The organism is Sulfitobacter pontiacus, from assembly GCF_040790665.1.
Taxonomy (GTDB): Bacteria; Pseudomonadota; Alphaproteobacteria; order Rhodobacterales; family Rhodobacteraceae; genus Sulfitobacter; species Sulfitobacter pontiacus.
Genome location: NZ_CP160849.1, coordinates 287,626 through 399,149 on the forward strand (window position 1 = coordinate 287,626; position 111,524 = coordinate 399,149).

112 protein-coding genes and 5 tRNA genes (2 of these 117 only partly in view) are annotated in these 111,524 nt (G+C 59.7%); 51 read left to right on the forward strand and 66 right to left on the reverse strand.

Annotated elements, in window-relative coordinates:
* Positions 1-1,535: the 3' portion of a cytochrome c oxidase subunit I gene (ctaD, locus tag AB1495_RS01270; RefSeq protein WP_005854284.1), read on the forward strand. 139 nt of this gene lie to the left of the window's left edge; only the last 1,535 of its 1,674 coding nucleotides appear in the window; the start codon falls outside the window, past its left edge; it ends in the stop codon at positions 1,533-1,535.
* A gap of 237 nt (positions 1,536-1,772) precedes the next feature.
* Positions 1,773-1,847 (forward strand) — tRNA-Gly (locus tag AB1495_RS01275).
* A 671-nt stretch (positions 1,848-2,518) separates the two neighbouring features.
* Here AB1495_RS01275 and AB1495_RS01280 read toward each other — a convergent pair.
* On the reverse strand, positions 2,519-3,244 hold the full coding sequence (locus AB1495_RS01280; protein ID WP_074634545.1) for a hypothetical protein: 726 nt from the start codon (positions 3,242-3,244) through the stop codon (positions 2,519-2,521).
* Between the two features lie 252 nt (positions 3,245-3,496).
* Between AB1495_RS01280 and AB1495_RS01285 the strand changes: the two genes are divergently transcribed.
* On the forward strand, positions 3,497-4,441 hold the full coding sequence (locus AB1495_RS01285) for a PleD family two-component system response regulator (RefSeq protein ID WP_074634546.1): 945 nt from the start codon (positions 3,497-3,499) through the stop codon (positions 4,439-4,441).
* A gap of 2 nt (positions 4,442-4,443) precedes the next feature.
* Here the strand turns inward: AB1495_RS01285 and AB1495_RS01290 are convergent, their stop codons facing one another.
* The gene (locus AB1495_RS01290) at positions 4,444-4,779 is read right to left on the reverse strand and encodes a hypothetical protein (RefSeq protein ID WP_005854292.1); all 336 of its coding nucleotides are present in this window, start codon (positions 4,777-4,779) and stop codon (positions 4,444-4,446) included.
* Complete coding sequence (locus AB1495_RS01295) at positions 4,776-5,015, reverse strand: Lrp/AsnC ligand binding domain-containing protein (protein ID WP_005854294.1); 240 nt, start codon at positions 5,013-5,015, stop codon at positions 4,776-4,778. Before AB1495_RS01295 ends, AB1495_RS01290 begins: the two co-directional genes overlap by 4 nt.
* 150 nt (positions 5,016-5,165) lie before the next feature.
* Between AB1495_RS01295 and hisB the strand changes: the two genes are divergently transcribed.
* Entirely contained in the window at positions 5,166-5,753 is a 588-nt protein-coding gene (gene hisB / locus AB1495_RS01300) for an imidazoleglycerol-phosphate dehydratase HisB (RefSeq protein ID WP_074634547.1), read from the forward strand.
* A 2-nt stretch (positions 5,754-5,755) separates the two neighbouring features.
* On the forward strand, positions 5,756-6,394 hold the full coding sequence (gene hisH / locus AB1495_RS01305; protein ID WP_074634548.1) for an imidazole glycerol phosphate synthase subunit HisH: 639 nt from the start codon (positions 5,756-5,758) through the stop codon (positions 6,392-6,394).
* Positions 6,395-6,409: 15 nt separating this feature from the next.
* Here hisH and AB1495_RS01310 read toward each other — a convergent pair whose 3' ends face one another.
* Both AB1495_RS01310 and AB1495_RS01315 read right to left on the reverse strand, forming a co-directional pair.
* Positions 6,410-6,802 carry a DUF2147 domain-containing protein gene (locus tag AB1495_RS01310; RefSeq protein WP_074634549.1) on the reverse strand — a complete coding sequence of 131 codons (393 nt, stop codon included), beginning with the start codon at positions 6,800-6,802 and terminating at the stop codon, positions 6,410-6,412.
* Between the two features lie 130 nt (positions 6,803-6,932).
* A complete protein-coding gene (locus AB1495_RS01315; protein ID WP_074634550.1) occupies positions 6,933-7,322 on the reverse strand; it encodes a DUF2147 domain-containing protein in 390 nt (129 codons plus the stop codon).
* A 143-nt stretch (positions 7,323-7,465) separates the two neighbouring features.
* On the opposite strand from AB1495_RS01315, the gene hisA reads away from it, so the two are divergent.
* The 3 genes from hisA to AB1495_RS01330 all read left to right on the forward strand — a co-directional run bounded on the left by hisA (position 7,466) and on the right by AB1495_RS01330 (position 9,336).
* A complete protein-coding gene (gene hisA, locus AB1495_RS01320; RefSeq protein WP_037963903.1) occupies positions 7,466-8,182 on the forward strand; it encodes a 1-(5-phosphoribosyl)-5-[(5-phosphoribosylamino)methylideneamino]imidazole-4-carboxamide isomerase in 717 nt (238 codons plus the stop codon).
* A gap of 90 nt (positions 8,183-8,272) precedes the next feature.
* Positions 8,273-9,034 carry an imidazole glycerol phosphate synthase subunit HisF gene (gene hisF, locus AB1495_RS01325; RefSeq protein ID WP_074634551.1) on the forward strand — a complete coding sequence of 254 codons (762 nt, stop codon included), beginning with the start codon at positions 8,273-8,275 and terminating at the stop codon, positions 9,032-9,034.
* Entirely contained in the window at positions 9,031-9,336 is a 306-nt protein-coding gene (locus tag AB1495_RS01330) for a phosphoribosyl-ATP diphosphatase (RefSeq protein ID WP_074634552.1), read from the forward strand. Before hisF ends, AB1495_RS01330 begins: the two co-directional genes overlap by 4 nt.
* A gap of 50 nt (positions 9,337-9,386) precedes the next feature.
* Here the strand turns inward: AB1495_RS01330 and AB1495_RS01335 are convergent, their stop codons facing one another.
* The 3 genes from AB1495_RS01335 to rlmB form a co-directional block, all read right to left on the reverse strand.
* On the reverse strand, positions 9,387-9,854 hold the full coding sequence (locus AB1495_RS01335; RefSeq protein WP_074634553.1) for a CoA-binding protein: 468 nt from the start codon (positions 9,852-9,854) through the stop codon (positions 9,387-9,389).
* A gap of 231 nt (positions 9,855-10,085) precedes the next feature.
* Entirely contained in the window at positions 10,086-10,403 is a 318-nt protein-coding gene (locus tag AB1495_RS01340; protein WP_074634554.1) for a hypothetical protein, read from the reverse strand.
* Between the two features lie 10 nt (positions 10,404-10,413).
* Entirely contained in the window at positions 10,414-11,190 is a 777-nt protein-coding gene (gene rlmB, locus AB1495_RS01345; protein ID WP_074634555.1) for a 23S rRNA (guanosine(2251)-2'-O)-methyltransferase RlmB, read from the reverse strand.
* A gap of 127 nt (positions 11,191-11,317) precedes the next feature.
* Between rlmB and AB1495_RS01350 the strand changes: the two genes are divergently transcribed.
* The 3 genes from AB1495_RS01350 to AB1495_RS01360 all read left to right on the forward strand — a co-directional run bounded on the left by AB1495_RS01350 (position 11,318) and on the right by AB1495_RS01360 (position 13,942).
* Positions 11,318-11,401: transfer RNA gene (locus AB1495_RS01350), tRNA-Tyr, on the forward strand.
* 121 nt (positions 11,402-11,522) lie between these two features.
* Positions 11,523-12,527, forward strand: coding sequence for a hypothetical protein (locus tag AB1495_RS01355; RefSeq protein WP_074634556.1), 1,005 nt, complete (start codon positions 11,523-11,525; stop codon positions 12,525-12,527).
* 122 nt (positions 12,528-12,649) lie between these two features.
* Complete coding sequence (locus tag AB1495_RS01360; RefSeq protein WP_074634557.1) at positions 12,650-13,942, forward strand: O-acetylhomoserine aminocarboxypropyltransferase/cysteine synthase family protein; 1,293 nt, start codon at positions 12,650-12,652, stop codon at positions 13,940-13,942.
* A gap of 93 nt (positions 13,943-14,035) precedes the next feature.
* Here the strand turns inward: AB1495_RS01360 and AB1495_RS01365 are convergent, their stop codons facing one another.
* The gene (locus AB1495_RS01365) at positions 14,036-14,734 is read right to left on the reverse strand and encodes an SIMPL domain-containing protein (RefSeq protein ID WP_244268801.1); all 699 of its coding nucleotides are present in this window, start codon (positions 14,732-14,734) and stop codon (positions 14,036-14,038) included.
* 224 nt (positions 14,735-14,958) lie between these two features.
* On the opposite strand from AB1495_RS01365, the gene AB1495_RS01370 reads away from it, so the two are divergent.
* Positions 14,959-17,589, forward strand: coding sequence for a hypothetical protein (locus AB1495_RS01370; RefSeq protein WP_074634559.1), 2,631 nt, complete (start codon positions 14,959-14,961; stop codon positions 17,587-17,589).
* Between the two features lie 66 nt (positions 17,590-17,655).
* Here the strand turns inward: AB1495_RS01370 and hppD are convergent, their stop codons facing one another.
* Positions 17,656-18,750: a 4-hydroxyphenylpyruvate dioxygenase gene (gene hppD, locus AB1495_RS01375; protein ID WP_037944596.1), complete on the reverse strand. Its 1,095-nt coding sequence runs from the start codon at positions 18,748-18,750 to the stop codon at positions 17,656-17,658.
* Between the two features lie 133 nt (positions 18,751-18,883).
* Between hppD and AB1495_RS01380 the strand changes: the two genes are divergently transcribed.
* Together AB1495_RS01380 and AB1495_RS01385 are read left to right on the forward strand one after the other, a co-directional pair.
* Positions 18,884-19,342, forward strand: coding sequence for an Lrp/AsnC family transcriptional regulator (locus AB1495_RS01380; RefSeq protein ID WP_005854326.1), 459 nt, complete (start codon positions 18,884-18,886; stop codon positions 19,340-19,342).
* 45 nt (positions 19,343-19,387) lie between these two features.
* On the forward strand, positions 19,388-21,325 hold the full coding sequence (locus tag AB1495_RS01385) for a cation:proton antiporter (RefSeq protein WP_005854327.1): 1,938 nt from the start codon (positions 19,388-19,390) through the stop codon (positions 21,323-21,325).
* Between the two features lie 79 nt (positions 21,326-21,404).
* Here AB1495_RS01385 and AB1495_RS01390 read toward each other — a convergent pair whose 3' ends face one another.
* From AB1495_RS01390 to AB1495_RS01410, 5 genes are all read right to left on the reverse strand, one after another.
* Positions 21,405-21,920 (reverse strand): CarD family transcriptional regulator, encoded by a 516-nt coding sequence (locus AB1495_RS01390; RefSeq protein ID WP_009825020.1) that lies wholly within the window; start codon positions 21,918-21,920, stop codon positions 21,405-21,407.
* A gap of 306 nt (positions 21,921-22,226) precedes the next feature.
* Positions 22,227-22,565, reverse strand: coding sequence for a ferredoxin FdxA (gene fdxA / locus AB1495_RS01395; RefSeq protein ID WP_005849180.1), 339 nt, complete (start codon positions 22,563-22,565; stop codon positions 22,227-22,229).
* Between the two features lie 52 nt (positions 22,566-22,617).
* Entirely contained in the window at positions 22,618-23,004 is a 387-nt protein-coding gene (locus tag AB1495_RS01400) for an RNA-binding S4 domain-containing protein (RefSeq protein WP_005849182.1), read from the reverse strand.
* Complete coding sequence (locus AB1495_RS01405) at positions 23,005-25,932, reverse strand: helicase-related protein (RefSeq protein WP_074634560.1); 2,928 nt, start codon at positions 25,930-25,932, stop codon at positions 23,005-23,007.
* 18 nt (positions 25,933-25,950) lie between these two features.
* Positions 25,951-26,517, reverse strand: a complete 567-nt coding sequence (locus AB1495_RS01410; RefSeq protein WP_074634787.1) for a tetratricopeptide repeat protein — start codon at positions 26,515-26,517, stop codon at positions 25,951-25,953.
* 75 nt (positions 26,518-26,592) lie between these two features.
* Here AB1495_RS01410 and AB1495_RS01415 point away from each other — a divergent pair, with 75 nt between their 5' ends.
* The 5 genes from AB1495_RS01415 to AB1495_RS01435 all read left to right on the forward strand — a co-directional run bounded on the left by AB1495_RS01415 (position 26,593) and on the right by AB1495_RS01435 (position 32,451).
* Positions 26,593-26,883, forward strand: a complete 291-nt coding sequence (locus AB1495_RS01415) for an SCP2 sterol-binding domain-containing protein (protein ID WP_037944601.1) — start codon at positions 26,593-26,595, stop codon at positions 26,881-26,883.
* 1 nt (position 26,884) lies between these two features.
* On the forward strand, positions 26,885-27,829 hold the full coding sequence (locus tag AB1495_RS01420; protein ID WP_037944603.1) for an alpha/beta fold hydrolase: 945 nt from the start codon (positions 26,885-26,887) through the stop codon (positions 27,827-27,829).
* Between the two features lie 114 nt (positions 27,830-27,943).
* Positions 27,944-28,963, forward strand: coding sequence for a ligase-associated DNA damage response exonuclease (locus AB1495_RS01425; protein WP_074634561.1), 1,020 nt, complete (start codon positions 27,944-27,946; stop codon positions 28,961-28,963).
* Positions 28,960-30,558, forward strand: coding sequence for an ATP-dependent DNA ligase (locus AB1495_RS01430; protein WP_074634562.1), 1,599 nt, complete (start codon positions 28,960-28,962; stop codon positions 30,556-30,558). Before AB1495_RS01425 ends, AB1495_RS01430 begins: the two co-directional genes overlap by 4 nt.
* Before the next feature lie 72 nt (positions 30,559-30,630).
* Positions 30,631-32,451 (forward strand): M3 family oligoendopeptidase, encoded by a 1,821-nt coding sequence (locus tag AB1495_RS01435; RefSeq protein WP_005849193.1) that lies wholly within the window; start codon positions 30,631-30,633, stop codon positions 32,449-32,451.
* A gap of 102 nt (positions 32,452-32,553) precedes the next feature.
* Here the strand turns inward: AB1495_RS01435 and AB1495_RS01440 are convergent, their stop codons facing one another.
* The 4 genes from AB1495_RS01440 to AB1495_RS01455 form a co-directional block, all read right to left on the reverse strand.
* Positions 32,554-32,823 (reverse strand): DksA/TraR family C4-type zinc finger protein, encoded by a 270-nt coding sequence (locus AB1495_RS01440; RefSeq protein ID WP_005849195.1) that lies wholly within the window; start codon positions 32,821-32,823, stop codon positions 32,554-32,556.
* A 52-nt stretch (positions 32,824-32,875) separates the two neighbouring features.
* Positions 32,876-33,841 carry a Gfo/Idh/MocA family protein gene (locus AB1495_RS01445; protein ID WP_074634788.1) on the reverse strand — a complete coding sequence of 322 codons (966 nt, stop codon included), beginning with the start codon at positions 33,839-33,841 and terminating at the stop codon, positions 32,876-32,878.
* A 129-nt stretch (positions 33,842-33,970) separates the two neighbouring features.
* A complete protein-coding gene (rpoH, locus tag AB1495_RS01450; protein WP_005849199.1) occupies positions 33,971-34,867 on the reverse strand; it encodes an RNA polymerase sigma factor RpoH in 897 nt (298 codons plus the stop codon).
* Positions 34,868-35,033: 166 nt separating this feature from the next.
* Positions 35,034-36,068, reverse strand: a complete 1,035-nt coding sequence (locus AB1495_RS01455) for an RluA family pseudouridine synthase (RefSeq protein ID WP_074634563.1) — start codon at positions 36,066-36,068, stop codon at positions 35,034-35,036.
* Here AB1495_RS01455 and AB1495_RS01460 point away from each other — a divergent pair.
* Positions 36,067-36,351, forward strand: a complete 285-nt coding sequence (locus AB1495_RS01460; protein WP_074634564.1) for a DUF6476 family protein — start codon at positions 36,067-36,069, stop codon at positions 36,349-36,351. The genes AB1495_RS01455 and AB1495_RS01460 overlap by 2 nt on opposite strands.
* A gap of 92 nt (positions 36,352-36,443) precedes the next feature.
* Here the strand turns inward: AB1495_RS01460 and AB1495_RS01465 are convergent.
* Positions 36,444-36,520 (reverse strand) — tRNA-His (locus tag AB1495_RS01465).
* A gap of 148 nt (positions 36,521-36,668) precedes the next feature.
* Between AB1495_RS01465 and AB1495_RS01470 the strand changes: the two genes are divergently transcribed.
* Positions 36,669-36,869, forward strand: a complete 201-nt coding sequence (locus tag AB1495_RS01470; protein ID WP_005849205.1) for a DUF6324 family protein — start codon at positions 36,669-36,671, stop codon at positions 36,867-36,869.
* Between the two features lie 91 nt (positions 36,870-36,960).
* On the opposite strand, the gene AB1495_RS01475 is transcribed toward AB1495_RS01470, so the two are convergent.
* Positions 36,961-37,428, reverse strand: coding sequence for an MmcB family DNA repair protein (locus AB1495_RS01475; RefSeq protein ID WP_009825034.1), 468 nt, complete (start codon positions 37,426-37,428; stop codon positions 36,961-36,963).
* A 93-nt stretch (positions 37,429-37,521) separates the two neighbouring features.
* On the opposite strand from AB1495_RS01475, the gene AB1495_RS01480 reads away from it, so the two are divergent.
* Both AB1495_RS01480 and AB1495_RS01485 read left to right on the forward strand, forming a co-directional pair.
* Positions 37,522-38,850 carry a hypothetical protein gene (locus AB1495_RS01480; protein ID WP_074634565.1) on the forward strand — a complete coding sequence of 443 codons (1,329 nt, stop codon included), beginning with the start codon at positions 37,522-37,524 and terminating at the stop codon, positions 38,848-38,850.
* Positions 38,847-39,614, forward strand: a complete 768-nt coding sequence (locus AB1495_RS01485) for a hypothetical protein (RefSeq protein ID WP_074634566.1) — start codon at positions 38,847-38,849, stop codon at positions 39,612-39,614. Before AB1495_RS01480 ends, AB1495_RS01485 begins: the two co-directional genes overlap by 4 nt.
* A gap of 291 nt (positions 39,615-39,905) precedes the next feature.
* Here AB1495_RS01485 and nusB read toward each other — a convergent pair whose 3' ends face one another.
* The 5 genes from nusB to AB1495_RS01510 all read right to left on the reverse strand — a co-directional run bounded on the left by nusB (position 39,906) and on the right by AB1495_RS01510 (position 43,350).
* Positions 39,906-40,385 (reverse strand): transcription antitermination factor NusB, encoded by a 480-nt coding sequence (gene nusB / locus AB1495_RS01490; protein WP_009825037.1) that lies wholly within the window; start codon positions 40,383-40,385, stop codon positions 39,906-39,908.
* Entirely contained in the window at positions 40,382-40,930 is a 549-nt protein-coding gene (locus AB1495_RS01495; protein ID WP_005849215.1) for a 6,7-dimethyl-8-ribityllumazine synthase, read from the reverse strand. The genes nusB and AB1495_RS01495 overlap by 4 nt, the downstream gene beginning before the upstream one ends.
* A 5-nt stretch (positions 40,931-40,935) precedes the next feature.
* The gene (gene ribB, locus AB1495_RS01500; protein ID WP_074634567.1) at positions 40,936-42,060 is read right to left on the reverse strand and encodes a 3,4-dihydroxy-2-butanone-4-phosphate synthase; all 1,125 of its coding nucleotides are present in this window, start codon (positions 42,058-42,060) and stop codon (positions 40,936-40,938) included.
* Between the two features lie 136 nt (positions 42,061-42,196).
* Complete coding sequence (locus AB1495_RS01505; RefSeq protein WP_064216609.1) at positions 42,197-42,766, reverse strand: hypothetical protein; 570 nt, start codon at positions 42,764-42,766, stop codon at positions 42,197-42,199.
* Complete coding sequence (locus AB1495_RS01510) at positions 42,763-43,350, reverse strand: riboflavin synthase (protein ID WP_074634568.1); 588 nt, start codon at positions 43,348-43,350, stop codon at positions 42,763-42,765. Before AB1495_RS01510 ends, AB1495_RS01505 begins: the two co-directional genes overlap by 4 nt.
* A 135-nt stretch (positions 43,351-43,485) precedes the next feature.
* Between AB1495_RS01510 and AB1495_RS01515 the strand changes: the two genes are divergently transcribed.
* The 3 genes from AB1495_RS01515 (at position 43,486) to AB1495_RS01525 (ending at position 48,077) form a co-directional block, all read left to right on the forward strand.
* Complete coding sequence (locus AB1495_RS01515) at positions 43,486-44,778, forward strand: capsule biosynthesis protein (protein WP_074634569.1); 1,293 nt, start codon at positions 43,486-43,488, stop codon at positions 44,776-44,778.
* 167 nt (positions 44,779-44,945) lie between these two features.
* A complete protein-coding gene (locus tag AB1495_RS01520) occupies positions 44,946-46,031 on the forward strand; it encodes a polysaccharide biosynthesis/export family protein (RefSeq protein ID WP_005849224.1) in 1,086 nt (361 codons plus the stop codon).
* A gap of 9 nt (positions 46,032-46,040) precedes the next feature.
* Positions 46,041-48,077 carry a capsular polysaccharide biosynthesis protein gene (locus AB1495_RS01525; RefSeq protein WP_074634570.1) on the forward strand — a complete coding sequence of 679 codons (2,037 nt, stop codon included), beginning with the start codon at positions 46,041-46,043 and terminating at the stop codon, positions 48,075-48,077.
* A gap of 81 nt (positions 48,078-48,158) precedes the next feature.
* Here AB1495_RS01525 and ribD read toward each other — a convergent pair whose 3' ends face one another.
* Positions 48,159-49,262 (reverse strand): bifunctional diaminohydroxyphosphoribosylaminopyrimidine deaminase/5-amino-6-(5-phosphoribosylamino)uracil reductase RibD, encoded by a 1,104-nt coding sequence (ribD, locus tag AB1495_RS01530; RefSeq protein WP_074634571.1) that lies wholly within the window; start codon positions 49,260-49,262, stop codon positions 48,159-48,161.
* Positions 49,263-49,264: 2 nt separating this feature from the next.
* Positions 49,265-49,732 (reverse strand): transcriptional regulator NrdR, encoded by a 468-nt coding sequence (gene nrdR / locus AB1495_RS01535; protein ID WP_005849229.1) that lies wholly within the window; start codon positions 49,730-49,732, stop codon positions 49,265-49,267.
* A gap of 193 nt (positions 49,733-49,925) precedes the next feature.
* Here nrdR and AB1495_RS01540 point away from each other — a divergent pair, with 193 nt between their 5' ends.
* On the forward strand, positions 49,926-50,597 hold the full coding sequence (locus AB1495_RS01540) for an SDR family oxidoreductase (RefSeq protein ID WP_074634572.1): 672 nt from the start codon (positions 49,926-49,928) through the stop codon (positions 50,595-50,597).
* A 2-nt stretch (positions 50,598-50,599) separates the two neighbouring features.
* Here AB1495_RS01540 and AB1495_RS01545 read toward each other — a convergent pair whose 3' ends face one another.
* The 7 genes from AB1495_RS01545 to AB1495_RS01575 form a co-directional block, all read right to left on the reverse strand.
* Positions 50,600-51,013 (reverse strand): secondary thiamine-phosphate synthase enzyme YjbQ, encoded by a 414-nt coding sequence (locus tag AB1495_RS01545; RefSeq protein ID WP_074634573.1) that lies wholly within the window; start codon positions 51,011-51,013, stop codon positions 50,600-50,602.
* A gap of 34 nt (positions 51,014-51,047) precedes the next feature.
* Positions 51,048-51,446: a hypothetical protein gene (locus tag AB1495_RS01550; RefSeq protein ID WP_074634574.1), complete on the reverse strand. Its 399-nt coding sequence runs from the start codon at positions 51,444-51,446 to the stop codon at positions 51,048-51,050.
* A gap of 17 nt (positions 51,447-51,463) precedes the next feature.
* On the reverse strand, positions 51,464-51,874 hold the full coding sequence (locus tag AB1495_RS01555) for a hypothetical protein (RefSeq protein WP_074634575.1): 411 nt from the start codon (positions 51,872-51,874) through the stop codon (positions 51,464-51,466).
* 141 nt (positions 51,875-52,015) lie between these two features.
* Positions 52,016-53,998 carry an RNA polymerase sigma factor RpoD gene (gene rpoD / locus AB1495_RS01560; protein ID WP_005849238.1) on the reverse strand — a complete coding sequence of 661 codons (1,983 nt, stop codon included), beginning with the start codon at positions 53,996-53,998 and terminating at the stop codon, positions 52,016-52,018.
* Positions 53,999-54,132: 134 nt separating this feature from the next.
* Positions 54,133-56,106 carry a DNA primase gene (gene dnaG, locus AB1495_RS01565; protein WP_074634576.1) on the reverse strand — a complete coding sequence of 658 codons (1,974 nt, stop codon included), beginning with the start codon at positions 56,104-56,106 and terminating at the stop codon, positions 54,133-54,135.
* A gap of 171 nt (positions 56,107-56,277) precedes the next feature.
* Positions 56,278-56,586, reverse strand: coding sequence for a hypothetical protein (locus AB1495_RS01570; protein WP_005849241.1), 309 nt, complete (start codon positions 56,584-56,586; stop codon positions 56,278-56,280).
* Positions 56,587-56,841: 255 nt separating this feature from the next.
* Positions 56,842-58,272, reverse strand: coding sequence for a Glu/Leu/Phe/Val dehydrogenase (locus tag AB1495_RS01575; protein ID WP_074634577.1), 1,431 nt, complete (start codon positions 58,270-58,272; stop codon positions 56,842-56,844).
* Positions 58,273-58,616: 344 nt separating this feature from the next.
* Between AB1495_RS01575 and AB1495_RS01580 the strand changes: the two genes are divergently transcribed.
* From AB1495_RS01580 to AB1495_RS01590, 3 genes are read left to right on the forward strand one after another with little or no spacing between them, the layout of a single operon-like run.
* Entirely contained in the window at positions 58,617-60,059 is a 1,443-nt protein-coding gene (locus tag AB1495_RS01580; protein WP_074634578.1) for a TadE/TadG family type IV pilus assembly protein, read from the forward strand.
* Positions 60,056-60,595 carry a TadE/TadG family type IV pilus assembly protein gene (locus AB1495_RS01585; RefSeq protein ID WP_005849245.1) on the forward strand — a complete coding sequence of 180 codons (540 nt, stop codon included), beginning with the start codon at positions 60,056-60,058 and terminating at the stop codon, positions 60,593-60,595. Before AB1495_RS01580 ends, AB1495_RS01585 begins: the two co-directional genes overlap by 4 nt.
* A complete protein-coding gene (locus AB1495_RS01590) occupies positions 60,595-61,155 on the forward strand; it encodes a TadE/TadG family type IV pilus assembly protein (RefSeq protein WP_074634579.1) in 561 nt (186 codons plus the stop codon). The genes AB1495_RS01585 and AB1495_RS01590 overlap by 1 nt, the downstream gene beginning before the upstream one ends.
* A gap of 59 nt (positions 61,156-61,214) precedes the next feature.
* Here the strand turns inward: AB1495_RS01590 and AB1495_RS01595 are convergent, their stop codons facing one another.
* From AB1495_RS01595 to AB1495_RS01615, 5 genes are all read right to left on the reverse strand, one after another.
* Positions 61,215-61,709 carry a hypothetical protein gene (locus AB1495_RS01595; protein ID WP_005849249.1) on the reverse strand — a complete coding sequence of 165 codons (495 nt, stop codon included), beginning with the start codon at positions 61,707-61,709 and terminating at the stop codon, positions 61,215-61,217.
* Positions 61,710-61,822: 113 nt separating this feature from the next.
* Entirely contained in the window at positions 61,823-62,332 is a 510-nt protein-coding gene (locus AB1495_RS01600; protein ID WP_074634580.1) for a periplasmic heavy metal sensor, read from the reverse strand.
* A 3-nt stretch (positions 62,333-62,335) separates the two neighbouring features.
* Positions 62,336-62,698 carry a hypothetical protein gene (locus AB1495_RS01605; RefSeq protein ID WP_244268803.1) on the reverse strand — a complete coding sequence of 121 codons (363 nt, stop codon included), beginning with the start codon at positions 62,696-62,698 and terminating at the stop codon, positions 62,336-62,338.
* A complete protein-coding gene (locus AB1495_RS01610; RefSeq protein ID WP_074634582.1) occupies positions 62,685-63,371 on the reverse strand; it encodes an RNA polymerase sigma factor in 687 nt (228 codons plus the stop codon). Before AB1495_RS01610 ends, AB1495_RS01605 begins: the two co-directional genes overlap by 14 nt.
* On the reverse strand, positions 63,343-63,990 hold the full coding sequence (locus tag AB1495_RS01615; protein ID WP_074634583.1) for an EF-hand domain-containing protein: 648 nt from the start codon (positions 63,988-63,990) through the stop codon (positions 63,343-63,345). The genes AB1495_RS01610 and AB1495_RS01615 overlap by 29 nt, the downstream gene beginning before the upstream one ends.
* A gap of 213 nt (positions 63,991-64,203) precedes the next feature.
* Here AB1495_RS01615 and AB1495_RS01620 point away from each other — a divergent pair, with 213 nt between their 5' ends.
* Together AB1495_RS01620 and AB1495_RS01625 are read left to right on the forward strand one after the other, a co-directional pair.
* Positions 64,204-64,608, forward strand: a complete 405-nt coding sequence (locus tag AB1495_RS01620) for a DUF983 domain-containing protein (RefSeq protein ID WP_005849256.1) — start codon at positions 64,204-64,206, stop codon at positions 64,606-64,608.
* Between the two features lie 48 nt (positions 64,609-64,656).
* Positions 64,657-65,352: an NUDIX hydrolase gene (locus AB1495_RS01625; protein ID WP_009825059.1), complete on the forward strand. Its 696-nt coding sequence runs from the start codon at positions 64,657-64,659 to the stop codon at positions 65,350-65,352.
* Here AB1495_RS01625 and AB1495_RS01630 read toward each other — a convergent pair.
* The 5 genes from AB1495_RS01630 to AB1495_RS01650 are packed head-to-tail and all read right to left on the reverse strand — an operon-like array spanning position 65,349 to position 70,245.
* The gene (locus AB1495_RS01630; protein ID WP_074634584.1) at positions 65,349-66,266 is read right to left on the reverse strand and encodes a DMT family transporter; all 918 of its coding nucleotides are present in this window, start codon (positions 66,264-66,266) and stop codon (positions 65,349-65,351) included. The two genes, AB1495_RS01625 and AB1495_RS01630, sit on opposite strands and share 4 nt — an antisense overlap.
* 15 nt (positions 66,267-66,281) lie before the next feature.
* Entirely contained in the window at positions 66,282-67,757 is a 1,476-nt protein-coding gene (locus AB1495_RS01635; protein WP_074634585.1) for a carnitine 3-dehydrogenase, read from the reverse strand.
* A complete protein-coding gene (locus AB1495_RS01640) occupies positions 67,754-68,257 on the reverse strand; it encodes a lipocalin family protein (RefSeq protein ID WP_074634586.1) in 504 nt (167 codons plus the stop codon). Before AB1495_RS01640 ends, AB1495_RS01635 begins: the two co-directional genes overlap by 4 nt.
* Complete coding sequence (locus AB1495_RS01645; RefSeq protein ID WP_074634587.1) at positions 68,254-69,162, reverse strand: 3-keto-5-aminohexanoate cleavage protein; 909 nt, start codon at positions 69,160-69,162, stop codon at positions 68,254-68,256. Before AB1495_RS01645 ends, AB1495_RS01640 begins: the two co-directional genes overlap by 4 nt.
* A gap of 42 nt (positions 69,163-69,204) precedes the next feature.
* Positions 69,205-70,245 (reverse strand): aldo/keto reductase, encoded by a 1,041-nt coding sequence (locus tag AB1495_RS01650; RefSeq protein ID WP_074634588.1) that lies wholly within the window; start codon positions 70,243-70,245, stop codon positions 69,205-69,207.
* Between the two features lie 166 nt (positions 70,246-70,411).
* On the opposite strand from AB1495_RS01650, the gene AB1495_RS01655 reads away from it, so the two are divergent.
* Together AB1495_RS01655 and metG are read left to right on the forward strand one after the other, a co-directional pair.
* The gene (locus AB1495_RS01655; protein ID WP_005849273.1) at positions 70,412-71,641 is read left to right on the forward strand and encodes an MFS transporter; all 1,230 of its coding nucleotides are present in this window, start codon (positions 70,412-70,414) and stop codon (positions 71,639-71,641) included.
* A gap of 55 nt (positions 71,642-71,696) precedes the next feature.
* Complete coding sequence (gene metG / locus AB1495_RS01660; RefSeq protein WP_074634589.1) at positions 71,697-73,409, forward strand: methionine--tRNA ligase; 1,713 nt, start codon at positions 71,697-71,699, stop codon at positions 73,407-73,409.
* Between the two features lie 100 nt (positions 73,410-73,509).
* Here metG and AB1495_RS01665 read toward each other — a convergent pair whose 3' ends face one another.
* The 3 genes from AB1495_RS01665 to AB1495_RS01675 all read right to left on the reverse strand — a co-directional run bounded on the left by AB1495_RS01665 (position 73,510) and on the right by AB1495_RS01675 (position 75,502).
* The gene (locus AB1495_RS01665) at positions 73,510-74,745 is read right to left on the reverse strand and encodes a GAF domain-containing sensor histidine kinase (protein WP_074634590.1); all 1,236 of its coding nucleotides are present in this window, start codon (positions 74,743-74,745) and stop codon (positions 73,510-73,512) included.
* A 117-nt stretch (positions 74,746-74,862) separates the two neighbouring features.
* Positions 74,863-74,949 (reverse strand) — tRNA-Leu (locus AB1495_RS01670).
* Positions 74,950-75,046: 97 nt separating this feature from the next.
* Complete coding sequence (locus AB1495_RS01675; RefSeq protein WP_005849280.1) at positions 75,047-75,502, reverse strand: Lrp/AsnC family transcriptional regulator; 456 nt, start codon at positions 75,500-75,502, stop codon at positions 75,047-75,049.
* Between the two features lie 128 nt (positions 75,503-75,630).
* On the opposite strand from AB1495_RS01675, the gene putA reads away from it, so the two are divergent.
* From putA to AB1495_RS01690, 3 genes are all read left to right on the forward strand, one after another.
* Positions 75,631-79,050, forward strand: coding sequence for a bifunctional proline dehydrogenase/L-glutamate gamma-semialdehyde dehydrogenase PutA (gene putA, locus AB1495_RS01680; RefSeq protein ID WP_074634591.1), 3,420 nt, complete (start codon positions 75,631-75,633; stop codon positions 79,048-79,050).
* A gap of 69 nt (positions 79,051-79,119) precedes the next feature.
* A complete protein-coding gene (locus AB1495_RS01685; RefSeq protein WP_005849284.1) occupies positions 79,120-79,863 on the forward strand; it encodes a rhomboid family intramembrane serine protease in 744 nt (247 codons plus the stop codon).
* Positions 79,860-80,231 carry a GFA family protein gene (locus tag AB1495_RS01690; RefSeq protein ID WP_074634592.1) on the forward strand — a complete coding sequence of 124 codons (372 nt, stop codon included), beginning with the start codon at positions 79,860-79,862 and terminating at the stop codon, positions 80,229-80,231. Before AB1495_RS01685 ends, AB1495_RS01690 begins: the two co-directional genes overlap by 4 nt.
* Before the next feature lie 62 nt (positions 80,232-80,293).
* On the opposite strand, the gene AB1495_RS01695 is transcribed toward AB1495_RS01690, so the two are convergent.
* Positions 80,294-81,079, reverse strand: a complete 786-nt coding sequence (locus tag AB1495_RS01695) for an inositol monophosphatase family protein (RefSeq protein WP_005849287.1) — start codon at positions 81,077-81,079, stop codon at positions 80,294-80,296.
* Between the two features lie 160 nt (positions 81,080-81,239).
* On the opposite strand from AB1495_RS01695, the gene AB1495_RS01700 reads away from it, so the two are divergent.
* The 3 genes from AB1495_RS01700 (at position 81,240) to AB1495_RS01710 (ending at position 83,409) form a co-directional block, all read left to right on the forward strand.
* Positions 81,240-82,280: an NADP-dependent oxidoreductase gene (locus tag AB1495_RS01700; RefSeq protein WP_074634593.1), complete on the forward strand. Its 1,041-nt coding sequence runs from the start codon at positions 81,240-81,242 to the stop codon at positions 82,278-82,280.
* Positions 82,281-82,408: 128 nt separating this feature from the next.
* Positions 82,409-82,915 carry an antitoxin Xre/MbcA/ParS toxin-binding domain-containing protein gene (locus AB1495_RS01705; RefSeq protein ID WP_037963804.1) on the forward strand — a complete coding sequence of 169 codons (507 nt, stop codon included), beginning with the start codon at positions 82,409-82,411 and terminating at the stop codon, positions 82,913-82,915.
* The gene (locus AB1495_RS01710; RefSeq protein WP_005849296.1) at positions 82,912-83,409 is read left to right on the forward strand and encodes an RES family NAD+ phosphorylase; all 498 of its coding nucleotides are present in this window, start codon (positions 82,912-82,914) and stop codon (positions 83,407-83,409) included. Before AB1495_RS01705 ends, AB1495_RS01710 begins: the two co-directional genes overlap by 4 nt.
* 12 nt (positions 83,410-83,421) lie before the next feature.
* On the opposite strand, the gene AB1495_RS01715 is transcribed toward AB1495_RS01710, so the two are convergent.
* Positions 83,422-84,327 (reverse strand): LysR family transcriptional regulator, encoded by a 906-nt coding sequence (locus AB1495_RS01715; RefSeq protein WP_005849298.1) that lies wholly within the window; start codon positions 84,325-84,327, stop codon positions 83,422-83,424.
* A 96-nt stretch (positions 84,328-84,423) separates the two neighbouring features.
* Here AB1495_RS01715 and metF point away from each other — a divergent pair, with 96 nt between their 5' ends.
* Both metF and AB1495_RS01725 read left to right on the forward strand, forming a co-directional pair.
* On the forward strand, positions 84,424-85,290 hold the full coding sequence (gene metF / locus AB1495_RS01720; RefSeq protein WP_005849299.1) for a methylenetetrahydrofolate reductase [NAD(P)H]: 867 nt from the start codon (positions 84,424-84,426) through the stop codon (positions 85,288-85,290).
* A 73-nt stretch (positions 85,291-85,363) separates the two neighbouring features.
* A complete protein-coding gene (locus AB1495_RS01725) occupies positions 85,364-85,849 on the forward strand; it encodes a PaaI family thioesterase (RefSeq protein ID WP_005849301.1) in 486 nt (161 codons plus the stop codon).
* Positions 85,850-85,893: 44 nt separating this feature from the next.
* Here the strand turns inward: AB1495_RS01725 and AB1495_RS01730 are convergent, their stop codons facing one another.
* A complete protein-coding gene (locus AB1495_RS01730; protein WP_074634789.1) occupies positions 85,894-88,191 on the reverse strand; it encodes a xanthine dehydrogenase family protein molybdopterin-binding subunit in 2,298 nt (765 codons plus the stop codon).
* A 194-nt stretch (positions 88,192-88,385) separates the two neighbouring features.
* Here AB1495_RS01730 and AB1495_RS01735 point away from each other — a divergent pair, with 194 nt between their 5' ends.
* Positions 88,386-91,322, forward strand: a complete 2,937-nt coding sequence (locus tag AB1495_RS01735) for a valine--tRNA ligase (RefSeq protein ID WP_074634594.1) — start codon at positions 88,386-88,388, stop codon at positions 91,320-91,322.
* A 207-nt stretch (positions 91,323-91,529) separates the two neighbouring features.
* On the opposite strand, the gene AB1495_RS01740 is transcribed toward AB1495_RS01735, so the two are convergent.
* Positions 91,530-92,321, reverse strand: coding sequence for a crotonase/enoyl-CoA hydratase family protein (locus tag AB1495_RS01740; RefSeq protein WP_037963795.1), 792 nt, complete (start codon positions 92,319-92,321; stop codon positions 91,530-91,532).
* A gap of 137 nt (positions 92,322-92,458) precedes the next feature.
* Between AB1495_RS01740 and AB1495_RS01745 the strand changes: the two genes are divergently transcribed.
* Together AB1495_RS01745 and AB1495_RS01750 are read left to right on the forward strand one after the other, a co-directional pair.
* Positions 92,459-93,562, forward strand: a complete 1,104-nt coding sequence (locus AB1495_RS01745; RefSeq protein WP_074634595.1) for a pyridoxal phosphate-dependent aminotransferase — start codon at positions 92,459-92,461, stop codon at positions 93,560-93,562.
* A 53-nt stretch (positions 93,563-93,615) separates the two neighbouring features.
* A complete protein-coding gene (locus AB1495_RS01750; protein ID WP_367581967.1) occupies positions 93,616-93,798 on the forward strand; it encodes a hypothetical protein in 183 nt (60 codons plus the stop codon).
* Here the strand turns inward: AB1495_RS01750 and AB1495_RS01755 are convergent.
* Positions 93,795-95,003: an alanine--glyoxylate aminotransferase family protein gene (locus AB1495_RS01755; protein ID WP_074634597.1), complete on the reverse strand. Its 1,209-nt coding sequence runs from the start codon at positions 95,001-95,003 to the stop codon at positions 93,795-93,797. The genes AB1495_RS01750 and AB1495_RS01755 overlap by 4 nt on opposite strands.
* Positions 95,004-95,152: 149 nt before the next feature.
* Between AB1495_RS01755 and AB1495_RS01760 the strand changes: the two genes are divergently transcribed.
* On the forward strand, positions 95,153-97,012 hold the full coding sequence (locus tag AB1495_RS01760; RefSeq protein WP_005849313.1) for an ABC transporter ATP-binding protein: 1,860 nt from the start codon (positions 95,153-95,155) through the stop codon (positions 97,010-97,012).
* Positions 97,013-97,032: 20 nt separating this feature from the next.
* On the opposite strand, the gene AB1495_RS01765 is transcribed toward AB1495_RS01760, so the two are convergent.
* Complete coding sequence (locus AB1495_RS01765) at positions 97,033-97,707, reverse strand: glycosyltransferase (RefSeq protein ID WP_074634598.1); 675 nt, start codon at positions 97,705-97,707, stop codon at positions 97,033-97,035.
* Between the two features lie 66 nt (positions 97,708-97,773).
* On the opposite strand from AB1495_RS01765, the gene AB1495_RS01770 reads away from it, so the two are divergent.
* Positions 97,774-98,517 (forward strand): folate-binding protein YgfZ, encoded by a 744-nt coding sequence (locus AB1495_RS01770; RefSeq protein ID WP_074634599.1) that lies wholly within the window; start codon positions 97,774-97,776, stop codon positions 98,515-98,517.
* A 214-nt stretch (positions 98,518-98,731) separates the two neighbouring features.
* On the opposite strand, the gene efp is transcribed toward AB1495_RS01770, so the two are convergent.
* The gene (gene efp, locus AB1495_RS01775; RefSeq protein ID WP_009825091.1) at positions 98,732-99,295 is read right to left on the reverse strand and encodes an elongation factor P; all 564 of its coding nucleotides are present in this window, start codon (positions 99,293-99,295) and stop codon (positions 98,732-98,734) included.
* A 220-nt stretch (positions 99,296-99,515) separates the two neighbouring features.
* On the opposite strand from efp, the gene AB1495_RS01780 reads away from it, so the two are divergent.
* A complete protein-coding gene (locus tag AB1495_RS01780) occupies positions 99,516-99,836 on the forward strand; it encodes a DUF6280 family protein (RefSeq protein ID WP_005849321.1) in 321 nt (106 codons plus the stop codon).
* 299 nt (positions 99,837-100,135) lie between these two features.
* Here the strand turns inward: AB1495_RS01780 and AB1495_RS01785 are convergent, their stop codons facing one another.
* From AB1495_RS01785 to AB1495_RS01800, 4 genes are all read right to left on the reverse strand, one after another.
* Positions 100,136-100,471 (reverse strand): DUF1992 domain-containing protein, encoded by a 336-nt coding sequence (locus AB1495_RS01785; RefSeq protein WP_039912143.1) that lies wholly within the window; start codon positions 100,469-100,471, stop codon positions 100,136-100,138.
* A gap of 159 nt (positions 100,472-100,630) precedes the next feature.
* On the reverse strand, positions 100,631-101,680 hold the full coding sequence (locus AB1495_RS01790; RefSeq protein WP_074634600.1) for a hypothetical protein: 1,050 nt from the start codon (positions 101,678-101,680) through the stop codon (positions 100,631-100,633).
* A gap of 74 nt (positions 101,681-101,754) precedes the next feature.
* Complete coding sequence (locus AB1495_RS01795) at positions 101,755-103,194, reverse strand: TolC family outer membrane protein (protein ID WP_074634601.1); 1,440 nt, start codon at positions 103,192-103,194, stop codon at positions 101,755-101,757.
* A gap of 57 nt (positions 103,195-103,251) precedes the next feature.
* Positions 103,252-103,905, reverse strand: a complete 654-nt coding sequence (locus tag AB1495_RS01800) for a protein-L-isoaspartate O-methyltransferase (protein WP_005849328.1) — start codon at positions 103,903-103,905, stop codon at positions 103,252-103,254.
* A 445-nt stretch (positions 103,906-104,350) separates the two neighbouring features.
* Between AB1495_RS01800 and AB1495_RS01805 the strand changes: the two genes are divergently transcribed.
* Positions 104,351-104,968 (forward strand): thermonuclease family protein, encoded by a 618-nt coding sequence (locus AB1495_RS01805; RefSeq protein ID WP_244268805.1) that lies wholly within the window; start codon positions 104,351-104,353, stop codon positions 104,966-104,968.
* Positions 104,969-105,103: 135 nt separating this feature from the next.
* Here the strand turns inward: AB1495_RS01805 and AB1495_RS01810 are convergent, their stop codons facing one another.
* Together AB1495_RS01810 and AB1495_RS01815 are read right to left on the reverse strand one after the other, a co-directional pair.
* Entirely contained in the window at positions 105,104-105,730 is a 627-nt protein-coding gene (locus AB1495_RS01810) for a HEPN domain-containing protein (RefSeq protein ID WP_074634602.1), read from the reverse strand.
* A complete protein-coding gene (locus AB1495_RS01815; RefSeq protein ID WP_074634603.1) occupies positions 105,723-106,892 on the reverse strand; it encodes a DUF262 domain-containing protein in 1,170 nt (389 codons plus the stop codon). Before AB1495_RS01815 ends, AB1495_RS01810 begins: the two co-directional genes overlap by 8 nt.
* 1,163 nt (positions 106,893-108,055) lie before the next feature.
* Between AB1495_RS01815 and AB1495_RS01820 the strand changes: the two genes are divergently transcribed.
* Positions 108,056-108,229 (forward strand): hypothetical protein, encoded by a 174-nt coding sequence (locus AB1495_RS01820; protein ID WP_159431862.1) that lies wholly within the window; start codon positions 108,056-108,058, stop codon positions 108,227-108,229.
* Positions 108,216-109,226: a tyrosine-type recombinase/integrase gene (locus AB1495_RS01825; protein WP_074634604.1), complete on the forward strand. Its 1,011-nt coding sequence runs from the start codon at positions 108,216-108,218 to the stop codon at positions 109,224-109,226. Before AB1495_RS01820 ends, AB1495_RS01825 begins: the two co-directional genes overlap by 14 nt.
* A gap of 62 nt (positions 109,227-109,288) precedes the next feature.
* On the opposite strand, the gene AB1495_RS01830 is transcribed toward AB1495_RS01825, so the two are convergent.
* From AB1495_RS01830 to AB1495_RS01850, 5 genes are all read right to left on the reverse strand, one after another.
* Positions 109,289-109,360 (reverse strand) — tRNA-Cys (locus tag AB1495_RS01830).
* Between the two features lie 143 nt (positions 109,361-109,503).
* A complete protein-coding gene (locus AB1495_RS01835; RefSeq protein ID WP_074634605.1) occupies positions 109,504-110,172 on the reverse strand; it encodes a nucleotidyl transferase AbiEii/AbiGii toxin family protein in 669 nt (222 codons plus the stop codon).
* Positions 110,173-110,182: 10 nt separating this feature from the next.
* The gene (locus tag AB1495_RS01840; protein ID WP_074634606.1) at positions 110,183-110,443 is read right to left on the reverse strand and encodes a hypothetical protein; all 261 of its coding nucleotides are present in this window, start codon (positions 110,441-110,443) and stop codon (positions 110,183-110,185) included.
* 213 nt (positions 110,444-110,656) lie between these two features.
* Positions 110,657-111,268: a hypothetical protein gene (locus tag AB1495_RS01845; protein WP_074634607.1), complete on the reverse strand. Its 612-nt coding sequence runs from the start codon at positions 111,266-111,268 to the stop codon at positions 110,657-110,659.
* A gap of 74 nt (positions 111,269-111,342) precedes the next feature.
* Positions 111,343-111,524, reverse strand: partial view of a phage late control D family protein gene (locus AB1495_RS01850; protein ID WP_083350850.1) — the 3' end only. The gene runs 826 nt beyond the window's last position; the window shows 182 of its 1,008 coding nt (coding positions 827-1,008); its start codon lies beyond the right edge, outside the window — the gene reads right to left on this strand; the stop codon is at positions 111,343-111,345.

The following is a 111,524-nucleotide window of genomic DNA, read 5'->3' on the forward strand; positions in this document are numbered from 1 at the left end:
GTTTCACCATATATATGCGTTTGGAGCTTATGCACCCAGGCGTGCAATATATGTGTATGGAAGGCGCGCGGTTTATCGCTGATAGCGCAGCGACCTGTACGCCAAACGGCCACCTTTGGAACGTTCTGATCACCGCGCACGGCATCTTGATGATGTTCTTCGTGGTTATTCCCGCTTTGTTCGGTGGTTTCGGTAACTATTTGATGCCATTGCAAATTGGCGCGCCTGACATGGCGTTCCCGCGGATGAACAACCTCTCTTTCTGGCTATATGTCGGCGGCACAACGCTTGCAGTCTGCTCCGTGCTGACACCCGGCGGCAGCGGCCAGCTTGGCTCAGGTGTGGGCTGGGTTCTCTATCCGCCGCTCTCTGTTCGTGAAGGCGGCATGTCGATGGATTTCGCAATTTTCGCTGTGCACGTATCCGGCGCGTCGTCGATCCTGGGTGCGATCAACATGATCACAACATTCCTCAACATGCGCGCCCCTGGCATGACGTTGTTCAAAGTGCCGCTGTTCAGCTGGTCCATCTTTGTTACAAGCTGGTTGATCCTTCTGTCCCTGCCCGTTTTGGCCGGTGCCATCACCATGCTTTTGATGGATCGCAACTTCGGATTCGCATTCTTTGACCCAGCAGGCGGTGGTGATCCGGTTTTGTATCAGCACATTCTGTGGTTTTTTGGTCACCCCGAAGTGTATATTATTATTCTTCCAGGCTTCGGCATCATCAGCCACGTCATCGCGACCTTCAGCCGCAAACCTATCTTCGGGTATCTTCCGATGGTTTGGGCGATCATCGCGATTGGCGCATTGGGCTTCGTCGTTTGGGCGCACCACATGTACACCGTTGGTATGTCTCTGAACCAACAAGCTTACTTCATGTTGGCTACTATGGTTATCGCGGTGCCGACGGGCGTTAAGGTATTCAGCTGGATTGCGACCATGTGGGGTGGTTCGGTTGAATTCAAAACACCTATGCTGTGGGCCTTCGGCTTCCTGTTTCTTTTCACCGTTGGCGGTGTGACAGGTATCGTTCTCTCGCAGGCAGCTGTGGACCGCTACTACCACGACACATACTATGTGGTTGCGCACTTCCACTATGTGATGAGCCTTGGTGCCGTCTTCGCGATCTTCGCCGGTATTTATTTCTACCTGCCGAAGTTCACGGGCCGCATGTATCCTGAATGGGCTGGCAAGCTGCACTTCTGGGCGATGTTCATTGGCGCGAACCTGACGTTCTTCCCACAGCACTTCCTGGGCCGTCAGGGCATGCCACGTCGCTATATCGATTATCCTGATGCTTTTGCATATTGGAACCTGTGGTCGTCGATCGGCGCGTTCCTCAGCTTTGCGTCCTTTATCTTCTTCTTCGGTGTTATGTTCTACACGTTGACACGTGGGGCCCGTAGCCCAGCTGCGAACCCTTGGAACGAATATGCGGACACTCTGGAATGGACGCTGGCAAGCCCCCCACCAGAGCATACGTTCGAAATTCTTCCCAAGCAGGAAGAATGGGACAAACAGCCTAGCCACTAAGCTAGCACAACATTGAAATGAGAGGCTCCAACGGCGGTTGGGGCCTTTTTTCGTTCTACACCGACACTCGGTACAGTTTCATAAAGACGAATGTTTATCGGCGGTTAGCCGAAATTTTACCACGTCCCCCAGTAAAATAAGGGCTTCCCAAAATTGTCTGAAATTAATTTCGAAAAATGTTATTTTTCCTCTTGCGGCTCACCGCTGCTATGGGTATTCCACGCCCTACCAGAGGATGCGGGCGTAGCTCAGGGGTAGAGCATAACCTTGCCAAGGTTAGGGTCGGGCGTTCGAATCGCCTCGCCCGCTCCAACTGGTTCTCTGCTTACCCAGCAGGACAGCAAGGCCACCTTCGGGTGGCCTTTTGCTGTTCTGGGCCCCAAAACAATGAAGCTGTTCACAGGCCCACAAAGGGCCAGCACACTTACCAGTTCGGACAACGGTCCGTTCATTGGTGCCCAGTCTAGAACTCTGATCAGGGTTGAAGCAGGCACGGCTACGGCGCAAAATATACTGTCGCCACAATGATACGCCCAAGCAGCAAGTGACAAAGCTTTCACCGCTGAATGCCCTCACTCTGTGGCCGACAAGGGTTCCCTAGGCCTCTCTCTGAGGGCAGTAGCACAACGGGGCCCGATACCCCCCCCTGCGAGAGCACGTGAGGCGTTTCAGGCCAGTACCAACGAAGCTGGGGCACGTGGATATTCGCGAGGCTCTACGCGCTCTGCCTGTCCTTGCGGATCATCGCTGATGAGTTGGATTAAACGCCCCAGCCGCGTGCGTCAGAGCCAAACATAGAGCATGTTTCAATATGGCAACGAACGAGTTTCTGCCGACGCCTAACGTCAGTCAAATACCGTTGTGATCAAAAGAAAAAGCGGGCGCTGAAAGCACCCGCCTGCGTCGGCTTATACCTGTTCGAATGATGGCACTATGAACACGCCCGCCATACAGCAAACGCCGGTGACGCCATTATTGTCTGCTTAAAGAAGAGATATCGTCGATCGTGCTGATAGGGTTTCACGTTCCATCTGTTCGATGGCGCGAATGTGCCACTCCAAACCGGTTTGACCTTGATCGGCTGCTTCGGCCAAGTTGTTCTGCGCCAGCTTCGCCTGGTCGGCCGACAGAACCAACGCCTCGGCGACCTCTGCGCGGCTGGTGCGTATATCGGCAAGCTGCGCGTCATAAGCATGCTCCGAAATCGCCCCTGAGGCCTTGAGCTGATTCAACGTCGCCACATCTTCTTGCTGCTGTGCGAGCATCTGGGGAAGATGTGTCGTGATACCATCCAGTTGGTCATTGGACTTGCGGATACTGCGCACGAGGTCATTGGCAGAAACCAGCTCCATCCGTTGGGCGACTTCTCGTTTTCCGGCGAGATTCCCGCTCACCGCACCAACAACGCCACCGGCCGCAGCGGCTCGCAGGCAGCCCGAGGCATCGGATGCGGCAAGCACCGAGATACCGCAGCCCACCGCGGCACCAACCGCGGCATGCTTGATTGTGGAGTTGCGGACAATATCGCGCATCAACGCGTCAAGCGCGGCGGTTTGCTCCACCATACCGGCGTCGTTCTCACGGTTTTCTTTGAAGCTTAGCGTGCCGGACGAAGGGCCGAATTGCGCAGCGCGATCGGCAGTGGGCGCAGCACATCCTGAAACAAGAACAGCAGCGGCGAGGGAAATCGTTAGAACAGTGGTTTTCATTACATGGATCCGTTGAGCTAGGCGTATTCGCGACGAATAGATGAAAATTATGCCGATTTTACGGCATGTTCGCCATGAAGTTTTCCGACGTTAACGTTTATCTATTCACCTTCGTGCCACAAATGCCCATAGTTCCCGCACAGGGTGAATTTTTTAAAAAGTCATATTGTTGCCGGTTTTGTTCACTATCGTTTAGGGAGTTCGACATAGGTTGCCTCGGAGCCCCGAAGCAAATCTTGGAAGGAGACCACATTGAAAATTCTAGCAGTCGACGATGATCCATTCATTCTAGAACTCCTTCCCGCAATGTTTGAACAGGCAGACCTGAACGATCTGCACACGGCCCCTTCGGGTCCGGCTGCTCTCGACATGATCAAAGCTCAGAAGGTGCCATTCGATTGCTTGCTGCTGGACGTCGATATGCCGGAAATGGACGGGATCGAGCTTTGCCGAAGAATTCGCACTGTCCCCGGGTATGAGGACAAACCGGTTTTGATGCTGACGGCGAAGACAGATTCGATCTCTATCGAGAAAGCGTTTGCCGCCGGTGCGAATGACTACATCGCCAAGCCATTTAACCTGAAGGACATCTACAACCGCATTCGCGTGGCCGAACGTCTTTTGGTGTCATCCAAGACCATCAAACGCATCGACGCGAGCGACCTGTCCAAAGAAGGCACACAGGTAGCTGAAGATATCACACTGGCCGACAAGGTCTTTTTGGCGAATGTCGGCAGGCTGATCCTGTCATTCTCCCTTGGAAACTACATCACGCAGCTCGATCGGAGCGAACTGGACAACTATCAGGTTTTCGGCGTGTCGATTGATGATGCGGAACGTATTTTCGAAGAAACGTCACAACAGAGTTTTCTTCATCTCCTTACCAGCGTGGCAGAAACCCTGACCGATCTTATCACCTGCCCCCATCTGCTGATGTCCTACGAAGGCAACGGTGCCTTCCTGTGTATTACGCGCGACCCGAACCTGCCCGAATGGGACCGGATGGAGGCTGGCCTACAGGCCAAGCTGGACGCGCTGAACTTGCTAAGCGATGATCTGAAGCAAGAGAGCATCAGCCTATCAGTCGGCACGCCCATTGCGCCGAATGCGAACCGGACCCAACGGGTGAAAAAGACCTTCGAACGGGCGCTATCGCGGGCTGAAATGCGCTATGCGAGCAAATGCGCCGCCGCCTGATCCTAGTTGATCGGGAATTGCACCAGACACTGCGCCGCATGTTTGCGGTAATCCTCTAGCGTCTGATCAATCGAGCGGCGGTCGCGCATTTTGCCCATGGCGGATTTCTTTTGCGCCCGCGTGCCGCTCACGTGGCGTTCTAGGATCAGGACCGTTACGCCCAGCATGATGGTCTTTTCATCCTCACCGATCATGTCCGCACGCGCCAAGGTCACCGCCGTATAGGCGATCATATTGGCGCAGCGCAGCGCCGCGGCCTCTTCCCCTTCATAGGTAAGCGCATGCGCTGGCCCCCAAAGAACAGATCCGCAAAGAAGCGCAGAAAGCAGGAGCCTCAAAACGCTTTGAACGTCATCGTTGTCAGCGAACGTTCAATCCCTTCGATGTCCAGAAGGTTATCGTTGATGTAAACGCCAATATCTTTTCCCGAAGGAATATAAAGCTTCATCAAAAGATCGTAATCACCAGAGGTTGAATACAGCTCGGAGTGTATTTCCCGCAGCGCGACCTCTTCGGCAACGCGATACGTACTGCCGGGCCGGCACCGGATCTGGATAAAAACGCAGGTAGACATGGACAGGCCTTAGGCTGGTTACAACACGTCCAAGCTGACATAAGGGGGCAACAGCCGCAATCGCTGATTGGGACCGATCGGCATCGAAACGCTTTGTCTTGGCGCGACGGCCTGCCCTGCTATAAGAGCCCGAAAGACGGAGATATTCACATGCGCCAGACCACCATCAATCGCTCGACCGCAGAGACCGAGATCAGCGTCGAAATCAACCTCGACGGGACAGGTTCCTACGCCAACCACACGGGCATCGGGTTCTTCGATCACATGCTGGATCAATTGGCGCGTCATTCGCTGATCGATATGAAAATCACCGCAAACGGCGATCTTCACATTGATGACCACCACACCGTCGAGGACGTAGGCATCACGCTGGGCCAAGCGCTAAGCACGGCATTGGGCGACAAACGCGGCATTCGCCGCTACGGCGCGTGCCTGCTACCAATGGACGATGCCTTGGTGCGTACCGCGCTTGATCTGTCGGCGCGGCCCTTCTTGATCTGGAATGTGGACCTGCCGACTGCAAAAATCGGGAATTTCGACAGCGAATTGGTACGGGAGTTTTTCCAGGCGCTCAGCACGCATGGCGGGATCACCTTGCACATTGATATGCTGCATGGCCTGAACAGCCACCACATCGCCGAGGCCGTCTTTAAGTCTGTCGCCCGCGCCCTGCGCGAAGCGGTAGAAACCGACCCTCGGAAATCTTCTGATATCCCCTCGACCAAGGGTGCGCTGTAACGATGTTAACTGCGATTATCGATTACGAATCGGGCAACCTTCATTCGGCGCATAAGGCGTTCGAACGGATGGCGCGTGAGTGTAATGCTGGCGATGTAGTGGTCACCGCTGACGCCGATGTCGTGGCGCGCGCCGACCGCCTTGTGCTGCCCGGCGACGGCGCATTCCCCTCCTGCATGGCCGCGCTGAAAGGCCAAAGCGGCATCTATGCCGCCATGGTTGAATCCGCCGTCGACAAGGGCCGCCCCTTTCTTGGGATCTGTGTGGGCATGCAGTTGATGGCATCCATGGGGCGCGAGTATGAAGACACAGCAGGCCTAGGCTGGATCAGTGGCGAAGTGACCAAGATCACGCCACGCGACCCATCCCTAAAAGTACCGCATATGGGATGGAACGACCTTGTCATAGACCAGCCTCACCCCGTTTTCGACGGAATCGAAACCGGGGATCACACGTATTTTGTCCATAGTTACCATATGGATGTACAGGACGAGGCCGAGCGGTTGGCCCATGTCGATTATGCTGGTGACGTCACTGCTGTTATCGGCCGTGACACCATGATCGGCATGCAATTCCACCCGGAAAAAAGCCAGACAACCGGCCTTCGTATGATTGCGAACTTTCTGAACTGGCGCCCCTGAACCGGGCACTGCCTTCTATCGAAGGCGGGTCCAGATCATTTCGTCGCAAGCATTTCCTGTGCAGGTCTGTAACCGCATCGCATTGCCGTCGACCAACATCTTCGCCTTATGTTTTTTTGAGGCAGAAGGCTCCAGCAACGTGCCGACATAGCTTCCGTCTGGTTGCGGCTTCATATCCCAGAAGACCCGTTTGCCAACCGCTGTAGAGCGTTTGTCATATCCACGCCGATCCTTGGCACGCTCGACGGTGCCGCATAACGCAGGGCCGCAGGGCTTCGCCCGCACGTGAACAACCAAGCCGTTAACATCCGGCGCAGTTTTCCAGACACCTTCAACTACATCAGCAAATACAGTCGTCGAAGAAGCTGCAAAAATAGCAGCATAGAAAATATATTTTGTTAAAAACATCGTATCACTCCCCCAAGCGACACATGCCTTACAGCTTTTTAGCAACGCACCAAAAAACCAAGGCGCGGGCATATTCTACACCCGCGTCCCGATTCGCGCAAATCCCACTCATTTGGGATGGAAATGAAGGTTACTGGACCCGCTGCCAGTCCTGCTTTGAACACAGCAACCCGCCCGCGACACAGCCCGACAGTTTCAGGCTGTTACCGGCGACGCTCATCTTGCCGATGTAGATTTTGTTGTTTGAAGGTCGCCAAACCTTACCTGCATATTTGCCGCTCCCGTCAGGTTTCATGTCGATGACCAACTGCTTGCCGATATTTTCGGACTTATATTCGCCCGACGCGTTGAACGTCCGCTGAATCGTACCGCAGATCGCCCCGCCACAGGGGGTCATTTTGACATGCGCATAAGCCCCGTCATCCGGTTGCGTTTTCCAAACGCCAACCGCCGGGTCGGCAGCCATGGCTGTTCCTGCAAAACCAATGCCAACGATGGCCGCAATAATCGTTCTTTTCATGATATATCCTCCCGATATGCTCTCAGATTGAAGCCAATACGACGATTCAGGCAAGCTTGACGTAGGGGACACCTCTGCTGCGTTGCAAAAACCTGCCCGCCGTGGCAATTGAAACCAACTCCCCCAATGCCAAGGGCAACACTATGATCCTCTACCCCGCTATTGACCTTAAAGACGGCCAAGCCGTTCGTCTTGTGCACGGCGACATGGAAAAATCCACTGTTTTCAACGATGACCCCGCGGCGCAGGCCCGTGAGTTTGTGGATGCGGGCTGCACTTGGCTTCACTTGGTGGACTTGAACGGTGCCTTCGCAGGGACGCCGGTCAATGCCGCCCCGGTGGAAGCGATTTTGAAGTCTTGCAACGTCCCCGCCCAGTTGGGAGGCGGCATTCGCGATATGGCGACGATCGAAGCTTGGCTGGACAAGGGTCTGGCACGCGTCATTCTGGGCACTGTCGCGGTCGAAAATCCCGCTTTGGTGCGTGAAGCAGCGCGAGCTTTTCCTGGCAAGGTCGCGGTCGGCATTGACGCCAGAAATGGTCGCGTGGCAACCAAGGGATGGGCTGAGGAAACCGACGTAATGGTTACAGATCTCGCTAAATCTTTCGAAGATGCAGGTGTCGCGGCGCTGATCTACACCGATATCATGCGAGACGGGGCCATGGGCGGTCCAAACATTGACGCCACCGCCGCTTTGGCGCGTGCCGTCAATATTCCTGTCATCGCCTCCGGGGGCGTCAGCTCCCTTGCTGACCTTGAGGCGTTGAAAGAAACTGGCGTGATATCCGGTGCCATTTCCGGCCGGGCGCTTTATGATGGCGCGATCGACCTGAGCGAAGCTTTGAAGGCCCTCGCCTGAGTTTCCAAATGGTTTCAAATCCTCGGGTGGTTTGGAGGGCAGACAGCCCTCCAACGGTTTTTTCCGCTGCCCCGTCGCGAGAAAGAAGACATGCTTAAGACCCGTATTATTCCTTGCCTCGATGTCGCCGATGGTCGCGTTGTCAAAGGCGTTAATTTTGTTGGCTTGCGCGATGCCGGTGACCCGGTTGACGCAGCGATCGCATATGACGCTGCAGGGGCGGACGAGCTTTGTTTTCTTGATATCCACGCCACACATGAAAACCGTGGTACCATGTTCGACCTGGTCACACGCACAGCCGAACACTGCTATATCCCGCTTACTGTAGGTGGCGGTGTACGCACCGTTGCAGATGTTCGCGCCCTGCTTTTGGCTGGCGCCGACAAGGTCAGCTTTAACTCTGCCGCGGTGGCTAATCCGGACATTATTGCGCAGGCAGCAGACCAATTCGGCAGCCAGTGCATTGTCTGTGCCATCGATGCGAAAACCGTCGCCCCCGGAAAGTGGGAGATTTTTACCCACGGTGGCCGCAAACCCACGGGCATAGATGCCGTCGAATTCGCAAAGACGGTCACTAAGAAAGGCGCAGGAGAGATTCTACTTACCTCAATGGACCGTGACGGTACCAAGCAAGGGTTTAACATTCCGCTAACGCGCGCGATTTCCGACGCGGTTTCTGTGCCTGTCATCGCCTCTGGCGGTGTCGGAACGCTGGATCATCTTGTCGATGGCGTCGTTCAGGGCGGCGCTTCAGCGGTGCTCGCAGCCTCGATCTTTCACTTCGGCGAATTTACGGTCGCTCAGGCGAAACAACACATGGCTGATGCCGGTATCCCAATGAGGCTTTCATGACGCTCGACGATCTATTTGCAACAATCCAATCAAGAAAAACTGCCGATCCATCAAGCAGTTGGACGGCGCAGCTTCTGGCAAAAGGCCCCGAGAAATGCGCCGAAAAATTCGGTGAAGAAGCGGTCGAAGCGATCATTGAGGCCGTGAAGGACGATAAAGCTGGTCTTACATCGGAAGCCGCAGATGTGCTGTACCACCTGCTTGTCATGCTCGCATCCCGCGACGTCGCGCTGTCAGATGTACTGGATGAACTGAGCAGCCGACAGGCGCAAAGTGGCCTCGCTGAAAAAGCCGCCCGCTAACACGGGGCACGTTGACCACAGTATATTTCGTGACGCGTAGCAAACTGGGGTCAAAGCTTGCTGGAGATTATCCCCGTTGCAAAACCTCCCATGCGCAATTCGCCGAAAAGGCGCTGATATTCAATCTTCGGGCATCTGTTTTGAATGACGGTCACGCCCTTTGCTTCCGCATTTGCGGCAGCTTTAGGGTGCTGCACCCCGATTTGCATCCAGATCGTCGCCAGATCAGGAAACACCTGTAATGCCTCTTCAACGATTTCTGGCACAGTCTCTGACCGTCTAAAAATATCGACCATGTCAACGCCACCCTCGATGTCTGACAGCTGCGAAACCACCGTTACCCCCAATAGTGTCTTCCCAGCATGCACCGGATTTACCGGAACAATATCGTACCCCTTGGTCTTCAAATATCGCGCGACATAATAGCTTGGCCGAACCGGGTTCAACGAAGCCCCCACGACCGCGATCCGCTTCGTCTGCGTCAGAATATTTTTCAGTTGGGTATCGGTGTAGGTCATGCTTCTTACTAAACCTCTAACGGTTCGAAAAAAAGCGCCCTCGACGATAAACGTGAGGGCGCAAAGGTATGGAACGAGGGACAGTTAGGTGATCGGCGAGAGTTCCAAACTCGCCGTCATACACAGAAGGTAGGAACGATTTGCTCCATTCAAAGAGCATGTGACAAATCCGTGAAGAAACGATGAATGCGCCAGCCATTTTCCGCCGAATCTCGCTTCTGACAGCGTAAACTAGTCAAATATATCGTCGATCACATCCGCGACCTCACTCGCGATCTTTGTGATCCAGGTTTTCTTTTTCTTCACTTTTCGATGCTTAGGCTTGCGAATAGCAGCTGCCGCTTGGGCATGTGGAAATTTCCGCATCCCCGCCGCAGGCCTGCCGCCGGTATTGGGCTTTTCAGAATCGCGAGGGAGCGGAATTTGTTTCAGATCATGCAATGGTGCGCCGCATTGTGCGCAAGCCAGCTCGTGCCGCCCTGCCCCCAATGTCAGCGCTGCCTTGCTGCCGCAAAAACAGCATGTCGCGATTTTTGTCGGGTAATTCATGCAATTATGCTCAGCTGTGATCCCGCGACGCATATAGCGCGATTGCCGCTGCATTTGACACGTTTAGCGAACCGAACCCGCCGCCTGCGTCGATTCGGACCAGCGCATCGACGGTTTCTTTGGTTTTTTCACGCAGACCTGGCCCTTCGGCCCCCAGCACAAGCGCCACCGGACGGTCGCGCTTCCCCTCCAGCGCAGATTCGACAGTCATATCGGCTTCGCCGTCCAGACCAAGAACAAGATACCCCATCGATTGAAGCTCCTTGATCGCGTCGGCTAGGTTCCGGACACGCAAATACGGCTGCCTCTCCATCGCGCCACTCGCTGTTTTCGCAAGCGCCCCGGTCTCGGGCGCAGCGTGATGACGCATGCCCACAACCGCCGATGCACCTAAAACCTCTGCGGACCGCAGAATTGCACCAACGTTATGCGGGTCTGTCACCCGATCCAGCAGCAACACGCGCGGTGCTTCGGCCCCGATGCAGACATCCTTGAGCGCCCCCCAACTCAGCGGTTTGACCTCTAGTACGGCTCCTTGATGCACCGACCCGGGGTCCAGCGGCGGGCGGAATTTTCGCGGATCAACGACCTCTGGTTCAATGCCGGCCTTGGCAATCGCCTCTTCCAGCTTGATCTGAGCATTCGGCGTAACCATCAGCTTAATCTTTTCACGCGCGGGATTTTCCAGCGCGTCGCGCACTGCATGAAGGCCAAACAACCAAACTGTTTGGTTCGCATCTGCCTTTTTTTCCTGCTCTTTTTGCACAACCCACTTAGGTTTTTTCATCGCCGAACCTTCTATCTTTCATCGCAAGGTAAAATTCCCTGCATTTCGCGCCGGTTTTCGCCTTGACGCCTATACTGCCCGCTTGTAATCACGCCTTCACATCCGGTGCAATGCACAGGGTGAAAGTGGGCGACAGGCCGCAAGGTGTGGCAGGGGACTGTAACTCCCTCGCGGAGACGCACGCCTGGTTCGATTCCAGGGTCGCCCACCACTTTCCCCTTTTCGACTATCCTTAAGTATAGCGGCACAGCCGTTTGATACATTGTGTTCCGATGTGAATTTGTGACACATCTTATGCATTTAGAACGCATACGAAATGATAGGGGTGACCCGTGTCCCATGCTTCCCGGCCGGATCAGGCTTTCAACATCGCGATCGTCGGGCAACACGGGCGGCTGGCTTATGAGGCTCTGTTGTTTGCCGCATCGCTGCGCCACCACAGCCCCCATTTTTCGGGCAACCTCTATGTGATGGAGCCGCAGCCCGGCCCGCTTTGGTCGGACGATCCACGAATCAAGAACCCCGATGTTATCAGCGCGCTCCACAACCTTGGCGCAGAGGTTATTCCGTTTGACACAAAGCACTTCGGTGAGAGCTATCCATATGGAAATAAAATCGAAATGCTCAATGCGCTTCCAAAAGCTGAGCCCTTCGTTTTCTTCGATACGGACACGTTGATCACTGGCGACCTGATGTCGGTCCCCTTCGACTTTGACCGCCCGATGGCATCCATGCGGCGCACAAACACATGGCCTGTTCCCCAGCTGTACGGACCACAATACGCCGGTCTGTGGAAATCCCTTTATGACAAGTTTGACCTAGATTTTGACAGCAGCCTCGACCTGTCTCAGCCCGACGACTATTGGCAACGGTATCTGTATTTCAACGCAGGTTTCTTTTTCTATCGCTGCCCTCACGAATTTGGTGAAAAGTTTTTGCACTATGCGCTGGCGATCCGCGATGACGCGCCGGAAGAGCTTTGCGCGCAGTCTTTTGACCCTTGGCTTGACCAAGTCGCGTTGCCGCTAGTTATTCATGCGCTTGGTGGGGCGCGCGATACCTTGCCTGACGGGCTGATCGACGGGTCTGTTAGCTGCCACTATCGCCTGCTGCCCTTGCTTTACGCGCGCGAACCGGACCACGTCGTTGACACTTTAGAAACGATTGCAGCACCAAATAAACTGAAGAAAGTTTTAAAGGGTTCGGAGCCGATCAAGCGGATGGTCTATCAAGGCCGCGGTCGCAAGGCGCGGGCTCTCTTTGATCAGGACAACTTGCCGCGCAAAGAGCAGGCCATTCGGAATCGTTTGAAATCAAACGGCTACTGGATGCGGTAGCGTCGACCGCATTTCATCCGAGTCGGTAAACAACCTCCTAAGCGTGACAGAAGCGACCTACAGCTTGTGCGTTCACATCGGTTCACCTAACCATATTGAAGACAATTTTAGGGAGAACAACGATGACAGATAGCCCCAACTATGGTTTTGATACCCTGCAGATACACGCAGGGGCCAAACCTGATCCGGCGACCGGTGCGCGGCAGACGCCGATCTACCAAACCACGGCCTATGTGTTTCGCGATGCGGACCACGCGGCGGCGTTGTTCAACCTGCAAGAGGTGGGGTTCATCTATTCCCGCCTGACGAACCCGACCGTTGCTGTTTTGCAGGAACGCATCGCCACGCTTGAGGGGGGCGTTGGTGCCGTGTGTTGCTCTTCCGGGCACGCGGCACAGATTATGGCATTGTTCCCGCTGATGGGGCCGGGCAAAAACATTATCGCCTCTACCCGTCTGTATGGGGGCACGGTGACGCAGTTCAGCCAAACGATCAAACGTTTCGGTTGGTCTTGCAAGTTTGTCGACTTTGACGACGTTGATGCCGTGAAAGCAGCGGTTGACGACGATACCCGCGCGATCTTTGGCGAAGCCATTGCCAATCCTGGCGGCTACATCATGGACGTACGTGCCATTGCCGACGTGGCGGATGCGGCAGGCGTTCCGCTGATCATCGACAACACAACGGCGACGCCCTACCTGTGCCGCCCGATCGAACTTGGCGCGACTCTGGTGGTACATTCGACGACGAAATACCTGACCGGCAACGGCACGGTAACAGGCGGCTGTATTGTGGATTCAGGCAAGTTCGATTGGTCCGCGAATGATAAATTCCCGTCGCTGAGCCAACCGGAACCTGCTTACCACGGTCTCAACTTTCACGAGACCTTTGGCGGCTTGGCCTTTACCTTCCACGGCATCGCCATCGGTTTGCGGGATCTTGGCATGACGATGAACCCGCAGGCTGCGCATTACACGCTGATGGGGACAGAGACACTTTCGCTGCGCATGGAACGCCACGTAGAAAACGCCCAGAAAATCGCGGCTTGGCTCGAGAATGATGACCGCGTCGACTATGTCACCTATGCGGGGCTCGAATCCTCGCCCTATTTCGAGCGTGCGAAAAGCGTTTGCCCCAAGGGGGCCGGCGGGTTGTTCACCTTTGCGGTGAAGGGCGGATACGACGCCTGCGTCAAATTGGTAAATGCGTTGGAGATTTTCAGCCATGTCGCAAATCTTGGCGACACCCGGTCGCTGATCATCCACTCTGCCTCCACCACGCACCGACAGCTTAGCCCCGAGCAGCAAGAAGCCGCGGGTGCCGGCGCGAATGTTGTGCGCGTTTCCATCGGGACAGAGGATGCCGCCGACCTGATCGCCGATCTAGATCAAGCGCTGTCCAAAGCGACGGCTTAAGCTACGACCTATAAAAGACCCCCGCCAAAGCAACCCTTCGGCGGGGGTATGTTTACCCATTCAAACCTTCAAATGCCGCGAGGCAGCAGAGGGTTAGTCAGCCTCGGCGATTTCGAACTGCAGCGTGACTTGCGCGCTGATGTCGATCTCTCCGGTCTCGATGGGCATATCCATACTTTTCATCTGGGCACCCCGCATTTCCATCGGGCGGAAACCCTGGCTCGATTCGGACATGCTGGTGAGTTTACCAAGCTTAACGCCAGCGGCATCTGCAAGCTGCTGCGCACGCGCCATCGCATCCTGAACGGCCCCTTCTCGGGCCTTAGCCAGCGCCGCTGCATTATCCTGCAAGCCGAACTGCAAGCCGTTAAAATCATTCGCGCCCTCGGCCACGACCGCATCCAGCAATTGCCCAAGTTTGCTTAGATCGCGAACCGTCACACTGACGGTGTTGCCCGCCTCATAGCCCGATACTTCCACCGGGGACGCATCTTCGCGGGGGCGGTTGTCATAGACGGGCCGCAGATAAAGCCCGCTGGTCTGACGGTCGAGGCCCGCGATCTTCAATGTGTCCAATTGGTCTAGAATGCCGCGCACTTTTTCCGAAGTCTGCGCCATTGCGTCCGAAGCAGAGGCCGCCCGCTCGCTCACGCCCAAGCGGATCGTCGCGGTATCAGGGGCAAGCGATACAATGCCCTCGCCATTCACGGTGATCCCCTGCGGCGCTTGTTGCGCCAGCGCACCTGACGCGAAACCGGCACAGACGATCGCGGCAATTTTCAACATTCGCATATTCATGACCTTTTTTTACTGTGATATCCCTTGGCAACATATGTGGCCTCCCGCCTAAGTTGCCGCAAGCCTCCTCTGCGCTCCGCTCTTTTCATGAGCAAACTACTGCTCTATTCTTTTGCTGTGAACGGGCGCTCTGTTTTGCAGGCGATCCCCATGGTATTGGAAATCTGCTGCCGTCCGAATGTCCCACCGTCCCAATGCCTCTAGTCAAAAGCGTTCCAATGAAGCCCAATTTTGCACTGTCTCTCTCCTTCGAAGGTATTCGCCTGCTGCACCGCGCCCCTGATGGATGGCGGCAGGTGGGCGAAGTGGCCGTCGACGCGGAGGATATGGCCGCCCAACTGGCCGCCTTGCGCAGCACCGCCACCGCGCTAGAGCCGAGCGGCCTGCGTAGTAAGCTACTGATTCCGAACGATCAAATCAAATACATGACGATCGACACCGCAGGGCTTAGCAATCAGGCGCGGCGCGAACAGGCCGAGGTGGCGCTTGATGGCGCGACGCCCTATGCCGTCGAAGATCTGGTCTTTGACATCAGCAATGACGGCCCCCGCACGCATATCGCCGCCGTCGCCCGCGAAACACTGGCCGAGGCCGAAGCCTTCGCGACCGAGCATCGTTTTCACCCCGTCAGCTTTGCCGCCCAGTCCGACGATCATGATTTTACCGGCGAGGCGTTTTTCGGCCCAACAGACTCCGCCCCCAAGTGGTTGGAGCCGGGCGATTCTGTGGAGCGTGACAAAGGGCCATTCGTTATCCTGGGCGATGTGGAACTCCCGCCGGAGGACACTTCGCCGGCGAAAGGTGATACGGCTGCTGAGGCGGAAAGCCCCGGTAAAGCCGATGATGTGACGGCGGATGCGTCGCAGGAGGGTGACAGCACGTCGGATGCTCCGGCGGCTGATGTCGCAAAGCCGGAAGCCAAGACGGCTGATGCTCCTCAGCCTGCAAGCCAGAAACCAGCAGACGCCCCCGCGCCCAAAGCGGCAAAGCTTGACGCGCCTCGCGTTGCACCCGCGTCCCCATCGGTGACGCCCCCGCCAAGCAAGGTGTCGGCCCCCGCCCACGCCAAAACACCCGAAGTGTCAGCTGGCAAGGCAACGGCACCCGCGGTACAGAAACCAGCCGCCCCATCTGCTGAAAAAAATGTGGCAGCGACACCCAAGCCCGCGCCCGCCGTGTCCAAAGCCCCCGCGGATTTTTCCAGCCGACGCAGCGCGCCCATCGTTACGGGTGCCGCCGCGCGCGGTAGCGTGCAGCCCTTGTCGCACACGGGCGGGCCGGTCCCCGATAGCAGTTCGTTAACCGGTGCCAAACACACACAACCTGCCAAGTCGTCGCCTTTCGGCTTTCTGAAACGCCGCAAGCCCCGCGCGACACCACCTCCGCCCAAACCAATTGCCGCAAAAGCGGCCCCCATTCCCGGCAAGGCCCTTGCCACGGGGGCCAGCGAAGTCGACCAGATGACTGTTTTCGGGGCCCGCAAAGAGCAGTCCATCGGAGGAAAGCCGCGCTTTTTGGGGCTGGTCCTGACCGCAGCCTTGCTGGTGTTCCTCGCGGGCGTCGCAGCTTGGGCGTCTGTCTTCCTTGATGATGGGTTAGCGCTTTCGCGGCTCTTTGGCAGTCGTGACACCACGCAGACCGCCTCTGCCCCACCGGAGCCGGCGGTCAAACAGCAAGTGGAAAGCCGCGAGGACCCCATCGTACCGCAGACCCCGCCCGAGAATACGGCTGACACCACTGTCGCCGCGCTTGATCCCACGCTCAGCGATGAGGACGGTGCGGTTTTGGACGCGATGCGCGTGCCACAGCAGCTGCAACCGCGCGAGCTGACCGCGCAGGAAATCGAAGCGAAATACGCGACAACCGGCATTTGGGCCATCGCGCCAAAGACACCAAAAGCGCCGTCGATGGTGACGCTGGATGATCTGTTCATGACCAGCATCGATCCCGTCAGCACCTCGAATGACGCTGTTGCACTGCCGACGCTCGCGTCCTTTGGCGGGGATACGGTCGATATCAGCTCGGCCCCTCCGGCGGCGGCGGGCACGTCGTTCACGCTGGATGATCGTGGTCTGGTTGTTCCAAGTCCGAATGGCACGTTGAACGCGGATGGGGTTTTGGTTTTCGCCGGGCAACCGGCCCGTGTGCCCCCTGCGACCCTCGCCCGTCCCGGTGCGGTCGAAGAGGAAGAGGTCGAGGATACGGTTGTTGCCGCGCTGCTTGGCTTTCGCCCCAAACTGCGCCCCGAGGATCTGCCCGAACAGAACGAGCGCGCTAATCTGGGCGGGGTGACCCGCAACGAACTTGCCGCGTTCCGCCCAACCCTGCGCAGCGCCGATGTCATCAAGGCCGCTGCTGCAGCCAAACAGGCCGAGGTTGACGCCGCAGCAGAGGCAGCAGCCGCCGCGATCAAAGCCGCCTTGCCGCAAGAGCCCGTGAACAACGCGACGCAATACGCGACAGAAGTGTCCAAGCGACCAGACACGCGCCCCGGTAACTTTTCGCGCATCGTACGTCGGGCCGAACGGGCGCAGCCCGCGCCTGTGACGGTCGCCAGTGCGCCGGCTGCGGTCACGCCGCAGGTGGTACAGCCTTCGGTGCCGTCGAAAGCCTCCGTATCGAAGCAGGCAACTGTGAAAAATGCGATCAAACTGCGTCAAATCAATCTGATCGGAGTCTACGGCAAACCCTCAAGCCGCCGCGCCTTGATCCGGCTGAGCAACGGGCGGTACCAGAAGGTTGCCGTCGGGGATCGTCTGGATGGCGGCCGCGTCTCCGCGATTGGAGAGGCTGAATTGCGGTATAACCGCCGCGGGCGCGATGTCGTGCTCAAGATGCCCCGCGGCTAAGCCCCGCAAGATCTGACTGCTCGCTACATGAAAAAGCCGCATCCGAAGATGCGGCTTTCTGTCGTTTCAGGCTTCGCTCAACTCGCCACTGTCGATTTGTTCTTGCTCGATGCTCTCGAACAGCGCCTTGAAGTTCCCTTCGCCAAAACCGTCGTCCCCTTTACGCTCGATAAACTCGAAGAAGATCGGCCCAATGACAGTTTTCGAGAATATCTGAAGCAAAATGCGGGTTTCGCCGCCATCCACGACCCCTTCCCCGTCAATCAGGATGCCGTGTTTCTTCATCCGATCAAGCGGCTCTTGGTGGCCGGTGACGCGATCCTTGCTCATCTTATAGTAGGTCTCGGGCGGGCCGGGCATGAATTTCAACCCGTTGTCCGCAATGGCATCCGTCGCATCATAGATGTTCCGCGCGCCCACGGCGATGTGCTGGATCCCCTCGCCGTTGTATTTCTTGAGATAGGCCACGATCTGCCCCTTCTCGTCGCGATCCTCGTTGATCGGGATACGGATGCGGCCGCAGGGAGATGTCAGCGCACGCGAGGTAAGGCCGGTAAACTTGCCTTCAATATCGAAAAACCGGATCTCGCGAAAATTGAACAGATCGCCGTAGAACTTGAACCAGACGTCCATGTTCCCCTTAAACACATTATGCGTCAAGTGATCGAGATAGTAGAAACCGACGCCAGCGGGTTTGGATTGCGCGATCCAGTCGTATTCCTCGTTATAGGGCGACGTGTCGTAATACTGATCCACAAAGTAGATTAACGACCCGCCGATCCCCTTGATCGCGGGCACATCCAGCACCTTGCCTGCGCCTGTATATTCCTCCGCCCCTTTGGCAACAGCGTGGTCCAGCGCCTTTTGCGCATCCACAACCCGCCAGCCCATCGAGGGCGCACAGGGGCCATGCTCGGCCACAAAGCCTGCGGCAAAGCTGTCAGGGTCAGCGTTCAGCACATAGGTAATGTCCCCCTGCTGCCAGAGTTCGATTTTCTGCGTTTTGTGGTTCGCCACATGGGCATAGCCCATACGGGTAAATAGATCGCGAAGCTCCTGCGGGTCGGCGCTGGCGAATTCGACGAATTCGAACCCGTCGGTGCCGGCCGGGTTTTCATCAGTGATTTTGGATTTTTCGGCGTCATGCGGAAACGGACCCATGAGATGCTCCTTTGATAGCGTTCGTGCGCAGTCTATCGCCGGAACCACGCTATCTTTGCGCAAACATACAAGTGTGACTGGCTATTCGCGCGGGGTTGACGCATGGTTTTATCATTCTATGTGAGAATACCGCATGACATTAGATGATATCGATAAACGCCTGCTGGCGGCGCTGCAAAAGAACGCGCATCTCACTGCTCAAGAGTTGGGAGAGAAGCTGCACCTATCCCCGTCCCAAGCAGGTCGGCGGCGGCAACGGCTTGAAACCGAAGGGTATATCCAAGGCTACACGGCCCGGCTCAACCCCGAACGGTTGGGGCTGACGGTACAGGGGTTTGTGCAGGTCCATCTGGGCACCCACGGGCCCGAACATTCCGCCAGCTTTGCGCGGCTTTTGGCCACCCGCCCCGAAATCGTTAGCGCGTGGACGATGACGGGGGATGCGGATTATTTGCTGCGCGTCTATTGTGCAGACCTGCCCAGCCTGAACCGCCTCATCCATGATGTGCTGCTCCCCCATGGTGCTGTCGCAAAAGTGCATAGCCAGATCGTTATGGATCAGCTTAAACGAGACGGGCCCTTGCCCACCTGATTGACCCGCTCGGGGCCTGCCCGACACAAAGAAAGTATGCCCCTTATGGAAGGTTTCCTGTTTCAAGCCTCGATCTATCTCGCTGCGGCGGTGATTGCGGTTCCCATCGCATCGCGTCTGGGGCTGGGGTCGGTGCTGGGATATCTCGCCGCGGGGATCCTGATCGGGCCGGCCTTCGGGCTGGTTGGATCGGAGACCAAGGATTTGCAGCATTTCGCCGAATTTGGTGTCGTGATGATGCTGTTCCTCATCGGGCTAGAGCTTGAACCCCGCGCCCTGTGGAACATGCGCCACCGTCTGCTGGGGCTTGGCGGGATGCAGGTCGTGCTTAGCGCTGCGGCGCTGATGGGCATCGCGATGGCTTATGACCAACCGATGGGTGTGGCGATTGCGATCGGCCTCACGCTGTCGCTGTCGTCAACAGCGATCGTGCTGCAAACCCTTTCAGAAAAGGGTTTGATGCAAACAGCGGGTGGACGATCCGTCTTTTCGGTGCTGCTGACGCAAGATATCGCGGTGATCCCGATCCTCGCGTTCCTGCCGCTGCTTGTGGCGCAGCTGCCCGCGCAAATGCGACCGGACGGATCGATCTCGGTGAACCCCGAGGATGCCGCCCATGGGGCAGAGGCAGCCTCGGGGCACGGTCCTGCGGCGGCGGGTCATGGTGCGGAAACCGCGCAGGCGGCGATTTCACTGGTTCAGGGGCTGCCGGGTTGGGCCATAACGCTGGTCACCTTGGGTGCCATTGCCGGGATCATCATCACCGGTGTGTTCTTCACCCGCCCCGTTTTCCGGTTTATCCACGCTGCCAAGCTGCGCGAGATGTATACCGCTTTGGCCCTGCTGATCGTCGTCGGGATTTCCTTCCTGATGATGCTGGTGGGCCTGTCGCCCGCGCTTGGGGCCTTCCTTGCAGGAGTGGTGCTGGCCAGCAGCGAATTCCGGCACGAACTGGAAACCGACCTTGAGCCGTTCAAAGGACTGCTGCTGGGGCTGTTCTTCATCACCGTGGGGGCGGGTATCAACTTTGACCTGCTGTTCGCCGATACGATCATCATCGTCGGGATGGCGCTGCTGGTTATTCTGGTGAAGGGCCTGATTCTTTACGGGCTTGGCACCTTGTTCAAGCTGCAAGGGCGCGACCGCTGGCTCTTTGCGCTTGGTCTGGCGCAGGCGGGTGAATTCGGCTTTGTGCTGGTCAGCTTCTCGGTCGCCACGGGAGTCATGCCCAATGACGTGGCCGAGACATTGTTGCTGGTCGTCGCCCTATCGATGCTGATCACACCGCTGCTGTTCATCACCTATGACCAGATCAGCAAACGGATGGATACGAAATCCGGCCCCATCGTTGCGGACGAGATTGACGAGCAGGGCACCGTGATCATCGCGGGTGTCGGACGGTTCGGGCAGATTGTGAACCGTCTGGTGCAGGCCAGCGGCTTTCGCACCGTCGTTCTGGACCACAACCCCGAAACCATCGCCGTCATGCGCCGCTTTGGCTTCAAGGCGTTCCTGGGCGATCCGACCCGCGCTGACATTCTGCGCAAGGCCGGTCTGCGCGATGCCAAGGTTCTGGTAGTCGCGTTGGATGATCCCAAGTCGGCCTTGCAGCTTATCGCCTATGCGCGCAAGGAACGGCCCGACCTGCATATCGTAACCCGCGCCCATGACCGGACAGATGTGTACCAACAATACCAGGCCGGCGCGAATGACATCGTGCGCGAAATGTTCGACAGCTCGCTTCGGGCGGGGCGCTATGTGTTGGAGAATCTCGGGCTCTCCGACTACGAGGCGGCAGAGGCGCAGCGGATGTTCTATTCGCACGACCGTGCGTCTGTGCGCGAGCTGGCGGCCCTGTGGCGCCCTGACATCCCACCAAGCGAGAACAAAGCCTATGTGGCGCGCGCGAAAGAGCTGCAAAAGGATCTGGAAACCGCTTTCCTGAACCGAATTGACCAAGAGGATAAGACCCAAGGGTCGTAGCCCCCCTCGCCCTTCAGACACCAAAAAGCCGCGCCCGATATGATATCAGGCGCGGCTTTTCAAAATTTAACGGTTGCGATCAGGCAGCGGCGACGCGGCTTTCCAACACATCACCGACCTGCTTGGAGGCCGCCAGTTCGTCCCCACCGGCGACGGCGGCAACTTCACGGGTCAGTCGCTCAAGCGCGGCTTCATACAGCTGACGCTCGGAATAGCTTTGCTCGCGCTGGTCGTCGGTGCGGTGCAGGTCGCGTACGACTTCGGCGATGGCGATCAGATCACCGGAGTTGATCTTTTGCTCATATTCCTGCGCACGGCGCGACCACATGGCGCGTTTGACCTTGGCCTTACCCTTCAGGGTTTTCATCGCATGGCTGATCACGTCAGGGCTGCTGAGCGCGCGCATGCCAATTTCTGTCGCCTTATGGGTGGGGACCCGCAGCGTCATCTTGTCTTTCTCGAACGCGATCACGAACAGCTCCAGCGAGATGCCCGCGACTTCCTGCTCTTCGACCGAGATGATCTGACCAACGCCATGCGCCGGATAAACAACGAATTCATTCGGGCGGAAATCTAGCTTCTTCGACTTGCTCATACAGTGGCTCCTTGGGCGCGGGGACGGCCCGCATGGGTAAATATGCTGTCACAACGACAAAGGCCGACCGGCCCAAAGAGCCGTCAGCCTCATTTCATAACTTCAGATGTTCTGGTTCAACCTGTGCAAAACGGTTGAGATTTGGCGCGTAGGTATCATCATTTGCGACAACGTATATCACAAAATTAGCCCCCCCGAAAGCGGGGGGCCGCATAGATTCGATCAAATACGTGTTAATCGAATAAATAAAGGGGATCAGGTGGCGTCACACGCAGCGATCACCCCATGCACCCAAGTGCGAATCGCTTAGCCGCCTTCGCCGGGTGCTTCAGAGAAATACTTCTCAAGCTTGCCCTCTTCACCATCGCGTTCCTCTGCCTCGGGCAGCGGGTCTTTCTTGGTGATGATCACGGGCCACAGTTCGGAGTATTTGCGGTTGAATTCAACCCACTTCTCCATATCCGGCTCTGTATCGGGGCGGATCGCGTCGGCGGGGCATTCAGGTTCGCAAACGCCGCAGTCGATGCATTCATCTGGATGAATGACCAACATGTTTTCGCCTTCATAGAAGCAATCCACCGGACATACTTCAACGCAGTCAGTGTATTTGCAGGCGATACAGGCATCGTTAACGATATAGGTCATAACATCATCTTTTATGGCAGGTTTAACGCAGGAGATACGTCAGCACAGCGTATCATTCAAGGTGGCGCGCCCGAGAAAGATCAAGCACGCGGCGATCACGCTTACTGGGGCGCCCTTTTCCCTCAAATGCCGGATTTTCAGGTTGTTTTTTCTCGGATCGGGGGACCGGCGGGGACAGATCGGTGTAAAGCGTTTGCGCCTCGGGGGCCGGACCACGGCGGGTGCCGATGCCCTCTATCTGGATCACCCGCACATCGTCGCCCATAGCAAAGGTCAGTACGTCGCCAACCACAACCAGTGTCGCACGCTTTTGCGCGACGCTGCCGTTGACCCTGACGGCCCCCGCTTGCACGCGGGCAGCCGCCAGAGAACGCGTTTTATAAAACCGCGCATGCCACAGCCATTTATCAAGCCGCAGCTTTGTCGGCGCTTCGGACAATTACTTGTTGTCTTTCAGCCCCATCAGCGCAGCGGCGAATGGGTTGTCGGGGTCGATCGGCTTTTCGGCACGGGCGGGCTTGCTGCTGAACTTCTGGGCTTTGCCGCCCTTGTCCCCACGCGGTGCACCCTTTTTGCCACGCGGTCCGGGTTTCCCCTTCCCTTGCGGACGATCCCCACCGCCGCGACGCTGGCCTTGGGCATTGCCACGGGGCGTGCGCCCCCAGGTAAAGACATAATATGTCTCAAGCTCGGCACCTGCGATATCGGCGTCAGGCGCTGTGCCTTGGGGGTTTTCCTCGGCAGGGGTGTCGGGGATGTGGTCGTCGACCTCTGGTGTCTCGGCCAGCTCCTCGACCATCGGGGCGATCCCGTCATCGGGCATATCCGCGGTTGCGGGCACGATGTCATCCGCCTGAGCAGCCGCCGGATCTTCGACAATACCACCGGCTGGTTGCTCGGCCGCGACGTCCATCACGGGCGTCTCGGCGTCCGCGCCCTTGTCGGCAGCCATCGGTGCACCGTCATGGGGCACGACGGTATCAACGGCTTTCACCTTGGTGCGCTCAGCCTTTTCGGCCTTGTAGCCCAGACCTTCCATCAACGTGGCGAATTGTTCAAGCGTCATGCCCGTAATCGAGAGCATATCGGCCTTCGCCTCGAACCCGCCACGCGAATCTTCGGAGCGCAGCATATCGGCCAGACGTTCCAGCATATCGATACGGATCGCGCGTTCGCCCGCGTTGCGGTATCCAGCCATCGTCGCAGCGCCTTCGGGCGCGCTGGTGTCTACGGGGATGGTGACCAGCCCAGGGGGCGGCGATTCAGGGAATTCGTTCAGCCCCTTGGAAATCGACCACAGCACCAGACGCAAACGGGTCGGCGCGGGCTTCAGCAACAAAGGCATAAAGATGGTGAATTGACCAAAGCGCAAACCATGCTTGCGCAGCGCGCCACGGGCGTCCTGATCCAGGGCTTTCACCTCGTCCGCCACATCAGCGCGGGGCAGAATACCAAGGTTTTCAACCATGCGGAAGGCAAAGCCACGGGCCAGACCGGTCAGCGCCTCATCCTTTGACAGGGCGATCAGTGGCTCGAACAGGGCTGCGACCTTGCGGTCGATGAAATGCTGCAAACGGCGCTGCACTTTTTGCGCAACCTCGGGGCCCGCAACGTCATCGACGAAGACCTCGACACCGGGTTTCAACGGATCGGAGCCCGCAACCAGTTTACCCACGGCAGAGCTGCCCCACATGAGGCCGCCCTGCTCTGTGAAATCAATCTCTGTATCAGGCGCGTTGTAGAAACGATCCGCCCGCAAATGGAACTGAGGAGCCAGCGCCTGCAACGATGCAGCTTTGATCGTTTTATCTTCGGCAACGCCTGCGCCTTTGTCTTGGCGAAAGCGGAACCCGTCCAGCTTGCCAACAAATTCGCCTTCAACGGTTACTTCACCGGTCTCGTTTACTTCGGCCACCATGGCTTCCTTCTGTCCTAGCCGGCGCAAAAGCACGGATGTGCGCCGATCTACAAATCTTTGGGTCAGACGCTCGTGCAGCGCATCCGACAGTCTGTCTTCTACGACACGCGCCTCGTGTCGCCAATGGCTTTCGTCACCTGTCCAGCCTTTGCGCTGTGTCACGTAGGTCCAGGTGCGAATAAACGCTAATCGTTTGGACAACGCATCAATGTCGCCATCGGTTCGATCTATGCGTTTAATTTGCCGCGCCAGCCAGTCGTCGGGGATGGAACCGCGCTGGTGCAGAAAGTTGAAAATCTGCTCCAGCAGGCTGGCGTGCTCTGCATGGCTTATACCACGAAAGTCGGGAATCCGGCAGACATCCCACAGTAGGCGCACCGATGGCCCATCGGTACAGCGCGCCGCGATCTCGGCATCAACGGCGAGATTCTTGAGCGCGCGCAGATCATCGGCCTCGCGCGCTTTGAACAAGCGTTCATTGTCCGGCGACATTTCAAGCGTCTGGATCAGCCGGTCAATGGATCCGAACTGCAGCGCGGGGTTGCGCCAGTTGAGCTTGTTCTGCGGTGTGAACTGATGATCCATAATGGCCCGCGCGACACCATCATCAAGCGGAGACGCATCGCCCGTGACACCGAATGTACCGCTCTTGAACCCGCGCCCTGCCCGTCCGGCAATCTGCGCCAGTTCGTTCGGGGCCAAGGGTCGCATCCGACGCCCGTCAAACTTGCTGAGCGCCGAGAAAGCGACGTGGTCCACATCAAGGTTCAGCCCCATCCCGATGGCATCCGTGGCCACCAGATAGTCGACCTCGCCATTTTGATACATGGCGACCTGCGCGTTGCGTGTGCGCGGGCTGAGCGCGCCCATAACCACCGCCGCGCCCCCCTTTTGGCGCCGGATCAGCTCTGCAATCGCATATACATTCTCAACCGAAAACCCGACGATCGCACTGCGCGGACGCATTCGGCTTATCTTTTTCTGACCAGAATAGATCAATTCCGACATTCTCTCGCGCCGGATGAACTGCGCCTCTGGCACCAGCGCCGCGATTGAGCCGCGCATGGTGTCGGACCCCATGAAAAGCGTCTCGTGTTGACCGCGCGCACGCAAAAGACGGTCGGTAAAGACATGCCCCCTCTCAGGATCCGCACAAAGCTGGATTTCATCGACCGCAACCAGATCAGCGCCCATGCCTTCGGGCATCGCCTCGACGGTGCAGACCCAATATTGGGTGCGCGGCGGCACGATCCGCTCTTCGCCTGTGACCAGTGCCACGATGGACGGGCCACGCAGGGCAACGATGCGGTCATAGACCTCGCGCGCGAGCAAACGCAGCGGCAGCCCGATCACCCCCGTGCGATGCGCCAACATCCGTTCGATTGCATAGGTCGTCTTGCCTGTATTGGTCGGGCCCAAAACGGCCACGACCCTGCTGTCACCTGCCACCAGAAATTCCTTAGATCGTTAAAGCGTGCGCCCGATGCCGTCGCGCCGCAGCCCGTCGAGCGCCCTTTGCGCGTTATCATGGTGAGGGTTAATGCTTAACACTCGGCGATAGAGATCGGCAGCCGCCCGCAGATCGCCAAACTCCTGCAGGATCGCCCCCAGACCGAAGATGGCGTTATACTGCTGCGGGTTCAAGGCAAGCGTGGTTTCCAGATCATCGATTGCAGGGCCATAGAGACCTGCGGCGAAATAGGCCTGTGCACGGGCATGATAGCCTTCGGCAAAATCAGGGGCGTGATCCGTCAGAGCTGTCAGATGGGCGATCGCCAAGGTGGTGTCCCCCTCTGACATGGCATCGCGACCACGGGAATACAGCAAATCCATTGCGGCCGAGCCGGACCGCGCCCAAGCGCGCTGCACATCACGTTCGATTCGCGCCGCCTCTGCCGCGGGGGCATCGCGTAAATCCTGCAGCAATTCCGCCGCCGCGGGGGGCGACACTTGCGCGAAACTTATACCCCCAAGCAACACCCAGAGACCAAGTGCCGCGACGGTATGTTTGAGGTTGACGATGCGGTTGCCCATAACAAGAGTGAATGTAACAGGCTGCCGCCACAATTCCAGACGTGTCGGCACCATTTGCCAAGAAAAGGGCCTATGATGAGCGATATTGTGAACCAAGCTGTAACAGTGCTGAACGAAAAACTGGCGGGGGCCGACTTTGACGGCACAGCCAAGTTCGACATCGAAGACGAAGGCACTGTCATGATGGATTCGACCGGCGCACGCGCCGCGGATGAAGAAGCGGATGTAACCCTTTCTGCTGACGCAGAAACTTTCCAGGCGATCCTGTCCGGCGACACCAACCCGACCGGTGCCTTCATGAGCGGCAAGCTCAAGATTGACGGCGACATGGGCATGGCGATGAAGCTGGCGTCCGTCCTCTCCTAATATGCTGGAAACCGCGCCCTTTTTCACCGACATTGCGCCGCTGCCCGAAACGGGTCAGGCGCATTGGGCCGAGACATCGGATGGTAAAAAGCTGCGCGTCGCGCATTGGCCGCTGGACGGGGCAAAGGGCACCGTGCTGCTTTTCCCCGGCCGCACCGAATACGTGGAGAAATATGCCATGACCGCAAGCGCCTTTGCGAAAAAGGGGCTGGCGGTCATGGCGATTGACTGGCGGGGGCAAGGTCTGTCGGACCGGTTGATCCCCGACCGCAACATCGGCCATGTCGATGTCTTCTCTGACTATCAAAAAGATGTGGCGGCCATGATGCGGACAGCCCGCGCCTTGCAGCTGCCACGCCCGTATTTCCTGCTGGCGCACTCCATGGGCGGGGCCATCGGCCTGCGCGCCTGTATGGAGGGTCTGTCCGTGCAAGCCGCCGCCTTTACCGCGCCGATGTGGGGTATCCATATCGCGCCGCACATGCGTCTGGTGGCCGCGGGGCTGTCCAACCTGATGCCGCGCATCGGTCAGGGCTACAAGCTGCCCATGGGCACGCAGGCGGCATCCTATATCTCGACCGCGCCGTTCGAGAACAACATGCTCACCACCGACCCCGAGATGTACGAGATGATGCGCACGCAATTGGCGGCCCATCCCGAACTGTCTTTGGGCGGGCCCAGCTTTATCTGGCTCCGCGAGGCTTTATCCGAGACCAAGCATCTGTCCCTGCGCGCCGCCCCCAGCCTGCCCTGCGCCACATTCCTCGGGTCCAACGAACGTATCGTGCACAAGGGCCGCATCCACGCCCGTATGGAGACTTGGAAAGGCGGCAAGCTGCATATCATTGATGGTGCAGAGCACGAAGTGCTGATGGAAATCCCCGCCACCCGCGACAAAGCGGTGGATGAGATGGCGGCCCTGTTCTTTGGGAACGCCAAAAAGTAGCGCCGGTCGCGGGATGAACTTCCGCCTGCAACCTACCGTCATTTCAACGGAAAACTCGGCATCGGCGAGGATTTTCCTGCCCACCCTGTTCAAACGCGCGCGCCCCGCTAGCTTATGCGCATGGCCAAGCAACCTGTTCTGACATTCAACGAAAACGGCATTTATTGCCCCGCGGGTGATTTCTATATCGACCCGTGGCGGCCTGTGGACCGTGCCCTGATCACCCACGGGCATTCCGATCACGCCCGCTGGGGCATGAACCGGTACCTTGCCACCGACATCGCCCTGCCCGTCATGCGCCACCGTTTGGGCGATATCACCGCTGACGGCATCGCATATGGCGAAAAGCGGCAGATCGGCGGGGCGCAGGTGTCGTTTCACCCCGCCGGCCACGTCCCCGGCTCCGCCCAAATCCGCGTCGAAGTAGACGGCGAGATCTGGGTTGCCTCGGGCGATTACAAGGTGGTCGATGACGGGCTGTCCGACCCGTTCGAGCCGGTGAGATGTCATCACTTCATCACCGAAAGCACCTTTGGCCTGCCGGTGTTTCGCTGGGCCGAGCAAGCCGCCGTCGCGGCAGAGATCAACGCATGGTGGGCAGGCTGCGCGGCGCAGGGAAAAACGGCGTTTCTGGGGGCTTATGCCTTGGGCAAGGCACAACGTTTGCTATCGATGCTCGACCCCGACATCGGCCCGATCCTGACCCACACCGCGACCGAGAACACCAACCGCGTCATGCGCGATCAGGGGATCCCCCTGCCCGACACGATCCTCGCCGATGCGGATCTGAAGCCCAAGGATCACCCCGGCGCGATTGTGCTGGCCCCACCCGGTGCCTTGGGCAGTGCGTGGTCGAAAAAATTCGGCCCGCAGGAAACCGCTTTTGCCAGCGGATGGATGGCCGTGCGGGGTGTACGTCGACGCCGTGCAGGCGATCGCGGCTTTATCATCTCGGACCATGCGGATTGGGATGGGCTGCTGTCCGCGATCAAAGCAACCGAAGCCGAAAACATATATGTGACACATGGTTACACCGATGTCTTCAGCCGGTTTCTGGCCGATAGCGGCTGGCAAGCGCAGGTCGTACCGACCCAGTTCGAAGGCGAATCCCTGGATAAGGACGCAAGCGAATGAAACGGTTTGCCGCGCTGTTCAACGCCATCGACCAAAGCACCAAGACGACAGTGAAAGTCGCCGCACTGGCCGATTATTTCAGCGCGGCACCGGATGACGACCGGCTATGGACCATCGCCCTGTTTTCCGGCCGTCGCCCCAAACGCGCCGTCACGACCACCAAGCTGCGCGAATGGGCCGCCGAGCGCGCGAACATCCCCCTGTGGCTGTTCGAGGAAAGCTACAGCATCGTTGGCGATCTGGCCGAGACGATCACGCTCGTTCTGCCCCCCAACCCGACGCAGGATGATCAATCGCTTGCCGCGTGGATCGCGGCACTGCGCGAGATTTACACCCAGGATGAAGAGGCCCGCAAAGCCTTTGTCCTTGACGCATGGACGACGCTTGGCGGGACCGAACGATTTATCTTCAACAAGCTGATCACCGGCGGGTTTCGGGTGGGTGTCAGCCAAAAGCTGATGACCCGCGCCCTGTCTCGTGCCACGGGCAAACCCGAACCCGAGCTTGCGCATCGCCTCATGGGCAACTGGCACCCCGACGACACCACATGGCATGGGCTGGTAGAGGCCGAAGATGCCTCTGCCGACGCATCGCGCCCCTATCCCTTCTATCTGGCCTATGGGCTGGAGGCCGAGCCGCAAGAGCTGGGTGATCCGCACGACTGGCGTGCCGAATGGAAATGGGACGGCATCCGCGGCCAGTTGATCTTGCGGGACGGTGCCTATTTCGTCTGGTCGCGCGGTGAAGAGCTGATGACCGACCGCTTCCCCGAGCTCGCCCGTGCAGTGGACTTCATGCCCGATGGCACGGTTCTCGACGGCGAGCTGCTGGTCTGGCCTGACGGACAGCCTGCGCCATCCTCCTTCAATGCGCTGCAAGCCCGGATTGGCCGCAAGACCGTGCCGAAGAAACTGCTGGCCGAAGCCCCGGTGGTGCTGCACGCCTACGACCTGCTGGAATGGCAGGGCGAAGATATTCGCTCCCGCCCCTTTGCCGAGCGCCGTGCGCTGCTGGAACAGGCCTGCGCCGCCCTGCCCGACGATGCGCCGATCCGCCTGTCGCCGCAACTGACCTTCCCCACATGGGATGCGCTGGCCGACCAACGCGCCACCGCACGCGAAGCGCAGGCCGAAGGGGTCATGCTGAAACGTGCCGACAGCCCCTATCTGGCGGGGCGTAAGAAGGGCGATTGGTGGAAATGGAAGCTGGACCCGCTGACCATTGATGCGGTGATGATCTATGCCCAATCCGGGTCAGGACGACGCGCCAACCTGTTCACAGACTTCACCTTTGCGGTCTGGAACGGCAATGATCTGGTGCCCTTTACCAAAGCCTATAGCGGCCTGACGGATGCCGAGTTTCGCAAGATCACGGCTTGGGTGCGCAAGAATACGCTCGAACGGTTTGGTCCCGTGCGGAAGGTCACCCCGCATCATGTGTTCGAGATCGCCTTCGAAGGCATCCAGCGCAGCACCCGGCACAAATCAGGCGTCGCCTTGCGCTTTCCGCGGATGCTGCGCTGGCGGCAGGACAAGCCACTGCAAGAAGCCAACACATTGGCCGATCTTGAAGAAATGCTGCGGATTTACGGCTAATCCGCGCCGCCATCGCCTTGCTTTGCCGCGGACCCGTGCTTAGGTAGATTTAACGTCAAAAAGAGGTTTTTCATGTTTCAACTGCCCGTCCCCGTCCTTGATGCCAACGCCGGTTCCGGGGCCTCTGCCTTCGGCAAGCTGCCTGAGTGGAATCTTGACGATCTGTACACCGGTGAAGACGCGCCCGAGCTCAAGCGCGATCTGGACTGGCTTGAAGAGGCCTGCCGCAGCTTTGCCGAAGATTACGAAGGCAAACTGGCCGAACTGGATGCGAACGAATTGCTGGACTGTGTGCTGCGCAATGAGAAGATCAACCAGATCGCCGGGCGCATCATGTCTTACGCGGGGCTGCGCTATTACCAGCTGACCACCGATTCCGGCCGTGCAAAATTCATGTCGGACGCGCAGGAGAAGATCACCAACTTTACCACCCCGCTGGTGTTCTTCACGCTTGAGTTGAACCGGCTGGAGGATGATCACCTTGCCAACCTGCTGAGCCAAAAGGCGGATCTGGCGCGGTATAAGCCGGTGTTCGACCGTATCCGCGCGATGAAAGATTACCAGCTTTCCGACGAGATGGAGAAGTTCCTGCATGATCTGGGCGTCGTCGGCGACGCATGGGAGCGTCTGTTCGACGAGACCATCGCCGGGCTGGAATTCGAGGTAAACGACGAGCCGCTGAACATCGAAGGCGTGCTGAACCTGCTGACCGACCCGTCGCGTGATCTGCGCGAAGCCGCGGCGCGCGAATTGGCGGATGTGTTTCAGGCCAATATCCGTACCTTTGCCCGCGTGCACAACACGCAAGCCAAGGAAAAAGAGGTCATCGACCGCTGGCGCGGGATGCCCACACCGCAAACCGGCCGCCACCTGTCAAACCACGTCGAACCCGAGGTGGTCGAAGCGCTGCGCGATGCGGTGGTCAACGCCTACCCCAAGCTCAGCCACCGCTACTACGAGCTGAAGCGCAAATGGCTGGGCCTCGACACCATGCAGGTCTGGGACCGCAACGCCCCCCTACCGATGGAAGACCCCAAAACCGTCAGCTGGGAACAGGCCGAAAAGACGGTCATGGACGCCTATAACGCCTTCGATCCCCGTATGGGCGAAATCGCGGCCCCCTTCTTTACCGAAGGTTGGATCGATGCAGGCGTCAAACCGGGTAAAGCTCCCGGTGCCTTTGCCCACCCCACCGTGACCGACGTGCACCCTTATGTGATGCTTAACTACTTGGGCAAACCGCGCGACGTGATGACACTGGCGCATGAGCTGGGCCACGGCGTGCATCAGGTGCTGGCCGCGGGTCAGGGCGAGATGCTATCCTCCACACCGCTGACCTTGGCCGAAACCGCCTCTGTCTTTGGAGAGATGCTGACCTTCCGCAAGATGCTGGACGGCGCCAAAACTAATGCCGAGCGCAAAGTGCTGTTGGCCGGCAAGGTCGAGGATATGATCAACACGGTCGTGCGCCAGATCGCCTTTTATGATTTCGAATGCAAGCTGCACGACGCCCGCCGTGGTGGAGAGCTCACACCAGACGACATCAACGCACTGTGGATGTCGGTGCAGGGCGAGAGCCTTGGGCCAGCGTTTGAATTTATGGACGGGTACGAGACCTTCTGGGCCTATATCCCCCACTTCGTACATTCGCCCTTTTACGTCTACGCTTACGCCTTCGGCGACGGCTTGGTAAATGCGCTCTACGCGGTCTACGAGGAAGGTGAGCCGGGGTTTGAGGACAAGTATTTCGATATGCTGAAAGCTGGCGGGTCGAAGCACCACAAGGAGCTGCTGGCCCCCTTCGGGCTTGATGCCTCCGACCCCGCGTTCTGGGATAAGGGGCTGTCGATGATTTCGGGGTTCATTGATGAACTGGAAGCGATGGAGGATTGATCCTGCGGGAAGGCATGAGCGTTTAATGCCTTCGGCGAGGATTTAAGACCATTTGGAAATTGAGCGGGGCGGTGAAGTTGCAGCGCCCCGCTTCGCTTTTGGCTATTTCAGCTGGCTATCTTTGCTGCCACGCCGGTTGATGCCACCGCGGGCTTGCGCCAGACCGTCCCGTTCGCGCACGCAATCAATGCAGAGCTTTACGCCCGGCAAGGCTTGGCGGCGCGCCTCGGGGATCGGTTCTTCGCATTCGGCGCAATGGGTGCGGCTTTCGCCCTGAGGGGCCTTGCGCGCCTTGAGGCGGGCCAGTTCATCGTTAATCGACGCTTCGATCTGTTCACTGACAGCGCCGTCTTTCGCCCATCCTCCGGCCATGATCATCCCCCTTGAGTGTTACCCCTTATAGGTAGGTCGCAAGTGCCAAGGCTCAACCCCCGGCGGCAAAGGCCATATCCGTCATGCGTTGCGTGCCGCGGCTGAATTCAAGCGGACAGGGATAGGCCGTGCCCTCGGTCACTGACGCGCCAAAGTTTTCGACCTGCTGCACATAGTGGTTCACGCCGGGAAAGCGTTCGACGGTGGTGCTGTTCTGTGTGGTCTCGAGATACAGCTCGGCTTGGGAATAGACCGTCGGGTTGAACGGGCAGCTCAGACGCAGGATGCCCTTTTCGCCGTGAATAACGACCTGCTGAAACGGGAACATACGCATGGACACGGTTGCGGAAAGGTCAAACCCGTCGAAGCGGGCCGCGACCTGCGCGAAGACATCGACATCGTTTTCATAGTCGATCTTGGCATGGGAGATCGCGGTCGGCTCTTGCCCCGTGACGAAGCGGGTGCAGCCGAAGGCATAGGTACCGATGTCCGGCAGCACGCCGCCACCGGCCTTGGGGTCATTGCGGATGTTGCCGGTATCGTCGTTGAAGAACGAGAAGTTGACCGCCACGTGGCGCAGCCGCCCCAAGCTGCCCGATTGCACGATCTCTCGGGCGCGTATCCATTGGGGGTGATGGACGATCATGAAGGCTTCGGCCGCCAGCAGGCCCGTGGTATCGCTTGCGGAAATCAACCGGTCATAGTCTTGCGCCTGCATCGCCATCGGCTTTTCGCATAAGACATGTTTGCCCGCCTTCAGCGCCTTGAGCGTCCATTCCACATGCAAATGGTTGGGCAGCGGGATATAGACCGCGTCGATATCCGGATCGGCGAGCAGCGCCTCGTAGCTGCTGTGCACTGCAAGCTGCGGGGCGAAGGTCTGAAAGGGCGCGGCTTTGTCAGGGTGAGATGTGGCGAGGGCAACCAGTTCGGCCCCTTTCGCCGCGTGGATGGCCGGGGCCATCTGTTCTTTGGCAAATTGGGCAGCCCCGAGGATGCCCCAGCGTAGCGTTTTCATCGTGATCCCCTGATGTTTGGTGTCGCGCGACTGTAGGGGGAGCCGCGGCGGATCATCAAGGGGTGCATAAAAAATCCCCGCAAAGCGACGCGCCTTGCGGGGATCAATATTCAAAACCGTGGCTGGCGATCAGGCGGTGCCCATCAGACCTTTTTCACGGGCCAGATCGCGCATGCGTTTTTGCAGTTTTTCAAAGGCACGCACCTCGATCTGGCGGATACGTTCGCGGCTGACGTCATACTGGCTGCTCAGATCTTCGAGCGTGACCGTTTGATCAGACAGGCGACGTTGGGTCAGGATGTCTTTCTCGCGGTCATTGAGCACATCCAGCGCCTCTGCCAGCATCTCGCGGCGGGTTTCCAACTCGTCCCGTTCCTCGTAGTCGGTGGCCTGGTCGGCGTCTTCGTCTTCCAGCCAGTCCTGCCACTGCATCGTCCCCTCGCCTTCGGAGCCGACAGTGGCGTTCAAGGACGCATCACCGCCCGACATACGGCGGTTCATGGAGATGACTTCGGTTTCAGTCACACCAAGGTCCGTCGCGATACGTTTGACGTTGTCGGGGTGCAGGTCGCCCTCTTCCAGCGCGCCGATGCGGTTCTTGGCCTTGCGCAGATTGAAGAACAACTTCTTCTGGCCCGAGGTCGTGCCCAGTTTCACCAGCGACCAGGACCGCAGGATATATTCCTGAATCGAGGCGCGGATCCACCACATGGCGTAGGTCGCCAGACGGAAGCCTTTTTCGGGGTCGAAGCGTTTGACCGCCTGCATCAGGCCGACGTTGGCTTCTGAAATCACCTCTGCCTGCGGCAGACCATAACCGCGGTAGCCCATGGCGATCTTGGCCGCCAAACGCAGGTGCGAGGTGACCATGCGATGCGCGGCTTCGGTGTCTTGTTCTTCGACCCACCGTTTGGCGAGCATGTATTCTTCTTCCGGCTCCAACAGGGGAAACTTGCGGATTTCCTGCATATAGCGGTTCAATCCGCCTTCCGGTGTTGGCGCTGGCAGATTTGCGTAATTAGCCATCTTTGTCCCTTTCCCCAATTTCCGGGGCCCATGTTATTTGGATTAACATAGATATGGAGAGGGCCCCGCTCCGTTTCAAGTGTCCAGCCTAACGCATGGGACGGTGAATTGGGCCCAATAATCCTTAAAAAACCGTTTTACTACAGGTCGATCACACAACTGTGCACTAGGGCAGATCGTAGCCCACGGCCCCGAGCAGGTCGGTCATGTCACCGGGCAGCGGCGCTTCGAAGCGAACGTAGTCGCCCGTGACCGGATGATCGAACCCCAGTACCGCCGCATGCAGGGCCTGGCGCGGGAAGCTACGCACCGCTTCGGCGGCGGCGTCCGAGACCGCGCCCTTTGCTAATTTACGTTTGCCACCGTAGGTTGGATCGCCCACCAATGCGTGACCGGCATGGGCCATATGCACCCTGATCTGATGGGTACGGCCGGTTTCAAGCCAGCATTCCATCAGGGCCAGAACCTCTGGATTGCCAAGCCGCGCAACGGTGCGCGCACGGGTCACAGCGTGGCGGCCGCCTTGAAAGAACACGGCCTGACGCTGGCGGTCGGTACGGTGACGCGCCAGCTGCGTGGTGAGCTTGAGGATATTGCCCGGCTCGAAGCTGGCCCCCTTCACCCCCCGTAGGCGCGGATCGTTGGCATCCGGCACGCCGTAGACCAAGGCCTGATAATAGCGTTCAACGGTGTGTTTCTCAAACTGTTTGGCCAGCCCGTGGTGGGCCGCGTCAGACTTGGCGACAACCAGCAGACCCGAGGTATCCTTGTCGATCCGGTGCACGATGCCCGGACGTTTCATGCCACCCACCCCCGACAGGTCATCGCCGCAATGCGCCAGCAGCGCATTGACCAACGTCCCCGACGGGCTGCCCGGCGCGGGGTGAACCACCATGCCTGCGGGTTTGTTGATCACGATCAGATCCGCGTCTTCAAAGACGACCTCCAACGGGATTTCCTCGGCGAGGATATGACTGTCTTCGGCCTCTTCCACATCGACGGTGATCTGCTGCCCAGCTTCGGCACGGCTGCGCGGGTCGGTTACCACTGCCCCGTCGACACGCACGGCCCCTTGTTCCAGCAAACGCCCCAGCCGTGTGCGCGACAGGTTCGCATCCTCTGGCACATCGCGCGCAAGCGCCTTATCAAGGCGAGATGGCGGGCTGTCCGCGATGGTAAACGTAATTTGACGGTGCGACATGACTGATCCTTCCGAGCCCCCGAACATCAAATTCCTGCGGCGGCTGGTGACGGTGCTGACCGCCACAATGATTTTCGGCCTTCTAGTCGTGATCGGGCTACTTGTCATCCGCTTCTCGAACAAGAGCCCCGATTTACCGCCCTCTATCACCCTGCCCGACGGCGAAAAAGCGGTGACCTTCACCCAAGGCCCCGACTGGTATGCTGTGGTGACACAGGAAGATGTGATTCTGATCTTTGACCGGATGACAGGCGAGCTGCGTCAGAGCGTCACGATCGAGTAACGCGCGCAGCCTATGCGCCACAGTGCCGAGGCACGGCGCACGAAAACATCACGCCGCACAGAAATATGCTCTAATTTTTCGGGGGGGGGGAGTGGTACCACCTCCTGGTCTCGAACCAGGGACCTCCTGATCCACAATCAGGCGCTCTAACCAACTGAGCTAAGGCGGCACTGCGGTCGATCTAGCGTTCATGAAAAAGGAATGCAAGCAGATATCCGTCGCAAAGTTCGATTTGTCCTGTCGCAGGTGAGAATGGCAAAACTTGCCATTTCCAGCGCCGCAGGGTACGGGACCTGACACAGTTTCGGAGAAACCTCATGGGCATCGACACAGAACGCGACATTGAAGCCAACCTGCAAATCGGGCCAACCGATAAGGGCATGGTCCGGCTGTTCATCGAAGCGGAAGGCGGGATCGAGATCCCGATGGATTTCACCACGGATGAAGCCGTTGAAATCGCGGAAGAGATCATGGCCGCCGCCCATCGTGCGGGCAAAGCTGGCAAGAACAAGCGATAACGCATGTTGCCCGGTCGGGATGGGGGCCAGCCCCCGCCGCGCCTTTGCGCGGCACCCCCGGGATATTTTCCATTTGGAATATTGATGTACCCTAGCCCCACTGCGGCATGGCATGCGGGTCGCGCAGCATATGCAGCCTGCGCGCGGCATGGGTGGCAAAGAGATGGGTCATCTTTTTGCGGCGCGCGGCAGCCAGTCGGGTTTCCGGCCCCATGCGCACGAGCTCTGCCCCGTAGCTGTCACCGATAAACAGGCCGGTGTCCTCGGGCAGCAGGTCGACGTCGAAATCCGCATCCACCGCCCAAAAGAACCTGTCGGCCCATTCGAGGTACCCGTCCCATTTGCTGTCGGACATGAAATCGGCACGGCTGGATTTGCATTCAACGATCCAGATCTCCCCCTTGGGACCAAGCGCCATCACATCCACCCGCAGCCCTCGCGTGGGCACCAACTCTTCCACGCTCGCGAAACCGAGTGCGGCAAGCTGGCGGGTCACACCACGGGCAATCAACTGTCCGGGTTGCAAGGTCGGGGCGGTCATCAGGTCGGTCTGGGTCATGGGAGCAATATGAACAATTCATGAACATCAGGCAAGCGCTTGGTAATCCGCAGCGCGCAACCTATCTAGTTCAAAAGAAAACAGGGTGGGCATATGGCGCGCGACGGCGAAAACTCGACACATCAACAGCGCGGCATCCGCTATGCGCGCGAACTCGAAGGGCATCTGGGCTGGCTCGATACGTTTTCGGGCACAGCGCTTGGGGTGCTGGCGGTGGCGTCGGGCATCTACACCTATCTTGGGGTGTCGTCCTTGCTGGATGACAACGGGGCGATGTCGGCCTTTGCCGCGATCGCCTATTCCGCTGCTGTTTCCGTGGGCATCTTTGTGTTCTGGTCCTATATGCTGCGCCTGTTTCCGGCGGTCCGCAGCGCCCGTGCGCGGGTCGGGCTGTTGGGGGCCATGTCGCTGGGAAGCGTCGCGATCATCGCGATGTCGAGCTGGCTGAACGCCGCCGCCCTTGCCGGATCCGCTGCGGTGGAACAGCATCTGGCCGAGACCGTGCAGGATTACCAAGGCTCGCTAGAGCGCGCGCATGAGATCACCCTTTCCGCCCAAGGGCTGGAGCGGGACGTTGCCCGTGTGCGTCAAAGTTTCGAGGATCTGAGCGAACAGGAGGCCACGGGCGGGCTGTCGGGCTTGGCGGGGCGTGGCGCCGTGTTCCGCGTGCTGCGACAGAAATCGGCAGAGCTGTCGGGGCTGGAGGCGCAGATCGCCACCCAGACCCCGCTGGTCAATGACGCCTTTGTCGAGGGCAACCAGATCCTCAGCCGGATGCGCGCGCTGACGGTCGAACCCGGTCCGGTGGAAGCGCGATCAGTCGAATTTTCCGAACAGGCGGTACGGCTTGCCGGGTTGATCACGCGCTTGCGGCAACTGTCAGTCGCCCCGCTGGTCGAGCGCGCCGCGCAGGATCTGTCGGCCTCTGTCGTGCTGCCCGAACTGGATGGCAGCAGTGTCGAGGTGCGGGGCAATCAGGCCTCGACCATCAGTGCCGTGCTTGAGGTTCTGGCCCAACGTGCCGCCACACTGGAGCGTGCAGCCCAAGACGTGCTGGCCATGGCCCCGCCGACAGAGACGACCTACACCCCGATTTCCAGCGCCGATGCGGTGATCAAATACGCGCGCAACTTCGTGCCCTCCTGGGCCGGCGCGATTGCCATTGATCTGTTGCCCGCCGTGCTGGTCTTCATCCTCGCCATCACCCAAGGCGCGATCCGCGAAGGCCGCGAGGGCAGCGCGATCGAGGAAACACTCACCCTTGCCGAATTGCGGGCCGCGGTGCTGGCGATGCGTGACATGGATGCGGCGATGAAGGGCACATCTGTCGATGAAAACGCGTGGGAAGACCGCGATGACACTGCGCCCCATGATATCGTGACCGAGAATCCTGCCCTTAGCACGCCTTCGAAAACCACATGAAACTGCGACGTGATCCTTCCAAACGCCCACCGGTGGCACGGGTTCTGGGCGGCGTTCTGATCTTTCAGCTGGGGTTGGCGGGGCTGCTCTTTTGGGGTGATCTGGACGAGGGGCTGCGCCTGCCCGGCTTTGGTCCGCGTGCCCCGGGGCTGACCGAACCCACGCGCCCCGGCGACCAGACCCGCCGGTTTCAACCCGACCGCGCCCGCCCCGGCGGCCGCCCCATGCCGGACACACCCCTGCCCGAACGGCTGACCCTGACCGTGGTCGAAGGCGGCGCGCGCGTGCTGCTGGAAGGGGGCATCATGGCGGGTGATGCCGAACGCATCGAGAAACAGATCACCGCACTTGATCCCCAACCCGAGGGCGTGATCCTGAATTCGCCCGGTGGGTCAGTCAGCGACGCGCTGCGTCTGGGACGGTATCTGCGGGATGCTGAGCTCACGACCGCCTTGCGCAGTGGCGACATCTGCTATTCCGCCTGCCCCTATCTATTGGCCGCAGGCACCAGCCGCGACGTGCCAGAGGATGCCTCTGTCGGGGTGCACCAGCATTTCTTCGGTGAAAGCACCCTGCTGCCCGCCTTTGTCGCGGTGGAGGACATCCAGCGCGGCCAAGGCGAGGTCATGACCTATCTGGATCAGATGGGCATCGACCCGCTGGTCATGCAGCACGCGCTGGTCACGCCGCCGGATGAAATCTATCTGCTGCTGCCCGAAGAGCTGACCCGCTACCGCTTTGTCGAAAACACCGAGCCAAGCTAGAATACCCCTTGTCGCAGGCTATGGTCGCGCCTACTTAACGGGGGTGACGGGTTCTGCCCTGTTTGTAAAAGTTACATTCCAGTGGCCTTAAGCAAATCCGAGGGAGCTGGCTCTGTTCGAGCCCTGGTTCGTTTATCTGGCACCCACCTGTACATACAGGTCCTCGGGAATATAGAACAGAACGGCAGCGGTGGTCCCGTCACACTTTCCCGAAAATATCAGCCCGAAAATATCAGGTCTTTCGCTGGTCCGTCGCTGTCGACCAAAGATGATGAGCTGAGCCTGTCCGGCTCAGAACTCTTCCGGACGGGCTTCGCGGGCCATATGATCCAGAACGGCATTCACGAACTTCGGCTCGTCGCCCCCCTCAAAGAAGGCACGGGCCACGTCGACATATTCGTTGATCACGACCCGCGGCGGCGTTTCCTGCGCGCGCAGCTCGGCACCGGCAGCGCGGAACAAGGCACGCAAAGTAGGGTCGATCCGCGCGATGGCCCATTTAGCCACCAGCGCACGGTCGGTCATCTGGTCAATCGCGGCCTGATAGTTCACCGCCGTCTCAAGCAGGTCTGCAAAATGCCGGATGTCACCATCGATCATTTCCTGACCGTCATAGGTCGCACCAAAGCGGTGCTCAAGGAACTCCTTGCGCACGGTGTCAAAGCTTTGCGAGGAATGCTCCATCTGGAACAGGGCCTGCACGGCATAAAGCCGCGAAGCTGATTTCATCTTGCGTTTTTGATTGCCCGAAAGGCCGGCGGAGGATGTCATGCTGTCTTGGGTCCGTCATTGTCGCCCGCCATCAGATATTCATCCGAGCGCGGCTTGAAACCGATGTCTTTGCGAATGTCGCCCCACTTACGGCTCAGCGCGATCAGATGCAAGGCCGCAGCTGCCGCACCGCCGCCCTTGTTTTGCCCCTCCGGATCGGCGCGCACGGCGGCCTGTTCGTGGTTCTCGACGGTCAGGATGCCGTTGCCGATACAGATGCCCTGCAACCCCATCAGCTGCAAGGCGCGGCTGCTGTCGTTGCACACGGTCTCGTAATGCGTCGTCTCGCCGCGGATGACACAGCCAAGCGCCACGTAGCCGTCAAAATTGCTCTTGCGGTCAGAGATACCGATGGCGGTCGGGATTTCCAGCGCGCCGGGCATTTCCACCACGTCCCATTCAGCCCCGGCGGCCTCGAGCTCTGCCTTGGCGCCTTTCAGCAAGCCCTCGGCGATGTCCGAGTAATAGGGCGAAATGACGATCAGAACCTTAACCGGCGTGTCAAAGCGCGGCGTGGTCAGCGTCGTATGATTTCCAGCAGCCATTGCATTTACTCCTGCGTGATGGGGCGCGTGCCCACGATGCTAAGGTCATAGGCGTCCAGCCCCAGATAGCGCGTATCGGGGTTATCCGTCAGCAAGATCAGCTTGTGCAACCCAAGGCTCGCCATGATCTGCGACCCAAGTCCGGTGCGTTTGACGGTACGGGGGCGATCATCCTCTTCGTCCTCGAAACGCAACCGCGGGTCGGGATCGCGGAACAACAGCACCGCGCCACGGCCTTCGTCCGCGATGATCTGCATCGCGCGTGGCAATTCGTCGGCGGGGCTTGGCCCGAGGCCGAGGATATCCTCAAGCGCGTTGATCGCATGGGTGCGAACCAGAACCGGCGCATCCGTTGTGATATCGCCCTTGGACAGGACCACATGATCGGTGCCGCTGATCTCGTCGGTGAAAATCTGCATCTTCCAGTCACCCCCATAGGCAGAGGTTACGGTGCGGCTGTCGCGCTCCACCAGCAGGTTGTCATGCTTGTGGCGAAAGGCGATCAGATCGCTGATCGTGCCGATCTTCATGTCGTGCTGCTGACAGAATGCAACCAGATCCGGCAGACGGGCCATGGTGCCGTCTTCCTTCATGATCTCGCAGATCACACCGGACGGATGCAGCCCCGCAAGGCGCGAGATATCGACGGCAGCCTCGGTGTGGCCTGCACGGACCAGGACACCGCCATCGCGTGCGCGCAGCGGAAACACATGCCCCGGCGTGGCGATATCCACCGCGCCTTTATCCTCGTCGATGGCGACCTTGATGGTCAGCGCACGGTCGGCGGCGGAAATACCGGTGGTCACCCCCTCGCGTGCTTCGATCGATACGGTAAAGGCCGTCTCGTGGCGGGCAGAGTTATTCACTGCCATCATCGGCAGACCTAGCGTGTTGACCCGTTCCTCGGTCATCGGCAGGCAGATCAGCCCGCGCCCGTGGGTGGCCATAAAGTTGATCGCATCCGCATCCGCGAACTGCGCGGGGATTACCAGATCGCCTTCGTTCTCGCGGTCTTCGTGGTCGACCAGCACGAACATGCGACCCTGACGGGCTTCCTCGATGATCTCTTCGATGGGCGCGATGGCATCCGCCAATTCAGCCTCGACCGGTCCGGGCGTTTCAAATTGCATGGGGTCACCTCACTCTTTGCTGCTCTGGCACATACCCCACCCCACGCGCCTTTGCCAGAGCAGGGCCGCCCCCCTCCCTGCTTCATTTTGCCAAATAAACTCAATTCCGCACCGTCACCGCGCGCGGCGGTCCGCGTTAAGCGCCGAAATAGCGCGCGGCCTCCACATAGCCCGCCGCCTTGCTTGCAGTGGCCCAGTCCCGTTCCAATCCGGTGTCGCCGATGATCAGCACCTGATCGCCGACCAGTTTGCGCCCTTGAACCACCTGCCCCAGATGATCGCGCATCGCGCTCCAGCTGTCGGTGAACTTGGGGGCCTCGGCCACATGGTCCAGCACGGGATTCGCCTGTGCCACACTGTCGGGCCGCAGCGGGCGATGTACCAGCGCCAGCTTTTGGGCGCGCTGCACCTTGTCCAGCACCTCGGCCTCGCGCAGGGGGATATGCGGTGCCCCCGCACGGACCACCCGCAGCGCATTGGACGAGAACAGCAGCGCCAGAATGTCGCGCCCGGTGGCCTGACGGATCGCGGCATAGGCCTTGTAGTCCAACCCCAGCTCGCGGGCGCGCGCCACGCGCATCTTGACGACCATCAGCGGGATCGCTGAAGGCATCGCCGCCTCGCGTGCCTTTTGCCACTGGAAAGCGCGCCATTTCTGGCCGCGCTCAAGGCTGGGCCCCTGATTATGTCCGATCCCCGCGATCATGACATTTCCGCCAGCCGCGCAACATAGCGGGCCAATGTGTCGATCTCTAGGTTGATGCGGTCCCCGATGGCGACATCACCCCATGTGGTCACCTCTTTGGTGTGGGGGATAAAGTTGATGCCGAAATCGCAGCCGTCGACCTCGTTCACGGTCAGCGAGGTGCCGTTAAGCGCGACAGAGCCTTTGGGGGCAATGAAACGCGCCAGATCCTCGGGCGCGCGCAGGGTCACGCGGGTGCTGTCGCCCTCGTCGCGCAGCGCCACCACTTCGGCCACGCCATCGACATGGCCCGACACGATGTGCCCGCCCAATTCGTCCCCGACCTTCAGCGCGCGTTCAAGGTTCAGACGGCGTCCGACCTCCCATGCGCCAAGGTTGGTCTTGTCCACGGTCTCGGCGCTGATCTGCACCTCGTACCAATCGGCCCCCAGATCCACCACGGTCAGGCACACGCCATCACTGGCGATAGAGGCCCCCGTGTCGATGCCGCTGGTATCATAGCCCGTTTCGATCCGCGCGCGCAGGTCGCCTTGCTGTTCAAGCTTGGTGATCTTTCCGATGTCCGTGATAATGCCTGTAAACATGCGCCTGCCTCTTCTATACTGGTCGCTACCGAAGTAGACCTCTGCCCGCAGCATGACAAGTCCACAGACACGCCACATTTTCGCCGGTATCCGGTGTTTGTCTGCCCGATGACCAAGATAAACCGAAAGCAACCGATGAACGCCGCAGCACCCCGTGAACGGGTCTTCCTTTTCCTGCAAGGGCCGCATGGCCCCTTCTTCAACCGTCTGGGCAAGATGCTCCGTCTGGCGGGGGCGCAGGTCTGGCGTGTGGGGTTCAACGCAGGCGATCGGGCCTTCTGGTTCCACCCGCGCAGCTATATCCCGTTCCGCGGAACAGCTGACACGTGGAAAGACACCTTTGTTGCGCTGCTCGCCGACAAGGGTGTCACAGATATCGTGCTTTATGGCGACACCCGCCCGATCCACGCCCAAGCCGTGGCCGAGGCCAAGGCCCGCGGCCTGACCGTGCATGTCTTTGAAGAAGGCTACATGCGCCCCTATTGGGTCACCTATGAACGCGGCGGGTCCAACGGCAATTCGCGGCTGATGGACATGTCCATCGAACAGATGCAGGCCGCACTGGCCAATTCGGATATGGAGGCCCCCCTCCCCCCCGGTCATTGGGGTGATATGCGCCAGCATGTGTTCTATGGCGCGCTCTATCACTGGTTTGTGCTCTTCCGGAACGGCGACTACCGTAACTTCCGCCCGCACCGGAGCTTGCCGGTGACCAAGGAGTTCAAGCTGTACCTCAAGCGGCTGCTGCTGATGCCCGCGCTGGCGCTGGACCGGCTGATCGCAACGCTGCGTATCCGGCTGGGCGGCTTCCCCTACCATCTAGCACTGCTGCAGCTGGAGCACGACAGCTCGTTCCAGGAACACTCCCGCTTCGAGACGATGACCGATTTCCTGACCGTGGTGCTGGAAGGTTTCGCCAAGGGCGCGCCGCGCCACCATCATCTAGTTGTGAAGGCCCATCCGTTGGAAGACGGCCGCGCACCTCTGCGCCGCGTGGTCAAACAGGTGGCGCGAGATCTGGGTGTCGCGGACCGGGTGCATTTCGTGCGCGGCGGCAAGCTGGCGCAGCTGCTCAACGATGCCCGCACCGCCGTTACCGTGAACTCCACCGCCGGTCAACAGGTGCTGTGGCGCGGAATTCCGCTCAAGGTGTTTGGCAGCGCCGTCTATGCGAAACCCGAATTCGTCTCGGACCAGCCGCTGGCGCAATTCTTTGCCGCCGCCTCGCGCCCCGATAACAAGGCCTACAAGGATTATCGCCGGTATTTGCTGGAAACCTCGCAGGTGCCGGGCGGATTTTATGCGGCGCGCGCGCGCACGCAGTTGATGCGGCAAGTGGTCGATATGATGCTTGCCCCCGAAGACCCCTACGACGCGCTAGAGCTGGGAACCGCGGCACCAAGGCAACAGTTGCGGGCCGTCACCTGAGCGTTTTTCGCCCAGACAGTAGCTTTTCGATCCAATCTGCGCTAAGCCGATGATAATTACGCCGAAAAAATCGGCGAATTCGAGGCAGAACAAGAACAGGTCGAGGAGACCGGGCAGTGAAATCCGTACCCTTCCGGTGGGCGCGTCCCATCGCATTACTTGCGGCTATGGCCGTGGTATCTTCATGTGGCCTTCCGCAGGTTGGCCCGAACAAACGTCAGATCTTTGCCGGATCGGTCCAGAAGGAAGGCGACGCATTTGTTGTCGCCGTCAACGACCGTGTAACCCGCGCCACCGCCGTCGCCCCCGCGCTTGGCTTTAGCCCGGGGTTCATCAACGCCGGTCAGCTTGGGTCGGATACGATCAACCCCGGTGATACGCTGGGGCTGACGATCTGGGAAAACGTCGATGATGGCTTGCTGGCCGCCCAAGGGGCCAACGCCACCGTGCTGGAAGAAGTGCAGGTCGACGGCTCCGGGTTCATCTTTGTGCCCTACGCGGGCCGGATCAAGGCCGCTGGCAATTCCCCCGAAGCGATCCGCCGCATCATCACCAACAAACTGTCCGAACAAACGCCGGACCCGCAGGTTCAGGTGCGCCGTCTGGCCGGTGACGGGGCGACCGTGTCGCTTGTCGGCTCTGTCGGTGCGCAGGGTGTCTATGCGATTGAACGACCGACGCGCACGCTTGCCACCATGCTGGCGCGGGCCGGTGGTGTGACCATCACCCCCCAGATCGCGCAGGTCACCGTGCTGCGTGGCAATCAGCGGGGCAAAATCTGGCTTGAAGATCTTTACAGCCACCCAGAGCTCGACATCGCCCTGCGCGGCGGGGATCGCATCCTGATCGAGGAAGATACACGGTCCTTTGTGGCCCTTGGTGCCACCGGCGCGCAGCAGAAAGTCCCGTTCGAGACCAAGAACCTGTCGGCGCTTGAAGGCATCGCACAGGTGGGCGGGCTGAACGCGGGCACCGCTGACCCGACAGGTGTTTTCGTCTTCCGCAACGAACCCGAAGCGGTCGTCGCTCAGGTTCTGGGCCGCAATGACCTGCAGGGCGCACAGCGCATGGTCTATGTGCTTGACCTGACCAAGCCCAACGGCATGTTCATGGCCCGCGATTTCGTGATCCGTGATGGCGATACGCTCTACGTCACCGAAGCCCCCTTCACCCAGTGGAGCAAGGTCATCTCCTCGATCACGGGGTCGGCCAGCTCGGTCAACAACCTGTCGTCGCTCGCGTCGAGCAACTGATCTGGACCGATGGCTTTAGGGCCTGAAATATACGACACACCCGCCGCCGGTTCCCCACGGGACCGGCGGCTTTTTGTGTTTAGCGGCGGCTTCATCACCAACCGACGGGTGCGGCGCATCTTGCAGCTGTCGGGCTATAGCCTGCATCTGGGCATGCCGCGCGACGGGGATGCGATCGCCGTATGGGGCAATGCGGGCACTGCGCATCGTGGGCTGGCCGTCGCATCCCAAAAGGGGCTGCCCCTTGTCCGCGTCGAAGACGCGATGCTGCGGTCGCTGTTTCCCGGTCGCGCAGGCGAGCCGCCGCTGGGGCTCCTGGTCGATCACAAGGGGCTGCATTTCGACTCGGCACAGCCCTCCGAGCTTGAGGACATCCTGACCAGCCACCCGCTGGATGACACGGCTTTGCTGGACCGTGCGCGCGGTGCCATCCACCGCATCACCGAGGCGCATCTGACCAAATACAGCGGGTTCGACACCGCGCACCCCGCACCGGATCCCGGCTATGTGTTGGTGATCGACCAGACCCTGGGTGATGCGTCGGTCGCGGCCTCGGGCGCGGACCGGTCGCGGTTCCTTGAGATGCTGGTCTTTGCCCAGCAAGAGAACCCCGGCGCGCGGATAATCATCAAGACCCATCCGGAAACCGCAAAGGGCTATCGCAGCGGTCATTTCGGGCCTGAGGACGCCAACGACCGCATCACCCTGCTGACTGCCCCCATCAGCCCCTGGACCCTGTTTGAAGGGGCCGTGCGTGTCTATACCGTGTCGTCACAAATGGGGTTCGAGGCGATCTTTGCAGGCCACAAGCCCCGGGTGTTCGGGCAGCCCTTCTATGCGGGCTGGGGCCTGACCGAAGACGAATTCCCCGTGCAGCGGCGGCAACGCGTGCTGACCCGTGCGCAACTTTTTGCAGGAGCGATGATCCTTTATCCAAAATGGTACGATCCGCACCGTGACTGCCTGTGTGATCTGGAAACCGTGATAGAGGCGATGGCCGCGCAGACCCGGGCCTGGCGCGAAGACCACCGGGGCTGGGTCGCCTCTGACATGCGCCTATGGAAACGTCAGCCCTTGCAGCGTTTCTTTGGCCGCTGGTCGCCGGTGACCTACCAGAATGATCCAAAGGCTGCCCGCGCCACAGGCAAGCCCTGGATGGTCTGGGCGTCGAAAGCGACGCAGGCCCATGCCGGTGCCCTGCGGGTCGAGGACGGTTTCCTGCGCTCGCGCGGATTGGGGGCCGATCTGGTGCCGCCCCTGTCGCTGGTCTGCGATGATCTGGGTATCTACTATGACCCGCGCAGCCCCAGCCGGTTGGAACAGCTGATCACGTCGCGCGCCAAAATGCGCCCCGACCAGTCGCGCCGCGCGGCACGGTTGATTGCGGCTCTGCGCGACGCGGGGCTAAGCAAGTATAACCTTGGCGGCGGTGGCGATCTGGACGCCCTGCCCGCCGGACGGCGCATTCTGGTACCGGGTCAGGTGGAGGACGATGCCTCCATCCGTGCGGGCACCGATGCGGTATCCACCAATCTGGCGCTGCTACAAGCCGCGCGCGCCGCGCATCCCGACGCCGTGATCCTGTATAAACCCCATCCCGATGTAGAGGCCGGGCTGCGCCGCGGCGCGATTGACGCAGGCGGGCTGGCGGACCGTGTGCTCACCGATGCCGACCCCATCGCCCTGCTGGCGCATGTGGATGAGGTTTGGACCATGACATCGCTGCTGGGGTTCGAGGCCCTGCTGCGTGGCGTCAAGGTGGTGACCTTAGGTGCCCCCTTCTACGCGGGCTGGGGGCTGACCGAAGACCGCGGCGATATCCCGGCGCGGCGAAGGGCAGAGGTGAGCATCGAAGGTTTGGCCCATGCCGCCCTGATCGATTATCCGCGCTACTTTGATCCGCGCAGCGGTACCGCCTGCCCGGTCGAGGTGGTGGTAGAGCGGTTGGCCTCGGGTGATCTGCCGCGGCGCGGGGTGGCGAACCGGGTGCTGGCGAAGCTGCAGGGCGTGTTTGCCACACAGGCGCATTTGTGGCGGCGGCGATAGCACAGCGGGGCCAGCCCATGTGCCGGTCAGAGGCGGGGGCCAGCCCCCGCGCCCCCGGGATTTTAAGCCATTTGGAAGGGGTTAGGTGGGCGTGTTGCCGCGGGCCCAGATGTGGAGGAGGTCCGGGCCGATGCGCGAAGTTTCGGTCAGGGTGAAGCGCGGGGCCTGTGCCAGACGTTGAAGCTGCAGCGGCGCGATGGCGGGCAAGCCGTCCGCGCCAAGGGCCAGACCCGCCGTAAACCCGACGAGTTGATCCACGAGATCCGCCTTTAGCAGCGTCGCAGCCAGTCCGCCGCCCCCCTCGCAGAAGATGCGTGTCAGACCGTGGCGGCCAAGCTGCCGGAGCATGTCATCGGCGTCGATCTGGCCCATCTTTGGTGTGCAAGAGATCAGCGTCGCGCCAAGGCTTTCCCAGGTCTCGATCAGCTCTGCCGGGGCCTTGGGGCCGTGGCAAAGGATCAGGGGGATGTCATTGGCGGTTCTGGCGAGCGCGCCATTCAGCGGGATGTCCAGCCCGTTCGACACAACAATCCTCGTCGGCTGGCGCGTGGTGCCAAGGTCGCGCACGGTCAAGCTGGGGTCATCCTGCCGCGCCGTGCCACCGCCCACCATGACCGCGTCATGACGATTGCGCATGGCATGGACCACGCGGCGGGCGGGCGGGGCTGTGATCCACTGGCTTTCGCCCGACGCGGTGGCAATGCGACCGTCAAAGCTGCTGGCGAGTTTGAGCGTCACCATCGGGCGGCCTTCGTCGACACGCAGGAAAAAGCCAAAATGATCCGCGCGGGCTTCATCTTCGAGCACGCCCACGTCAACGATAATGCCCGCAGCACGGAGGATCGCAATGCCCTTGCCGCTGACGCGTGGATCGCTGTCGGTGCAGGCGATCACCACGCGCGCAGGCTTGGCGGCGACAAGCGCATCGGCGCAGGGCGGCGTCTTGCCGGTATGAGCGCAGGGTTCGAGGGTGACATAGACCGTCGCCCCCTGTGCCGCCGGCCCGGCCTGACGCAGCGCTTGGGGTTCCGCATGGGGCCTGCCGCCCGGCTGGGTCCAGCCACGCCCGACAATGCGGCCTTGCTGCACGATGACGCAGCCCACGGCGGGATTGGGCCAGACAGCCCCCTGCCCGCGCCGGCCCAGCGACAAGGCCAGCGCCATAAAGCGCGCGTCGTTAGACATGCTTATTCGTCCGCAGGGGTATCGGGCCGCAGTTCCTGCACGAATTTATCGAAATCATCTGCCGCCTGGAAGTTCTTGTAGACGCTGGCAAAGCGGACGTAGGCGACGGTGTCGATGCGGGCCAGTGCCTCCATCACGATCTCGCCGATTTGTTTCGATCCGACATCGGTTTCGCCCATGCTTTCCAAACGGCGCACGATGCCGCTGATCATCTGATCGATCCGTTCGGGATCAATCGGGCGTTTCTGCATCGAGATCCGGATGGAGCGTTCCAGCTTGTCACGGTCGAAATCCTCGCGCTTGCCCGAGGTTTTGACGACAACCAGATCGCGCAGCTGTACCCGTTCATAGGTGGTAAACCGGCCCCCGCAGGCGGGACAGAAACGGCGACGGCGGATCGAAACGTGATCCTCGGCCGGGCGGCTGTCTTTAACTTGGGTGTCGATATTTCCGCAAAACGGGCAGCGCATAGCCGGTCCCCTTATCTTAAACCTGCTCAATAGGGGGTGAAACACCCCCATTCCCCAAAACTATAGGACCAACGCGAGGTTTTGGGTAGGGGCGAAATGCCCATCTATATGTTGTAGCGGGGAAAACTGCCCTGAACTTTGGCTGATACCATGCGTTGTTCCTGCAAGACGACTGATCTGAAAGGAATTCACTATGACCAAGACGCTTTTCATCACCGGAGCCTCAAGCGGGATCGGCGCAGCCACCGCCCGCGCTGCTGCCAAGGCCGGTTGGAACGTCGGGCTTTTCGCCCGCAGCGAAGACAAGCTGAAAGATCTCGCGCGCGAGATCGGGGATCAGGCGCTGGTGCTGGCCGGCGACGCCACGCAATACGACGATCAGGAACAGGCCATGAGCCGCCTTGCGCAAAAGTTCGGGCAAATCGATGCTGTCTTTGCCAATGCAGGACGGGGGACATCGCCGGGCGGCACCGAAAAGGGAGACCCGGACGACTGGAAATCGATGATCGATCTGAACGTGACGGGCGCGCTCTATACGGCCCATGCCGCGATGCCATATCTGCGCAAGACCACGGGGCAGTATGTTGTGACCGGTTCCGCCGCAGGACGCCGCCACATCAAGGGGTCGATCTACGGCGCGACCAAGTTCTTTATCCACGGCTTTGCGGGCAACCTTGCCGACGAAATGGCGGAATGGGGCGGGCGCTGTATGGTTGTCTCTCCCGGGATGGTGGACACGGCGTTCTTTGACGAAGCCAAGCCCGACAAGCTGAAACCAGAAGACGTGGCATCGGCCGTGATGCACGCGCTAGAGGCACCGGCCCACGCAGCCGTGCGCGAGATCCACCTGATGCCGGTGGATTGAGTTCAGGCGAAATGCACCGCGATGCGTCTGCTATGGGGCGCGTCGCGGTGTTCGAACAGATAGATGCCTTGCCATGTGCCCAACACCATGCGGCCTGCAACCACGGGGATGCTGAGCGTAACGGGCAGCACTGCCGCCTTGATATGCGCGGGCATGTCATCTGGTCCTTCCAGCGTATGCCGGAGGTAGGACATTGACGGGTCGTCCGCAGGTGGCACCAGACGCGAGAAATATGCCAGCAGATCGCGCTGCACATCCGGGTCCGCGTTTTCCTGAATAAGCAGCGAGGCGGAGGTATGGCGCAGAAACAGTGTCACCAACCCGTCAGAGCGTTGCCCTGACAGCGCCTGATGCACCTGATCCGTCACCTCGTAGAGCCCCTGCCCGCCGGTCTTGACCGTAAACTCGCTGTTCATTCCGCCCGCCTTGTGCTGATGGGTCAGGCTAGCCTCAACGCCCGGGCGATTGCAAACCACCGCAGAGCGTGATCCCGTGGCTGATGGTCATGGCCGACCCGGCCTTGGTCAAGGATCCGCCCAAGATCACGACGGGCGACGGGGTCAGCCCCGCGGGATCCAGCGTGAAGGTGACACCACCATCTCCGCCAAAACCACGCGCGCGCGGCTCGCTTACATACAGCTTCTGACTGTCCTGCGCGCCCATTTCGCGCAGCGCATAATCCGCCGCGGCACACCAATGCCCGCGCGCACCAAAGCCGGTGCTGCCGCTGATATGCACGCCGCCCTCGGTCGGTGTGAAAGTCAGACGGTCATTCGGCACATAGGCCTGTGCGAAGGCTGGGGTCATTGCCAATGCGGCCAGTACGCAAGCGGTGGTCAGGGTTTTCATTGTGGTATTCCTAGTTTTCAAAAGTCTTTAAGTTCAAGGATGTAGTCCTTGCAGAACTGGATGGCGTGGCCCACGGGCAGGGCCTGACCCGCGTTGCGCACCGATACCGAATAGGATTTGAACGCAGGCTCCGACAGCTCTGCATCATTCAGGGTAAAGACGACGCCCGTGCGCCCTACCCCGCTGATAGATGGCCCGCGCGGCGACTTGACGTAGATCTCAGCGGCGCTTGGCGTGCCCAGCCTTTCCTCGGCAAATTCGGCGGCGGCACACCACATGCCCCGGGCCCCTTCGCCATGATCCTCGATCACCTCGAAGGATGCGTCCGACAGCGGGATGACCTGCAGCTCGTTCACCGCGGTAAAGGATTGCGCAAACGCGGCGAGCGGGGCGGCAGAGAGAATGGCGGCAAGGGCAAGACGTTTCATGGCGGCTCCTGTTTGGTGCGTGGTTCACAGATAGGCTGCGCGGCGGGATTTTGAATTCACAGCTTCGAGATCGTCGCTTCAGCCCATGAAAAAAGGCGGGTGCCTGAACACCCGCCTTTCAAAACTCTCGCGATCAAGCGCTTACTGATCGAGGAACGACCGCAGCTTGCGCGACCGGCTTGGGTGCTTGAGCTTGCGCAGCGCCTTCGCCTCGATCTGACGGATACGTTCGCGGGTCACGCTGAACTGCTGGCCGACTTCTTCCAACGTGTGGTCGGTGTTCATGCCGATGCCGAAGCGCATCCGCAGCACACGTTCCTCGCGCGGGGTGAGGCTGGCCAGAACCCGTGTCGTGGTCTCCTTGAGGTTTTCCTGAATGGCGCTGTCGAGCGGCAGCACGGCATTCTTATCCTCGATGAAATCACCAAGCTGGCTGTCTTCCTCGTCACCAATAGGCGTTTCAAGAGAGATCGGCTCCTTGGCGATCTTCATCACCTTGCGCACTTTCTCAAGCGGCATCTGCAGTTTCTCGGCCAGCTCTTCCGGCGTCGGCTCGCGGCCAATCTCGTGCAGCATCTGGCGACCGGTCCGAACCAGCTTGTTGATCGTTTCGATCATGTGGACCGGAATACGGATGGTGCGCGCTTGGTCGGCGATGGAACGGGTGATCGCCTGACGGATCCACCATGTCGCATAGGTCGAGAATTTATAACCGCGACGGTACTCGAACTTGTCGACGGCCTTCATCAGGCCGATGTTGCCTTCCTGAATAAGATCAAGGAATTGCAAGCCACGGTTGGTGTATTTCTTGGCGATCGAGATCACGAGACGCAAGTTCGCCTCGACCATTTCTTTCTTGGCCTGACGGGCCTCTTTCTCGCCCTTCTGAACCTGCTGCACGATGCGGCGGAATTCAGAGATATCAAGACCGACGTATTGACCCACCTGCGCCATATCAGCCCGCAGCTCATCCACCTTGTCAGAGGACCGTTCGATGAACATCTGCCAGCCGCGACCGGACTTCTCGGCCATCCGCTCCATCCAGTTGGGGTCCAGCTCGTAGCCGCGATAGGCGTCGACGAATTCCTTGCGGTTGATGCGCGCCTGGTCGGCAAGCTTCACCATCGCAGAGTCGATCTGCATGATGCGGCGGTTGATGCCGTAAAGCTGGTCGATCAGCGCTTCGATACGGTTGTTGTGCAGGTGCAGGTCGTTGACCAAAGCCACGATCTCGGAGCGGACGCGCTGGTATTCTTCCTCATCGGTCTTCGAAAAGGTGCCGTCCTCGTTCAGGGTGGCCGAAATCCGGCTGTCCTGAATTTGGCTCAACTTGACGTAGTCATCAGCAATGATGTCGAGCGCTTCCAGCACTTGCGGCTTCAGCGCGGCTTCCATTGCGGCCAGCGACATGTTGGCCTGTTCATCATCATCCTCGTCGTCGTCATCGTTCGAGATCGGGTTGCCGTCGGCGTCAACTTCGCTGGTGCTTTCGGCGGGCTTTGTCTCGGTGCCCGCGGTTGGCACGACCGGAGTCGTTTCCTCTTCGTCGCCCATCTGGGTGCCGAATGTCGCCTCGAGGTCGATGACATCGCGCAGCAAAATGTCTTCGGACAAAAGTTCGTCGCGCCAGATCGTGATCGCCTGGAAGGTCAGCGGGCTTTCACACAGCCCCGCGATCATCGTGTTGCGCCCTGCCTCGATCCGCTTGGCAATGGCGATCTCGCCCTCACGGCTCAGCAGTTCAACCGATCCCATCTCGCGCAGATACATGCGAACGGGGTCATCCGTGCGGTCCAGCTTTTCGGACGTGCCAGAGGACAGCGCCACATCACGGTTGCTTTCCGTGGTCGCAATTTCGGTCCCGCCCTTGGCGTCTTCTTCTTCGGCTTCTTCGTCCTCGATCACGTTGATGCCCATTTCGGACAGCATCGACATCACATCCTCGATCTGCTCCGAGCTGACCTGGTCAGGGGGCAGAACGGTGTTCAGCTGATCGTAGGTGATATAGCCCTTTTCACGGGCTTCGCCGATCATCTTTTTGACGGCGGCTTGGCTCATATCAAGCGAATGGCCGGCATCCTGGTCGTCAGACTTCGCGTCTTCGTTCGTGTCTTTGGCGGCCATGAAATTTCCTCCAGCGAATGGGTACGAATCACGTGACGTGATTCGGTTGTTCGAATCATGCGGGGTTCTGGGTGATTCTTAAACCCGTTACCCTGTATTTTGTTAAACATCCCGGCGAAAAAGCCACGCCGGGTTCATTTTTTGTCTTTCGCATCACCCTTCAGGATCGACCCCAGCAATGCGTCAAAAGCGCTGCGTTCGTCCCGGCTGATGTGGGCACCGTTCTCGGCAATGTCGTATTCTGCGGTATCTTCCTGCCCGCTGCGCTGTGCGCGATCAGCGTTGCGTGCCGCTTCGCCCAACCGCCATGTCAGCCCTTCATCCGCGGTGCCGGTCAGATCTTCGACCGCATCGGCAATCTCTTCGTCCAGCCCGCGCACGGCTTCCAGCTTGCCCAGTTCTTCGGCGACAGTCATGCGCGTCTTTTCCAGGTTGCCAGGGCTTCGGATGCAGGGCGTGATGGCTACGTGGCGTTGCGACAGCATGTTTTCAAGGGTGTACTCCCCCACTGCGTCATAAATCTTTTCGCGCAACACCGCCGGATCGTGATGTACATGGCGCAACATCAAATCGCGGATACGCCCGTGATCAGGGTCCTGACACCGCATCGCGGCCAGCCCGTTCTCGAACTCTTCCACCAGCTGCGGACAACCCAGCAGGGCCATCAGGATCACCGCCTCGCGCAGATGCTCCGTCGCTCCCAGCCCGGCTGCGGTCACCAGAATGGAGGATTTCGCACTAGGGGATGGCCCCTGCGGCGCGGGGGCCCATTTACCACCACCGGAGGCGCGCGCGACGGGGCTAAAATCTCTCTTGGCCTTTTGCGGACGGAAGAGCTGCCAGCGCAGATCCTTGATTTCCTGGCCATAATGGCTGCGGATCGACGGGTCTTTGATCATCATGATCTTTTCGCGCAGCGCCTTGTCCAACCCTGCCTTACGCTCGGGGCTGTCGAAAACGCGACCGTCGGTTTCGCGCTGCCAGAGCAGACGCACCATTGGCATCGCGTTATCCAGTAGCTTTTGCAACGCTGGCGCCCCGTGCGCGCGGAGCAGATCATCCGGATCCTGCCCGTCAGGCATCACGGCAAAACGCAAGGATTGCCCCGCCTCAAGCAGCGGCAGCGCCAGATCGATCAAGCGCATGGCCGCACGTTGACCCGCCGCATCCCCGTCCAGCGTGATGATCGGCTCGGGCGAGATACGCCACAACATCTGCAGCTGGCTCTCGGTGATCGCCGTGCCCAAGGGGGCCACCGCCGCACCAAAACCGGCCTGCACCAATGCAATCACATCCATATAGCCTTCGGCCACGATCAACGGCTTGCCCTGCCCTGCCGCTGTCCGCGCATCGCGCACGTTATAGAGGCTGCGGCCTTTGTCAAAAAGCTCCGTCTCGGGGGAGTTCAGATATTTGGCGTTGTCACTCGGGTCCATTGCCCGCCCGCCAAAGGCAATCGGACGCCCCCGCGCATCCCGGATCGGATACATGATCCGGCCCCGGAATGTATCATAAGGCCGCCCGCCCTTGGACGAAGGCTTTGCCAGCCCCGCCCCAAGGATCAACGCATCCTCGACATTCTTGGCTTTCAGGTGGTCCCAAAGCCCTTGCCACTGGTCCGGCGCGAAGCCGATTTCCCATTGCTCCAAGGCCTGCGGCGTCAGCCCGCGCCCGGCAAGATAGTCGCGCGCGGCCCCTGCCGCAGCGGTGCGCAGCTGCAGCCGGAAATACTGCACCGCCAGCTCCATTACCTCGGCCAGCTGAGTGCGCTTATCCGCCTTCTCCTGCGCGCGCGGGTCTTGTTTGGGCATGGGCATCCCGGCCTCACGCGCCAGAATCTCTACCGCTTCCATAAAGCTGACATTCTCGGTCTCGCGCACGAAAGAGATCGCGTCTCCCTTGGCGTGACACCCGAAACAATAGTAGAATCCCTTGCGGTCATCGACGTGGAAGCTGGCGGATTTTTCTTGGTGGAACGGGCACGGAGCCCACATATCGCCCTTGCCCTGATTGGACTTGCGCGGATCCCACACCACTTTGCGCCCCACCACCTGTGACAGGCTGGCACGGCTGCGCAGTTCATCCAAAAATCCAGGGGGCAGGCTCATACTGTTTTATATTGGGTCGGCAGGGCCAAAGTCCAGCACCCAAAGCCTGCGCGACGGGCTTCATTTTGCCGGATAAACTCCGGGGGGATCGTCCGTCAGGGCGATGGGGGCTGGCCCCCGTCTTACCGCCCCGACAGGGACTACGACACGATCAAACGACGCGCGCGGGCTTCACTGGCCCAAACACATTTCGTTCCAGGCGGCAGAAAGGTCGTTGCCCTTCACGTCGCGCATTTTCATTTCATAGACCCAAGGGGCGACCAGCGGGACAACCGCGTCATAGCGATCGGGCCATTCGGGGTTCTTGGAGGCGATGTGATCCGGCACGTCACGCTCTTTCACGCGGTCGATCCGCGCTTGCCGGACGGCCTGCACGACATCAGCCTGATATTGGCAATCGGTTTCAGCGCTGGTGGCGGCGAAGACAGGCGCGCTGGACGTCGCCAGTGCTGCGGCAATCATGAGTTTACCAAATTTCATCGTCACATCTCCTAAATGTTTCTTTGCAAGCCCGCCGCCCTTCCACTGCCTGCGCCGTTTAAAGTTAAAGGCTGCAGCGGACACGAGAGCGGGTGCTCATGGCGCAGGAACCTAGCCAGCCCCCGTTGGAATACAAGTGACAGAGCGGTTTTCCGCAGTACACGCTTGCGCGGTTTGGCGCGTCTTTGCCGAAAGCCGCTGTCACAGCGGCTTTCGGGGAACTTTTCAGGGGCGCAGCACAGGGCCCGCGCGAGGTTACAGCCCCTTTGCGCGGTAGCTGGCGGCGACCTTTCCGATGCTCACCAGATAGGCGGCGGTGCGCAGGTCTTCGACATCGTCGCGGCTGTGCCAGACTTCCGCCATCGACCGGTAGGCGTCGCTCATCGTGTCGTAAAGACCCGAGCGAACCAGCTCAAGCTCCCCGGCGCCCCGCAGGTATTTATCCTTGAAGTTCGGGCTTAGCTGCCAGCCGACGCCGCTATCGGCGCTCAGACGTTCCAGCTCGTCCACCAACAGCTGGTGGCGGCTTTCCTCGTTGCGGCGCTGCATACGGCCAAAACGGATGTGGCTCAGGTTCTTGACCCATTCGAAATATGACACCGTCACACCGCCGGCGTTGGCATACATGTCAGGGATGATCACGACGCCCTTTGCACGCAGGATATCATCGGCACCGGCGGTTACGGGGCCGTTGGCGGCTTCGACGATCAGCGGAGCCTTGACGTTATGCGCGTTGGTCAGGTTAATCACCCCTTCCAGCGCCGCAGGGATCAGGATGTCACAGTCCGCTTCCAGCAGCTTGGCACCGTCTTCTTCAAGGGGCGCATCTGGATAGCCCTTGATCGTACCATGCATGAAAATCCAGCGGTGCACCTCTTCTACATCAAGACCACGGTCATCGAACAAAGCGCCGTCGCGTTCAATGATCGCGGTGATCTTGCAGCCATCCTCTTCGCTCAGGAACTTGGCGGCGTGGTAGCCCACATTGCCCAAGCCCTGCACCACGACGCGTTTACCGTCCAGCTCACCGCCCAGACCGGCCTTTTCCATCCCCTTGGTGTCGCGGAAGAAAGCGTGCAGCGCATATTGCACGCCGCGGCCCGTCGCCTCGGTGCGGCCATGGATGCCGCCCGCGTTGATCGGCTTGCCCGTCACACAGGCAACCCCGTTGATGTCCGTGGTGTTCATGCGCTTGTACTGATCCGCGATCCAGGCCATCTCGCGCTCGCCCGTGCCCATGTCGGGGGCGGGAACGTTTTGCGCGGGGTTGATCATGTCGCGCTTGATCAGCTCGTACGCGAAACGGCGCGTGATCAGTTCCAGCTCGTGTTCGTCATAGTCGCGCGGATCAATGCACAGCCCGCCTTTGGAGCCCCCGAACGGCGCTTCGACCAGCGCGCATTTATAGGTCATCAACGCCGCCAGCGCCTCTACCTCGTTCTGGTTCACCCCGGGGCTGTAACGGATGCCGCCCTTGACCGGCTCCATGTGTTCGGAATGGACCGAGCGATAGCCGGTGAAGGTCTGGATACCGCCGCGCAGGCGCACGCCGAAACGCACCGTGTAGGTCGCGTTGCACACGCGAATCTTCTCTTCCAGACCCGGCGACAGGTCCATCAGGGCCACCGCCCGGTTAAACATGATGTCGACGCTATCGCGAAAGCTCGGTTCGGTTCCGGGGTTCATTCTACGCTCCTAAATTGGCTCTGCGACCCTGATGCGGGCCGGTTCATCGCCTCGCCTTTTGAACATGGCACCTGCGTCAAGCAAAGCTGTAAATCACCATATTTCGAAGTTTTCGCACAAATTTTAATCAGTTTGAAAACTTATCGCCCAAAGCGAGCAATCACGGCACACAAGACAAGCCCTGCGCGAAGTTTCCTGACAGGGGACAGTCCGGCTGCTCCGGCGGGATCTGCCCCAAAAACGGTCTGAGTATACACTTTTTTAAACGTATTTCGCCCTATTTCGGCCAACTTCACCCCGCATATCTGCTGGCAACGCCGATCCGCTCGAAATGCGTCTGTCGCATGGGTCGCACGAATAAGGACATGGAAATGCCGGTGAACGATACAGTGAGTAAATGGGTAACCCTCCCCCTGCGCAAGCGGCTGACGCGGTTCGCCCGTGAAGACGACGGGCTGGTGACGATCCTCGCGCTTTTCATGATCATGATGATGATCGCCGTGGGTGGCATCCAGCTAGACTTCATGCGCCACGAGATGGAACGCTCGCGTCTGCAAGCTGTGTCGGACCGTGCCGTTCTGGCCGCTGCCGATCTGGATCAGATGCGCGACCCCAAAACGGTGGTGGAAGACTACTTTGCCAAATCGGGCATGACCGAGTTTCTGTCGAATGTCGTGGTGGATGACGGTCTGAACTTTCGCACCGTGACGGTCGACGCAAGCAAGGACATGGACACCCAGTTTATTGGCCGCTTTGGTTTCCCCACGCTCGAAGTGCCCGCCCATAGTCAGGCGGAAGAACGCGTTGCAAAGGTCGAAATCTCGCTCGTGCTCGATATCTCGGGCTCGATGGCCACCAATAACCGTCTGGGCGAAGTACAGAATGCCGCCGATATCTTTCTGGACACCGTGCTGAAGGACGAGAACCAAGACCTGATTTCAGTCTCCCTGGTCCCCTACTCGGAACAAGTGAACGCGGGCCCGTTGATCATGGACCGTATGAACGTGAACAGAAAGCACGACTATTCCCACTGCATTGATTTCGACAATGGCGACTTTGATTCAATCGCGATGAATAGCAGCACCCGGTATAACCAGATGCAGCACTTCCAGTGGAACTACGATGGCCGCAACAACTACCGTGACGATACGGTTTGCCCACGCTACGATTACGAGCGTATTACCCCGTTTTCACAAAACAAACGCACGTTGAAGAACCAGATCGATGATCTTGTACCGCGCGCTGGTACGTCGATCTTCCTTGGCATGAAATGGGCCGCGGCGATGCTTGATCCGGCGTTCCGGGACATCAACAACTCGCTGGTGAATGCTGGCTATGTCGACCGTGAATTCTACAACCGCCCCGCGAGCTATACCGATTCAGAAACGCTTAAGACTGTTATCCTTATGACGGACGGCGCGAATGATAACTCGTACCGTATCCGCAGTAACTACTATGACAGCGACAGCGAATACGTGCACTGGAACAAATACAACCTTTGGTGGTATCTTCGCCGAGAGGTGGACTCACGCTATTGGGGCTACTTCTACTATCACAAGTACAACAAAACGCTGGGGAACACCTTGCTGTCGAATATCTGCGACGCCGCCAAAGCCAAGCGGATCGTGATCTGGTCCATCGGGTTCGAGGTCGATGACGAAGACGTGCCCGCGATGCAGGATTGCGCCTCCTCGCCCAGCCACTTCTTCCGCGTCGAAGGCGTCGAGCTTTCCGAAGCCTTCCGCGCCATCGCCCGCCAGATCAACCAGTTGAGATTGACCCAATGATCGCCCGCATTTCACAAGCGCTGCGCCGGTTCCGCCGGGGTGAGGATGGCGCAGTTGTCCTGATCGAATTCGTGATCCTCTTTCCGGTCATCTTCGGCATGTTCCTCGCGTCGGTCGAGGTCAGCCTTTATTCCCTGCGGCAGTTCCACCTGAACCGCGGGCTGGAAACGGCAGTACGGTATATCCGGCTGAACACACGCACGACGATCACCCACGACATGATCAAAACGATGATCTGTGACAACGTGGGCTATATCGGCGATTGTAAGGATACCCTGCGCCTTGAGATGGTGCTGGTGAACCCGCGCAACTTCGCCGCGATGAATGCCTCGCCCGACTGCGTGGACAAATCCCTGCCCGTCAAACAGGAACGCGGCTTTACCCTTGGGGCGCAGCACCAGCTGATGCTGCTGCGGGCCTGCGTCAAGTTCGATCCGATGCTGCCGGGCAGCGCTATGGGCTTCAAGTTCGAAACCGATGGCGCGGGTCAGGGCAGCATGTACGCTGTATCCTCCTTTGTGCAGGAGCCAAGCTAATGGTTATCTCTTATCTCAAACGCCGTGTACTGGCGCGCTTTCTGCGCGATCAGGACGGCAGCGCCTCGATCGAAGCGGTGATCATGATGCCCATGGTTTTCTGGGTCTATCTGGCGATGTTTACCTTCTTCCAAACCTATCAGGAATATTACACCAACCAGAAAGCGGCCTATACCATCGGCGATATGATCTCGCGCGAGACGCTGCCGATGGACACTGCCTATATGGACGGCATTCAGGATCTACTGGATTATATGACCCGTTCCTCGGGTGAAACGACAGTGCGCATCACCTCGGCGAAATACGATCAGAAGAACAAGCGGTTCCTGCTGCATTGGTCCCGCGCCCGCGGCAGCCTGAGCGACGCGACCCAAGCGGATGTGACCGGCTGGACGGATAAAATCCCGGAACTGGAGGATGGTGAATATATCACCGTCACCGAGACATGGACGTCATTTGCCCCACCCTTCAACATCGGGCTGCCGGTGCAAGAGGTGAAGAACTTCGTCTTTACCCGTCCGCGCTACGCCCCTTGGGTGCTTTACTCGGACGGGGCGTAAACGCCGACGATCACGACAGAAAGAAAAGGCCCGCGGCGATCTGCCTGCGGGCCTTTTGCTTAGGATCGTTCTGCCATCATGGCAGAGATGATCTCGGACATGAACTTGGTCTGACTGCCGGGGGTCATGCCGCCGACACCGATGCGTCGGCCAATCCGCCACCACAGGCCCGGGCGCCAGATGCGGTCACCGCCTGTACCCGGCTTGGTGCGCAATAGAAAACCGTTAGACGGCTTGAACGCGAACACGCCGCGATCCAGCCCGATGATGTCTTCGACCCGTGCAATCACCGTACCGTCGCTGTCGCGCAATTCGGTGGCCGTCAGCTCGATCGCGCCCGCGGTTGCGCGGCGCATCTTGTCAGCCATCCAAAGCGCCAGCCCCCCCATTGCCAGCAAGAACACCTGCCAGCCCAGACCGGGCGACGAGGTGAACGCGACGTAGATCAGGAACAGCCCCAATATCCCAAGCGCCGTCAGGCCAATGGCCCGCCGCCCAGAGGAGGCACGCGTGGTGGCAAGAACTTCGTTTGGATCGTTGAATTCAGGGAGCATGGGGCGCGACTTTCGTTAAGGTCGCTTTGCCTACCGCGCCGGGCGCGCATTTGGCAAGCCCGCGCCGCGCAATCCCGCATCGCAGCCCCTGACCGCTTGGGCCAGTTGCCAGCCTATTGACCGGCCTTCGGAGGCTTTGCGCCGTCGCGTTTGCCCTTTTTGCCGCGCTTGAGCATTTCCTCGACACGGTCGGCATAGGCTGCACGCTCGGGTGCCGACATCTGAGCCAACTCGGCCAGCCATGCGTTTTGAACGGTCTGCTGAACGGTCAGCGTGGCGTCGCGTTGCAGGTCCAGCACGCGGCGTGCCTCTGCGGGGTCAAAGGGCTCTGCGCGGATGGCTGTCAGCGCCTCTTGGTACAATGCGCGGCGTGCGGCACGGCTGACGGATTTATCCTCGCGCCCCTTGCGCGCATCGGCAAAGACGGCGCGGCGGCGTTCTTCGGGCAGCGCCATGACGTAGGGCGTGCCATAGTCGCGCATGTGCCGCATCGCGCCACCATGCGGCCCGTCAAAGCGATAGGCCGCCCCCGCAACCAGCCCCAGCACCAGCAGGTTCACCCCCAGCGACAGCCCCAAGGCCCACCGCAGTGTCTTCGTGCTTTTGAATGCAAAGCCTGCCATTTTCTATCCCTCGTCCAAGTCCCAGCCGAACGCCGTCAGATCTGACGTATAGGTGTCCAGCGATGCCGCATCGGCGACAATGTAGTCGTCGCCGCCGGTGATGATCTGCGTCGCGACATCCGGCAGGCCGCTTGGCGGGGCGACCCCGATCCAGAACCCGACAGCCGTTGCCGTGATCAGCCCGCCCAAAGCAGGTGCGCCGCCGATGGCGCGCCAGAACCCACGCCAGCCCCCTATCGCAGGGGCGGGCTGTGCCGCCAGCGCATCGGCGATCAGCCGGTCCATCATACCGGCAGGCATCTGCGGCGGGGTCGCCCGCGCCTGTTCGAAATGCGCCTCTAGCGTATCTGTTTCACGTTTTGTCATCATCGTATCCCAAGGCGTCACGTCGTGCGCCCAAAAGTTTCGCCAAAGCCCGTTTGCCCCGTGCGGTCAGGCTTTCAACCGCTTCGACCCCGACATCCAGAATGGTCGCGATCTCGGGGTTCGCCAACCCGTCTATGTGGCGCAGCACCACCGCCTGCCGCTGCCGCTCGGGCAATCTGTCCAGCGCCGCTTGCAAGGCATCCTCGCGCGCCGTGCGCTGCAGCCGTGCCTCCGCGCTTTCGCTCGGATCGGCGGGTTCCGCGATGTCCTCAAGCGGGACACCCCGGCCGCGTTTGCGCAGCCGGTCGGTGCACAGGTTGGCGGTCACACGGTACAGCCAGGTGGTCACCTTCGCTTCGCCATCGCGCCAATCGGGTGCGATCTTCCACAGGCGCATCAGCGCGTCTTGCGTCACGTCTTCAGCCTCGGCCGCGTTGCCCAGAATGCGGAAGGCGTGACCAAAGATGCGCGGTGTCAACTGGAGCGTCAACAGCCGTGCCGCCGCCGCATCCCCCTGCACATAGCGGTGCAGCAAGGCGCGTTCGGGATCATCCACCCCGTCGGCATCCGTCGTATCGTGCATATCCATCAAACCGGAGGTAGCCTTTGCGGGCGCACCGTTCAAGCGCGCCCGCATGCTTGCCTTATTCCGTTGCAGCCGCGTCGCCGTCATCGGACTTGTCGTGCTTCATGTGTTTGCCGGGTTTACCGTGCCCGTCCTTGCCGCCATGACCACCGCGTTTGCCGTGATGCTTGCCACCCATACGGGCTTTGGCGAACTCTTCCGCGCTCAGCGATCCGTTCTTGTCGGTGTCCAGCTTCTCGATCATCTTCTCGGGGCTATGACGCCCGGCCATTTCTTCCATCGACAGCTTGCCGTCTTCATTGGCGTCCATGCGCTTCATCATCTTGTCATGGCGCTTGGCCATCCGGTCGCCTTTGCCTTTGCCCATGGCTTCAAGCTCGGTCGCGGAAAGCGACCCGTTGCCGTCGGTGTCCAGCTTCTCCAGCAGGCGCTGGCTGCGCTCGGCGTGGCGTGCCTTGGCTGCGGCGGCCAGTTCATCCTGTGTCAGGAAGCCGTCGCCATCCGCGTCAGCAGCAGCGAAACGTGCCGCGGCGTGGGCTTTCATTTCTTCGGCAGTGACTTCACCGTTCATATCGGTGTCCAACTGGACAAAGTGGCTTTGCTTGCCGCCCTCTGCCTTATCCGCATTCTGCGCGACCAGTGTCGTGCCGCCCAATGCGATCAACCCGCTCAAGAGTGCGATCTGAAGATTTGCTCGTTTTGTCATCTGTTTCTTCCTTTGGTGATCTATCTAACGCCCGCCGTTTTCAGCGTGGCGATACCGGTTCAAACGACAGCCGCCCGTCATTCCGTCGCAAAAAATGTGAAAAAGTTTTGGGCACCCCTGCGCGGGCTTTGCGACATGGCGACGCAACTGCCCCGAGATCCCTTTATTTCGCGGCGTTTTGGCCGCATGTAGGATGGGAACAAGGAAGCCCAGATGACTGACCAGACCGTAAATATGCCTCACGTAGACACAGATGAACGCAGCATGAAGAAGTCCCTGCTGCGCGGCTGGCGGCGTAAATGCCCCAACTGCGGGGCCGGTCCGATGCTGAAAAGCTATCTGAAGGTCAATGATACCTGCACCGTCTGCGGCCAAGAACTGTTCCACCACCGCGCCGATGATGGGCCGGCCTATCTGACGATCCTGCTTGTCGGGCACCTGCTGGCCCCGGGGCTGCACATCGCCTTTGTGGTCTGGCGCCCCGAACCGCTGACGTTGTTTACAATCTTTTCGGTTGGCTGCGTCGGATTGTCCCTCTACCTTCTGCCCAGACTGAAAGGAGCCATGATCGGCTTCCAATGGGCAAAGCGCATGGGCGGGTTCGGCAGCACCAGCTGACCGGCACCCCAAAAGCCCCGCTAGAAAAACAGGATATGGGGCAAGGCGATGACCATCGACAAAAGTAAAATCCGCAACGCAGCCACGGTGATCGTGATCCGCGACCGGCATACCGCGCCGCGGATCCTGATGGGGCAGCGTGGTGCGACGGCAGCCTTCATGCCCAATAAATTCGTCTTTCCGGGCGGCGCGGTCGATCTGGGCGATGCGCAGGTGCCGCTGGCCAGCATGGTGGATGAAACCTGCCAGAACCGTCTGGCCGAAGACGCCGATGGCAGCCTTGCACATGCCTTGGTGGTGGCCGCGATCCGCGAGCTTTGGGAAGAGACCGGCCTGATCCTTGGCCAGAAAGGCGCATGGGAGGGCACGCCCCCTGCCGACTGGCTGACCTTTGCACAGCGCGGCTATCTGCCCCACGCGGCCCCGCTGCAATTCGTTTTCCGCGCGCTGACGCCTCCCGGCCGTCCGCGCCGCTTTGACGCGCGTTTCTTTCTGGTCGATGCCGAGGATATCGCCACCGATCTCGACAATTTCGACGACGCCTGTGACGAGCTTTCGCATCTGCAATGGGTGGCCCTGTCGGACGCGCGCAAATTCGACATGCCCTTCATCACCGAGGTGGTGCTGGCCGAAGTCGAGGCCCGCGCGCGGCAGCTTGACCCGCCCGCCTCGGTTCCGTTTTTCAAGAATAACGACGAAGAAAGCCTGTTCCTGCGTTTGCGCGGGCGCCCGATGCCAAGCTAGGCGACCATCACCAGCATCAGGATCGACGCGATCAGCACCGCCATGCCTGCCGCCTCACGGGGGCTGATTTTCTCGCGGAAGAACAAGGTGGACGCCGCGACGCTCAGGATCAGCTCTACCTGACCAAGGGCTTTGACATAGGCCGCGTTCTGCAAGGTGAAGGCGATGAACCAGCACAGCGATCCGCCCATCGAGGTCAGCCCGATCCAGACCGCGACCCGGCGCGCGCGCCAGACATCGCGAATCTGCCCCGGTTCGCGCAGCCGCAGATACACCGCCATGATCAGCGATTGCATCGTCACCACCGCCGCAAGGGTCACGCCTGCGCGCAGCACCGGCAGATCGGTCTGCACCGCCAGCGACGCCCCGCGGTAGGACACGGCTGACACCGCGAAAAGCGCGCCTGACGCGATCCCCAGCCCCGCCGCGCGATTGCGCAGGTCGCGCAGGTGAAAGCCCTTGGCCTCTGCCCCGCCGGACAGCAGCAACAACCCGACCACGCCAAGGGCAATCGCGGCGAAACCGGTGGCGCTGACGCCCTCGCCCAGAATGATCCAACCCACCAGCACCGTCAGGATGACTTCGGTCTTCTTGAAGGTGATGCCCACAGCAAAGTTGCGCTGTTTGAATAATAGCACCACACAGACCGTCGCGAGGATCTGCGCCGTGCCTCCGACCACCCCATGCACCCAGAACCCCGGCCCAAGCGGCGGCAGGGGGGGCGCGCTGAGCGCCAGATAAGCCGCGAGCCCCAGTAGAATAAAGGGCGCGGAATACAGAAACCGCGAGAACGTCGCCCCCGCCGCCGACAGGGTCGCCGTGGCGAGGTATTTTTGCAGCATGAACCGCCCGGTCTGAAAGACCGCCGCGGCCAGCGTCACGAGGATCCACAGATCCGGCAGCGTGTCAGCCATGGGCGCGGCCCCCGATCACCGTGGCGCGCCCACATAGCGGCCCACGCCCTCGGGCATCGGCAAACCCGCATGAGCTTGGGCAAAGCGCGTCAACGCCGCCGCGATCTTCGGAGACGGATCAGAGGGTTTGCGGGTTTCAAGGCTGACATGCAGCAAGAAGTGTTCCCCCGTGGCGAGCAGCCGGTCGCCTTCGTACATCTCGTGCCACAGATGCATTTTCTTACCCGCTCCCAGCAGCACGCGGGTGCGTATGTCGATCACCGCGCCTGCATGCACTTCGTCCACGTGGCGGATATGGGTCTCAGCAGTGAAAAAGCTCCCGCCCGAGGCAATATACGCCGCGTCGCAGCCGATAAGCTCCATGAAACGGTCGGTCGCGTCGGCGAAGGCCTGGAGGTATTTCGCCTCGGTCATGTGGCCGTTGTAATCGGTCCAGTCCAGCGGCACGGCACGATGGACGGTGGGCACCGGCTGGGACGGGTCGTCGATATCCGCCGCTCGCGCCTCAAGCACGGTGCCTGCGCGCAAGGCCGCTTCGTGCTGTTTCATCAACTGTCCTGCGCCCCAATCCTGCTGCTTCAGCGCCCGCATCATCGCGACCAGATTATTGTCGCGGATGCGTTCAAGGTCGCGGATGCCATAGGCCCCCGACTGCGCGTCCGATTGCCCCGCGATCAGATCAACAAGGGTCTCGTCAAAATCGGGCACATCCATCAGCTTGGTCCAGGGCCATTTCAATGCCGGACCGAACTGCGACATGAAATGCTTCATCCCCGCTTCGCCACCGGCAACGCGATACGTCTCGAACAGGCCCATCTGCGCCCACCGGATGCCAAAGCCATAGCGGATGGCGTCGTCGATCTCTTCCGTGGTGGCGATGCCGTCCTTGACCAGCCAGAGCGACTCGCGCCAGACAGCTTCGAGCAGACGGTCGGCCACATGGGCGTCGATCTCTTTGCGCAGATGCAGCGGGTACATCCCAAGCCCCGTCAGCAGTTCCTTGGCGCGGTCTACCAGCGCGCCGTCCTGCCCCTCGGCCGGGACCAGTTCAACCAACGGCAAAAGGTAGACGGGGTTGAACGGATGGGCGACCATGATCTGATCGGGGCGCGTGCTGCCCGCGCGCAGTTCTGACGGTTTGAAACCCGATGTCGACGATCCGATCACCGCCTCTGCATCACAGGTGGCCTGAATTTCGGCGAGTGTGCTGTGTTTGACCTCAAGCCGTTCGGGCACGCTTTCCTGTATCCACACGGCGCCCTCCACCGCCTCGGCGATGCTGGAGCAAAACCGGAGCCCCCCTTCGGCGGGCAGGGCGACATCGGTCAGACCGGGCATGGAGCGGCGGGCGTTTGCCAGAACTTCGGCGATCTTGCGTTCGGCCTGCGGGTCGGGGTCGAACACCTGTACCTGCCAGCCATTTAGCGCAAAACGCGCGGCCCATCCGCCGCCGATCACACCACCGCCGATGATTGCTGCGATTTTGGTCATTGTCGTATCCTCAGCTGGTCCGTGTCATAGCCGTTAAAGTCCAATATCTCGCGCGCGGCGGCGATCCGGTCCGCACCGCCGCTGGCGCTGCGGTCAAGGATCCAGCCAAAGTCACCAGCGGGATTGCCGACCACCGCGGTGCGGAACCCTTCGTCGACCCAAAGCACCCAAAGCGTGCGCGTGCTGCCATCGGGGCGCGAGAGCGCATAGCGCCCCTGCCCCTGCTTCTGCGCCAGCCACAGCGTCCCCCCGTCGCCACAGCCGACCTGTGAGCACAGCTGGAATGCGGGGCCCTGCGTCGTCTCGACCAAGGCCACCTGCGCCACGCCGTCGCCAAAGCTGTCGCGGACCAGCCACGCCCCTTTGAATCGCGCCGCGTCATAGCGGCTGGTCGCGCCAATCAGCGCTTTGCTATCCCGCAGGCCCTGCACGGTATCAGGGGCCCGAGCCGCGCATCCGGCCAGAAGCGCCAGCGCCAGAGCCAGCAGCGCGCGCTTCATGCGGCGGCCCGTTTGGTCAGGCCAAGCTGTTCGCGCACCTGCGCCGGGCCGATGACCCGTGCGCCCATATTCTCGATGATCGTTCCGGCGCGTTCGACCAGCTGCCAGTTTTCCGCCAGAACGCCCTTGTCGAGCCAGAGGTTATCCTCGAGCCCCACGCGCACATTGCCCCCCGCCAAAACGCTGGCGGCGACATAGGCCATCTGGTGACGCCCCAGCCCGAAAGCGCTGAAGGTCCAATCGTCCGGCACGTTGTTCACCATCGCCATAAAGGTGTTCAGATCATCGGGGGCGCCCCAGGGCACGCCCATGCATAGCTGCACCAATGCAGGGCTATCCAGCACCCCGTCCTTGACCAGCTGTTTGGCGTACCACAGATGGCCCGTATCAAAGGCCTCGATCTCGGGCTTCACGCCAAGCTCGGTCATCATCCGGCCCATGGCGGACAGCATACCAGGCGTGTTGGTCATCACGTAATCGGCTTCGGCAAAGTTCATTGTACCGCAATCAAGGGTGCAAATCTCGGGCAGGCATTCCTTGATATGCTGCACCCGTTCCGCCGCGCCGATCATATCGGTCCCGGCCACAGGGGGCAGCGGCTGCTCGGTCGAGCCAAAGACGATGTCGCCGCCCATCCCCGCTGTGAGGTTCAGGATCACGTCCACCTCTGCCTCGCGGATGCGCTGCGTCACCTCGCGGTACAGATCAAGCCGACGGCTCGGCGCGCCTGTCTCGGGGTCGCGTACGTGGCAATGGACCACCGCAGCCCCCGCCTTGGCCGCCGCAATCGCGCTGTCGGCGATCTGTGCGGGCGACCGTGGCACATGGGGGCTGCGGTCCTGACTGCCCCCCGACCCCGTGACCGCGCAGGTGATAAATACGTCCTTGTTCATGGTGAGAGGCATCAGAATCTCCTTGGGTTCAGGGCCGGCGTGGCGTGTAAAGGGTCAGAACGGCATCGGATGCGCTTTATGCGCGGCATCCAGATCGGCCATCACCTCGTCATCCAGATGCAGGTCGATCCCGCCGAGGATCACCTCGAGCTGGTCAAGCGAGGTCGCGCCAAAGATCACCGAGGTCATGAAGGGCCGCTGGCGCGTGAAGGCCAAGGACATCTGCACCGGATCCAGCCCGTGTTTCTGCGCGATCTGCAAATAGGCGTCCACCGCATCGAACACGCGATCCGTTTTGCGCCCGCCCAGATCCCCATTGATCGCCATGCGCGACCCTTCGGGTAGCGCGCCATTCTGGTATTTGCCGGTCAGCAGCCCCGCCGCAAGCGGAGAATACGACAGCATCCCGATATCTTCGTTGTGGCATGTTTCGGCCACGTCGGTATCGGCGATGCGCGCCAGCAGCGAATATTCGTTCTGGACCGAAACGGCACGCGGGCCGCCCGTGCGTTCGGCGGCATTCACCCATTGGGTCAGCCCCCAAGCGCTTTCGTTGCTCAACCCGAAGGCGCGGATGGTGCCGCGGGTCACCTCGTCTTGCAGCGCGCCAAGGCAGTCTTCCATATGCGCCATCGTCTCGGCACGGTTCTGCGACGAGGGGTCATACTCCCAGTTCTTGCGGAACATGTAGCTGCCGCGATTGGGCCAATGGAACTGGTAGAGGTCCACATAATCGGTGTTGAGCCGCTTCAGCGATCCTTCAAGCGTGCTGCGGATCGTATCGGGCGAAATCCCCGCGCCGTCACGCACCGGAGCCCCCGCGCCTGAGTGCTTCGTCGCCAGCACAAAGTCGTCGCGCCGTCCGGTCTTGGCGATCCACTGACCGATGATCTCTTCAGTGCGGCCAATGGTTTCCGCCTTGATCGGGTTAACCGGATACATCTCGGCGGTGTCGATAAAGTTGATCCCCGCATCAAGGGCGCGTTCAATCTGCGCATGGCCTTCCTCGGGGGTGTTTTGCGTGCCCCAAGTCATTGAGCCCAGACAGAAATCAGTCACTTCGATACCTGTGTGACCCAGCGTGTTCTTTTGCATTGGAATTCCTCGTTTAGATTTGCGCCTACCCTTTCTGTTCCGCCACGTCACCGCAAGCGCATTTTCCGGGCAGCCACGCCGTGCAAAAGCCGAAGGGTGAAAATTTTCGCGTGACTGTCGCTTTGGCCATTGGTCTTGCCCGAAAATGGGCACAGAGTACCACGATATGCGCCTTCTCATTTCCTTCGCCGCCCTGTTTCTTTCCGTCATTCTGCTGCAACTGTCGTCAGGCGGTGTGGGGCCGTTGGACGTGTTGTCGGGCACGCAACTGGGGTTCACAAACCAGCAGATTGGTCTTTTGGGCTCGGCGCATTTCGTCGGCTTTTTTCTGGGCTGCTGGGGCGCGCCGCGCCTTTTGGGCACCGTCGGGCACAGCCGCGCCTTCGCCGCCTTTACCGCTGCGGGCGCGATTGGGCTGCTGTCGCATATGATGGTGCTGGACCCCTATGCCTGGGCGCTCATGCGGGTCGCGTCCGGGTTCTGCGTCGCCGGATGCTATACGGTGGTCGAAGCATGGTTGCAGGCCAAGGTCACAAACGAGACGCGGGGCCGCACCATGGGGGCCTACCGTGTGGTTGATACCAGCGGGTCACTGGCAGCGCAGATGATCATCGGCGTGCTCGCGCCCGCGTCCTACGTGTCCTACAACCTGTTGGCGATCCTGTGCTGTGCCGCGCTGATCCCGCTGGTGCTGACCCGCCTGCCCCAACCCGAAACCCCCGAAAAAGGGCGGCTGCGCCCCAAGCTCGCGATTGATCGATCCCCGCTGGCCGTCGCCGCCGTCGTTGTCGCAGCCCTGTCCAGCGCGTCCTTCCGGATGGTCGGGCCGATCTATGGGCAAGAGGTCGGGCTGACCGCCGGTCAGATCGCGTGGTTCCTGTCGGCTTTCGTGCTGGGGGGCGCTTTGGCGCAGTTCCCCGTCGGCTGGCTGGCCGATAAATTCGACCGCCGCTGGGTGCTGATCTGGCTGTCGGCTGCATCAATGCTTAGCTGCGCGGTCACCGTGATGTCGGCGGGCATGGGCACGCAGGCGATCTTCCTTGCCGCGACCTTTTTTGGCCTCACGACCTTTCCGATCTATTCCGTCGCGGCGTCCCACGCCCATGACTTTGCCAGCAGCTCGGAACGGGTAGAGCTTTCGGCGGCGCTGATGTTCTGGTTCGCGGTCGGGGCGATCTTTGCGCCCTACATCGCCTCGGTGCTGATCGAAGGCTTTGGCCCCGCGGCGCTGTTTACCATGATCTCGGTCGGGCACGGGGTGCTGGTGCTTTTTGGGCTGACGCGGATGCGCGCCCGCCCTACGGCTACAAAACGCACCCCCTATGTCTATGCGCCGCGCACATCCTTTACCATCGGCCGCCTGATGCGTCGCAGCCGCGAACGCGACGCCCCCTAGCCCTTGCCCCGCCGCTGCGCTAGAGACGTGCAAAAGCAGTTTCGGGGTCCAAGTCATGACGCGCCACCTTATCACCTCCGCCATTCCGTACATCAACGGGATCAAACATCTGGGCAACCTTGTGGGCAGCCAGCTGCCCGCCGATCTATACGCCCGCTATCAGCGCGGGCGCGGCCACGAGGTGTTGTTTCTCTGCGCGACGGATGAACATGGCACGCCCGCTGAACTGGCTGCTGCCAAAGCAGGTAAACCGGTGGCGGAATACTGCGCCGAGATGCACGAGGTTCAGGCCCGCATCGCGGAAGGGTTCGGCCTGTCCTTCGATCACTTTGGCCGATCCTCCAGTGCGCAGAACAAGGCGCTGACCCAACATTTTGCCGCAGCGCTTTATGATCAGGGCCTGATTGAGGAAGTGGAACAGCGCCAGATCTACTCCGAGACCGACGGGCGGTTCCTGCCCGACCGCTATGTCGAAGGCACCTGCCCCAACTGCGGGTTCGAGGATGCCCGCGGCGACCAATGTGACAATTGCACCAAACAGCTAGACCCCGAAGACCTGATCAACCCGCGATCAACCGTTTCCGGTGCCACCGACCTCGAGATGCGCGCGACCAAGCATCTGTTCCTGCGTCAATCGCAGATGAAGGACAAGCTGGACGAATGGATCAACAGCAAGGCCGACTGGCCCGTGCTGACCACCTCCATTGCAAAGAAATGGCTGCATGACGGTGACGGGCTGCAGGACCGTGGTATCACGCGCGATCTGGACTGGGGTGTGCCTGTCAAACGCGGCGACGCCGATTGGCCGGGGATGGAGGGCAAGGTCTTTTATGTCTGGTTCGACGCGCCTATCGAATACATCGCCTGCGCGCAGGAATGGGTCGATGCGGGCAAGGGGTCGGATTGGGAAAGCTGGTGGCGCACCGACAAAGGCGCCGACGACGTGCGCTATACCCAGTTCATGGGCAAGGACAACGTCCCCTTCCACACGCTCAGCTTCCCTGCAACGATCATGGGCTCGCAAGAGCCGTGGAAGTTGGTCGACTACATCAAATCGTTCAACTACCTCAACTATGACGGCGGCCAGTTCTCGACCTCGCGCGGGCGTGGGGTGTTCATGGATCAGGCGCTGGAAATCCTGCCAGCGGACTACTGGCGCTGGTGGCTACTGTCCCATGCGCCTGAAACCTCGGATGCGGAGTTCACGTGGGAGAATTTCCAGTCCTCCGTGAACAAGGATCTGGCAGATGTCTTGGGCAACTTTATCAGCCGCATCACCAAATTCTGCCGCTCGAAATTCAGCGAAGACGTGCCAGCGGCGGGCGAATACGGGCCTGAAGAACACGCGCTGATCGCGGATCTAACCGAGCGGGTAGCCCGCTATCAAACCGCGATGGAGGCGATGGAGGTCCGCAAATCCGCCGCCGAACTGCGGGCGATCTGGGCTGCGGGGAACGAATACCTGCAAGCACAGGCCCCTTGGACCACCTTCAAGACAGACCCCGACAAAGCCGCGGCGCAGGTGCGTTTGGCGCTGAACCTGATCCCGCTTTACGCGGTCTTGTCTGCGCCGTTCATCCCGACGGCCGCCGCCAGCATGCTTGACAGTATGAAGGTGGAAAACGCCGCATGGCCGGATGATGTGCCCGCCGCCTTGGCCCAACTGGCCCCCGGTCATGCTTTCGAGGTGCCAGAGGTGCTATTCGCGAAAATCACCGACGACCAGCGCGACGAATGGGCCGAAAAATTCGCAGGCGTGCGCAGCTGATCTGCCAATGCTCCACCGTCTGACCAGACCGAAAACGATCAAAGGCCAGCGCATCGCGCTGGCCTTTGATTTAGCCCCACCAGAGAACCCTGAACGGCGTTCAGGCCGCCAGCAACGGCAAACGGAACGCAAATGTGGTAAGACCGTCATCGCAGGTCACATCGATCTGACCGCTATGCGCCACCGCGATGGAAGATGCGATATGCAGGCCAAGCCCCAGCCCCTCGCCCTTGGTCTGGTCGCCACGTTGGTAGGGTTGAAACAGCTTTTGCTTCAGGCTCTCGGGGATCGGCGTGCCGCGGTTGGCAACGGAAATCACGGCCTCCGCCTCGCTGACGCGCCCGTGCACTGCGACCTCGCTGCCGTCATCGGCATAGCGCACGGCGTTCGATAGCAGATTCGACACCGCCTGCGCCACGCGCGCGGCATCGCAGCTGACGGGGCGGTCAAAGTCCAGATCGACGGTGATCTTGTGATCGGGTGCTGAGGCGCGCACCTCTTCGACCACGTGGTTCAACGCATCCTCCAGCCCCGCGTCCGGCGTGGCCGAGATGCGGATACCGCCGCCCAACCGCGATTTTGCGTGCAGCATGATATTGTCGATAAGCTCGCTCATCCGGTGGATAGAACTCCCCATCAGCGGCAGAATTTTCCGCGCCTTGTCTGACAGCGGCTCCTTGTCGAGCTGGCGCACACCTGCGTTCAGCGCCGCGACCGAATTGCGCAGGTCATGGCCCAAGACGGCGACGAACTCCTCTTGCACGGCGGCCATCTGGCGTTCGTGCTCTACCAATCGCTCCTGCGCCTCAAGCCGCTCTTCGGTCTCCAGACTGCGCCCGATGATATCGGCAAACATCTCGAGCATGGCCACAACGCGGGGATGTTTGACGTCGCGCGGTTCGGTATCGATGGCGCAGAGGGTGCCAAAGAACGACCCGTTGCTCCGGAAGATCGGGATGGAGGCATAGCTGACGATGCCGAATTGCGCGGCAATCGGATGGTTGCGATAGACGTCATCCGTGGCGACATCGTTGAACATCACCTTCTCGGAGGTCTCGCGCACCGACTGGCAGAAGGTCTGGTCGATCCCGATCTCGTCGCCTTCGGACAAGCCAAAGTTCACCTCGTCCACCGTGCGACAGGCAACCCAGCGATCGGTCGTCACCCGCGCCACAGCAGCAAAGCGCATATCCGTCGCCAGCATTACCGTTTCCAGCAACGTCCCCACAGTTTCGCTTGCCGCGAGCATTTCGATATCTGACTGGAAATCATGCGCACCGGCCAGATAGGCCTCATGATCCTGAATGATCGCGCGCATATTTGTTTCGTCGTCCACCCGATATCCCCCATTTGTTTCGCATCCGCTACCATATGCACAGCCAAGAGCAACGACAATGCCATGATAACCGGCCTGTCACGCTTTTCCGATGCGGGATTTAAGTGGTGGGATGAGTGGTGCGGGCGGTGGGACTCGAACCCACACGGGCACAAGGCCCAACAGATTTTAAGTCTGGTATGTCTACCATTCCATCACGCCCGCAGTGCCGCGCACAATAGCTAGGTTGCGGGCGGTGTAAATGGTCAGATGCAGGGCAGTCGGCATCAAAATCACGATTGGCCCCGCGCGCCTTCGCGGCTTACGCCATGTCCGCGAGCATGATTTCCTTGACCGCTTCCATCGCCACATAGGTAGAGGTGTTGGCGACATAGGGCAGCGTGGTCACCGTTTCGCCCAGAAAACGACGGTAGGCGGCCATGTCACGGGTGCGCACCTTAAGCAGGTAATCAAAGTTCCCTGCGATCATATGGGCCTGTTCGATTTCAGGCACACGGGACACGGCCTCGTTAAAGGCGCGCAGGGCGACCTCGCGGGTGTCTTCCAAACGGACCTCTACGAAAGCCACGTGATCCAGCCCCAGACGGATCGGGTCCAGCAGGGCGCGATACCCCAGAATGACGCCGCTATCCTCAAGCCGTCTTAGCCGCGCTTGGGTGGGGGATTTGGACAGCCCGATCCGTTTGGCGAGGTCAGTGATGCTGATGCGCCCGTCTTCGGCCAGTACCGTCAGAATCGCCGCATCGAAGCGGTCCATTTTAAAGTCGTCGTTTGTCACGCAAGAGGCCCAATAATAAAGCGGTTTACCCACCAAACTGGCCGGAATCAGGAACTAATACTACTATTCCCGAGCTATTCTAGCGCAATTATCAGTTGGAGTACCTCATGGCACGCGATTCTTCCCCTACTTTTCGCCACCAGATTGACGCAGGCACCTACACCGACCAGGACAACGTCTTGCGTGAACTGGTGCGCAATGCGCATCTGTCGCCAGAGGAACGGGTCAAGATCACGCAAGACGCGGCACAGATCGTGCGCGATATCCGCGGCCATACCTCCCCCGGTATCATGGAAGTGTTTCTGGCCGAATACGGTCTGTCCACCGACGAAGGTGTCGCGCTGATGTGCCTTGCCGAAGCGCTGCTGCGTGTGCCCGACGCCGAGACCATCGACGCCTTGATCGAGGACAAGATCGCGCCCTCTGACTGGGGCCGGCATATGGGGCACTCCACCTCGCCGCTGGTGAACGCGTCCACATGGGCCCTGATGCTGACCGGCCGCGTGCTGGACGATGACCAACCCGGCCCCGTGCGCCACCTGCGCGCAGCCATCAAACGTCTGGGCGAACCGGTGATCCGCACCGCCGTCAGCCGCGCGATGAAGGAAATGGGCCGCCAGTTTGTTCTGGGCGAGAACATCAACGCCGCGATGGAACGCGCCAAGGGCATGGAGAAGAAGGGCTATACCTATAGCTATGACATGTTGGGCGAAGCCGCGCGCACCGAAAGCGATGCCAAACGCTATCACCTGAGCTACAGTCGCGCGATCTCTGCCATCGCGACGGCCTGCGTGCACAAGGACAGCCGCAAGAACCCCGGCATCTCGGTCAAACTGTCGGCCCTGCATCCGCGCTATGAGGTAGCGCAAGAAGCATCCGTCATGCGTGATCTGGTGCCGCGTCTGCGGGCGCTTGCCTTGCTGGCGAAATCCGCCGGCATGGGGCTGAACGTCGACGCCGAGGAAGCCGACCGTCTGGGCCTTTCGCTGGATGTGATCGAAAAAGTGCTCTCTGAACCTGCGCTGTCGGGTTGGGACGGTTTCGGCATCGTGGTGCAGGCCTATGGCCCCCGCGCCGGTGTGGTCATCGATGCGCTGTATGACATGGCGATCCGCCACGACCGCAAACTGATGGTCCGCTTGGTGAAAGGTGCCTACTGGGACACCGAGATCAAACGCGCACAGGTCAAAGGTGTCGAAGGTTTCCCCGTCTTCACCCAAAAAGCTGCGACCGATGTGTCCTATATCGCCAACGCGCGCAAACTGCTGAACATGACCGACCGGATCTATCCGCAGTTCGCCACCCATAACGCGCATACGGTCGCCGCCGTACTGCATATGGCCGAGGATAAAGAGAAGTTCGAATTCCAACGTCTGCACGGCATGGGCGAAACCCTTCATAACATCGTGATGGACAAGCATGGCACCCATTGTCGCGTCTACGCCCCCGTGGGCGCACATGCCGATCTGCTGGCCTATCTTGTGCGACGCCTGTTGGAAAACGGCGCGAACTCAAGCTTTGTGAACCAGATCGTCGACGAAGACGTCGCCCCCGAGGTCGTCGCTGCCGACCCCTTCGATAGCCTCGCGGAAAGCGGTTTGCACATCCCCACCGGGCCCGAGCTTTACGCCCCTGCGCGCGTGAACTCGATGGGGTTCGATCTGATGCATACGCCGACGCTGGATGTGATCGAATCCGCCCGCGCGCCGTGGAAAGCCCACCGTTGGGCCGCCGTGCCCCTGTTGAACGGCGAGGCAAAGCCCAAGAAATCGGCACGCCTGATGAACCCTGCTGCCTCTGGCCGCAGCCCCGGCACCGTGCGCAACGCGTCCGAGGCCGATGTCGCCAAAGCGTTGGACAATGCCGCCGTCTGGGACACCCCGCTAGAGGAACGCCGCGAGGTCCTGTTGCGCGCAGCCGATATGCTGGAATCGCACTACGGCGAGATTTTCGCCCTGCTGTCGCGCGAGGCCGGCAAAGGCCTGCCCGACTGCGTGGCAGAACTGCGCGAGGCGGTGGATTTCCTGCGCTACTACGCACAGCAGGCGACCAACACGCCCCCCGCTGGCATTTTCACCTGCATCTCGCCGTGGAACTTCCCGCTGGCGATCTTCTGCGGGCAGGTCAGCGCGGCACTGGCTGCGGGCAATGCGGTGCTGGCCAAGCCAGCGGAACAGACCCCGCTGATCGCCTTCCTTGCCGTGACCTTGCTGCATGATGCCGGCGTGCCCCGTCACGCGTTGCAATTGCTGCCCGGCGGTGGCGAAGTCGGCGCGGCGCTGACCTCGGACAAACGGATCAACGGTGTGGCCTTCACCGGATCTACCGCCACAGCGCTGCGCATCCGGTCCGCGATGGCTGAACATTGTGACCCCGGTGCAATTCTGATCGCGGAAACGGGGGGGCTGAACGCCATGATCGTCGACAGCACCGCCCTGCCCGAACAGGCCGTGCAATCGGTTGTCGAAAGCGCCTTCCAATCTGCCGGGCAACGCTGTTCTGCCCTGCGCTGTCTCTATATTCAGGAAGACATCGCCGAAGATGTGATCGAGATGCTGGAAGGCGCGATGGACGCGCTGGTCATGGGCAACCCTTGGGACATCTCGACCGACGTGGGCCCCGTGATCGACGAGACCGCGCAAAAAGGCATCGCCGAGCATATCGAGACCGCCCGCGCCGAGGGCCGGATCATCGCCGAGCTGACCGCCCCCACCGTCGGCACTTTCATCGCGCCGACAATGATCCGCGTGAACGGGATCGCGGATCTGGAGCGCGAGATTTTCGGCCCCGTCCTGCACATCGCCACGTTCAAGGCGACCGAACTCGACAAGGTCATCGACGCGATCAATGCCACAGGCTACGGGCTGACCTTCGGGCTGCACACCCGCATCGATGACCGGGTGCAGCATGTCTCGGAACGGATCGAGGCGGGCAACATATACGTCAACCGCAACCAGATCGGCGCGATCGTCGGCAGCCAGCCCTTCGGCGGCGAAGGCCTGTCGGGTACAGGTCCGAAAGCGGGCGGTCCGAACTACCTTCCCCGTTTCAGCGCGCCTGACCTCAAGGTGGTGGAGGACACATGGGACAGCACGCAGAAAGACCTGCCCAAGCTGCCCGGCCACAGTGGGGCCTTTCTTGAAACCATCACGCTGCCGGGGCCTACGGGCGAATCCAACCGGCTCAGCACCCTGCCGCGTCCGGCGCTCTTGTGCATGGGGCCGGGCAAGGACACCGCAGCCGAGCAAGCCCGCGCGGTCACGGCCCTTGGCGGGAATGCGGTAGAACTGTCGGGCAGCATCGACGCGACCGCGCTGACCGATGGGCCAGCCTATGGTGGTGTGCTCTGGTGGGGTGACGAGGCGACCGCGCGCAAACTGGAACAAGCCCTGTCTGAACGCGACGGGTCGATCATCCCGCTGCTGCGCGGGCTTCCAGATACCGCCCGCGTCCGCGCCGAACGCCATGTCTGCGTCGACACCACCGCCTCTGGCGGGAACGCGCAGCTGCTGGGGGCTGCCGGCTGATCTGCCACATGGGCGGGCGTTCCGACGCCCGCCCTTGACCACACCCGCGCAATGGCTAAGGGTCAGCCCATGTTCCCCATTCGCGATCACAACCCGTCCGGCCGCACGCCCTATGTCACCTATCTGCTGATGGCGGTGAATATCGGCGTTTTCCTCAGCTATGTCGGGCTGTTCAGCGACGACCGCGCGCTCAATATCTTCTTCTTCGACTGGGCGCTCATCCCCGGCCGCGTTACCACGGGGGATGGCTATACCGGCATCCTCACCTCGATGTTCCTGCATGGCGGCTGGATGCATCTCGCGGGTAACATGCTGTTTCTCTACATCTTTGGCGACAATATAGAGGACGAGATGGGCCACGGTGCCTATCTGCTATTCTATCTCGCCTGCGGGCTGCTGTCGGCGCTGGCCCATGTGATCTCTGCCCCCTATTCGCCGGTCCCGACAGTCGGGGCATCGGGCGCGATTGCGGGGGTGATGGGCGGCTATCTGTTGCTTTACCCCAAAGCCAAGGTCGACATCCTGATCATCTTTATCGTGTTCTTCCGCATCTTCCCGATCCCCGCATGGATCATGCTGGGCTTGTGGCTGGGGATGCAGTTTATCGGTGGCGTCGGGGCGGACCCGACCGTGGGCGGTGTCGCCTACTGGGCGCACGCGGGCGGATTTATCGTGGGGATGGTGCTGACCATTCCGCTGTGGCTGCGCTTGGGCGGGCCGCGCTTCTGGTCGGCCACGGACGGCCACCCGCCGCACCCGCAAGCGACCTACCCCACCTCCGCCAGCCGTATCCCGAAAGTGAAACGAAAATGACCGCCAGCACCCATAGCGCGACCTGTCACTGCGGCAGCGTCACCCTGACCGCCACCCTACCAGAGGGACTCTCCTCTGCCACACGCTGCACCTGTTCCTTTTGCCGCCGCCGCGCGGCACCGGCGGTGACGGCGCTCACCAGCACGCTCAAGGTGACCAAAGGGGCCGAGCATCTGACGCTCTACACCTGGGGCACCCATACGGCGAAACATTACTTCTGCAAGATCTGTGGCATCTACATGTACCACCAGCGTCGATCCGACCCCGCGCAATGCGGCGTCAATCTGGGGTGTCTCGACGGGGCCGCGCCCTGGACGCAGGAACCGATCCCCTACACCGACGGTATCAACCACCCGTCAGACAAATAGCCGACGGGCGCTTCCAAATGGTTTAAATCCTCGCCGAAGGCATCCCGCCCTCGGCCACAGGATCACCCGCGTGCAATTTTTGAAAATCCGCTGAACAATGCCTCATTCGCGCAGACGATCTCGCCATCGTCCAGGATGTTGCCCTCGGGGTTCAGCGGCTCGACCATGCCGCCTGCTTCGCGCACGATCAACATGCCCGCTGCCAGATCCCATTTGTTCAACCGGCGCTCCCAGTAGCCATCATAGCGACCAGCGGCCACATAGGCCAGATCCAGCGCGGCAGAGCCCCAGCGACGCACACCGGCGCAGACCGGCAAGATGCGGCCCAGATCACGCAGGGTGTCCGGCAAATCTCCGCGACCGCCAAAGGGCAGACCGGTGGCAAAAACCGATTCAATCATCCGCGAACGGCCCGAGACACGCAAACGGCCTTCGTTCATCCAGGCACCGGTGCCTTTTTCGGCAAAGAACATCTCGTCCTTGGCGGGATCAAAGACGACGCCCGCGACGATCTGGCCTTTATGCTCCAGCGCGATGGAGACCGCCCAATGGGGCAGACCGTGCAAAAAGTTCGTTGTCCCGTCCAGCGGATCGACGATCCAGCGGCGTGTGGGGTCTTGGCCCTCTTCCTCACCACCCTCTTCGGCCAGCCAGCCATAGGTCGGGCGTGCGCCCATCAGTTCGGCCTTGAGCGTCTTTTCCGCCTGAATATCGGCGCGGCTGACAAAGTCGCCGGCCCCCTTCATGGACACCTGAAGGTTCTCGACCTCACGGAAATCCTTGACCAACCCGCGCCCCGCTCGGCGGGCCGCCTTGATCATGATGTTTAGATTTGCACTGCCAACCATATTTCCGTGTCCTTTGATGGATCAGGCCGTGCGTATAAGCCCCCATGCCGGATTTGCCAAGGGGGCAGCGGCATCTGACGCAACGTGGCGCGCGCGGTTGCCTTGCTTGCCTTCGATTTCCATATAACGTGCCAGAAACATTGCTAAGGAGGAAAGCAAAATGTCCGACCAGATGAAACGAATTGTGCTTGCATCGCGCCCTGACGGGGCCCCGACAGCCGATAACTTCCGCCTTGAAGAAGGGCCCGTGCCCACCCCCGGCGACGGCGAAGTGCTGGTCCGTGTGAAATACATGTCGCTTGACCCCTATATGCGTGGCCGCATGGACGACGCGAAATCCTATGCGGCCCCGGTGCCTGTCGGCGGCACGATGGAGGGCGGTTCGGTCGGGGAGGTCATCGCCTCCAACAGCCCCGACTTCAAACCCGGCGATCATGCGTTCGGGATGCTGGGCTGGGCCACACATGGCGTGCTGCCTGCGAACCAACTGCGCAAGGTCGATCCGGATCAGGTGTCGATCACCACGTCGCTTGGTGTTCTGGGCATGCCCGGATTTACCGGCTGGCAAGGTTTGATGGAATATGGTCGCCCGAAGGAGGGTGAAACACTCGTCGTCGCGGCGGCAACGGGTCCGGTCGGCTCGATGGTTGGCCAGGTCGCCAAGTCGCACGGGTTGCGCGTCGTGGGCATTGCAGGCGGCGCGGACAAATGCGCCATGGCCAAGGACCACTTTGGCTTTGACGAATGCATCGACCACCGCGCCTATGACGACGCGAAATCCCTGCGCGCCGCGTTGAAAGACGCCTGCCCCAAGGGGATCGACATCTATTTTGAAAACGTCGGTGGCAAAGTGCTTGAGGCCGTGATCCCGATGATGAACCCGCATGGGCGCATCCCGATCTGCGGTATGATCGCGTGGTATAACGCCGGTGGTCTGGGTGCTGGTGCCGCCGAAGAGGCGCTGACCGCGCCGAAACTCTGGCGCACGATCCTTGTGAACTTCCTCAGCGTGAACGGCTTCATCATCTCGAACCACTGGAACAACTTCCCCAAGTTCCTCAAGGAAGTGGCCCCCAAGGTCGCCGACGGCACCATTGCGGTGAAAGAGGACATTACCGAGGGTCTGGAAAACGCGCCACAAGCGTTCATGGACCTGTTGACCGGTGGCAACCAAGGCAAGGCCATCGTCAAGGTTGGCTAACACCCTACCGGCGGGGGCGTCCGCGCCCCTGCCCTTCTTCGCATGAATGCGAGCCCCCCCCGCCCCCTTGAAAAACACCGCGTCACGTGTCATATATTTTACGACACATGACGAAAAGGAGTTCAGCTATGGGTGCGACGGCCTTTCAATCCGACAGCAGTGCAATCCCCCTGATCGACGTGGATGCAGAGGACGCCGTGCGTGCGTTCCATCTGCTGGGCGGGCGCAAGGTGATCAACCAGACGGTGCGCAACTCGCTTGATGCGCATGATGTGATCGTCAAAGGCATTTCCTCGAAAGCGCTGCTGCATCTGGTCGATACCGTGTCGGTGTTGTCCTCGGGCGATGCGTTGAACAAGGCGATCGGGATGAGCCTGCGCACGCTTCAGCGCAAGAAAGCCGACAAGGGCAAGGACCGTCTGTCCCCCGAACAAAGCAGCCGCGCGTGGCGCTTTGCCGAGCTGCTGGCACAGGCGACGGATGTCTTGGGCGATCAGGACGCCGCAGAGGCATGGATGCTGGCCCCTGCCATCGGCCTTGATAACCGCCGCCCGATTGACCTGCTGTCGTCGGCAGCGGGAGCGGAAGCCGTTGAAAACGCGCTCACCCGGATGGAGTACGGGGTCTACGCTTGACCCCTTTGCCCCCGCCGCTTGGGACGGGCGAGCTGCGGTTTTGGCGGCTGGATCAACGGCAGCATGCGCCCACATGGCACAGCGGCGAAGGGGCTTACCGCGTCGGTGGACGCTGGAACAGCAGCGGTGTGCGGGCGGTCTATACCGCGCTCGACCCTGCCACCGCGATCCTCGAGGTTGCGGTGCACAAGGGGTTCAAGGCGCTGGACACCGCGCATCACGTGCTGACATCGGGCCGTGTGATCGACCCGACGACGGTGCACATGGTGCAAGCCGCGGATGTCCCCAACCCGAACTGGCTGGTGCCCGGTGCCCATGGTGCGGGGCAAAAGGGATTTGGCGACGCGCTGCTGCGCGATCACCTGTTTGTGCTGATCCCGTCAACGGTATCGCGGCACAGCTGGAACCTGATCTTTGACGCCCAAAAGGCAGCCGATCACTACGACGATGTGGTGCAGGAAGACTTCGCGCTCGACCCGCGGCTGCACCGCTAAGGGCAGCAGCGATCAGGCCCGCTGCAGTTTGCGCGCCTCTTCCCCTGCCAACCCCAAGAGCTTGGTCATAAACGGTTTCTCCAGATCATCCTCGCGTACCGCCGCATAAAGCCTGCGGGTGATGCCGTTCTCGGTCAGCGGACGGGTGACGTAATCATTGCTGTATTTTACCTCGCGCACGACCCAATCGGGCAGCACCGACACGCCCCTGTTCGACGCGACCAGCAGCAGGATCACCGCCGTAAGCTCCACCTGCCGGATCGCCAGCGGTTCGACCTTGGCGGGGATCAAGAGCTGGCTGAACACATCCAGACGGGTCCGTTCCACCGGATATGTAATCAGCGTCTCGCCCCTGAAATCCGCCGCTTCAACATAGGGCTTCTGCGCCAAGGGATGCGTGCTGGAGGCGACAAAGACCGCCTTGTAATCAAACAGCTCGACGAATTTCACGCCCGGCAGTTCCTCGGGGTCGGAAGATACCACCAGATCGACCTCTTCGCGCAGCAAGGCAGGCAAGGCGTCAAAGGCCAGACCGGGACGGATATCCACATCCACATCGGGCCAGCTTTTGCGGAATTGTTCGAGCACGGGGAACAGCCATTCGAAGCAGGCGTGACATTCGATCGCGATATGCATGCGGCCTGTGCTGCCCGCGCGCAGACCCATAAATTCGGCCTGCGCTGCTTCAAGCTGCGGCAAGACCTGCTGCGCCAACTTAAGCAACCGCAACCCGGCAGGCGACAATTTCAGCGGTTTGGACCGGCGCACGAACAGTTCCACGCCAGCCTGATCCTCCAACCCCTTTACCTGATGGGACAGGGCTGATTGGGTGATGTTCATCGTCTCTGCCGCGCGGGCCAGCCCGCCTGCTTCGTGAATCGCCTGAATGGTGCGCAGGTGACGGAACTCGATATGCATATGAGGCGTTCCTCATGTTGAAAATGAAAGTTATGAGTTTGTTTCACAACCGCATCTGTGCGACAAGAGACGAAAGCTAAAAACAGGATCGTAAAAATGACCAGTCCCGCCGTTTCATTCGAAGTCTTCCCGCCCAAATCCGTGGACGCGTCGTTCCGTCTTTGGGACACGGCGCAGGCCCTGGCACCGCTGGCCCCACGTTTCTTTTCCGTGACCTACGGTGCAGGCGGGTCTACCCGCGACCTGACCCATGATTCTGCCCATGTGCTGCGCCGCACCTCTGGCCTGCCGGTTGCCGCGCATCTGACCTGCGTGGGGGCCAGCAAGGCCGAAACGCTTGAGGTCGCCGACAGCTTTGCCGAGATCGGCGTGACCGATATTGTCGCCCTGCGCGGGGATCCCGAAAACGGTGCGCCGACCTTCACGCCCCACGCGGACGGCTTTGCCGACAGTGTCGAGCTGATCGAGGCGCTGGCAAAGACCGGCAAGTTCACCCTGCGCGTCGGGGCCTACCCCGAACCGCACCCCGAATCCCACGATCAGGCGCAGAACGTCGAATGGCTGAAACGCAAATTCGATGCTGGCGCGGACGAGGCGATCACCCAGTTCTTCTTCGAGACCGAAACATTCCTGCGCTTCCGCGACGCCTGTGCCGCGGCGGGGATCACCAAGACGATCACCCCGGGCATCATGCCGGTGACAAACTGGAAATCGGCGCGCAACTTTGCCACCCGCTGCGGGGCCAGCGTGCCAGCCGCACTGGACGAAGCCTATGCCGCCGCGATCCGCGATGACCGCCACGATCTGCTGTCCACCGCGCTCTGCACCGAAATGTGCAGCGAGCTGGTGTCGGAAGGTGTCGAGAACCTGCACTTCTACACGCTCAACCGGCCCGAGCTGACCCGCGCTGTCTGTCGTGCCCTTGGGGTGACGGCGCAAACATCGCTGTCCGACGTGGCGTAAAACCACCGCACAACTTGCCCTTGGGTCAAGAACAGAACAGTCTTCTCCGGCATTCAACTGCCGGAGATTTTTTATGCCACGCCTCGCCGAAACACCCGAAGATTTGCTGAGCCAATCCGAAGCGCTCTCTCTCAGCGGGTTGGAATTCATGCAGAAGATCCTGGACGGCACCAACCCCGGCCCGCCCATTGGCGGCACCTTGGGCTATGCGCTGCATGACGTGTCCGAGGGCCGCGCGGTATTTCGCGGCACGCCCGAATTCAACGTGACCAACCCGATGGGGACCGTCCATGGGGGCTGGTACGGCACCTTGCTCGATTCCGCGATGGCCTGCGCCGTGATGACCAAAGTCCCGCGCGGGTCGGTTTATACGACCCTGGAATACAAGATTAACATTCTGCGTTCGATCCCCTTGGGCATGCAGATCGACTGCATCGGCACGACCGATCACGTGGGTCGTTCTACCGGTGTCGCACATGGCGAAATTCGCGGGGTCGAGGATGGCAAGCTGTATGCCACCGGTTCAACCACCTGCATCGTGATGAAGATCACGGGCTAAAGCACTGCCTCGGGGCGCGTGATGCGCCCCGAGGCAAGCCAAGCTCACTCTGCCGCGATGGCGCTGTCGTTCAGCAAGGCCCAGACCTTATGCGGTGTGAACGGCATGTCGGCCTGACGCACGCCACGCTCCCACAGGGCATCCTGTACCGCGTTCGACACGGCCGCCAATGCGCCCACGGTCCCCGCCTCGCCACAGCCCTTCATCCCCATCAGGTTCGCCGTAGATGGCACGGGTTCGGAGTTGAAGGACACGAACGGCACATCCGCCGCGCGCGGGATCGCGTAATCCATGAAAGAGGCCGTCAGCAGCTGGCCGTCTTCGTCATAGACCACATGCTCCTGAATAGCCTGGCCGATGCCCTGCACCACCCCGCCATGCACCTGACCTTCGGCCAGCATCGGGTTGATCAGATTGCCAAAATCATCCACCACCGTATAGCGGTCGACGGTCACAACGCCTGTTTCGGGGTCGATCACCACCTCGGACACATGGGCCCCGTTGGGATAGCTGCGCCCCGGCAAGGTCGCCCGTTCGTGGTGCACCAGCAGATCGTCGCGGCCTTTCTGGCGGGCCATCTCGGCGACTTCCAGCATGGTGGGGGTCATGTTCGACCCGTCCGCGCGGAAGCGTTCGTCGTCAAAGCTGATCTGCGCCGCCGGCACGCCCATTTCGTCAGACAGAAAGGCGGTGAAAGCTTCGGTCATCTTGGCCACCGTCGCCAGCGTTGCCGTGCTTTGCGTGGTGACAGAGCGCGAGCCGCCGGTCCCGCCGCCCTGTTTGATCAGATCGCTATCGCCTTGAATAACGTGGATCAATTCAGCCGGGATCCCGGTCTGATCCGATAGGAATTGCGCATAGACGGTTTCATGCCCCTGTCCGTTCGATTGAGTGCCAACATAGATGAACACGGTGCCGTCTTCGTTGAACGCGACCTTGGCCCCCTCTGCCGGATCGCCAAGGATGCTTTCGATGTAATAGCAAAGCCCCTGCCCGCGCAGCAGCCCCTTGGCCGCATCCGCCGACTTGCGCGCTGCAAAGCCATCATGATCCGCCTCGACGGCGACGCGGGACAGCAAGCGGTTGAATTCACCCACATCGTAAAGCTCGCCCGTGGCAGAGGTATAGGGAAACTGTTCAGGCTTGATAAAGTTGATCCGGCGCAGTTCCCACGGGTCGACGCCCAACTCGCGCGCGGCGCGGTCCATCAAGCGCTCCAGCACATAAATCGCCTCGGGTCGACCGGCACCACGATAGGCATCGGTCTGCACCGTGTTGGTGTAATAGCCTTCGACCTGCAGCCATGTGGTCTGCACATCATAGACACCCATCAAGACCTTGCTGAACAGCAGCGCCTGGATGGGCTGGCCGAACTGGCTGTTATAGGCCCCGAGGTTGCATTTGGTGCGGACGCGGTAGGCCGTGATCTTGTTGTTTTCGTCAAAGGCGAATTCCGCAAGCGAGGTCAGATCGCGCCCGCCATTGTCGCTGAGCATGGCTTCGGTCCGGTCCGACATCCAGCGCACCGGACGCCCCAAGGCCCGCGCCGCCTGCGCAACCGAGAAATATTCGGGATAGGCGGCCGCCTTCATGCCGAAACCGCCGCCTGTGTCGGGGTTTGTGACTTGTACGTGGTCATCATCCAGCCCGAAAACGCGCTTGAGGTTGCCCTTGTGCACCCAGACGCCCTGCCCGTTGTTCGCAAGATGCACCTTGCCGTCGTTCCATTCCGCATAGCAGCCGCGCGGCTCCATCGCGTTGACGATGATACGGTTGTCGCCCACGTTCAGACTGACGGTTTTCGCTGCGGCATCAAATGCCTTTTGCGTCGCCGCCTCGTCGCCCATGCCCCAGTCGAACGCCATGTTGTCCGGCGCTTCGGGGTGCAGCGTCTCGCCGCCCCGCTCCAACGTCATATGGGTGGGCAAATCGTCAACGTCGAATGCGATCAGCTCCGCCGCGTCGCGCGCCTGGTTCAATGTCTCGGCAATCACCACCGCGACGGGCTCTCCCACGAAGCGCACGCGCCCCTTGGCAAGCATCGGACGCAAGGGCTTGGCCCCTTCCGTGCCATCGCGGTTCTGCAACACGGTCGCCGCCATAGAGATATCCATCCCCGCCGCTTCCAGATCCTCGATCGTGAGCACCGCATGCACGCCCTCTGCCTCGACCGCATCTGTGACATCCAGCGTCGTGATCACCCCATGTGCGACGGGCGAGCGGAAGAAATAGGCATGCAGCGCGTCGGTTGGCGCGATGTCATCCACATAGCGCCCCTCGCCGGTCAGAAACCGCACATCCTCGACCCGTTTGACCGGTCGGCTTTTCCCGAATTTTTCCATCTGGCGGCATCCTTTGATCATCATCTTGGTGTTGCGCCCGACCTTAAGCGCCAAACCGGCGATGTCCATACGACGCGGGGCGAAAGCTGGGGCTGCTACGCCAAGTTTTCGGCCCCCCAGCCTTCCCCTTTACGCCCCGCTCGGCTAGATCATCCCAAAGCTCAAAGCGCTACGTGAATAGAAGGACGCTGATCATGGCCCTCGACAAGAATTTTGACGCCGCCCAGGCCGAAGCCCGCCTCTATGCCGCATGGGAAGAGTCCGGTGCCTTCAAGGCCGGTGCCAATGCCTCGCGCAAGGAAACCTTTTCGGTCATGATCCCGCCGCCCAACGTGACAGGATCGCTGCACATGGGCCATGCGTTCAACAATACATTGCAGGATATTCTGGTGCGTTGGCACCGGATGCGCGGCTTTGACACGCTGTGGCAGCCCGGTCAGGACCACGCCGGTATTGCGACGCAGATGGTAGTGGAACGCGAGCTTGCCAAAGACGGCAAACGCCGCACCGACTTCACCCGCGAGGATTTCACCGCCAAAGTCTGGGAGCAAAAGCAGAAGTCCGGCGGCACGATCATCGGCCAGCTCAAACGCCTTGGCACCTCGCTTGATTGGTCGCGCAACGCCTTTACCATGTCCGGTGCCCCCGGTGCCCCCGCGGGCGAGGAAGGCAACTTCCACGACGCCGTGATCAAGGTCTTCGTGGATATGTATAACAAGGGCCTGATCTATCGCGGCAAGCGTCTGGTCAACTGGGACCCGCATTTCGAGACCGCGATTTCCGATCTCGAAGTCGAATCCACCGAAGTCGACGGGCACATGTGGCACTTCAAATACCCGCTGGCCGATGGCGCGACCTATACCTATGTCGAGAAAGACGAAGACGGGAACGTGACGCTTTCCGAGGAACGCGACTATATCTCTATCGCGACGACCCGCCCCGAAACCATGCTGGGCGATGGCGCGGTCGCGGTACACACCTCCGACGAACGCTATGCGCCGATCGTTGGCAAGCTGTGCGAAATCCCCGTCGGCCCCAAGGCGCAGCGCCGCCGTATCCCAATCATCACCGACGAATACCCCGACAAGAATTTCGGCTCGGGCGCGGTCAAGATCACCGGCGCGCATGACTTCAACGACTACGGCGTCGCCAAACGTAATAATATCCCGCTCTACGCGCTGATGGACACCCGCGGTGCCATGCGCGCCGACGGCCTGCCCTATGACGCAGCCGCCGCGCGCGCCGCAGCCATCGCTGAAGGCCGTGAAGACGCCCCCGCAGACGCGACAGAGATCAACCTTGTACCCGAAGAATACCGCGGCCTCGACCGGTTTGAAGCCCGCACCAAGGTCATCGCCGACATCACCGCCGAAGGCCTGGCCGTCATGGTACCGCCGACCGATCCGCGCTTGGGAAAACCCGTCAAAGCCCCTCTCGCCCCCGAAGAAGGCGGCGAAGAGCGGGACGAGACGCTGGTCCCACTGGTCGAGCCCAAAAAGATCATGCAGCCTTTCGGCGACCGGTCGAAAGTGGTGATCGAACCGATGCTGACCGATCAATGGTTCGTCGAGACCTCGAAGATCGTGCAACCCGCCATCGACGCCGTGCGCAACGGCGAGGTACAGATCCTGCCCGAACAGGACCGCAAGGTATACTTCAACTGGCTGGAAAACATCGAACCCTGGTGCATCTCGCGCCAATTGTGGTGGGGCCACCAGATCCCTGTGTGGTTCGACGACGAGGGCAAGGAATACTGCGCGGCAACCGAAGCCGAAGCACAGGCGATGGCCCCCGGCAAGACGCTCACCCGCGACCCAGATGTGCTCGACACGTGGTTCTCCTCGGGCCTCTGGCCCATCGGCACGCTCGGCTGGCCAGAACAGACGGATGAGCTGGCGAAATACTTCCCCACTTCAGTGCTGATCACCGGCTTTGACATCATCTTTTTCTGGGTCGCCCGGATGATGATGATGCAATACGCCGTGGTCGATCAAAAGCCGTTTGATACAGTCTATGTCCACGCCCTGGTGCGCGACGAGAAGGGCAAGAAGATGTCCAAATCGCTTGGCAACGTGCTGGACCCACTGGACCTGATCGATGAATACGGCGCGGATGCGGTGCGCTTTACCCTGACGGCAATGGCCGCCATGGGACGCGACCTGAAACTGTCGACCGCGCGCATCGCTGGTTACCGCAACTTCGGCACCAAACTGTGGAACGCCCACCGTTTCGCCGAGATGAACGGCGTGTTCGAGGACAGCGTCGCGGCGGTGACCTACACCAGCCACACCCAGGTCGATCACACGCTGAACAAATGGATCATCGGCGAAACCGCCCGCGTCCGCGAAGAGGTCGACGCAGCACTGGACAACTACCGTTTTAATGACGCGGCCAATGCGCTTTATGCCTTTGTCTGGGGCAAGGTCTGCGACTGGTACGTTGAACTCTCCAAACCCCTGCTGCAAGACGACGCGCCAGAGGCCGCCGAGACTCGCCAGACGCTGAAATGGGTGCTGGATCAATGCCTTGTGCTGCTCCACCCGATCATGCCCTACATCACCGAAGAACTGTGGCAGACCACGGCGACCCGTTCCAAGATGCTGGTGCATGGCGACTGGCCGACCTACACCACCTCCGAGATGCTGGACGCCGACGCCGACCGCGAACTCAACTGGGTGATCGGCCTGATCGAATCCATCCGTTCGGCGCGCGCGCAGATGCATGTGCCTGCGGGGCTCAAAGTGCCCATGCTCTATACCGACATGGACGCTGCCGGCCAAACCGCATGGGACCGCAACGAGGCGATGATCAAACGTCTGGCGCGGGTCGAAACCCTTGAGAAGACAGAAAGCTTCCCCAAAGGCACCGTCTCCATCGCCGCACCGGGCGCGAGCTTTGGCCTCCCGCTCGCGGGGCTGATCGACATCGACGCGGAAAAAGCCCGTCTGCAAAAGTCGCTCGACAAGCTGGGTAAAGAAATCGGTGGTCTGAAGGGGCGTCTGAACAACCCCAAATTCGCCGCCTCCGCCCCGGCGGAGGTCGTCGCGGAAGCCCAAAGCAACCTTGATGCGCGTCAGGAAGAAGCAGACCAGCTTCAGGCCGCTCTGAACCGTTTGGCCGAGCTGGGATAATCAGCACCGCTTCCAAATGGCTTTAAATCCTCGCCGAAGGCAAAAATCTCTTTTGACGCTCCAAAAGATGCCTTCGGCGAGGATTTTTTTACCATTTGGAAACGAATACCGGCGCAAGATACGCCTGCGGTCCTCGCTGGGAAGCAAAGATCGTCCATTTGGAAGGCCCCGTCTGAGCGATCAGTCGGGGCTGACTTTTTTGCGGCGCTAGTCTTTGAAGACCGCGGGGCGTTTGCCGAATTCGGCGGCGATGACTTCCATCTGGTGCGGGCGTCCCAGCAGCGCCGCCTGTTCACGGGATTCCGCGCGCAAAACCTCTGTTTCGGTTCCCGTCTCTGCCAAGGCGGTCAGACGTTTGGCGGCCTTGATCGCGCTTGGACTTTTGCCGGCGATGGTGGTGGCAAGCGCCATCGCGGCGGCCAGCGGGTCTTCGGCGATCTGGGTGATGAGCCCCCAGCGTTCGGCTTGCTCTGCCCCGATGGGTTGCGCGGTATAGGTCATCAGGCGCAGCACGTCGCCGCGCACCAGTTTGGGCAGCAGGACCATGCCGCCCATGTCCGGGACGATGCCCCATTTCATCTCCATCACCGCCATTTCGGTATCAGGGGCCGCGATGCGGATATCGGCCCCGAGCGCGAGTTGCAGGCCCGCGCCGTAGGTCTTGCCATGCAGCGCCGCGATCACCGGCACGCCGACGCGGGTCCAGACCATCGCGACCTCCTGCCACTGGTTGGTGGTGCCGTCGCCATGGGTGCGCGTCATCATCCGTTCCGTCGGGTCACCGCTCGCCAGCGCCCCCATATTGCCGATGTCGATGCCTGCGCAGAACGCCCGGCCCTCGCCCGAGATCACGACGGCACGCGCGTTCGATGCAGCGACCTCGTTCCCGGCGGCGATGACAGCGTCGATCATATCCTGATCAACGGCATTCATTTTATCGGCGCGGGTCAGGCGCACATGGGCGATGTGATTGTCATAGGTAACGGAAACGCGGCTCATTGGGTCCTCCTTGAATTTTCGTGAGTTTGGGCACGAAGCCCGCATGTTGCAAAGCGAAACGCTACGGCACCCAAAACCGCGCGCGGGCATGCTGATGTCACTTGCCCGAAGCAGGGCAGATGCAGTAGCTGATCCCCATGACACAGTATCGCCTCACCCCGCTTGCCGACGCCCTGCCCTCTACCGTGCCCTTTGTCGGCCCCGAAACGCAGGAGCGCGTCATGGGGCGCGCCTTTGATGCGCGGTTGGGGGCGAATGAGAACGTCTTTGGCCCCTCTCCCCGCGCGATAGAAGCAATGGCGCAGGCCCAGCAGTGGATGTACGGCGACCCGGAAAGCCACGACCTGCGCGCAGCCCTTGCGGCGCATCATGGTATCTCGCCCGCCAACATCATCGTGGGCGAAGGGATCGACGGGTTGCTGGGCTATCTGGTGCGGCTCATGGTGACGGAGGGGGACGCGGTCGTGACCTCGGACGGGGCCTATCCGACATTCAATTATCACGTGGCAGGCTTTGGCGGTGTGCTGCATAAGGTCCCCTATGCCGGTGATCACGAGGATCCTGCGGCCCTATTTGCCAAAGCTGCCGAGGTAGATGCCAAGCTGGTCTATCTGGCGAACCCAGACAACCCCATGGGAAGCTGGCATGAAGGGCAAGTCATTTCCAGCGCGCTAGAGGCATTGCCGAAGGGCTGTCTGCTGGTGCTGGACGAGGCCTATATCGATTGCGCCCCCGAGGGCACCGCCCCCGATCTTGTCGCCGATGACCCGCGTCTGATCCGGATGCGGACCTTCTCCAAGGCCCATGGTCTGGCAGGGGCGCGGGTTGGCTATGCCATCGGTGCACCGGATCTGATCACAGCCTTTGGGAAGGTGCGCAACCATTTCGGGATGAACCGCGCGGCCCAGGCCGGGGCGCTTGCAGCCTTGCAGGACAGCGACTGGCTGGCCCATGTGCAGGCTCGAATCGCTGAGGCGCGGGACCGGATTGCGCAGATCGCTGCGGATAACGGGTTGGTTGCCCTTCCCTCTGCCGCGAATTTCGTGGCGATTGATTGCGGGGCGGACGGCAGCTTTGCCAAGGCGGTACTGGACGGTTTGGTGGCGCGCGGCGTCTTTGTGCGCATGCCCTTCGCGGCGCCGCAGAACCGCTGTATTCGGGTCAGCTGTGGCACGCCAGATAACCTTGATGCCTTTGCCGCGGCGTTGCCGGGTGCCCTTGAGGATGCGAAAAAAGGCTGACGTAGCGCATATCCCGCCTATGCTGGGCCATGATCCAGTTGCGAGGTGGCATCATGCGCTCTTCCGACCGCGGCCAATCGGCCCCTAACTATACCAGCGCCTGCGTCGTGATGTTCGGCGTCAATATCCTGTGGGTTTTCGTTGTGATCTGGGCGCTATGGGGCTTGCTGGCGGTGGCGCTGTCGGGCTGGGCCGTCAATGCCATGATCGATCGCATTGCCGCGCGGCAGCGCTAGGCCCCGCCGATCACCTTCGCCGCGGCCTCTAGCGCGCCGGAGCCGCGTTTGATCCCGAGTGCGGACATCCCGGCCTCTATCCCGCCGAGCATCCCCATGATCATCTGACCGTTCACGTGCCCCATGTGGCCCAGACGGAAGAACCCGTGGCTTTCGGGGCTGTCCTTGGGGGCCATGCCCAGACCGATGCCGAGGGTCAGGCCGATGTTGCCTTCGACCCAGTCGCGCAGCTCTGTCGCATGGGGGGCCTTGAGCCGCAGCGCTGTCACCGCATGGCTGCGCAAAGCGGGATCGGCGATGTTCAGGGAAAGATCGCCACCTGCCCCCCACGCGTCACAGGCCGCCCACACCGCGTGCGCCAAGGTCTCGTGACGCTGCCAGACGGCTTCCAGCCCCTCGTCGTGGATCATATCCAGCGCCGCGCGCAGGCCGTAGATATGGTGCGTGGGGGCTGTGCCGCAGTGGTACTGGTAGAACTCCTCGGGATTGGCGCGCGGGGTCCAATCCCAGAAACGGCTGACCCGTGGCATCGCATCGCGCACCGCAGCCGCACGGTCGTTAAAAAAGACAAAGCTCACGCCGGGCGGGACCATCAACCCCTTCTGGCAGGCGGTGACCATGACATCGGCCCCCCAATTGTCCATCTCGAAGCGGTCACAGGCGAAGGACGCGATACAGTCCACCATCAGCAGCGCGGGGTGATCTGCCGCATCCAGTGCCGCGCGCAGACCGGCGATGTCATTGACCACCGAGGTCGAGGTATCCACATGCACGGCCAGCACGGCTTTGATCTCGTGGTTGGTGTCCGCCTCAAGACGATCCGCGATCCGGTCGATGTCCATTGTGGATTGCAGGCCGAAATCCATCACCTCGACGTCTGCCCCGATGCCTGTGGCGGCATCGCCCCAGCCGTGACCGAACCGCCCTGTCGCGGGCACCAGCACCTTGTCACCGGGGGCTACGACATTGCTCAGCGATGCCTCCCAGGCGGCGTGGCCGTTGCCAATATACATCGCCACCTGATGCTGCGTGCCCGCGATACGGCGCAGATCCTCCATCAGCGGGGGCATCATATCGACGATCTCACCGGCATAGATATTGGGGGCCGGACGGTGCATCGCGTTCAACACAGCCTCGGGCATGACCGACGGACCGGGGATCGCGAGGTAGCCGCGCCCTTGTGACAGGTTGGAAAGTTTCGGCATGACACAAGGGCCCTTCAGCAGGAAAAATCTCTTGCAACTTATCCGCAGCCAGCGCCGCGTCAATCACACAAAGCGCGCAGGCAGCTTGCCCTGCCCCTACGGGCTGCGTAAACCCGTAACTGTATATGCCCAAAGGAACCGGCCTTTATATGAGTGATGTGACCTATACCTCGCGCGAACTGCTGACCTGGCTTTGGCGCGACTATCTGAAAAAGCATATGTGGGTGCTGCTTGTCGCGATCATCTTCATGTCGATCGAGGCCTCGACCATGGGCGGGTTGGCAAAGCTGATGCAGCCGATGTTCGATCAGGTCTTCGTCGCTGGTGAGAAAGGCGCATTGCTGTGGGTTGGTTTGGTGCTGGTGGGCATTTTCGTCCTGCGCGCCGTGTCGGGTGTGGTGCAAAAGGTGCTGCTGACACGCATCAAGCAGAAGTCGGCGGCTGATATGCGGATCGATCTGCTGGACCGGATGATGGTGCAGGACGGGGCCTTTCACCAACAGAACCCCCCGGGTTTTCTGATCCAGCGCGTGCAATCGGATGTGAATGCCATCGGGTCGGTCTGGCAGGCGGTGATCACCGGTGCCGGTCGCGACTTGATCGGGCTGATCGTGTTGCTCGGCGTCGCGATCTCTATCGACCCGGTCTGGGCGCTGCTGGCCTGCATCGGTCTGCCGCTGATGGTCATGCCCGCAGCATTGGCGCAGCGTTTTGTGCGCGCGCGGTCGCGCGAGGCACGGGATCTGGGCGCGACCCTGTCGACACGGCTGGACGAGGTTTTCCACGGCATCGTGCAAATCAAGCTCAACGCGCTTGAGAAGTATCAGGCCAAGCAATACCGCGACCTGACCAGAACTTATATCCGCACCGAGGTACGTGCCTCTTTCGGGAACTCGGCCATTCCGGGGATGATCGACATCATCTCGGGCCTCGGGTTCATGGCCGTGATCCTTTATGGCGGCAACGAAATCATCGAGGGCGAAAAAACCATCGGTCAGTTCATGACCTTCTTTACCGCGATGGGGTTCACCTTTAACCCGCTGCGGCGTCTGGGGGCGATCAGCGGGCTGTGGCAGACGGCCGCTGCCGCGCTGGAACGTCTGAAAGAGCTGATGGACGAGCCGGTACACCTCACCTCGCCCGCCAAACCCACGCCTGTGCCCACCACCCCACCGCATATCGCGCTCGAGGGGGTGAGCCTGTCTTACGGTGACGCCAAGGTGCTGGACAATCTCACGCTGCATGCGGCGGCAGGCGAGACGACGGCGCTTGTCGGTGCATCTGGCGCGGGGAAATCGACGATATTCAACCTGCTGACCCGTCTGATCGACCCGCAAGAGGGCAACGTCAGCATCGCGGGCGTTCCTCTGACAGAGATGGATATCCCCGCGCTGCGCGGCTTGTTCTCGGTCGTGACGCAAGAAGCGCTTTTGTTTGATGAAACCCTGCGCGAGAATATCGTATTGGGCCGCGAGAATGTATCTGATGAAGAGCTGCAGCAGGCGCTGGATGCGGCGCATGTGTCGGACTTTTTGCCCAAACTTGAACACGGGCTTGAAACCCGCGTCGGTCCACGCGGCTCTGCCCTGTCGGGGGGGCAGCGCCAACGTGTCGTGATCGCCCGCGCCCTGCTGCGCAACACACCGATCCTGCTGTTGGACGAAGCCACCAGCGCGTTGGACGCGCAGTCAGAGAAAGTCGTGCAGCAAGCGCTGGACCGTCTCTCGCAGGGGCGCACCACCTTGGTCATCGCCCACCGTCTGTCTACCATCCGCGGCGCGGATAAGATCGTTGTGATGGACCGTGGTCGCGTCATGGACGAAGGCAAACACGAAGACCTTCTGGCCCGTGGCGGCATCTATGCCGATCTCTATCGGCTTCAGTTCGAGGATGGAAAAACCGTCAGCGACGGGCGCAATCTAGCGGCGATGCGGCGCATGGAACGCGGCCTCAAACCTGTCGAGCCGAACCTGCTGCAACGTATCGGGCTCCGGCTGTTCGGCAACTAGGCCACCCCCCGGCATGCTGATCACTTGGCATAGCCCTCGGCCAGCTTGGCCGGGGCGACCCCCGCGAAATAGCGGATCAATGTCCATAGGTTACGCGCCCCGCGACGCAACCAGCCCTGCCGCGCGTATTTATCGGCCGACGTCACCGCGGTGACCTCCAGCCCCAGCAGATGGCCGCGCAGGGCACGCGCCAGCGCTACATCCTCCATCAGCGGCTGATCAGGATACCCACCAACCGATTGATACAGCGCACGTGGCAGCAGCAGCCCCTGATCCCCATAGGGAAGCCCCAAACGACTGCGCAGGTTCGCCCAAGCGGCCACCGCTTTGCCGGCCATGCCGCCTTGGTCAAATTGAAGCTGGCACCAGCCCGCTTTATCCCCCCGCAGATGCGCGGTGACGGGCCCCGTCCACCCCGGTACCAGCCGCGTATCGGCGTGTAACACCAGCAGCCAGTCGGATTGCGCTTTCGCACAGCCGCGCCGCAACTGTCCGCCCCGCGATGCCGGACCGCTGACGATCTCTGCGCCCCATGCGTCTGCCATTGTCAGGGTCATGTCGGTTGATCCCCCGTCGCTGATGATCAGCTCGCGGATGAGCCCCGCCTCCAGCCCCTCCATCAGGGCGGTCAGACAGCCGGTCAGGGGCGCTTCGGCATTCAAGGTCGGAATGACAACAGATATAGGCGCGCGCATGGTTGCCCCTTTCAGCTTCGAACTGCGCTGCTATATGTCATGTTAACCATTGAAAGGACAAGCGATATGACCAGCCGCCGCATCCTGAGACTGTCAGGCTCCGACACCCGCGAGTTTCTGCAGGGCCTTGTGACCAACGATATCCGCAAGCTGGATCAGGCCCCGATCTATGCCGCGATCCTGACGCCCCAAGGCAAATTCATCACCGATTTCTTCCTGTCCGCCGAAGGGGACAGCGTTTTGCTGGACGTGGCCGAAGCCGATGCCGACGCGCTGGTGCAACGTCTGACCATGTACAAGCTGCGGGCTGATGTCACGATAGACGCGACCGGATTGCATCTGCACCGCGGGCTAGAGAACGCACCGGACGATGCCTATAGCGACCCCCGCGATGCCCGCATGGGCTGGCGCGCCTATCGTGACACACCGCAAACCGATGACACCACGGATTGGGACGCGCTGCGGGTGACCTATATGATCCCTGAAACCGGGGCAGAGCTTACCTCGGACAGCTTCATCCTCGAAATGGGGTTCGAGCGGCTGAACGGCGTGGATTTTCGCAAGGGCTGCTATGTCGGACAAGAGGTAACGGCCCGCATGAAACACAAGACCGAGCTGCGCAAAGGCTTGGCCCAGGTCGAGATCAGCGCGCCGGTAGAACCCGGCACGGACATCACCGCCGATGGCAAACCTGCTGGTACGATCTTTACCCGCACCGGCACCCATGCGCTGGCCTATCTGCGGTACGACCGCGCCAAGGCGGCGATGCAGGCGGGGGATGCCACGGTGACCATGGTGACGGACGGCTAAGGCCCCGCAACGGCGCTGCGTAAATATTAGGCAGGCCAAGATGACGGCGTGCGCAGCCCGCCGGAAAAGTTGCATATCGGCAACAAATACCCGCGACTGGGGAGATCCGAGGCTCCCAAATCCAATACCCCGCTGCCCCGCAACGCAAAAGAGCCCCGGCATTCACCGGGGCTCTGCATCGCAGCGAAGCTATGACGTAGCGTCACACCACAGCTTACGCGCGTTCGGAATATTCCATCGTTTCGGTGTTCACGATGATCTCTTCGTCCTGTCCGACGAAGGGCGGCACCATCACTTTGACGCCGTTATCAAGCACCGCTGGCTTGAAGGAATTCGCCGCTGTCTGGCCTTTGACGACCGGTTCAGTTTCGACAATTTTACAGGTTACTTTTTGCGGCAAGGACGCGTTCAGCGCCTCTTCCTCGTGATACTCGACCACGACCATCATACCGTCCTGCAAGAAGGGGCGACGCTCTCCGAGAAGCTCGGCTGAAAGCTGCACTTGCTCGTATGTTTCGGTGTCCATCAGAACCAGCATACCTGCGTCTTCATACAGGAATTGTTGGTCTTTTTGCTCTAGCCGGACCTTTTCAACCTTGTCGGCGCTGCGGAAGCGTTCGTTCAGTTTCGACCCGTTGCGCAGGTTGCGCATTTCGACCTGAGCAAAGGCACCGCCCTTGCCCGGTTTGACATGATCGACCTTGACCGCTGCCCAGAGACCACCGTTATGCTCGAGCACATTTCCTGGCCGAATTTCGTTCCCGTTAATCTTTGGCATGTATCAGCACCATAGCAATGAAGTTGAAGAGAGATTGGACCGACCTATATATATCAACGTCGACCCCCGCAAGACAGCGCACCCGATGCTGCAACCGCGAAAGCCATGCAGTAAATGCATGAGTGTTATGCAATAAAGGTGTATCCGAATCGAGCTCTTTCGGTCATAAGGAACCCCACGCCTAAATGACAAGAGCAAGAATAATAGAAAGGACGACGAGATGAAAGATTTCGTTGATGGCACTGCCTTTAACAATGAACAAGGTAACCGTGCCCGCAAACTTTTCGCAGCTGTGGTACTGGCTGCATTGGACGATGCGATTGCCGATGACAAAAAATACGGCAACGGTCCTGAACAGATTGCCCGTTGGGCCCGCTCCCGCGATGGCCGCGAAGTATTGAGCTGCGCGGGCATCGACCCCAACGAGCGTGTTGTCGAAGGTCTGATGGACTTTGTTGGCAAAGGTGTCCGTACCTCTGTCGCCCTGTCCCGCGAAGAGTCCGAGCGTCGCCACGCTGCACAACAGGCTGAAGCTGCCTGAAGACTGCCAAAAGTTTGAACAAAAAGACGCGGCTCACGGGCCGCGTTTTTTTTTGGCTAAATGCGATTGTGCTATGCCGGAAAGCGTCGCGCCCGCCTGATGCGCAAAAGGGCAAGGTGTGACGCCCTGCCGCTTACCTGATGCGTTGCGCCGAAACGGTAAAGCCCCGACAGTGGCGGATTTCTGCGAGAGTGCTGGGTTCTTGAATCTAGGTTGCAGCGACGAAGCTGGCGTTCGCTGAGGCAGCGCGATCAGGAAAAGTGCTCGCGCTGCTTTCCAAAAAAGATAGGGAGTAGAATTTATCTGCGCATGAACTTCTGGCGAGCTTCACGAGCAATATTGTATCGCAGTTCAAGGCGAGCGAGTTCAGCCATCGCTTCCTTCCGTTCAGGCCCGTTTGCAAGCGTGGCAAGATGGCTCTGATGCGCAGCCATCTTCTTCTTGAGTTCGATTTCTTCCGGCACGACACCGGCTTGAGCCATAATCCGGAACCCCGCAGCTTCTCCCGCATCCACAAAAGCATCCGCTGAGCGATCAGGCAGTGGTTTGCCTTCGCCTTCAAGACCTTCAAGCTGACCTTGCAGCTTCGCCTTCTGTATCTGGCGCTCGATGAGTCTCTGAAGATTTCGGATCATGCTGACCAATAGCACAGTGTTAAGGTAACGGATACCAAGGGCTCGACGCGGACGTTGCGGCGGCGGCGTCTTGGCCTGAGCTGCAAAACATCTGGCAAGGGGCTTGCGTGACGCCCTGCCCCTTTATCCACTAAGATGCACCTTCGCGCTAAAGGCTCTTTATTCCAGATCTTGCGACGTCAAGGCGCGGTGAATTTCACGGCGCACCAGTTTGCGGACGTTGCGGGTGATCCGTTCACCCAAGGCCCCCTGCAGCTCTGTTCGCACGATTTCAGACACCAGATCACGCAGCATCTCTTCGTCCAGATATTCATCCGGCCCGAACCCGAGCGTTGCATCATCATCCTGCGCCGTTTCGGCAGGGGCGTCGGTGGTATCGGTCACAGTCGCATCTGCTGCGGTCACACGGGTGGCAAAGGGGCCGTCTACAACACGATCTTGGGGTTCGGCACGCTCTTGAGGTGCATGGGACTCGACAGGATCGTGCCAGCCCATATCCTCGTCCAGCAGGGCCTCTTCCGCATCGTTTTGGGCGGCATCGGACACAGGCGCGCCGGTGGCGTCGAATTCAACGTCGTCTTCCCAGGCCATCGCGGGGTCTTCGCTGCCGGAGTAATCGCTTTTGCCGGGCTCGTCAGGTTCCCAGTTTTCGGGAATGCGGCTGATCGCTGTTTCGAGGGCAGCGATTTTCGCGCTCAACCGGTCCGGCGTCGGTGGCACGTCATCGACCAGCTCGGAAGAGCCAAGGTTGAGCATATCGGTGGAGTATGCCGCGGCACGTGGCGCGCTAAAGGCCAGCTTGCGCGGCGGCTCGGTCGTATCCTGCGGCTTGCCATCCCCTGCGGGCGTGGCGAACTGGGCGCGAAAGCGCGGTTCGCGGCCGGAAATAAACTTAAAATCTTCGGCAACTTGATTGCGATCCGAGGCGGACAAATCCGCCCCTTCGTCCGTCTCAACGTCCGTATCCATGTCCTGCATCGCATCCTGATAGGACGCCGACCGGGGCTGAACCGCCTCTGGCGTCGCCTCTTTCCGAGGGGCGGCCACAGGCGCGTCATTGGACACGCGCAAGGACGGCGTCAGCACAAGTTTCTCTTCAATCGCAGGCACTTCCGACGGCTTCTGCGCTGGTTTGCGATCTTCGGAGACCAGACGGCGGATCGAAGACAGAACGTCTTCGACCTCTGCATTTGTGACGGTTTCGGACATATTTAATCACCACTCGTTCTTCGCGAATAGTCTAACCCGAAGGTTGGCTTCTCACAATGGGGGTGGTGAAAATGTCAGTCTTTTTGCAGCGCCTTCAGCACACGATCCAACTGTTTCCCCTCTTTGGAGTATTTTGTCGGGCCGTCCTTAACCATATTATAATAGGCGGATGGATCATAGATTTGCACCGGCAGTTTCAGGTCCTGCGCGGTCAGCTGCCCCGTCGCCGAGAGCACGGAATAGGCCGCAACATAAAGCTGCGATTGCGCCGACACACGAGCAGAACGGGCGTCGAGCAAGGATTGCTCTGCGTCCAGCACATCAAGTGTAGTGCGCGCGCCCAAGCTGGCTTCCTCGCGGATACCGTCAAAGGCGATCTGTGCCGCGCGGACCTGACGCTGGGAGGCTTCGATCTGCGCCCGGGCGGAGGCAAGCCCCGCATAGGCATCGCTGACCGCGCGTTCCACGTCTTTAACCACCACATGCAGATTGCCGCGCTGTGCGTCGCGCTGCGCCTGGCTTTTGCGAACACCGGCCGACAAGGCACCGCCTTGATAGATCGTTTGCCCGACCTGAAAGCCGATCGACCCGCTGCGTGTCGAAGCTTGGGAATCAAACGTCTCAGTCAGACCGTAAGACCCCTGCACCGAGACATTGGGCTTCAGCGCGGTTTCGTTGCTGCGTACCAGCAGATCGGCAGCCGCGACCTGGTGCTGGACGGTCAGGATATCGGGGTGCTGACGCACCGCCAGTGCCTTGGCCGTGGCGATGCTGTTGGACAGTTTCGGCAGGCTTGGTGGCGGGCTTAGACGACCGGGCTCACGCCCCACGGCCACCTTGTAATAAGCTTTCGCGCTGATGAAATCGCCCTGCGCACCGGCAAGATTGCTCCGCGCGGCGGCCAGCTGTGCTTCGGCAAGCGATACGTCGGTGCGGGTCACCTCCCCCACTTCGAAACGGTCACGGGCGGCGCGCAATTCCTGCGTCAGAACCCGTACGTTATTCTCGGCCAGAGAGACAAGCTGCTGCGTCTGGATCACGGTCATATAAGCATCAACCGCGCGCAGCAGAATCTGCTGTTCGGCGCTGACCAGCGTTTCGCGCATGGCAAGCACGGTTTCTTTTGCCGCCTCGATCGAATAGCGCGAAGACCCGAAGTCATAGACCAGCAGCGACGCCACAAGATTCACCGATGTCGTCAGTGAATCGGTAGAGCTTTTGAAACCCGCCGGGATGGTGCTGGTGCCCCCGCTGACCGACCGATTATAGGATTGCGTCAGGTTCCCCGTCCACTGCAGCACCGGCTTGAGCGCGGATTTCGCGATGGCCACATCTTCGTCTGCGGCGCGCAACACGGCGCGGTTCTGGTCCAGCAGGCCCGAGTTGTTATAGGCCCCTACCAGCGCATCGGCCAACGTTTCTGCCTGTGTGGCCATCGGTGCCAGCAGCCCCAAACCGACGCAGGACGCCGCGATCATGCTGCGGACGGACCGCATCTTGCCCGTATTCATCATATTTCACACTCCATCGGTGTCACTGCATCTGCCGTCATCTGCAGCAGTTCTGATAGCTTAAAGCTGGAATTCTTTCGCGCGGGTAAACCCGTCCAGGACAGGTGCGGCGGCGTTGAAACTTTTGCGCCAGCTGATGCCACGTTCGCTTTTGTAGCCCAAACGCACCTCGCCCAGGGGGCCGTCCATGAACAGGCAAGCGATCCGCCCGCCATCCTTGAGCTGCGCCAACAGCGCTTCGGGCACGTCAGCCACGCCGCCTTGCACGATCACCACGTCATAGGGCCCATGTTGCTGTGCCCCTTCAGCCAGCGGGCCGTGATGTACGATGACATTGTCGATATCCGCGTTGATCAGGGTTTCCTGCGCTTCTTTCGCCATCTGCTCGTCATCCTCGACGGCAACGACCGCTTCGGCCATATGTGCGATCACGGCAGAGGAATAGCCGTAGCCACAGCCGATATCGAGCACCAGCTCGTCATTCTCTACCCCAAGATCGTCCAGCATCTTGGCCAGCGTCCGCGGCTCAAGCAGCACGCGCCCCTCGCCCAAGCTGATGTTTTCGCCCAGATAAGCTGCCTCGCGGCGGGCCACCGGCACAAAATCCTCGCGCGCCACCTTAAGCATCGCATCAATGATCGGGAACTTGGTAACATCCGAAGGGCGCACCTGAGTATCAACCATCATGGTGCGGCGGGCTGTGAAATCTGTCATCAGCTAAACTCTTTCGTTCAGTTATTTGTCTCGTGAGATGCCACATCACCGCCCGCCGGGCAACGGCCAGTCGGGTCAATAGGCGCAATTTTCCGTGTTTGTCGGATAATACGGTTAAAACATAGAGGATGCCATAGCCACGACGCATGGCGCGCGCGGTCAGCCTATGAGAAACGTAATTTAGAGAGGGAAATATAGTGGAGGCGAGTAGGAGAATCGAACTCCTGTACACGGATTTGCAAGACTAGGTATACCGTTGAAAATAAATACTTTTGTGCCTAGAGAATAACCAAAATCAGCACGAACGTAGCGTGAATGTTTAGAGCGTCGCTATGGCTGAACTCAATTGTCAATATCCTTGATTAATTAGGAATACGGACTGGCGTTGCTGGAATGAATATGCACCTATAGGGAGAGTTATTAATTCAACAACGAGGCAAACTCATTGGAATTATTGCTTGCATTTTTAGCCCTTGTTGGCTGTTTGGTCCTGGCCATTTGCATTTCGCGATCTAGCAAAGGAAGGTCGAGTTCGAGCCACAGTTCAGACGATCAAGAAGAACCCTATAAAAGAACCCGCAACTCTCCTTCGGGAACGCAAGAGAAGCAGCCTAAACCCTTCGATGCCACAAGCGCGCGGCAGCTGCCTGAGCAACGGATCATCCAAGGCTCTGCTTATGTGACCGATGGTGACACCATCGTAATTGAAAGAACACAAATCCGCCTTTTTGGCGTCGATGCGCCCGAGCTGGATCATCCCTTTGGGAAAAAAGCCAAGTGGGCGATGGTCAAGCTTTGTAAAGGCCACAAAATCCGCGCGGAAGTATCAGACGAAGACGATTATGGTCGTGTTGTAGCGCGTTGCTATTTACCTGATGGTCGAGATTTGTCGGCCGAAATGGTTAAGCAGGGGTTAGCAATTGACTGGCCAAAATTCTCAGGCGGAATTTACCGCAAAATGGAAACGCCAGATGCCAGAAAAAAGCTTTGGCTTGCCGACGCACGTCAGAAAGGTCGCATGCATGTCTGGGACAAATTTAAGTCGAGCCAAGCCAAGCGTTAGTCTCGATCCAAAGCAGCCGTTACTAGCCTTAAACTCGAAAGGCTTCTCAGTATCAAAAGTGCCTTGCGAAAGCGCGAAGACTTGAGACGTGTAACGCCAACTTAGGTATCGTTCTGTCTAACGCTTGAAACCCAGTCATTGATCAAGCTTAACGACATGTCGCTCGCAAAGGAAATTATCGAAAGATAGAATTAAACGTATCATGTTATGAATTTTGGCCTCTTGCCCCGCTTTAGGGGCAATTGTCTTCATACCGAAACCGTGTGCCATTCCGCCCCTAAGCTCTCCGAAAGAGTTAAGGCTCTGAGAAAGGATTCGATCAAATTCGAATAACCTTATGCCAAGCGGTAGAAATAAAACGTCTTGATCTTTTGTTTTTACCCCATGGTTTTCGTCAACAGCCTTTTTGTGCTCGGAGATCGCTCGCTTGAATACAACGTCAAGAACATCTTGCAAGCGATCGCCGGCAAACCGAACGTTGATTTCGTTGGCAAGCACTATTTTGTAAAAGCTACCTGCTGCAAGTAGAGGATCTCTAACCACGCCATCTTTTTCAAAAGCCTTGAGACTATTACTGAGTACTGCCAGCGAGACTCGCTCCAAGTACTCCTCAAATGCTGCGTGACAGAGTAAAACAAACGACCTCAGTTTAAGTTCATGTAATCGGCTTACAACATCGTGCTCGGGTAAATCCTGGAGGATACCTCGCGCCTCGACGATGGCCAATTCGAGCTGCGCAAACGCGGCGGAGCTCTCAGTCATTTTTTTTGATTAGTGGTACTCTGAGCGCCACATTATATTCTTTCTCAATAAGTTCATACCAATACGCGAACCGATATTTCGTAGCGGAAATACTCTTGGTGGTAGACTCAACTGATCGAACAAATGAGGTGTTCTCAAACGCATATTTATAGAGTTTTCTAAATTTCTCAACATCTTCCAGTGCGGCCCTCCTGAATTCTAGGTTAGCAAGTGATCCACCTAAGACGTCAAAAACCGCCCGGTTGAAGGCACCCTCGTATTTACCTGAGTCAGGAACATATTTCCGCGAAAACGCTCTTTCTTCGAGCAACCCTAGGCCGTCTTGAATGAGTTCTTCTAGCTCTTTAACAGGTTCTATTACTTGCCCAACTTCAAAGTTTCTATTTTTATAACGACAATACTCATCCAAGAACTCCTTAAGGTTTCCTCGATATTCAATAGCAAAGCTTTGAAACGCAAAATGCCGGATAGCCACTTCAACGTCCTTCATGCGTTTGTCCGGCTTACTCAGCCCAAGCATCTTTTGGAGGTAGGGACACTCTGCGGTTTGCTTAATTGCCTCACGAACAAAAGGACCTCTGATCAAAGACATCCTCAACTCCATCGGCGATAGCCTGACAGATCCTGAATTTAGCCGGTGAAATATCTCATATAGGACGTCGTCTCTCTTCCATCCGCGTATAACCGCGGTTCTTATTGCTGCTGCATCAATTGCGCGAGCTATCTTCGGCTGCCTGTCTTTGATTGACGCCCATGTCTCACCGTTTAGTTCTTTTAAATCTGTCAAACCTTGAAGGCTGAATGAAGTACCGTCTTCAGTCACCCCTTCGAAGAACTCTTTGATCGATGACAGCCTTTGCTTTCCATCAAGGACAAGGAACTGATTGCGCTCATCTTGTCGCTCTGCAAGTAGAATTTGTGGAATAGGTATTCCTAGAATAAGCGACTCAATGAACTTAGACTTTGCTCGCGTTGTCCAGACGCTGCGACGTTGAAAATGCGGCTCGAGGTCAACGATATCAACGAGCTCTTGCCGCAGAGTGGAAACCGTCCAATCTGAAGGAATGACAAAAATATCTGTGAAGTCGGACGGGGCTATTCTGTAGTCATCACCGCCTTCGGCAGCTTCATCTTCTTCAAACAAACTTTCAAGTTGTGACATTTCTCATTTCTCCCACCTGCCAAGCTTAGTTAACTGCGGGATGGGCCAAACGGCAATGCTTAAGGCATGCGGGTTGCGGAGCCGCCCCATAGGAAGACCATATTATTTGGTCCGGCGCTTCATTGCCGCCCGAAGTTTGAAAGCGGACATTCAGGCTGACTGCAGCGAAGGTTCGGTTTCCGTCCTTGTTGCCTCAATGCCGCTCAATGCCATAGCAGGATCACATGCGTCCATCCTTTTTTATCTCTGCTTTGGCCGTGGGTTAGCGGAGAAGCGTTTAGATCGGCTTGCTTTGAGTTTTCTGCGGCATTGGGTTACAATGAGCACCAACAAGCCTCAGCGGTCATATTTCGCTGAATGTAAGCAATTGCTTTTGACAAAATCAAACATTAGACATGGCCGGCATCATTAGCCCAACGCCCCCGGAGACGTAAGTATCGGAAGGGGCGATGGGCGGGAAGACACATACTCTCTTGATGATATATCTACTTAGTGGTCCCTACTGACAAACACTATCGAAAAGTCTCGGCGCGGCAGTTTTGACAGTTGGGGCCACTTAACTACTAAGGACTATAAGGGATTAGCAGTCTGGATTGGTGGCACTACAAATTTCAACTAGTGCTCAGCACGGTCTACCGTTCGATGTTTCGCGCGGCGCAGTTCTGTTTGACCCACCGACCTACTGATATCTCCCGCTTACAGACCCAAGTAGCATAGATACAATGGCTTGATGATATATCTACTTAGTGGTCACCACTGACAAACACTATCGAAAAGTCTCGGCGCGACAGTTTTGACAGTTGGGGCCACTTAACTACTAAGGACTATAAGGGATTAGCAGTCTGGATTGGTGGCACCACAAATTTCAACTAGTGCTCAGCACGGTCTACCGTTCGATATTTCGCGCGGCGCAGTTCTATTTGACCCACCGACCTACTGATACCTCCCGCTTACAGACCCAAGTAGCATAGATACAGTGGCTTGACCTGAGAGCCAGCAAAATTCGTTTCTAGAACTTTACCGCGTTAGCAACCTTTTACAGCGCAGTTAGGTAACAATTTGTTACAGATTCTATATGTGCTTAGTGGTCCCAGCCGCAGATTATAGTTTGTCAGCCTGGCCTTTCGCCGGCTTAGCTTTCCTCAGCAAGAAGGGGGACTGTGATGTCAGGTTCGAATATCGAACAGCGTGCACTGAGTTTGGTCAACGCTTTTGAAAAATCCGGCAGAACGGTCGCAAGCATAACAATTGACGGAAAGAAAATTGAACTCGTGCTAAGTATCGGACAGCCCATAGATGAATTTGATAAGATCGGAATGCGCCATGACAAAACGTGAGCTGCCAAAACACGTCTACAAACAGCGGAACGGTCTTTATTTTCAACGGCGTGGTTGGCCATCGAGAAAATTCGAGAACGGCTTTGGAACCACAGAATTCTGGCAGGAATACGCTCTAATCCTTTCCGGCGCAGAGACACCCCAACGGGTAACCTTCCGGAATTTTACGGCCCTCACAAAAAGCTACCGAAAATCGGCCAGATATGTTCGGCTTAAGCCTCGCACGGCTATGGACTACGACAAGTATCTAGACTTTTTTCTCTCCATCATGGCTGACGCAAACCCAAGCCACATGAAACGGAAAGACGTAATCCGGCTCCGAGATACCAATGCTGACAAACCATATTTTGCCAATTACGCGATCCGCGTTTTGCGCATCCTGATGGAACACTGCGTCGATTTGGGTTGGAGAGACGACAACCCAGCCAAGGGTGTTGCGGAAATCAAAACTCAGAAGAGCGAACGTGAACCTTGGCCCAGAGAGCTTCTCGACGTGTACCGCGCCTCTTGCTCGATAGAGTCCAGAGAGCGCCTTGTTATGGAGCTTTGCGTCGGAACAGGGCAACGGATCGGAGATGTTCTTGAAATGCGTTGGTCTGATATTCAGGACGGTGCGGTGTTTGTTCGTCAAAACAAAACCAGTAAAGAACTTTGGGTTCCGATCCTGCCTGAACTTCAAACGGCGTTGGACGCAGCCAGCCGCCACTCCTTGTTCATTCTCACAAATGAACGGGGGACGAATCGTTGGTCTTATCGTGGGGCATCCCAAGCTGTCCGTAAAGTGAGAGAGCAGATTGGAGCCTTAGACTTCGACATTCACAGCTGGCGCTATAACGCTGCATGCGAACTGCTCGAAGCGGGCTGCGATGATGATTTGATTGCCGCCGTTACAGGCCAAAGCCCGGCTATGGTCATGCACTATACAAAGAAGGTTCGCCAGAAAATCAGAGCGCGTCAGGCGCAGCAAAAGCGAACAGAACAAAAACAGAATGTTTAGACGTTTGTTTAGACGTCATTTTTGCTTACCGCTCCAAAATCTTCTAAGCCATTGAAAATAAATGGAGGCGAGTAGGAGAATCGAACTCCTGTACACGGATTTGCAATCCGCACGTTTTTGACTGATTTTTAACGGTTTTTTGTGCAGCATATGGACGGAACATACCGGAAACGTTTCGAGAATGTGTGGCAGCGATCAAAGCGTTCTTCCACCTGAGAACTTTGCCGCGGGGACGCCCACTCTCGGGCGGACAAGCGTAACTGGCCAAACTTAGACGCTACTTAGAAACCTTTGAAAGGATTTCGATCGTAGATGTCTGCGCAAAACCGATCAGCTCAGAGAACGCGCCACGGACCGTTAGCCCGGAGAGGATGCCTAGGGCTAAGTCGCGGTTCAGGCGTTCTGCAACACTTTGCGCAAGCGCTACCTGCTTTGGAAACGGTGAAAGAGCTTCGACAACGTAGTCATCACCGTAGACTTGCCGCACAGCTGCGATATCGAACATATCCCGAGCCTGTAAGCTCCAACCCCGGTAAAACACCTTTTTGGCGATTATTTCACTGGGCTTTTCAAGGAGTGTTGGATGGCCATTGATCTCCCGATTGATTGAATAGTCATCGGTCAACCAGCCACAACAAATTACATCGATTTCGCCAACTTCGTCGAACACAATTTTAAGTGACTGTGTACCGTCTGATGTGTAACTGCTAGGGCGTATTGAAAGATCGAAACCTTGTGTCTCAGGGTTTAAATACGGCATCAGCTGTGGATCATCTAAGAAAAGATCCACATCATGACTTTCGCGGTGATCGATTTGCAACATAAGTGCTGTCCCCCCGCCCAAAGTCCACCGATCTATGACGGGCATTTCTTTGTTTACTTGTTCAATAATAGACAAGGCTACGTCAAAAAGGTCGCTCCAGCGACTCGGACTCGGCGTATTCATGTGGGAGACTTTATAATGCGAGGGGAATCGGGTTTGCGCATTGCCCTTGCAGATAGGCAGCTACAGATTTTGCACTGTCCTCAATGCCCATTTCTTTAATGAAATCCATTTGGAGATCTGGTTTAACCTCTGTAAAAAAAGAAAAAACGGGCCCCCAAGCCCCTTTCATCGCATCTAAGCTAGAAATGCAAGATGCGAGTTGATGTGCAGAAAGGTTCGCACCATAGGGTGCGTTCACAGTTCCCAAAATCTTGGAAGCCACGGCGGACATTTCTGCTTTCTCCTTTTTTACTTTTCTATATTTAGTTGTTTTCTACTAATTTTGCAATAAGGGCGAGCGCTTGATGCAGATCTAGCGTGACAGCCTGCCTTGGCCTTGGAAAAGTTAAGCAGCCCACACGTATCGAAATATATCGCCATCAGATGGACGTACCGCAAGCTATACGTTGCTGCGAAATTCTCACATCACTAATTTAAGTTTGTGCTAGAGCTCGACAGGTACGGCCGTACAGCTTCGATTTGCCCTGATCGGCGCATCCCCGTCCGACATACCAGGGCAACCTGTATAGAGCGGCTCCAGACAAAACTCTGCGTTGGGCTCCAAACCATACGGCGCGGTCACCTGATACTGGAACGTGATCGGCTTTGACCCGACGTTTTGACTTTGCACGGGCCGATCGAGGCGAACATACAAGCTGGCATCGGTGCGCGGGTTGCGGAAGGAGTAGCGCGTTTTCCCAGGTACGATCTGGCAGTTTCGTCCCTCCTCTGTCCGCTCGATCTCAACCTCGATCGCGCAGCTGCGCCCGCCCCCGCACCGGGGCCCCAACACATCCGACCGCGATATCCGAAAAATCACATCCGGCCGCTGTAGGATTTTCACGTCTTCGACCAGATGCGACAGCGTCTGGGTATTCGCATCCACCTTGTCACCTAAGCGCCAAGGAGAGAACACCAGCTCGTTGACCACGGGCACATAGGCACCAATCCATGCGGCGAAGGCCCCGATGACGGTGATGCGGAAAAACTTGCCGCCATCCTTTCGCCACTCCGACCAGTTGATCAGCCCCGCGCGCGGGGTTTCTTCTTCAGACATGCAGACAGGCTCCAGGTGCAGACATTTCAAGCCAAGATGCCCGCGGGTGCGCTTTGGAGCCTCTGGCGGGTTCCCTACTCCGGCCGCTCGCATTGGGCCATCGTACGATAGCCCCCTTCGGAGACTTCATGGGTTGCTGTTTTCACAACCCAAACGCCGGATGCGGCCGCGCTGAACCCGATCGGAATCAAGCGCCCCTCGGCTGCGATTGAAGGGTTGCCAGGCAGCTCCACCTCGAGCGTCTCCTTTGCGCGGC

Excerpts from the sequence above, each read along its gene's own strand:
- AB1495_RS01280 (WP_074634545.1), bottom strand. The coding sequence starts at position 3,244 with ATGAAAACCACTGTTCTAACGATTTCCCTCGCCGCTGCTGTTCTTGTT.
- AB1495_RS01295 (WP_005854294.1), bottom strand. The coding sequence starts at position 5,015 with ATGTCTACCTGCGTTTTTATCCAGATCCGGTGCCGGCCCGGCAGTACG.
- hisB (WP_074634547.1), top strand. The coding sequence starts at position 5,166 with ATGCGCCAGACCACCATCAATCGCTCGACCGCAGAGACCGAGATCAGC.
- hisH (WP_074634548.1), top strand. The coding sequence starts at position 5,756 with ATGTTAACTGCGATTATCGATTACGAATCGGGCAACCTTCATTCGGCG.
- AB1495_RS01310 (WP_074634549.1), bottom strand. The coding sequence starts at position 6,802 with ATGTTTTTAACAAAATATATTTTCTATGCTGCTATTTTTGCAGCTTCT.
- AB1495_RS01315 (WP_074634550.1), bottom strand. The coding sequence starts at position 7,322 with ATGAAAAGAACGATTATTGCGGCCATCGTTGGCATTGGTTTTGCAGGA.
- hisA (WP_037963903.1), top strand. The coding sequence starts at position 7,466 with ATGATCCTCTACCCCGCTATTGACCTTAAAGACGGCCAAGCCGTTCGT.
- hisF (WP_074634551.1), top strand. The coding sequence starts at position 8,273 with ATGCTTAAGACCCGTATTATTCCTTGCCTCGATGTCGCCGATGGTCGC.
- AB1495_RS01330 (WP_074634552.1), top strand. The coding sequence starts at position 9,031 with ATGACGCTCGACGATCTATTTGCAACAATCCAATCAAGAAAAACTGCC.
- AB1495_RS01335 (WP_074634553.1), bottom strand. The coding sequence starts at position 9,854 with ATGACCTACACCGATACCCAACTGAAAAATATTCTGACGCAGACGAAG.
- AB1495_RS01340 (WP_074634554.1), bottom strand. The coding sequence starts at position 10,403 with ATGAATTACCCGACAAAAATCGCGACATGCTGTTTTTGCGGCAGCAAG.
- rlmB (WP_074634555.1), bottom strand. The coding sequence starts at position 11,190 with ATGAAAAAACCTAAGTGGGTTGTGCAAAAAGAGCAGGAAAAAAAGGCA.
- AB1495_RS01360 (WP_074634557.1), top strand. The coding sequence starts at position 12,650 with ATGACAGATAGCCCCAACTATGGTTTTGATACCCTGCAGATACACGCA.
- AB1495_RS01365 (WP_244268801.1), bottom strand. The coding sequence starts at position 14,734 with ATGCGAATGTTGAAAATTGCCGCGATCGTCTGTGCCGGTTTCGCGTCA.
- AB1495_RS01370 (WP_074634559.1), top strand. The coding sequence starts at position 14,959 with ATGAAGCCCAATTTTGCACTGTCTCTCTCCTTCGAAGGTATTCGCCTG.
- hppD (WP_037944596.1), bottom strand. The coding sequence starts at position 18,750 with ATGGGTCCGTTTCCGCATGACGCCGAAAAATCCAAAATCACTGATGAA.
- AB1495_RS01380 (WP_005854326.1), top strand. The coding sequence starts at position 18,884 with ATGACATTAGATGATATCGATAAACGCCTGCTGGCGGCGCTGCAAAAG.
- AB1495_RS01385 (WP_005854327.1), top strand. The coding sequence starts at position 19,388 with ATGGAAGGTTTCCTGTTTCAAGCCTCGATCTATCTCGCTGCGGCGGTG.
- AB1495_RS01390 (WP_009825020.1), bottom strand. The coding sequence starts at position 21,920 with ATGAGCAAGTCGAAGAAGCTAGATTTCCGCCCGAATGAATTCGTTGTT.
- fdxA (WP_005849180.1), bottom strand. The coding sequence starts at position 22,565 with ATGACCTATATCGTTAACGATGCCTGTATCGCCTGCAAATACACTGAC.
- AB1495_RS01410 (WP_074634787.1), bottom strand. The coding sequence starts at position 26,517 with ATGGGCAACCGCATCGTCAACCTCAAACATACCGTCGCGGCACTTGGT.
- AB1495_RS01415 (WP_037944601.1), top strand. The coding sequence starts at position 26,593 with ATGAGCGATATTGTGAACCAAGCTGTAACAGTGCTGAACGAAAAACTG.
- AB1495_RS01420 (WP_037944603.1), top strand. The coding sequence starts at position 26,885 with ATGCTGGAAACCGCGCCCTTTTTCACCGACATTGCGCCGCTGCCCGAA.
- AB1495_RS01425 (WP_074634561.1), top strand. The coding sequence starts at position 27,944 with ATGCGCATGGCCAAGCAACCTGTTCTGACATTCAACGAAAACGGCATT.
- AB1495_RS01430 (WP_074634562.1), top strand. The coding sequence starts at position 28,960 with ATGAAACGGTTTGCCGCGCTGTTCAACGCCATCGACCAAAGCACCAAG.
- AB1495_RS01435 (WP_005849193.1), top strand. The coding sequence starts at position 30,631 with ATGTTTCAACTGCCCGTCCCCGTCCTTGATGCCAACGCCGGTTCCGGG.
- AB1495_RS01440 (WP_005849195.1), bottom strand. The coding sequence starts at position 32,823 with ATGGCCGGAGGATGGGCGAAAGACGGCGCTGTCAGTGAACAGATCGAA.
- AB1495_RS01445 (WP_074634788.1), bottom strand. The coding sequence starts at position 33,841 with ATGAAAACGCTACGCTGGGGCATCCTCGGGGCTGCCCAATTTGCCAAA.
- rpoH (WP_005849199.1), bottom strand. The coding sequence starts at position 34,867 with ATGGCTAATTACGCAAATCTGCCAGCGCCAACACCGGAAGGCGGATTG.
- AB1495_RS01460 (WP_074634564.1), top strand. The coding sequence starts at position 36,067 with ATGACTGATCCTTCCGAGCCCCCGAACATCAAATTCCTGCGGCGGCTG.
- AB1495_RS01455 (WP_074634563.1), bottom strand. The coding sequence starts at position 36,068 with ATGTCGCACCGTCAAATTACGTTTACCATCGCGGACAGCCCGCCATCT.
- AB1495_RS01470 (WP_005849205.1), top strand. The coding sequence starts at position 36,669 with ATGGGCATCGACACAGAACGCGACATTGAAGCCAACCTGCAAATCGGG.
- AB1495_RS01475 (WP_009825034.1), bottom strand. The coding sequence starts at position 37,428 with ATGACCCAGACCGACCTGATGACCGCCCCGACCTTGCAACCCGGACAG.
- AB1495_RS01480 (WP_074634565.1), top strand. The coding sequence starts at position 37,522 with ATGGCGCGCGACGGCGAAAACTCGACACATCAACAGCGCGGCATCCGC.
- AB1495_RS01485 (WP_074634566.1), top strand. The coding sequence starts at position 38,847 with ATGAAACTGCGACGTGATCCTTCCAAACGCCCACCGGTGGCACGGGTT.
- nusB (WP_009825037.1), bottom strand. The coding sequence starts at position 40,385 with ATGACATCCTCCGCCGGCCTTTCGGGCAATCAAAAACGCAAGATGAAA.
- AB1495_RS01495 (WP_005849215.1), bottom strand. The coding sequence starts at position 40,930 with ATGGCTGCTGGAAATCATACGACGCTGACCACGCCGCGCTTTGACACG.
- ribB (WP_074634567.1), bottom strand. The coding sequence starts at position 42,060 with ATGCAATTTGAAACGCCCGGACCGGTCGAGGCTGAATTGGCGGATGCC.
- AB1495_RS01505 (WP_064216609.1), bottom strand. The coding sequence starts at position 42,766 with ATGATCGCGGGGATCGGACATAATCAGGGGCCCAGCCTTGAGCGCGGC.
- AB1495_RS01510 (WP_074634568.1), bottom strand. The coding sequence starts at position 43,350 with ATGTTTACAGGCATTATCACGGACATCGGAAAGATCACCAAGCTTGAA.
- AB1495_RS01515 (WP_074634569.1), top strand. The coding sequence starts at position 43,486 with ATGAACGCCGCAGCACCCCGTGAACGGGTCTTCCTTTTCCTGCAAGGG.
- AB1495_RS01520 (WP_005849224.1), top strand. The coding sequence starts at position 44,946 with ATGGCCGTGGTATCTTCATGTGGCCTTCCGCAGGTTGGCCCGAACAAA.
- AB1495_RS01525 (WP_074634570.1), top strand. The coding sequence starts at position 46,041 with ATGGCTTTAGGGCCTGAAATATACGACACACCCGCCGCCGGTTCCCCA.
- ribD (WP_074634571.1), bottom strand. The coding sequence starts at position 49,262 with ATGTCTAACGACGCGCGCTTTATGGCGCTGGCCTTGTCGCTGGGCCGG.
- nrdR (WP_005849229.1), bottom strand. The coding sequence starts at position 49,732 with ATGCGCTGCCCGTTTTGCGGAAATATCGACACCCAAGTTAAAGACAGC.
- AB1495_RS01540 (WP_074634572.1), top strand. The coding sequence starts at position 49,926 with ATGACCAAGACGCTTTTCATCACCGGAGCCTCAAGCGGGATCGGCGCA.
- AB1495_RS01545 (WP_074634573.1), bottom strand. The coding sequence starts at position 51,013 with ATGAACAGCGAGTTTACGGTCAAGACCGGCGGGCAGGGGCTCTACGAG.
- AB1495_RS01550 (WP_074634574.1), bottom strand. The coding sequence starts at position 51,446 with ATGAAAACCCTGACCACCGCTTGCGTACTGGCCGCATTGGCAATGACC.
- AB1495_RS01555 (WP_074634575.1), bottom strand. The coding sequence starts at position 51,874 with ATGAAACGTCTTGCCCTTGCCGCCATTCTCTCTGCCGCCCCGCTCGCC.
- rpoD (WP_005849238.1), bottom strand. The coding sequence starts at position 53,998 with ATGGCCGCCAAAGACACGAACGAAGACGCGAAGTCTGACGACCAGGAT.
- dnaG (WP_074634576.1), bottom strand. The coding sequence starts at position 56,106 with ATGAGCCTGCCCCCTGGATTTTTGGATGAACTGCGCAGCCGTGCCAGC.
- AB1495_RS01570 (WP_005849241.1), bottom strand. The coding sequence starts at position 56,586 with ATGAAATTTGGTAAACTCATGATTGCCGCAGCACTGGCGACGTCCAGC.
- AB1495_RS01575 (WP_074634577.1), bottom strand. The coding sequence starts at position 58,272 with ATGAACCCCGGAACCGAACCGAGCTTTCGCGATAGCGTCGACATCATG.
- AB1495_RS01580 (WP_074634578.1), top strand. The coding sequence starts at position 58,617 with ATGGGTCGCACGAATAAGGACATGGAAATGCCGGTGAACGATACAGTG.
- AB1495_RS01585 (WP_005849245.1), top strand. The coding sequence starts at position 60,056 with ATGATCGCCCGCATTTCACAAGCGCTGCGCCGGTTCCGCCGGGGTGAG.
- AB1495_RS01590 (WP_074634579.1), top strand. The coding sequence starts at position 60,595 with ATGGTTATCTCTTATCTCAAACGCCGTGTACTGGCGCGCTTTCTGCGC.
- AB1495_RS01595 (WP_005849249.1), bottom strand. The coding sequence starts at position 61,709 with ATGCTCCCTGAATTCAACGATCCAAACGAAGTTCTTGCCACCACGCGT.
- AB1495_RS01600 (WP_074634580.1), bottom strand. The coding sequence starts at position 62,332 with ATGGCAGGCTTTGCATTCAAAAGCACGAAGACACTGCGGTGGGCCTTG.
- AB1495_RS01605 (WP_244268803.1), bottom strand. The coding sequence starts at position 62,698 with ATGACAAAACGTGAAACAGATACGCTAGAGGCGCATTTCGAACAGGCG.
- AB1495_RS01610 (WP_074634582.1), bottom strand. The coding sequence starts at position 63,371 with ATGACGGCGACGCGGCTGCAACGGAATAAGGCAAGCATGCGGGCGCGC.
- AB1495_RS01615 (WP_074634583.1), bottom strand. The coding sequence starts at position 63,990 with ATGACAAAACGAGCAAATCTTCAGATCGCACTCTTGAGCGGGTTGATC.
- AB1495_RS01620 (WP_005849256.1), top strand. The coding sequence starts at position 64,204 with ATGACTGACCAGACCGTAAATATGCCTCACGTAGACACAGATGAACGC.
- AB1495_RS01625 (WP_009825059.1), top strand. The coding sequence starts at position 64,657 with ATGACCATCGACAAAAGTAAAATCCGCAACGCAGCCACGGTGATCGTG.
- AB1495_RS01630 (WP_074634584.1), bottom strand. The coding sequence starts at position 66,266 with ATGGCTGACACGCTGCCGGATCTGTGGATCCTCGTGACGCTGGCCGCG.
- AB1495_RS01635 (WP_074634585.1), bottom strand. The coding sequence starts at position 67,757 with ATGACCAAAATCGCAGCAATCATCGGCGGTGGTGTGATCGGCGGCGGA.
- AB1495_RS01640 (WP_074634586.1), bottom strand. The coding sequence starts at position 68,257 with ATGAAGCGCGCGCTGCTGGCTCTGGCGCTGGCGCTTCTGGCCGGATGC.
- AB1495_RS01645 (WP_074634587.1), bottom strand. The coding sequence starts at position 69,162 with ATGCCTCTCACCATGAACAAGGACGTATTTATCACCTGCGCGGTCACG.
- AB1495_RS01650 (WP_074634588.1), bottom strand. The coding sequence starts at position 70,245 with ATGCAAAAGAACACGCTGGGTCACACAGGTATCGAAGTGACTGATTTC.
- AB1495_RS01655 (WP_005849273.1), top strand. The coding sequence starts at position 70,412 with ATGCGCCTTCTCATTTCCTTCGCCGCCCTGTTTCTTTCCGTCATTCTG.
- metG (WP_074634589.1), top strand. The coding sequence starts at position 71,697 with ATGACGCGCCACCTTATCACCTCCGCCATTCCGTACATCAACGGGATC.
- AB1495_RS01675 (WP_005849280.1), bottom strand. The coding sequence starts at position 75,502 with ATGGACCGCTTCGATGCGGCGATTCTGACGGTACTGGCCGAAGACGGG.
- putA (WP_074634591.1), top strand. The coding sequence starts at position 75,631 with ATGGCACGCGATTCTTCCCCTACTTTTCGCCACCAGATTGACGCAGGC.
- AB1495_RS01685 (WP_005849284.1), top strand. The coding sequence starts at position 79,120 with ATGTTCCCCATTCGCGATCACAACCCGTCCGGCCGCACGCCCTATGTC.
- AB1495_RS01690 (WP_074634592.1), top strand. The coding sequence starts at position 79,860 with ATGACCGCCAGCACCCATAGCGCGACCTGTCACTGCGGCAGCGTCACC.
- AB1495_RS01695 (WP_005849287.1), bottom strand. The coding sequence starts at position 81,079 with ATGGTTGGCAGTGCAAATCTAAACATCATGATCAAGGCGGCCCGCCGA.
- AB1495_RS01700 (WP_074634593.1), top strand. The coding sequence starts at position 81,240 with ATGTCCGACCAGATGAAACGAATTGTGCTTGCATCGCGCCCTGACGGG.
- AB1495_RS01705 (WP_037963804.1), top strand. The coding sequence starts at position 82,409 with ATGGGTGCGACGGCCTTTCAATCCGACAGCAGTGCAATCCCCCTGATC.
- AB1495_RS01715 (WP_005849298.1), bottom strand. The coding sequence starts at position 84,327 with ATGCATATCGAGTTCCGTCACCTGCGCACCATTCAGGCGATTCACGAA.
- metF (WP_005849299.1), top strand. The coding sequence starts at position 84,424 with ATGACCAGTCCCGCCGTTTCATTCGAAGTCTTCCCGCCCAAATCCGTG.
- AB1495_RS01725 (WP_005849301.1), top strand. The coding sequence starts at position 85,364 with ATGCCACGCCTCGCCGAAACACCCGAAGATTTGCTGAGCCAATCCGAA.
- AB1495_RS01730 (WP_074634789.1), bottom strand. The coding sequence starts at position 88,191 with ATGGAAAAATTCGGGAAAAGCCGACCGGTCAAACGGGTCGAGGATGTG.
- AB1495_RS01735 (WP_074634594.1), top strand. The coding sequence starts at position 88,386 with ATGGCCCTCGACAAGAATTTTGACGCCGCCCAGGCCGAAGCCCGCCTC.
- AB1495_RS01740 (WP_037963795.1), bottom strand. The coding sequence starts at position 92,321 with ATGAGCCGCGTTTCCGTTACCTATGACAATCACATCGCCCATGTGCGC.
- AB1495_RS01745 (WP_074634595.1), top strand. The coding sequence starts at position 92,459 with ATGACACAGTATCGCCTCACCCCGCTTGCCGACGCCCTGCCCTCTACC.
- AB1495_RS01750 (WP_367581967.1), top strand. The coding sequence starts at position 93,616 with ATGCGCTCTTCCGACCGCGGCCAATCGGCCCCTAACTATACCAGCGCC.
- AB1495_RS01755 (WP_074634597.1), bottom strand. The coding sequence starts at position 95,003 with ATGCCGAAACTTTCCAACCTGTCACAAGGGCGCGGCTACCTCGCGATC.
- AB1495_RS01760 (WP_005849313.1), top strand. The coding sequence starts at position 95,153 with ATGAGTGATGTGACCTATACCTCGCGCGAACTGCTGACCTGGCTTTGG.
- AB1495_RS01765 (WP_074634598.1), bottom strand. The coding sequence starts at position 97,707 with ATGCGCGCGCCTATATCTGTTGTCATTCCGACCTTGAATGCCGAAGCG.
- AB1495_RS01770 (WP_074634599.1), top strand. The coding sequence starts at position 97,774 with ATGACCAGCCGCCGCATCCTGAGACTGTCAGGCTCCGACACCCGCGAG.
- efp (WP_009825091.1), bottom strand. The coding sequence starts at position 99,295 with ATGCCAAAGATTAACGGGAACGAAATTCGGCCAGGAAATGTGCTCGAG.
- AB1495_RS01780 (WP_005849321.1), top strand. The coding sequence starts at position 99,516 with ATGAAAGATTTCGTTGATGGCACTGCCTTTAACAATGAACAAGGTAAC.
- AB1495_RS01785 (WP_039912143.1), bottom strand. The coding sequence starts at position 100,471 with ATGATCCGAAATCTTCAGAGACTCATCGAGCGCCAGATACAGAAGGCG.
- AB1495_RS01790 (WP_074634600.1), bottom strand. The coding sequence starts at position 101,680 with ATGTCCGAAACCGTCACAAATGCAGAGGTCGAAGACGTTCTGTCTTCG.
- AB1495_RS01795 (WP_074634601.1), bottom strand. The coding sequence starts at position 103,194 with ATGATGAATACGGGCAAGATGCGGTCCGTCCGCAGCATGATCGCGGCG.
- AB1495_RS01800 (WP_005849328.1), bottom strand. The coding sequence starts at position 103,905 with ATGACAGATTTCACAGCCCGCCGCACCATGATGGTTGATACTCAGGTG.
- AB1495_RS01810 (WP_074634602.1), bottom strand. The coding sequence starts at position 105,730 with ATGACTGAGAGCTCCGCCGCGTTTGCGCAGCTCGAATTGGCCATCGTC.
- AB1495_RS01815 (WP_074634603.1), bottom strand. The coding sequence starts at position 106,892 with ATGTCACAACTTGAAAGTTTGTTTGAAGAAGATGAAGCTGCCGAAGGC.
- AB1495_RS01820 (WP_159431862.1), top strand. The coding sequence starts at position 108,056 with ATGTCAGGTTCGAATATCGAACAGCGTGCACTGAGTTTGGTCAACGCT.
- AB1495_RS01825 (WP_074634604.1), top strand. The coding sequence starts at position 108,216 with ATGACAAAACGTGAGCTGCCAAAACACGTCTACAAACAGCGGAACGGT.
- AB1495_RS01835 (WP_074634605.1), bottom strand. The coding sequence starts at position 110,172 with ATGAATACGCCGAGTCCGAGTCGCTGGAGCGACCTTTTTGACGTAGCC.
- AB1495_RS01840 (WP_074634606.1), bottom strand. The coding sequence starts at position 110,443 with ATGTCCGCCGTGGCTTCCAAGATTTTGGGAACTGTGAACGCACCCTAT.
- AB1495_RS01845 (WP_074634607.1), bottom strand. The coding sequence starts at position 111,268 with ATGTCTGAAGAAGAAACCCCGCGCGCGGGGCTGATCAACTGGTCGGAG.